Here is a 115,343-nt window from a genome sequence, read left to right on the forward strand (position 1 = left end):
GTGAAACAGCTCGCTAGTGTGTTAACTCCACTGACGTTAATCGTCCGTTAGGTCGAAACGTTAGAAACCCCCACTTCCAGCTTTGCTAAGTGGGGGAGTATTCATCTAACGATATAAGCCCGTACGTATTAAGGAATTTCTTGCTCTTGAATAATTGTCTCGGTTTCGGTTGAGGAATCACCGTTTCCAAAGAGGTAGAAAGAAAGGCCTCCAAGAACAACGAGAAATAAAAAGAGTATAATAAGTAATGGTTCTTCGCTTCCTATGCTGTCGCTGGGATAGTAGATTTTCTATCTTTTCGAGTTGTTGTTCTACATGTTCTAGTCGTTTGTCTGTACTCATATATATTCCCCCTTTCGTATGATAAAACCTTATGCATACCTTGAGGATTGTTATTCCATCTGCCCTAGTGTTTTTTCTGTGTTCATACATATTCTTCCTTTATTATGTATGCAAAACCTTATGCATATAGAAAGGATAAGTAGGATGTTTGAAGGAAAGAAGGAATTTTAACATGTTTCTTGAAATTTAATGAGGTAAAGGATTAGACATAGTGGGGGAAATGTATGAAAAGATGGGGAATTGAATTACTGCTTTTCTGTGTCGTTATCATATGGGGAATCAATTATACAATCGGAAAATACGGTCTTGTAGAATTAACAGCAATCCAATTTACAGCAATGCGCATGGTTACTGCTGCACCGCTGTTATTATTGTTGGCGTTTTACATAGAAAAATCGCTTTATATTGCATGGAAAGATGTTGTCAGGCTTATTTTCGTTAGTATGGTGGGGATCACGCTGTATCAAACGCTGTTCATGGAGACGATTCAACATACGTCTGCAACTAATGCGTCACTATTAATTTCGATTTCTCCCATTTTTACAACGATGTTTGCCGTATTCTTGAAAGAAGAACAGCTTTCAGCACGTAAACTCATTGGATCGGTCATTGCGTGTATAGGAGCAGCACTTGTATTACTTGCGGGGCATTCACTTGTGGACTCTTTTTATGGCAATGCAATTGGACTCATTACTTCGATTTGCTGGGGATTGTATCCTGTCTTAGCAGGGCCGCTTATGAAGAGATATTCAGCCCTGCGCGTAACGGCCTGGTCAGCAGCAATTGGTGCAGTACCGCTTGTAGTATTAAGCGGTTGGCGAATTGTTCAGCTGCCTTTTGAGATTCAGCACGGCAGTACATGGTTTTCGTTATTATATTCGATTTTTTTCGTTACTGTATTTGGGCTTGTTATGTGGTACGTTGGGATTCAAAAAATTGGTGCATCTCATACGATGGTGTATATGTACGTTACACCGTTTGTAGCAGTTTTATTTGCGGCAATATGGGCGAGAGAGCAGCTATCTTTACAACAAATGATAGGTGGAATTGTTATTTTTGTTGGTTTGTGGCTTGTAAAATCTAAAAAAGCTAATCAAACATTACTCGTAAAAGAAAATATATCAAAATAAGAAAGCAGATCAAATCTGCTTTCTTATTTTTTTATTTTAGGTAAGAAAATAAGATACAAAATAGCTGTAATAAATGGAATCCAGTTGAGAAAAGGTAAGCGGAAAAAGCTAATAAGAATCATACCTGTGAGAAGAACGCTGAGGACCGCATAAAAAATACTATGCTTAGGTGTGTACCAATATAATGTTAAGCCAACAAGAGCTGGGATAACAAAATGAATAAGAGCGATTAAAAAGAAGAGCAATGGAAGTCCCTCCTTTACCGTGTACTTATATATTATATCCATATTTTGTAAGGTTGATAGCTGATTTTTTAGAAATCGTCAAAAATGTTTGCAAATAGGAAAGAGGCTTACGAAATGAATCGTAGGCCTCTTTTATATGTAAGCATGTGCTATCACAAGAAAACGTGGGCTTTGTCGGTGAGTACTTGTTTTCTTGCAATAACAACATACTTATTCACATGATTTAGGATATTTCAAAGTAAAGTCGGGTTTAAGCGATTGGACCGCCAAGTTTTACAATTGTTTCAGAAACGTTATCAAATTTCTTGAAGTTTTCTTTAAACTTATTCGCAAGCTCAGTTGCTTTTGCTTTGTAAGCTTCTTTATCAGTCCATGTTTGTTCTGGCATTAATACTTCATCAGGTACACCAGGAACATGAAGTGGTACTTCAAGACCAAAGATATCATGTTTCGCTGTTTCAGCGCTATCTAACTCGCCGTTTAATGCAGCTTGCACCATTGCGCGTGTATGACCTAAGTTCATACGTTTTCCAACACCGTATTCGCCGCCAGTCCAGCCAGTGTTCACTAAGAATACTTTAGCATCGTGCTTCTCGACTTTTTCTCCAAGCATTTCTGCATAGCGAGATGCATCAAGCGGTAAGAATGGAGAACCGAAGCATGTTGAGAATGTTGCTTGCGGTGAAGTAATACCGCGCTCAGTTCCTGCTAATTTACTCGTGTAACCACTTAAGAAATGGTACATAGCTTGCTCTTTCGTTAATTTGCTGATTGGAGGCAATACGCCAAATGCATCAGCAGTTAAGAAAATGATTGTATTTGGATGACCTGCAACGCTAGGTAATACGATGTTATCAATTGCATCAATTGGATAAGCTGCACGTGTATTTTCTGTTAATGCAGTGTCATCATAATTTGCAATGCGTGTATGATCATCAAGCACAACGTTTTCTAAAACAGAGCCGAATTTAATCGCATCAAAGATTTGTGGCTCTTTCTCGCGAGATAAGTTCACACATTTTGCATAGCAACCGCCTTCAATATTGAATACGCCGTTATCAGACCAACCATGCTCGTCATCACCAATTAATTTGCGGTTTGGATCAGCAGATAATGTTGTTTTACCTGTTCCAGATAAACCGAAGAATAAAGCAACATCGCCTTCTTCACCTACGTTTGCAGAGCAGTGCATAGAAAAAATATCTTGTTCTGGAAGTAAGTAGTTCATGATAGAGAAGATTGATTTTTTCATTTCACCAGCGTATTCTGTACCGCCGATTAACACGATACGCTTTTCAAATGAAACGATAATAAATGTTTCTGAGTTCGTGCCGTCGATTTCTGGATCTGCTTTAAAGTTTGGTGCAGATACAATTGTGAACTGTGAATCATGATTTTTTAATTCTTCCTCAGTTGGACGAATGAATAATTGATGTGCGAATAAGTTATGCCATGCATATTCATTAATAACTTGAAGAGGAAGACGATAGTTGCGGTCTGCTCCTGCAAATCCTTTGAATACGAATAGTTCTTCTTTTTCTTTTAAGTATTCTAATACTTTTGTATATAATTTATTAAAATGCTCTTCAGAAATCGGTTGGTTTACCGAACCCCAAGCGATTTTATCCGTAACAGATGCTTCGTCTACAATAAATTTATCTTTCGGAGAACGTCCTGTATATTTTCCTGTTGAAACAGAAACAGCGCCAGTAGAAGTTAATCGTCCTTCTTTTCTCATTAATACTTTTTCAGTTAATTGTGGAACGCTCAATTGAACCTGTGCATTGCTTCCGTTTAATAACTCATGTAATCCAATTTGGACATTCACAGTACTCATATTTATTTACCATCCTTTGTTTGATTTATGAATATTCCTCGTAATTCCCACTAAAAGTATAACACAATGATATAAATAATGTATACTATTTATTTATTTTTGTTTGTGTTATTATATTATTTTTTTCCATAAATTTCTGCCGTTAAAAACTTATAGGAATATGTGTATATGGATTGACAAATGAAAAGCATTTCTTTAGTATAGTTGAGGACGGATACTCTCTTATCCCGAGCTGGCGGAGGGACAGGCCCGATGAAGCCCGGCAACCTCACTTGTATGTACGACAAGCGCAAGTGAATAGGTGCTTAAACCTGTGCGAGATGTAATGTCTCGAGCGATAAGAGCGAAGGGCAAAAAGCAGTATGCAAGTAGCGAATACAACCTTTCCTCTATATATAGGAAAGGTTTTTCTTTTGCGCTTGTGGGAGAATACATGAATGTCGCAGTTTGTGGCAAATTAAGGATGAGTTCCGTACAATATATACATTTACTGTCGGGAGGTTTACCACATGACAAAAAAACGTCATCTGTTCACATCTGAGTCTGTAACTGAAGGACATCCAGATAAAATTAGTGACCAAATTTCTGATTCAATTTTAGATGCAATCTTAGCAAAAGATGCAAACGCACGTGTAGCTTGTGAAACAACAGTAACAACTGGTTTAGTATTGGTAGCGGGAGAAATTACGACTTCTACTTATGTAGATATTCCAAAAATCGTTCGTGAAACAATTAAAGGAATTGGTTATACTCGTGCAAAATACGGTTTCGATTCAGAAACTTGTGCAGTTTTAACATCTATCGATGAGCAGTCTGCTGACATCGCAATGGGTGTTGACAAAGCGTTAGAAGCACGCGAAGGTCAAATGACTGACGAAGAGATCGAAGCAATCGGTGCAGGCGACCAAGGTTTAATGTTTGGTTTCGCATGTAATGAAACAAAAGAATTAATGCCACTTCCAATCTCTCTTGCTCATAAATTAGCTCGTCGTTTAACTGAAGTTCGTAAAGATGATACATTACCATACTTACGTCCAGACGGTAAAACACAAGTAACAGTTGAGTATGATGAAAACGGTAAACCAGTTCGCGTTGATACAATTGTAATCTCTACGCAACATCACCCAGAGATTTCTTGGGAACAAATCGATCGCAACTTAAAAGAATTCGTAATTAAACCAGTTGTACCAGCTGAATTAATCGATGAAGAAACAAAATTCTTCATTAACCCAACTGGCCGCTTCGTTATCGGTGGACCACAAGGGGATGCTGGTTTAACAGGTCGTAAAATTATCGTAGATACTTACGGTGGATACGCTCGTCACGGCGGCGGTGCATTCTCTGGTAAGGATGCAACAAAAGTTGACCGTTCTGCAGCATACGCAGCTCGTTACGTTGCGAAAAACATCGTAGCAGCAGGTCTTGCTGACAAAGCAGAAGTACAACTTGCATACGCAATCGGCGTAGCGAAACCAGTATCTATCTCTGTTGATACATTCGGCACTGGAAAAGTATCTGAAGAAGTATTAGTAGAACTAATTCGCAGCAACTTCGATCTTCGTCCAGCTGGTATCATCAAAATGTTAGACTTACGTCGCCCAATTTACAAACAAACAGCAGCATACGGCCACTTCGGACGTACTGATGTAGATCTTTCTTGGGAGCGTACAGACAAAGCTGAAGCTTTAAAAGAGCAAGCTGGTCTATAATATAGGAAGAAAAAAGCTTTGCGCACACGCGCAAGGCTTTTTTTATTTAATTACTTTCCTGTTTTTCTAACTTTCCAACGCAGGAAGTACAATACACTTCTCCGCCCAGCTCAATATATTTCTGAATATTTGTTATACCGCTTGGCGGATATTGCATGTAAATCCAAGAACGTTCGTGTACCGCAATTTCCTTTCCGCATGATGTACACGCGGTTGATTTTTTACCGAACATCAATTATTGCCCCCTCTGTGAACGGGATTTTCCAAAGCAGTATGCACTACAAAGTAAAAAGATTGTGGCACATCCAAAACCACCGATGGCTGCGTAAGGCACAGCGTCTTTTAGTACCATGCCGGCGCTAATGGAAGCGACGAAAAGTAAAATAAATAAGGTCGTTAATTTTTTCATTGTATCCATATTCATTTCCTCCCTTTTGAAAATCCCTATATTTCTATTATAAGGAAAAATACGGAAGCGAGATGTTTTTTCTATAAAAATGTGTGACAGGCCGCACATTTTTTTGTTGCTGCATCATATATGATAAAATTTAGATAGTTCAGAAGAAGGAGCGAATGACAATGAGCGTCACAGAACATAAAAAACAAGCACCGGCACAGGTTCGTTGTAAAATCATAACGATTTCGGATACACGTACAGAAGAAACAGATAAAAGCGGCCAGTTATTAAAAGAGTTATTAATAGAAGCAAATCATCAAGTAACAGCTTATGAAATTGTGAAAGATGATAAAGAAAGCATTCAGCAAGCTGTGTTAACAGGCTGCCAACAAGAAGATGTAGATGTTGTGTTAACAAACGGCGGTACAGGAATTACAAAACGTGATGTTACAATCGAAGCAGTTGAAGCGTTGCTTGATAAAGAAATTGTAGGCTTTGGAGAACTATTTCGGATGATTAGCTATTTAGAAGATATCGGAAGCGCGGCGATGTTAAGCAGGGCAATTGGCGGGACAATTGGACGGAAAGTTGTCTTTTCTATGCCAGGATCAACAGGTGCGGTTCGCCTTGCGATGAAGAAATTAATTTTACCAGAGCTTGGACACATTACATTTGAGTTGCATCGCCAGTGAAAATTGCAGGAATTGTATTAGCCGGCGGACAGTCCAGTCGTTTTGGAGAACCGAAAGCATTAGTAACTTGGTGCGGAAAAACATTTATTGAACATAGTATAGAAGCATTGAAAGAAGTTGTTACAGACATTGTTGTGATTAGCCATCCAGCGATTACAAATGAGCTCTCGCATATACTGCATGTACCAGTTGTAGAAGATATTGCGCTGTATAAAGGAAACGGTCCGCTTGCCGGTTTAGTAACAGGCATGGAATTTGTAGATGCAGATTGGTATATTGTTGCACCGTGTGACACACCAAATATTTCGAAAGCATGGGCGATGACATTCATCGAACGAGCAGACGAAACATATGAAGCAATTGTTCCACTAGTTGAAGGACGGAAGCAACCACTTTTAGCGCTATATCATCACAAGGTAAAAGAAAAAATAGAACAGTTATTAAAGGAAGGTAAGAGAAGTATGCAAGGGCTATTATCTCAGTGTAATGTCCAGTATGTGACAGCGGAAGAATCGCAGCTGTCGAAAGAGTTATTTCTTAATGTGAATACAAAAGAAGAATATAGCCAATTACAGAATAGGAAGTGAATGGGGAAGGGGAGAAGCTATCATGGAGAACGAATTACTGAAAATATTTGATAACCATAGAAATCCAATTGGGGTAGCAACTCGCGAAGAAGTACATAAACTTGGGCATTGGCATGAGACGTTTCATTGCTGGTTTATAAGTAGAGAAAACGGAGTAGATTATATTCATTTTCAAATTCGTAGTGAGACAAAAAAGGACTATCCGAATCTGTTAGACATTACAGCTGCTGGACATATTTTGGCACATGAAACAGTATATGATGGAATCCGAGAGGTGAAGGAAGAAGTAGGAATCGATGTCTCGTTTGATGAACTCGTGTCATTAGGTATTATCGATGATTGTGGTGCAATAGATGATTTTATTGATAAAGAATTAGCTCACGTTTTTTTATATGAAAATAAAAAACCAATGGATGAATATAAGCTGCAAATAGAAGAAGTATCAGGCATTGTTAAAGCTGAATTTAACAGTTTTTCTGAACTTTGGTTAGGAGAAATGGATGAAATTACAGTGGAAGGATTCGAAATGAATGAAGCTGGGGAAAAAGTTTTAATCCATAAGACCGTAGATAAAAGTAAATTTGTTCAGCATGAACATTCGTATTATGAGAGCATTATAAGGTTGATGAGAGAGAATATGAAATCGTTAGGGAGTACTGAAGCGTAAAGCGAATGACCAAATAATTTTTGTATGGATAGGAGGTTTTTTGTTAACCTCCTGCCCGTGTTTATAGTAGTTAAATCATCAAGCCCATAATAAGAGTATTATAATAAACACCATTTATATACGTATCTTGTTGTAATAATCCTTCTTCTTTAAAGCCAACTTTCTTATATAATTCTATTGCTTTAGCATTATCTTCTCTCGTTACGAGATGTATTCTCTTCGTAGTCCCATTTAATTTTGCCCACTCGATAAGCTCGTCCATCAGTATTCTACCTAAACCGAATCCGCAGTGCTCTTCCGCAATTACGATTCCTAGTGTTCCTACATGTTTCGTTCTAGCTTTTGGGCTAGAGGTAATGGATGCGATGCTTATGATTTCATCATCCATTGTTGCCAGTAAGATGATGGAACTATTATCTGCTCCAGTAGATTCTATGAATTTTTCATAATCATGTAAAGACATACTGAACTCATTTTTCCCGAATGAAAGAAAATCAGTTTCGCCGCCGACTACATTATAAAAATCAATCATAGATTGAGCGTCTTCTTGTAAAGCTTCTCTTATAATTACTTCTTTTCCGTTTCTTAAACGTATGTTTTTCATATCTCTCAACTTCTTTCGAATTAGTTACATTAATCATAATATTAATTTGAAAAATTTAATAGCTGTAATTGAGTCTCGGAAATAATTATGAAGCTTGTTTTGGGATGCTATAAAATTCCTTAAGTTTTATAGGAAATATAAAAAGAAGAGGACTCCTCCTCTTCTTTTTAAATAGTTGGTCTGTTATTCACGTTAAGACATACACATAAAGTTTCTAATTTGTGAATATCGATAGCTTACTTTTCGGCGGCGTCCTCCTTGCCAAATATATCCGACTACCCCGTTTTGTCTAACTTCAGTTGGATAAAACCAAAAATCTCTTCCAAAAGGTCCTGGTGTTCTTAAACCAATAAATCCCCATCTCCCTAAACAATTACACATCGCTGATCGTATTTGAAACGTTTGTATAGGAGAAGAAAATGCTGCTGGTGCTGCTGGTGCTTGTGCCGGTGGTGGGGTTGTTGGAGCATCTTCAGCATCGTCGGGACGATAGACATCATCGTCGATTTCCCTTGTATCCTCGGATGGTTGATAACTCGGATGTTGATAACCTGGATGTTGATAATACTGCTGTTGATTATAATTTACATACGGAAAGTACGTTGGCTGGTTATTCATGAAAAAATCACCTCATTTTTTTTAATGCGCACTTAAAATATGAGTATGTTGTGTGATTCTTATATGAAGCTTATTTATAGCCCAATTTATTCTTAGCAGTACGAATTATATGAACAAAATAGATTTTTTTTAGTGGTAAAGAAACAATTATGAAGTTGATTCCTATACATCTTTAGTTCTATATGATTAGAATAGAATATATTTACAATTATAACATTTGGTGGATGGTGAAGGGGGGGATTCCATTTTATACTAATAGTGTGCCGCCCTTCCTAAGAGACAGCGCACGCCCGGTGATTGGCTAATGGGAACATTCTCATTTTGCCAGTGCCGGTTTTTTGTTAGATAATGATAATAATAGATTTTTTGAGGGAGGGATCATTTTGAAAAAGATAGATTTTACTTCTATGAGAGAACAAGTAGCTAGTTTTTATATTTATTCTATTTCTTTTCTTGGTTTGATTGCTGTTATCATTTCTTTATTTTTAAGTAAAATGCCTTCTCATCTTATACTGCTTTTGTTATTAATTATGTTTATGGGGATTACTGAGTATTTTCCTATCCGTATTTGGAGAGGGGGAATCACACTCAGTCTTACGCTCATTTATACAATGAATTGGCAGTTTGGGATACATATAACTGTTATTTCTTGTGTATGTGCGATGTTATGTATCCATTTGCTTCGCCGCTTACCTATGCAAAGGACAGTATTTAATTGTGCACAGCTTGCTCTTAGTATCGTATTAGCAGAATGGCTTTCCAGTGAATGTTTCTCTCTTTTTATTTCTGGGATGAATCTCTCAGTTTTATATGAAAAATTCATAAGCTTGTTTTTATTTAGCGTGTTTCTTTGCCTTTTTAACAGTCTGTTTTACGATCTTTTAATCATACTTCTTCCTCAGCCATATCCGCTAGAAGAGTGGCGTAAAAAAAATATATTAGTACTCTTGAGTGTGAGTATCTGTTTATTTTATTCCTCACTTATACATATTTTAGATTACCGATATCGCGGAGTGATGGATGAAATTATGGTTTTGTTCTTCTTTTTTCCGCTTGTGGCAATCTGTATCATCAGCTCTTTCGTTAGGCAAATACGGGTGGAAAAAGAACGCTTATATAAGCTTTTTTCTATTACGACGGAATTAAGTCGTGGGTTATCTGCCGGAAACTTACAGCAGATGAAACAATCACTGAAAGGATTCCTAGGAATACAGGCATATGTTTTATGGGCAAAAGATGAGGGAACCTGGACACTTTTACTAAAGGATGGGGAAGTTCGTTCTGATATTTCGAATTATTCTGATGTTCATGCGAAGTTTGAAGAAATATCCGAAACGATTGTTGTTACTGATTGGAAAACAGGTATGGCTCCAGGAGATGAAGTGTTTGAAAATGCTATGCGCTCTCTTGTATATTTACCTCTTAAAGTAAATCATGAATTAGTTGGAATGTTTGTGGCAGGGAAAAGCAGAAGTGCAAGTTTTATTACCGAAGATGTACAGACTTTAGCTACGTTTGCCAATCAATTGGGCAGCTTACTTAAAACACGGACACTCGTCTCTGAACAGGAAAAACGAACGATTTTAGAAGAAAGAAATCGAATTGCCCGTGAAATTCATGATGGAATTGCACAAGCATTGGCAGGGGTGATATTCCAAATGGAGTCAGCTCAGAAAAAGTACGCAGATCGACCAAAGGACATGCAGCAAGTGGTAGATACAAGCATAAAAAAATTACGGAAGAGTTTAAGTGAAGTTCGTTATTCTATTTATGCCTTAAAGCCATATCCAACACAAAGGCTAGGGCTAAAACAAGCAATTACAAATAAAATTCAATCCTTAAAAAAAGAATATGATCTAGCCATTACATATCATGAAAGAGGCCGTTCTCGAAAACTTAGTTTTACGAAAGAACGAGTCATCTTTGATACTTTGCAGGAAAGCTTGCAGAACACCGTAAAGCATGCGAAGGCAGACAAAGTTGACATTTTACTAAGTTATCAAAGGGAACATGTACTTTTGAAGGTAAAGGATAATGGAATTGGCTTTTCCCTTTTTGAATCTATGATTAAAGCAAAGCATGAGCCGCATTATGGTATATTACATATGAATGAACAGGCTGAACAGCTAGGGGCTGCCCTTCAGATTGATAGTTCAGCAGGAAAAGGTACAGAAATTACATTGTTAATTCCAGATTCAGAGATGGGGGAGGAGTATCATGATTCGAATATTAGTAGTGGATGATCATACTGTTTTGCGTGATGGAATTCGAAGTATATTGGAGCTCGAATCTGATATGCGAGTAGTTGGAGAAGCTGTTTCCGGGGATGAGGTATTAAAGAAAGTGGAAGAATGCCAACCTGATTGTATCTTAATGGATATCAATTTACCAGGGAAAAATGGTATCGAGGCTACATCACTCGTGAAAGATCAGTATCCGAACTGCCGTATTCTCGTATTAACGATGTATGAACATGATGAATACTTGATGTCTGCTCTTCGGGCAGGTGCAGATGGCTACTTATTAAAGGATTCATCATCCGAGGAAGTGGTGGCGGCAATCCGGATGGTATTACAAGGAGATTCTGTGATTCACCCGCGCATGACTAAAAAGTTGATTACATACCATCAGCAAACGAAATCAGAATCAAATGAAAATGAACTGACAGAGCGTGAAAAAGAAATACTGTTTGAATTGGTCAAAGGTCTTAGCAATAAAGAGATTGCTGAAGCCCTATATATCAGTGATAAAACAGTTAAAATTCACATTAATAAGATTTTCAAAAAACTAAATGTGAAAAGCCGTTCACAAGCAGTCATATATGCCGTTCGAAATCAGCTTGTTCCGTTTTCTTGAATAGACGCGCTTAAAAGAACTGTTCTGCGCCTTACTATACTTAAATAGTAAGGTGCGGAATAGTTCTTTTGTTTTATTTTGGTTTAGAACCAATGGCTATAAAATTACTTCTTCTGTATAATTTCCAGAAAAATCAAAATTTTAGATAATAAGGACAGAAGCATAGTTTACTAGTAGATTAAGAATCTAAAAAAGGAGATATGTTAATGAAAAAAAGAAAAATGAAGGCATTTAAAGTAATGGCCACAGCAGCTATAACATCATTATTCTTTTCATCACTTACAGTTTTTGCAGAAGGTGATGTTACGCCTGCTGAGTCGCAAATGGTTGAAGAAATTGTGGAACAAAGAGGACAATTATTTTTTGATAAGGATAAGATCGAAACAGGTCAAGATGATTCACTATATAAAGACGTTAAAAAAGAAGGTTTGGCTACAGCATATAAACCAAATGATACTGTTCGCTTAATTGTAGAAGTTGAACAACCAACAGAAATTGAGCAAACAGCCAAAAGCAAAAAAGCTTTATATAAACAAAAGCAAGACAAAGTAATCGAACAAATCTCAAAAGAAAAAAATTCTAAATCAAATGCTTCTATTAAAGTGAAGCATCGTTTTTTCGAAGGGTTTAACGGATTCAGTGTAGAAACAGAGTTTCAAAATATTAAAGATATCAAGTCTATTCCAGGGGTTATGAATGTCCATGTTGCTAGAACATACCAGGAAACGATGGGAGCAAGTAAAGAATTAGTACAAGCTCAAAAAGTATGGGAACAATATGGTTATAAAGGTGAAGGATTAGTAGTAGCGGTCGTAGACTCCGGGATTGATTATACGCACAAAGATATGAAACTATCTGACACAGCCAAAGCGAAAGAAAAATGGACTCAAGATAAAGTTAATCAAAAATTTGTTGAGACAGATGTAAACGAAATTTGGTATTCCGATAAAATTCCAACAGGATATGATTGGGCAGACAATGATACCAATGTCATTCCGGGAACAAAAGGCAGCCCGCATGGTACACACGTGGCTGGTACAATTGGAGCAAATGGCGATGAAACGAATGGCGGTGTCGAGGGTATTGCACCAGGTGTTCAACTATTAGCTGAGAAGGTATTTTCTGATAATGGCGGTGGTGCCTATGAGGATGATATTATAGCGGGTATCGAGCATGCCATTACATTGGATGCAGATGTAATAAACATGAGCTTAGGTGCCGATGCAGGCTATGTAGATGAAGAATTTGATCCGATCCAAAAAGCAATTCGAGTTGCGACAGAACAAGGCACCCTTGTTGTAGTGGCAGCTGGTAATTCAGCCTACAGTACGAAAAATAATATCATTCCCTCTTCATTAAGACCATATGCAGAAAATCCTGATATTGGAACAGTTGGTGCACCGGGTGTAAGTCCATATGCGTTATCGGTTGCTTCCTATGAAAATACTAAACTTCATTTAAATGCATTAGCAGATGCAAGTGGTTTTTCGGTGCCGTTCAAAGATCAAACGCAATTTCCAGCATCGTATAATTTTAAAGTCTCTAAGGTTCTTTCACCAGATGTACCTTATGATTTGGTATATGTTGGGGAAGGAAAGAATGCATCAGATTATCCTAAAGGAAAAACTGACTATATTGCAGTAGTTAAACTATTAAATGTATATAGCGATTATTCATCCGCTCAATGGGCAGCTAAGAGAGCTGGAGCAAAGGCAGTTATTATGATACCGCCTACTGTTTTGCCAGATTATCCTACTCTAAAATTAAGTCCAACTGCAGCACCAACGGCCACAACAAGTAAAGCTGCAGGTGAAGCATTACTGAGCAAAATGAATAGTCTGCCAAGCGGTCAATATTTAAGTATGAAATTCGCAGGCGGTGCTTTCGTTGATAACCCAGCAAAAGATAGTATGTCTAGTTTTTCATCGATGGGTACTCCACATACATTAGATTTTAAACCAGAAATTTCTGCCCCTGGTGGAAATATTTATTCTACTATACCAGGTAATGATTATGAAATGATGAGTGGTACATCCATGGCAGCACCTCATGTTGCAGGCGGTTCAGCATTGTTATTGCAGGCCCTTTATCAAAAAGGATTAACCCATTCAGAAGATACAGTTTTAAAAGCAAAACTTGCTTTAATGAATACAGCTAATATTGCCATGGATCCAAGGACCGATGGAGAAGTTCCATATTCACCACGTGTACAAGGGTCAGGTCTAATGCAAATTCAAAATGCCATTAATACACCAGTCATTGTGACAAATAGAAATGCGCCTTTAGAACAAGCGGGAGCGGTTGCTTTAAAGGAAATAGGTCAAAATACAAGTTTCAAATTAAACATGGAAGCATTCGACGCTCCTAAAGGTAAAAATAGTAGTGATGATATTGAATATAAAGTTTATGTAGATGTATTAAAAGATAAGACGGAAATGAAGGAATTTGATTTAGATAGTGATGGGCACTTGGATTTAAAAGAGTATTTAACATTAACTAGTGAACGTATTAATGGTGCGACAGTCACTGTCAATGATAATACAGTTACAGAAACAGAAGGAGCATTAGTTAAAATCAAACCAGGTCAAACAAAAATGCTGACTGTTAATGTAACTTTACCAGATTCCTTAAAGAAAAATAGTTTTGTAGAAGGATTTGTTCGTCTCGTTCCGGTTGCTAAAGACCAGGATAAAGCAGTTCCTTTAACTGTTCCATATATGGGCTTCTATGGGAACTGGGATGAACCACGAAATATCGACGCACCTGCATGGGAGAAGGATGCGTTTGTAGGATATACGGCCCTTTGGGATGAGAATTCAGAAAGATATCCATTAGGATATAACCCATATACTGGAAGGTTTAGTCCTAACCATATTGCATTCTCGAAAAACTATATACTCGATGGTATCTATCCGTCATTCCAAGCCTTACGTAATTTAGACAAAGTTGAAATGTATATTGAAGATCAATCTGGAAATCTCATTAAAAATTTAGGCGACTTTAGTGAATATACTGGTACTCCATGGAAATTTAGAAAAAATATAATGTCATATGGGGATACAAAGTATGACGGATATAAATGGGATATGAAAGACTCATCCGGACAATATGTGCCTGATGGTGTTTATCAATATGTTATCAAAACAACATTAGATTATCCAAACGCAAAGCCACAGATTGTTAAAATGCCAATTACGGTAGATTCCATCGCTCCGACCGTTTCAGATATTACAGTAACGCCAAAGAACGGAAAATATGAAATTTCCTTCAATCCGCAAGACAATGCAAGTGACTTTAATTCTGCTGTTGTATGGGTGAATGGACAACATTATTCATTAGGTCTTGAGCAAAAATCTTTCTTAGTCAATACAGAACCGAAAAGTATTATTATTCTAGCCATTGATTATGCAGGAAATCAATCGTACAAAGTTTGGGGAGATCCGAGCTATATTAAATATACTATGGCTGTTCAAACGATCCATATAACTCCGACTGCAAATATTAACAAAAGCAAACCTGCAAATATTAGTGCCTGGGCTTATGCTAGAGTAGACTGGACGATTAATGTTAAAGATGCAAGCGGAAAGATAGTCGATTCGTTTGAAGTGAAAAATGAACATACACTGAAAACACAATGGGTACCTAATGCGGATCTTCCAAATGGAACGTATACGATCTCAGCTGATGTGGCTACAAAAGACGGTTTTAAAGTTACAACAGAACCTAAGCAAGTCACGGTTCGTCAACAATCATAGAGAAAACTCGCCGATTGGCGAGCCCCTAAGAGCGAGGACAGAGGTGTAGTTACGATAGGAAAGGTATATACTTTCCTATCGGCGAATAAAGTGAAACTTCCATCAGTGGTGGGCTTCATCCCCCACTAATGGAAAGCTCACCCAATCGAGTTATCCTCAACCTATCTTCTTCGTTTTCTCTAAATCTAGAGGGGGATCTTACTGTCCGTGAATAGCGGGATAAACTCGCTAACATGACTAAATAAAGACCCAAGTGAGGATTATTCTCTTGGGTCTTTTCTTGTTTGTCGCGTTGTGCCATTACAAAAAGGACATACTACTTCTACTTTTTCATTTTCTTTTCAATCATAAAGTAGTTCTTTTGTACTATACGGTATAGAACTAATACCTATAAAAAATATTCCTTTTTGATAATTTTCAGAAAAGTTTAAATTTATTAAGATAAGGAAGTAGAATCGTAGTCTAATAGCTTCGGAAATTTATGTTATACAATGACTACAAATAAAAACAAATGATGGGGGAACTTGTATGAAGAGAGGGAAATTTGGGAGGGTTCTTACAGGAACGTTAGTTGCTGGTATGCTATTGTCACAAGGTATTCCGTATAACGTATTGGCAGAAAGCGCGGTTGAACTGAAGCCAGTTGATAATGCGGAACAGGTGTTGACGAATCTGTCTCCAGAACAAAGACAAGCGTTGGAACAGTTAGATACAAATTCTAATTTTACGATTTCACCTGATATTGATTCGAATAGTCCTGAATTAGTCAACGTTATCGTAGAATTCAATCAGGCTCCAGCGAAAATTGAAGTGATGAAACAAGCGGCGAAAGGTAAGAAAATAGCTTCTACTACTGCGCAAGCAAAAGTGGATGAAGAACATAAAGTGTTTAAGCAACATGTCGAATCCTTGAAATCGAAAAAGGATGCTGGCACGTACGATACGCAAAAAATGAAGGTTACACGTGAATACAAGAACGCGATCAACGGTGTAGCGATGACTTTACCTGGCGTGGCGGTGCAGGATTTAATTCAATCCGGAGTAGTAAAACGTGTCTTTAAAGATTACGAGGTAAAAGTAGAACCTCCGGTAGAAACGAAAGAAACAAAGGAAACAATTCAGCCAAAAATGGCGGACAGCATTCCGCAAATTGGCGTGGACAAGCTCCATGCAGAAAACATTACAGGTAAAGGGATTAAGGTTGGTGTTCTTGATACAGGTATTGACTATAATCATCCTGATTTAAAAGGCGCTTATAAAGGCGGATATGATTTTATAGATAACGATGCAGATCCGATGGAAACAACATACGAGGATTGGATAAAAGCTGGTAAACCGGAATATCCTGGCTTAGTGTACTACACAGAGCATGGTACGCATGTAGCGGGGACGATTGCAGCCCAAAAGAAAAACAATGCGGATTATGCGGTGAAAGGTGTAGCACCTGATGTAGATTTATATGCTTACAGAGTATTAGGCCCTTGGGGCGGAGGAAATACAGCGGGAATCCTTGCTGGAATAGATAAAGCAATTACAGATGGTATGGACGTTATCAATATGTCGCTAGGTGCACAGAAGAACGATCCGTTATATGCTACTTCGGTTGCGACAAATAACGCCATGCTTTCAGGTGTGGTAACAGTTGTTGCCGCAGGTAACGCTGGACCGAACGAAAAAACACTCGGTTCTCCGGGATCGGCAGCTCTTGGCATTTCAGTAGGGGCAAGCGATGTTTCTATGTCCATCCCTACATTCAGCGCAAGTGCAGCGAGCGAAAAGTTTGAAAATATGCAGTTATTAGGTAAAGATTTCCCTGATAAGTTAGAAGATTTCCAAGGACAATCCTTACCAATTGTATTTGCGGGACTTGGTAAACCAGCTGATTTTACAGGGAAAGATTTAAACGGAAAAATTGCGTTAATTCAGCGCGGAGAAATTACGTTTGATGAAAAAATCAAAAACGCTAAAAAGGCCGGAGCAAAAGCTGTTATTGTGTATAACAATGTCGACGGACAAATACCTGCCTACTTAGGTGAGGGAGTAGGGCTTATTCCATCTTTCCGCCTGTCAAAAGCGGATGGTGAACGGTTAAAGGGACTAGGCGAAGCATCTTTCAAATTTGAAACGCTGAGCAATACAAAAACGGAAGGCGATCACTTAGCTGATTTTAGCTCACGTGGGCCGGTAAACGGAAACTATGATATTAAGCCAGATGTAGTCGCTCCTGGGGTGTCAATTTTCTCTACCGCACCGGAATACATCAATGATCCGCAGGACGGCGTGAATTACAGCAATGCGTATATACGCCTATCAGGAACATCCATGGCGACTCCTCACGTGACAGGTACAGCAGCGTTGATTTTGCAGGAGCACCCGGAATATACACCATTTGATGTAAAAGCAGCTCTTATGAATACATCTGATGATTTGAACGGGAAGTATTCTGTATACGAAGTAGGTGCGGGGCGCATTGACGCATATCAAGCTGTTCATACAGACACATCCATCAAAGTATTAGATAAAACAAAAAATGTAGAGAACGGAAATGTTGTTGAAATTGACGAACAAACGGGTTCTATCGTGTTCGGCAGACATGTTAAGCAAGATGATAAACCAATTGAAGCGAGCAAAAAAGTAGCTATTCAAAACCACAGCAAGGAAGAAAAATCCTTTAACGTGGAAGTGGAGTATCACGGCGAGCGTAAAGGTATTCAAGATGCGGTGAAGAACGGTGTACAAGTTGAGGTACCTGCATCCATTACAGTGGCAAGCGGACAAGCGCAGGAGCTGGAGCCAAAAATTACGATCCCTTCTAGCGCAGCGAAAGGTAGATATGAAGGATATATCCATGTGACGAATGCGAACAATCCGGCCGAAACGTATCAAATTCCATTCGCTGTCATGGTAACGGAAAAGGGATTTGAATATGTAAAAACGACTTCACCATCCGTAACAAATAATACACCTTTCTGGCTATATTTAGCCCCCCCTGTGGTTCACGGAATAATGAAGCTGAATAGCCCAATGAAAACAATCGATGTGCTTGTTAAGGATAGTAAAACAGGGAAAGCTGTAGGTTTTGTAGGAACAGCGAACACTAGTAAATTACTGACAGACGTAGAAACTTTTCTTATGGGAGCATTCAACGGTACTGTCTATCCATTTACAAATGATCCTTCCAAGCCGATTGGTGATGTTCCTGTAAAGCTTCCAGCAGGCGATTATATACTGGAAATGATTGCGCACGATGAGGAAGGGAAATCATATGTTGCAGATAATCCGCTTATCGTGGACAATACAGCACCGGAAGTGAACATGGATAAAAAACCGGGTGTAATTGAGGTTAATGACTCCATGTTTACAGTAGAGGATGGACAAAAAGCGGTATGGCTGCATGGAACAGCTAAAGATTCCACAGTGGATCTATTGAAATCAAAAGGTTTAAACTATGATCAGTCTTCCAACAGCATGGCTTACTCTGTAAACCCTACGTTCATAGATGATGGGTATTTTCCGATCCAAGCGAATGGAGATGTAAAATTCGGAATTGAGGAAAGTGATATTGCAACAAAACCGTTACAATTGAAGTTGACTACGTTTGATATTGCAACGGCATTTGATACACAAAAATATGTCTTCGTAAAAGAAGGTACGGAATATACGACTTCTAGTTACGATAAGAAAGATGTGAAAGTTGGGGATAATGTTACAATGACACTCAGTCTCAATAATGTGAAGCAGCTTGTATCCGGGGAATTCCAAGTAGAGTTCACGAAAGATTTGTTTAAGTTTGAGAATGTGAAACTGAACAATGCGGCAAACGAGTACGCGAAGGAAAGAGGCTTAGAAGTATCAGTGCAAGAACCTGTGATAACAGAAGGAACTTACAAGAATACGGTGAAAGCCGGCGCTTCTATGACAGGAAATGGATTCAGCGGTATGGACGGAGATATGCCTTTCCTTGATGTAACGTTCAAATTAGTAAGTGATGCATATTTCGATGTTGCTACTCTATTTAATGTAAAGCAGGCGTCTTATATGAAAGCAGGACAAACAGCAGCTACTGCCATTCCTTATTTCAGCACGGAAAGTTTTAACATCATCCCAACGCATACAAGAGTGCAGGGTTCCATCTTACCGGAAGCATTTTGGAGTGAGGGAAGTGGCTTGAGAAAAGCGGATTATACAAAAATCGGTGCTCAAGTATATGCGATGTCCCCAAAAGGTAAAAAATATCAGGGAACAATTGATAATAAAGGAAACTACACTATTCTTGGTATCCCAGCTTCTAATGAAGCATACACAGTTGTTGTCGATGTTCCGGGACATCTCAAAGCGATGAAGAAATTCATTCCTGGATATTCTGTAAACGGTGAGATGCGCGGGCAACATATTAGATTAGGGGTTAAAAACCTTGCAGGGGACGTGAATGGTGATAGATTGATTGATATTCGCGATATGCAAAGTGTAGTTGAGGCATACGGCAAGAAGGATGCATCCATCTTGCCGCAAGACATCAATCAAGACGGTGTTGTAGACGAGACAGATGTCCGCTTCATTGAGAAAAACTTTTTGCAAAAAGAAGTCGGCGTTCCAGAAGCGGTTAAGCCAAAAGAAACAATCGGCAAAAAAGGTCTGGCAGACTTCCTACGTCAAATCGGTTTAGAGCCAAAATCAAAGTAATAAAGTAAAACTTTCATAAGTGGGGGATTTTCTTCATCCCTCACTTATGATTTCTTACTTAATCTAATGATAGATTTTATCCACCATATTTTTACACGAAGTGAGATCAATAGCTTTAAAGGTTACTTCTTTTGTTTGATTTTCAGAATGGCATCTTAGTTTACTAGTTTCACGGATTGTTTGTAAAACAATTATATGAGGAAAAGGAGATGCGCTATGAAGAGAAGAAAAAAAGGGAAGCTTCTTATAGGAACGTTAGCTGTAGGCATGTTATTGTCACAAGGTATTCCGTATAACGTATTGGCAGAAAGTCCGGTTAACTTGAATGCAGTTGATAATGCGGAACAGGTGTTGACGAATTTGTCTGCAGAACAAAGACAAGCGTTGGAACAGTTAGATGTAAAGCCTAATTTTACGATTTCTCCTGACATTGATTCGAATAGCCCTGAGTTAGTCAACGTTATCGTAGAATTCAATCAGGCTCCAGCAAAAATTGAAGAGATGAAACAAGCGGCGAAAGGAAAGAAAATATCTTCTTCTGCTGCGAGCGCAAAAGTAGATGAAGAACATAAAGTGTTCAAGCAACACGTTGAATCCTTGAAATCGCAGAAAAAAGCCGGCACGTACGATACGCAAAAAATGAAGATCACACGCGAATACAAGAATGCGATTAACGGTGTAGCCATGACTTTACCTGGCGTTGCAGTGGAGGATTTGATTCAATCCGGAGTAGTAAAACGTGTTTTTAAAGATTACGAGGTAAAAGTGGAACCTCCGGTAGAAACAAAAGAAACAATCGATCCGAAAATGGCGGACAGCATCCCGCAAATTGGCGTGGACAAGCTTCATGCAGAAAACATTAAAGGTAAAGGGATCAAAGTCGGCGTTCTTGATACAGGTGTTGACTATAATCATCCTGATTTAAAAGATGCTTATAAAGGCGGATATGATTTCGTAGATAACGATGCAGATCCAATGGAAACAACATACGAGGATTGGATACATGCTGGTAAGCCGGAATCTCCAGGCTATGTATATTACACAAATCATGGTACACATGTAGCAGGAACGATTGCAGCACAAAAGAAAAACAATGTCGATTACGCTGTTACAGGTGTGGCACCTGACGTAGATTTATATGCCTACAGAGTACTAGGACCATGGGGCGGAGGAAATACAGCAGGAATCCTTGCTGGAATAGATAAAGCGATTGCAGATGGTATGGACGTTATCAATATGTCGCTAGGTGCGCAGACTAACGATCCGTTATATGCCACTTCTGTTGCGACAAATAATGCCATGCTTTCAGGTGTGGTGACAGTTGTTGCCGCAGGTAACGCTGGGCCAAATGAAAAAACGCTCGGTTCTCCGGGAGCAGCAGCTCTTGGCATTTCAGTAGGGGCAAGCGATGTTTCTATGTCCATTCCTACATTCAGTGCAAGTGCAGCGAACGAAAAGTTTGAAAACATGCAGTTATTAGCTAAAGATTTTTCTGATAAGTTAGAAGATTTTCAAGGGCAATCCTTACCAATTGTATTTGCGGGACTTGGTAAACCAGCTGATTTTACAGGGAAAGATTTAAACGGAAAAATTGCATTGATTCAGCGCGGAGAAATTACGTTTGATGAAAAAATCAAAAATGCAAAAAATGCTGGAGCAAAAGCTGTTATTGTGTATAACAATGTCGACGGACAAATACCTGCCTATTTAGGTGAGAGTGTAGGTTCCATTCCATCTTTCCGTCTGTCAAAAGCGGATGGTGAACGGTTAAAGGGGCTAGGTGAAGTATCTTTCAAATTCGAAACGCTGAGCAATACAAAAACAGAAGGTGATCACTTAGCTGATTTCAGCTCACGTGGACCGGTAAATGGAAATTATGATATTAAACCGGATGTAGTCGCTCCTGGTGTGTCGATTTTCTCTACTGCACCGGAATACATCAATGATCCGCAGGATGGCATTAATTACAGTAATGCGTATGTACGCTTGTCTGGTACTTCTATGGCGACTCCTCACGTGACAGGTACAGCGGCATTGATCCTGCAGCAGCATCCAGAATACACACCTTTCGATGTAAAAGCGGCTCTTATGAATACATCTGATGATTTGAAAGGGAAGTATTCCGTATACGAAGTGGGTTCAGGACGCATCGATGCGTATCAAGCTGTTCATACGGACACATCCATCAAAGTATGGGACAAAACAAAAAATATCGAGAATGGAAATGTTGTCGAAATTGCCGAACAAACAGGCTCTATTATGTTCGGCAGACATGTTAAGCAAGATGATAAACCAATTGAGGCGAGCACAAAAGTGACTGTTCAAAACAACGGCAAAGAAGAAAAATCCTTTAAAGTAGAAGTGGAGTATCACGGCGAGCGTACAGGTATTCAAGATGCAGTGAAGAACGGTGTAAAAGTTGAGGTGCCTGAATCTCTTACAGTGGCAAGCGGACAATCACAGGAGCTGCAGCCGAAAATTACCATTCCTGCTAGCGCAGCGAAAGGCAGATACGAAGGATATATTCATGTAACGAATGCGAACAATCCAGCCGAAACGTATCAAATTCCATTCGCTGTCATGGTGACGGAAAAAGGGTTTGAATATATAAAAACGACGAAACCATCTGTAACAAATACGACACCCTTCTGGTATTATTTAGAACCTGTGGTTCACGGAATCATGAAGTTGAATAGTCCGATGCAAACAATCGATGTGCTTGTTAAGGACAGTAAAACAGGGAAAGCTGTAGGTTTTATCGGAACAGCGAACACTAGTAAATTACTGACAGACGTAGAAACTTTTCTTATAGGAGCATTCAGCGGTACTGTCTATCCATTTACAAATGATCCTTCCAAGCCGATTGGCGATCTTCCTGTGAAGCTTCCAACAGGCGATTATATATTGGAAATGATTGCGCACGATGAGGAAGGGAAATCATATGTTGCAGATAACCCGCTTATTGTGGACAATACAGCACCGGAAGTAAACATGGACAAAAAACCGGGTGTAATCGAGATTAATGACTCTATGTTTACGGAAGAGGATGGACAAAAAGCAGTATGGCTGCATGGAACAGCTAAAGATTCCACAGTAGATCTATTGAAATCGAAAGGTTTAAACTATGATCAATCGTCTAACCAAATGGGTTACTCTGCAAACTCTCCGTTCATAGATGGATTCTTCCCGATCCAAGCGAATGGAGATGTAAAATTCGGAATTGAGGCAAGTGATATTGCAAAAGGACCTTTAAATTTGACTTTGACTACGTTTGATATGGCAACAGCAATGGGTAAACAACTCTATGTCTTCGTAAAAGAAGGTACGGAATATACGACTTCTAGTTACGATAAGAAAGATGTGAAAGTTGACGATACAGTTACGATGACACTGAGCTTGAATAATGTAAAACAGCTTGTATCCGGGGAATTCCAGGTCGAATTCATGAACGATCTGTTCAAGTTTGAGAACGTGAAACTAAACAATGCGGTGAATCAGTATGCAAAGGAAAAAGGCTTGGAGGTATCGCTGCAAGAACCTGTCGTGAAGGAAGGAACTTACAATAATACGGTGAAAGTTGGCGCATCTATGAAAGGGAATGCATTCAGCGGTATGGACGGAGATATGCCTTTCCTTGATGTCACGTTCAAAGTAGTAAGTGATGCGTATTTCGATAATGTTATTAGATTTGATGTAAAACAGGGATCTTATATGAAAGCGGGACAAACAGCAGCTACTGCCATTCCTTTTTACAATATAGAAAACTTTAATCTTATTCCAACGCATTCGAGAGTGCAGGGTTCTATCGGACCGGAAGCATTTTTGATTGGGAATGAGGGCTCTCAGTATTTGAGAAAAGCAGATTATACAAAAATCGGTGCCCAAGTATATGCGATGTCTCCAAAAGGTAAAAAATATCAGGGAACAATTGATAATAAAGGAGCTTACACCATTCATGGTATCCCAGCTTCTAATGAAGCATACACAGTTGTTATTGATGTTCCGGGACATCTCAAAGCGATGAAGAAATTCATTCCTGGATATTCTGTAAATGGTGAGATGCGCGGGCAACATATTAGATTAGGTGTTAAAAATCTTGCAGGGGACGTGAATGGTGACAGATTGATTGATATTCGCGATCTGCAAAGTGTAGTTGAGGCATACGGCAAGAAGGATGCATCTATCGTGCCGCAAGACATTAATCAAGACGGTGTTGTAGACGAGACAGATGTCCGCTTCATTGAGAAAAACTTCTTGCAAAAAGAAGTCGGCGTTCCAGAAGTAGTTAAGCCAAAAGAAACAATCGGTAAAAAAGGTCTGGCAGACTTCCTGCGTCAGATTGGTCTAGAGCCGAAATCAAAGTAATAAAGTGAAACTTCTATTAGTGGAGGATTTTCTTCATCCTCCACTAATGATTTCTCACTTCATCTAATGATAGATTTTATTCACTATATTTTTACACAAAGTGAGGCCAACATCTTTAAAGGTTACTTCTTTTGTTTGATTTTCAGAATGGCATCTTAGTTTACTAGCTTCACGGATTGTTTGTAAAACAATTATATGAGGAAAAGGGGATGCGCTATGAAGAGAAGAAAAAAAGGGAAGCTTCTTATAGGAACGTTAGCTGTAGGCGTGCTATTGTCACAAGGTATTCCGTATAACGTATTGGCAGAAAGCCCGGTTAAATTGAATCCAGTTGATAATGTAGAGCAAGTCTTGACGAACATGTCGGCGGATCAAAGAAAGGCTTTAGAGCAATTAGATGTAAATCCTAACTTTACGATTTCACCTGACATTGATGCTAATAGTCCTGAATTAGTCAAAGTTATCGTGGAATTCAATCAGGCTCCGGCTAAAATTGAAGTGATGAAACAAGCAGCAAAAGGAAAGAAAATAGCTGCTTCTACTGCGCAAGCAAAAGTGGATGAAGAACATAAAGTGTTCAAACAACATGTCGAATCCTTGAAATCGAAGAAGGATGCCGGCACGTACGATACGAAAAAAGTGAAGATCACACACGAATATAAAAATGCGATCAACGGCGTAGCCATGACGTTACCTGGTGTTGCAGTGCAGGAATTGCTGCAATCTGGAGTAGTAAAACGTGTTTTTAAAGATTACGAGATAAAAGTGGAACCTCCGGTAGAAACGCAAAAAGAAATCCAGCCAAAAATGGCGGATAGCATTCCGCAAATTGGCGTGGACAAGCTTCATGCGGAAAATATTACGGGTAAAGGGGTTAAAGTCGGCGTTATTGATACAGGTGTTGACTATAATCATCCTGATTTAAAAGGTGCTTATAAAGGCGGATATGATTTTGTAGATAACGATACAGATCCGATGGAGACGACATATGAGGATTGGATAAAAGCTGGTAAGCCAACAACTCCTGGCTATACCTATTATACAAACCATGGTACACATGTGGCGGGAACGATTGCAGCGCAAAAGAAAAACAATGTCGATTACGCTGTTACAGGTGTGGCACCTGAGGTAGATTTATATGCTTACAGAGTATTGGGACCATGGGGAGCAGGATATACAGAAGGAGTCCTTGCTGGAATAGATAAAGCGATTGAAGATGGCATGGACGTTATCAATATGTCGCTTGGTGCGCAGACTAACGATCCGTTATATGCCACTTCTGTTGCGACAAATAATGCCATGCTTTCAGGTGTAGTAACAGTTGTTGCCGCAGGTAACGCTGGACCGAACGAAAAAACACTCGGTTCTCCGGGAGCAGCAGCTCTTGGCATTTCAGTAGGGGCAAGTGATGTTTCTATGTCCATTCCTACATTCAGCGCAAGTGCAGCGAGCGAAAAGTTTGAAAACATGCAGTTATTAGGTAAAGATTTCCCTGATAAGTTAGAAGATTTCCAAGGACAATCCTTACCAATCGTATTTGCGGGACTTGGTAAACCAGCTGATTTTACCGGGAAAGACCTCAATGGAAAAATTGCGTTAATTCAGCGCGGAGAAATTGCGTTTGATGAAAAAATCAAAAACGCCAAAAAAGCCGGGGCAAAAGCGGTCATCGTGTATAACAATGTCGACGGACAAATACCAGCCTACTTAGGTGAGGGAGTAGGATATATTCCATCTTTCCGCCTATCAAAAGCGGATGGCGAACGGTTAAAGGCGTTAGGTGAAGTATCTTTCAAATTCGAAACGCTGAGCAATACAAAAACAGAAGGTGATCACTTAGCTGATTTCAGCTCACGTGGACCGGTAAATGGAAATTATGATATTAAACCGGATGTAGTCGCTCCTGGTGTGTCGATTTTCTCTACTGCACCGGAATACATCAATGATCCGCAGGATGGCATTAATTACAGTAATGCGTATGTACGATTGTCTGGTACATCCATGGCGACTCCTCACGTGACTGGTACAGCAGCATTAATTTTGCAGCAGAATCCAGAATATACACCATTTGATGTAAAAGCGGCTCTCATGAATACATCTGATGATTTGAATGGGGACTATTCCGTATACGAAGCAGGTGCTGGGCGTATTGATGCATATCAAGCTGTTCATACAGACACATCCATCAAGGTATTAGATAAAACACAAAATGTAGAGAACGGAAATGTTGTCGATATTGATGAACAAACGGGGTCCATTGTGTTCGGCAGATATTATAAGCAAGGTGATAAACCAATTGAAGCGAGCAAAAAAATGGCTGTTCAAAACCACAGTAAGGAAGAAAAGTCATTTAAAGTGGAAGTGGAGTATCACGGCGAGCGTACAGGCATTCAAGATGCAGGGAAGAACGGCGTAAAAGTTGACGTGCCTTCATCTCTTACAGTAGCAAGCGGACAATCACAGGAGCTACAGCCGAAAATCACGGTTCCTTCCAGCGCAGCGGCAGGCAGATATGAAGGATATATTCATGTGACGAATGTGAGCAATCCGACCGAAACGTATCAAATTCCATTCGCTGTCATGGTGACGGAAAAGGGATTTGCCTATATGAAAACGAGCACACCAGCGGTGACAAATAATACGCCTTTCTGGCAATACATGAATCCACTCGTCTTTGGAATCATGAAGTTGAACAGCCCAATGAAAACAATCGATATGGTTGTCAAGGACAGCAAATCGGGGAAAGCCGTAGGATTGACCGGAACGATAGACGCCAGCAACATGATGACAGATAGAGATTATGCTGGAATATTATTCAGTAGCTATGTCTATCCATTTACGAATGATCCTTCTAAGCCAATCGGAGATGTTCCTGTGAAACTTCCAGAAGGAGACTATACAATTGAAATGATCGGGCATGATGAGGAAGGAAAATCATATGTGGTAGGCAATACGATGATCGTAGATAATACAGCACCGGAAGTAAACATGGATAAAAAACCGGGGGTAATCGAGATTAATGACTCCATGTTTACAGTAGAGGATGGACAAAAAGCGGTATGGCTGCATGGAACAGCTAAAGATTCCACAGTAGATGTATTAAAATCGAAAGGCTTAAACTATGATCAATCTTCCAACGCAATGGCTTACTATGCAGATGATTCTGGATTTATAAGTGGATTCTTTCCGATACAAGCAAACGGAGATGTAAAATTCGGTATTGAGGAAAGCGACATTGCAACAAAACCTTTAAATTTGAAGTTGGCTACGTTTGATATGGCAACGGCAATTGGTAGACAAAACTATATCTTCATGAAAGAAGGTACAGAGTATACGACTTCCAGTTACGATAAGAAAGACGTAAAAGTCGGTGATACTGTTACGATGACACTCAGCTTGAATAATGTGAAGCAGCTTGTATCTGGAGAATTCCAGGTAGAGTTCATGAAAGATTTGTTCAAGTTTGAAAATGCGAAACTGAACAATGCGGCAAATCAGTATGCAAAGGAAAAGGGCTTGGAGGTATCGCTGCAAGAGCCTGTGGTGACGGATGGCGATTACTATAGTACGGTAAAAGTTGGCGCATCTATGACAGGGAATGCATTCAGCGGTATGGACGGAGATCTGCCTTTCCTTGATGTCACGTTCAAAGTCGTACACGATGAATGGTATTTTGGCGATATCTTTATGAAAGTAAAACAGGCATCTTATATGAAAGCGGGACAAACAGCAGCTACTGCCGTTCCTTTTTATAACACGCAAAATGTGAATATCATTTCGAAGCATTCAAGTGTGACAGGCTATATTGGACCGGAAGCATTTTTGACAGCAGGCGGTTATTTGAAACCAGGAGATTATACAAAAATCGGTGCCCAAGTATATGCGCTGTCTCCGAGCGGTAAAAAATATAAGGGAACCATTGATAAAAGAGGAGAATACCGTATCGACGGCATCCCAGCTTCTGGTGAAGTATTCACAGTTGTCGCTGAGGTTCCGGGACACCTCAAATCAATGAAGAAGTTTATTCCAGGATATTCTGTAAACGGTGAACAGCGTGGGCAAAGTTTTAGACTTGCTTCTCTAAAAGGTCTTGCTGGAGACGTAAATGGTGACAGATTGATTGATATTCGCGATATGCAAAGTGTAGTCGATGTATACGGTAAGAAGGATGCATCCATCGTGCCGCAAGACATCAATCAAGATGGTGTCGTAGACGAGACAGATGTCCGGTTCGTTGAGAAAAACTTCTTACAAAAAGAAGTCGGTGTTCCAGAAGCGGTTAAGCCAAAAGAAACAATCGGCAAGAAAGATCTGAAATACTTCCTGAGCCTTATCGGTCTAGAGCCGAAGAAATAAATATAAAAGAAGGTGTCTCAAGAGTGACTGTTGATAAAAGAGGAGAAATTTCATCTTCTGCAAATATCGATAGTCGCTCTTGAATAACACTGAAGATTCTTTATTAAGAACTTGAAGAGAACAAGCTATTTGATTTGGTTTTACTTCATATGGACTTATCGGTTTTTAAATAATTTAAAAATTATAAAAATAGGGGGATTATTAAAATGAGTCTTAAGAAAAAACTTGGTATGGGTGTTGCATCTGCAGTTCTTGGTTTATCTTTAATTGGAGGCGGAACGTTTGCGTACTTCAGTGATAAAGAAGTATCAGAAAACACGTTTGCGGCTGGTACTTTAGATTTGAACATTGACCCGCAAGTTATCATCGATGTTGACAACATTAAACCAGGTGACCAAATAGAGCGCGATTTCCACTTAATCAATAACGGTACTTTGAAAATTAAGGATGTTCATCTTCTTACTGACTACGCTGTAACAGATGCAAAAGGTGATAACGGAGATGCTGATTTCGGTGATCACATCAAAGTGGAGTTCTTATGGAACATAGACAAGAACACAGTTCCTGTATGGGAAACTACTTTGTCTGAATTGAAAAAGGCTACTGCTGATGGTAACGTTCCTGATCTTGTACAAAAAGGTGTCGTAAACTGGGAAGGAAATGGACTTGCTCCAGGCAGTGATGACACGTTCTATGTGAAATTCACATTTGTAGATAATGGAGAAGATCAAAACGTATTCCAAGGAGATTCATTGAAATTGAACTGGACGTTCGATGCGGCTCAAACAAAAGGTAAAGAAAAATAAGTTCAAATTTTATTTGTAAAAATGCAAGACAAAGAGAGGTCCTACTATGAAGTAGGACCTCTTTTCCTATATTTTGTACAATATAGAAGTTTCACTTTAAGCTAGCATTTCCGCTTTTCGATTTTGAATGACATCTTCATAATGCATCACGAGGTCACTGAAAATTTCATCCCAGCTTTGTGTTAAAGCATAGTTTCTACTTTGTTGACCCATGTATTCGCGTTGCTCTTTCTGATCAAGCAATGTGTAAATAGGAGATAAAAAAGATTCCGTTTGTTTCGGCTTACAAAGAAATCCTGTTGTTCCGTGCGTAATAATGCTTTTCACACCACCTGAGTTTGCGCCAATCACTGGTGTGCCACATGCGAGGGATTCTAAGACGACATTTCCGAATGTTTCTGTTGAAGAAGGGAATACCATAACATCTGAACAAGCATATGCTTCAGCTAACTCTTCTCCTTTTAAATAGCCAGTAAATGTTATGTTTTCTGTCTTTGTTTCTTTTACTTCACTAGCGAGAGGGCCATCACCCACAATTAGCCAATGAATATCGTTTTTTCGTTCTTTCGTTGTTTTTTGGATTAATGCCAGCAATGTTTCTATATCTTTTTCAGGAGCTAAACGTCCAACGTAAGAGAGGATATATGGTGATGTAATGTTATATTTTTTTCGAAATACGTCCTGATTATAATGAGGATGGAATAAATTACAGTCTACCCCGCGGCTCCATAAGTATAAGTCTTGGAAGCCTTTTTTCTGTAATTGATGCATTGTTTCAAACGAAGGTACGAACGTTTTTTGCAGGGAGCTATGAAACCATTTTAAATAGTTCCATAACATATTGGAGAAGAATTCAATTTTATAATATTGTAAATACGCATCAAAATCTGTGTGATAGGAACCGACAAGAGGGATGTTTAGTTTTTTGGCGTAATACATGCCGCAAAGTCCCATATTAAATGGTGTTGCGACATGTATTATATCTGGTTGAAATTGAAAGAGTTCTTTTTTGATGAAACGTGGATTTGGAAAGGCAAATCGGCACTCTGGATACAAGAGTTTAAGTGGAATACTTTTTATTTTATTGACGTTGGTAACAAAGTTATCTTCCGTTGTATGCTGCGGTGCAAATACTGAGTAAGAGATATTTTGCTTTTGCAAATACTGTGTAAAGCGATCGAGTGTTTTCGCAACGCCGTTCACTTGCGGTGCAAACGTATCTGTAAAGATGGCAATTTTCATCAAATCCCCTCCTTCTTCTATCCCGCTATTAACAGGAAGTAAGACCCCCACCTCAAGGTTCAGAAGTTTCACTTTATCCCGCACTAACGGGCAGTAAGCCCTCACCAAAATTCAGAGAAAGCGAAGAAGCTAGGTGGGGGATAACTGCCCATAAGAGCCCGATTGGTTCAACTAACCATCATTGAGGGATGAAGAACCCCCTCAATGATGGAAGTTTCACTTTATATGAAAAGTGGAATGAATTGATAATAAGAAACAATGCTGGACATTGTTCCGAGGCACATGCCAACAAGTACATCAGATGGATAGTGCAGGCCAAGATAAATGCGTGAAATGCCCACGCTAATCGCTATTGGAAGCAGCAAGAATGTCATACTTGGTTCATATAATAAAAAAGGAATAATAACAGAAAAGATAGCAGTCGTGTGTCCAGATGGAAAAGAATGGTCTACTAATGGATTTGTTGGATACTTTGCATTAAGAATTGTTAAATAAGGCCGTTTTCTTGGATAAAACTTTTTTAGAATTTGCACAGGTATATGGCTAATCGCAAGGGAAATAGCACTTGCAATTGATGCATTGTGTAAAGAGCCAGTTGTGAAAAAAAGTAAGAATAGAACGAGGGAAATTGTAACGGTAGCACCGCCCATATGTGTAATGGTTCGAAAAAAGATGTTTAATGTTTTGCGTTCAAAATAGCGATTAATTCCTTTGAAGATGTAGCACTCTATTTTATATAAGGAGTTGCTGGAACGAGTTTTCATGAAAATTCTCCTCCTCACTACATATATATTTAAAGATTTACTTTTATTTTAATAAGATTTTATTGAGGAAATAATAAGGTTTTGTAAAGAAAACGTAGAATTTTACAAAGAAAAAGCTGCCTGTATAGTGGCAGCTAAAAAATTATTTTGTTTGTAAACTTTTATAATATTGTCCTTTTTCGACGTATTGACGACGGATGCGAGCCATATCTTTACAGTCTTCATCCGTTAACTCACGAATAACTTTGGCAGGGCGACCGAATGCAAGTGTATTTGGCGGGATTTTCTTTCCTTGTGGTACTAAACTGCCGGCACCAATAAACGCACCTTCACCAATTTCAGCTCCGTCTAAAATAATGGACCCCATGCCGATTAAAGCGTCTTTTTTCACTGTACAGCTATGTAAAATAACTTGATGTCCAATTGTTACATCGTCTTCTAAAATAAGCGGGTATGCTGGGCTTTGATGAAGTGTACATTGATCTTGTACATTGACCCGGTCTCCGATAATGGTTGGAGAAACATCTCCGCGAATGACAGTGTTAAACCAAATGCTTGATTCTTCACCAATTGTGACATCACCTGTAATTGTGACATAGTCAGCGATAAACGCGCTATTAGCAATTTTCGGATTTTTGTCTTTGTAGGGATAAATCATATAAGTAATCTTCCTCTCCTAGAAACTAATATTAGTGTAGCAAATTGTGAAGCAAAGTGAAACGGAGGAGTTTTATGTGGAATTATGAAGCAGAAGAGGCGAAAGCTGTTATCGTTATGGTACATGGTGCGATGGAGCATCATGGTCGTTACGAGGCACTTGCAGAAATGTGGCGCTATATTGGTTTTCATGTTGTGATGGGTGATTTACCAGCGCACGGAACAACTTCAAGAAATAGAGGACATATTACTTCATTTGATGAATACATAGAAGAAGTAAAGGCATGGATTAAAGAAGCGAGAAAATATTACTTGCCTATTTTCCTATATGGACATAGTATGGGGGGCTTAACGGTCATTCGTGTGCTGCAAGAAACGAAAATGGATGTGCAAGGAGTAATTTTAACTTCACCGTGTTTAGGGGTCGTATCGACGCCTAAAGTACCGCTTCGTACCATTGTAAAAGTGCTGAATGTTATTGCGCCGAAAATGCAGTTTCAGTCAACTATTACAGTTGAAATGGCAACGCGTAATCATGAAATTCGTGATGCGATGGAAAATGATTCATTGTTCTTGCGCAAAGTATCAGTTCGTTGGTATAGTGAGTTAATTAAAGCTGTAGAAGTCGCCCATGAAAAACGCGATGAATTTCCAGATGTACCACTCTTGCTAATGCAGGCATGTGAGGATAAACTTGTAGATAAAACACGTGTCCGCAAATGGTTTGATAGTCTGAAAATTAGTGACAAAGCATACAAGGAATGGCCAAATTGTTATCATGAGCTATTTAATGAGTATGAAAAAGATGACGTTTTCGCATATGCAAAATCATTTGTAGAAACACATTTAATTCAGAAAGACAAATAAACAGATGAAATTCGTAATACATTTAGAACATGTTTGACCATATTCATTAGAGGAGATGAAGAAAGAAGTGAAAGTACCGAGTAACCCCATAACGCTCATGGCGAAAGTATACCGAGATGTGTTTCCGGTCGTACACCATGAGCTCGCAAATTGGAAAGAACGCGCCTATCATATTCCAAATGATGAGCTTCATAACCAAGCGTTAGCGAGTATTGAGCATAAAACGTTTCATTGTGAAGGCGGTGGGATTTTAGCACTGCTTGCCCATGAACATCGTGAGGAATGTATTCGATTTATTGTAGCGTATCAAACGATTAGTGATTACTTAGATAATTTATGTGATCGCAGCACATCGCTTGATCCGAATGATTTTGCGGCGCTTCATGAATCGATGCTTGCGGCGCTAACGCCAGGAAGTGAAGGAAGCAATTATTATCGATACCGTGATGATCAAGATGATGGCGGTTATTTAGATGAACTTGTAGAAACGTGTCAGGACGTGCTTACAAAAACGAAGCATTATAACAAGATTGAACCAATTCTTCATGAGCTTGCTTGTTATTACTGTGACTTGCAAATTCATAAACATGTAAAGCTAGAAGAGAGAGAAGAGCGCTTAAAAACGTGGTTTGCAACGCATCGTGAAAATGTACCACCGATGAGTTGGTTTGAATTTTCCGCATGCGCAGGCTCAACGCTCGGTATTTTCTGTCTTGTAGCGTATGCGTTCCACGATGAATTAACAGACGAAGATATTATGAAAATTAAGCAAGGATATTTTCCATATGTACAAGGATTGCATATTTTACTTGATTATTTCATTGACCAAGAAGAAGATCGCATTGGCGGGGATTTAAATTTTTGTAGTTATTATGAGAATAAAGAAGCAACTCTTGAGAGATTGAAACATTTTGTGTTAGAAGCGGAAAAAAGTTTGGAACAATTGCCGCATATGAAGTTTCATCGCCTCATCAGCCGTGGGCTACTTGGTATATATTTATCAGACCAAAAAGTGTCGCAACAAAAAGAAATGCAGCAAATGGCACGGCGTATTGTGAAATATGGGGGTCTTACTTCGCGCTTTTTCTATTGGAATGGGAAGATGTATCGAAAGAAAATGGCGCAGTGATGAAAAAAGCCACGTTTTATACTGTTGTATAAAACGTGGCTTTTTTGCTTCTTTATACGTGCGTACTGCACGTATTTTTGTGGGGTATTCACGTCGAATTTTGTAGAGCGGTCTTTATCCCGCATTAACGGGCAGTAAAGGCTGGAGAAGAGCGGGGAAGAAAACTGCCCGTAAAAGTCAGATTGGTTCAACTAACCATTAGTGAGAAAAGCGTCACTGATGGAAGTTTCACTTTATATTGTGTCGAAGCGCCGATATATAATGAGAAACGGTCGATATATTTCAAAAGCGCCGATATATTGACGAGACGCTTTATCGTTTTTCAATTGCAATAATAAACGGCGGGTTATTTTGTTGGTTCATAAATTCGTACTTCAGTACATGCGCTTCTTTTTGATCCAGCTCTTGTGCAAAATTCACAACAGCATCGCGTTCAACTTGTCCTTCTGGATGTCCGTGATAAATGACGAGAACGATGATTCCTTCCGGTGCCATTACTTCTAATAACTGCTGGATGGCAGAAAGAGTTGAGTTCGGTTTTGTGACGATGCTTTTATCACCGCCAGGAAGATAACCTAAGTTAAAGATAGCTCCTGTTACTTTTCCTTTTGCATCCTCTGGTAATACGTCTGCTAATGTATCGTGGCTATCATGAATAAGAACGGCACGCTCAGCTAGTCCTTTTTCTTTTAGCCGTATTACTGAATTTGTGATTGCCTCTTCTTGAATATCGAAGCCAAATACTTTTCCGTTTTCTCCAACAAGTTCTGCTAAAAAACATGTATCATGACCGTTGCCAAGCGTTGCATCAATGGCATAATCTCCCTCTTTCACTGCTCGCTCTAGCAGTGTGCGTGCAAAAGGTAAGATGCGTTCTAATTTCATACTTCCGTCACCTCATTTGCATATTTGCCTTGCCAACTGCCGCGGCGTACAAATTCAGCATCGATTGCATTTAATACTTCCCACTTGTTCAAGCTCCACATCGGACCGATCATTAAGTCGGGCGGACCGTCACCTGTAATGCGGTGTACGATGACGTCAGATGGAATGATTTCAAGCTGATTAACAACAAGGTTTACGTAATCTTCAAGAGAAAGGAATTCTAATTGTCCTTTTTCATATTGTTTTACCATCGGCGTTCCCTTCAATAAATGAAGCAAATGAATTTTAATACCTTGAATATCAAGCTTTGCGACTTCGCGCGCTGTTTCCATCATCATGTCATAGTCTTCAAGCGGAAGACCGTTAATGATATGTGAACATACGTTAATGTTATGCTTACGAAGTTTATTTACACCTTCTACGTAAGATGGATAATCATGAGCACGGTTAATAAGAAGTGCTGTACGTTCATGCACAGTTTGTAAGCCAAGCTCAACCCAAAGGTACGTCCGTTTATTTAAGTCAGCTAAATATTCGACAACATCGTCTGGTAAGCAGTCTGGACGAGTTGCGATAGAAAGACCGACAACCCCTTCTTCCTTTAAAAGAGGTTCGAATTTTTCTTTTAGCACTTCAACAGGAGCGTGTGTATTCGTATATGCTTGGAAATATGCAATACATTTGCCATCTTTCCATTTTGTATGCATTTTCTCTTTCATTTCATGATATTGCGTAACAACATCATCACGGCGGTCACCAGCAAAATCGCCAGAACCAGCCGCACTACAAAATGTACAGCCGCCGTATGCGACTGTGCCATCACGGTTTGGACAATCGAAGCCAGCATCTAAGGAAACTTTAAAGATTTTCTCGCCAAAATGTCCGCGCAAGTGATAGTTCCATGTATGATAACGTTTATTGTCATTTGAATATGGGAAAGGATTTTGAGCTTTCATATTATGCCTCCTCAATGGTATGAGCAAAAATCATTATAACATACTCATAAGCTTCAGATGGAAGGGATAGACTAATGGAGAAATGAAAGGCAAGGAGGAAACATGATGGCAGAGCGTAGCGCAATTGAACGATGCATGAATGAAGCAGAACAAGCGATGGAATACGCAAAACAACAACTAGAATGTGGCATGAGACAAGAACATTACAATAAGATGAATTATTCAGATGCACAGCTCCAACTGGAAAAAGCTTATACAGAAATTGAAACAATGGAGCACTTTGCAACTGCTGAGCAACGCGATCAATTATATCGTGCTCGTCTTGCAGTTCAACAACTGCGGCATCAAATGATCACTACACCGCACTAATAAGGAGTGAAAGATAAATGGCAAAACGTTCTGATCAAAATAACCCAGAGCAAAAAACGCAAAACGGACATAATGCCGAGTTTTCAAATGAATTAGATCCAGTGGTGCAAGCGAAGCAAAGAAATCGTAAAAAAGGGCAACCACAAAAATCAAAGCAATCAGAGTAAGCCAGGTCGAAGTATGACCTGGTTTTTATTTTTTATCCCGCTATTTCAGGGCAGTGAGATCCCCACCTCAAGATTGAGAGAAAAGCGAAGAAGATAGGTGAGGAATAACTGCGAGCATGTGCCTAATTGGGCGGGCTAACCATCAGTGGAGGATGAAGTAACCCCCATTGATGGAAGTTTCACTTTATTGCATCTTGTATTGTGTCAGGACCCCTATTATTTTTTTGTACTTTTTAAAAGTTAAGGAACATGTCCGATAATTCCACTTGTAACGCCATTACGTATTTTAGGAGGAACTTCAAATGAAACTAAGATCAAGTTTGATTGCACCTATTTTAGCAGCGACAATATTGACTCCAGCATCTGGAAGTGCAGTGATGAATCATTCCAATACATCTAACAAATCAGCTACACATGAAACAGCGGAACATCACCATAAAGGTAACCATGAGAAGGAGCTTACGAATATCATTAATCAATACGCTTCTTCTGATTTGAAAACTAAACTTACACAAGATTTAGCAACACATAAAAACTTAGAGCAACAATTGCACAAAACAGCTGGTTTCCAAAAACAAGAGGCACAAGAGAAGGCACAACGAAAAGCTTTTTACGAAGCTCATAAACAAGAAATTGATTCTATTAAACAACAAGTAAAAGATGGGAAATTAACAAAAGAACAAGCGCATAAGCAATTAGAAGCGATATTTGGAAAACACGAAGATAAAGATCATGATAAAGGTAAAGAACAAGGCGAACGTGGTATTCAAAAAGAATTGAAAGCAGCTGTTCAAAAGAAAGACAAAACAGCTATTAATGCTGCATTAGAAAAATTTGATCAACAATTACAAAATTCTAATCAGAAATTACAACAAGAAATTGATGCTAACAAATAAGATGAATTTGAACAAAAGGGCGGCTGATCTCAGCTGCCTTTTTGTATTGCAGCTCATACACAGAAAAAACAAAGCTCTCGTAAGGAGAGCATATCATTGTTAGAGTGGCTTTTATTTTAAAAGGATAAAATGAAAAAAGCTGAGCTTACATGAGCTCAGCTTTTTTATATTCCGCATGGTAATATGTGGTATATTTAGTTTGGAGAGATATATTGACATTCTTGAGTTTTTATACAACACGACGGAGAAAATAAAGGGAAGGAAATAGAGATGAAAAATACTATAGAGACAAGAACTAATAATGTACAGGAGAAACTCAATGTATTTGGAAGTAAATCTTTTTCACAACCAGTTATTGCCGAAAGTGTCCGTGTGAAAGGTGTTGCATCTTTTCAAAAGGATGTACAAGCTAATGAATTTAGTATAATCGGGGACTGCACAATTCGGGGAAGCTTAATTGCTGAAAGTTTTAGTAATTCTGGTACATGCAAGATTGAAGGGGAATCTCAAATTAACGAAATAAAAAACACCGGTAGTTGTAAATTAGGAAAAATACAGGCAAAACATATACACTCATCGGGTACTTTATCGATAAAGGAAGATGTATGTGCTGAAACACTTACAGTGCAAGGGGCTGTTCGAGTAAATGGAAATTTGCAAGCAAAAAAGATTGAAATAGAATTTATAGCACCTAGTGAATTGCAAAATGTTGAAGGGGATATAATCACATTAGCGCCATCTCGTAAATTTATATCTCTTACAAGTTTTATCCCAGGCATAAAGAAAAGAATTGCTTGTAAAACGATAAAAGGGAACGACATCACTTTAAGTAAAACAGATGTATCAATTGTGTCTGGTCGTCATATAAAAATCGGTCCAGACTGCAATGTAGATGAGGTTAAATATAGCGGTACATTACGTGTAGATCCAAGTGCGAGCGTTGGAAAGATCACACAGTTGTAATGTGACCTTATTACGTGAAGTGAAAATATATATTTTAAAATAACAAGCGGCTCCATATGCTACGTGTTTACATGTAACATATGGAGTCGTTTTTATATCTTACAAAAATGTAAGTTAAATGTAAGTTTAATCAATGGCAGAGGGTGTCCAAAAAGAGCAAAATAGGAACAGGAAAACAAAGTACAGGAGGGTATATATGAAAGCACCAGTTGTAGACGTAAAAAATGTTCAAAAAGTATACGGTAAAAAAGGTGAAAGCCAATCACATGCATTAAAAGGCGTATCATTCTCCATTCAAGAGGGGGAATTTGTTGGGATTATGGGACCATCTGGTTCTGGTAAAACCACTTTATTAAATGTCATTTCAACGTTAGATAAAGCGACGGATGGCATTGTTGAAATTGCAGGTACGGATATTACGAAAATGAAGCAAGGGGAACTATCTGATTTCCGCTCACAAAAACTAGGATTCATTTTCCAAGACTTTAATTTACTAGAGAATCTATCAATCTATGAAAATATTGCCCTGCCGCTTTCTCTGCAAGGCGTTTCTTCTAAAAAGATTGGCCCAAAAGTAGAAAAAGTAGCGGAGATGTTAGGGATTTCAGCAATTCTTCAAAAATACCCTTCAGAAGTTTCGGGTGGGCAAAAACAGCGTTCAGCAGCAGCGCGTGCGCTTGTACATGAACCAGCAATTATTTTAGGGGATGAGCCAACAGGAGCGCTTGATTCGAAAAACGCAACAAGCCTTTTAGATGCGATGACAAACTTAAATGAAGAACAAGGTGTTTCGATCATGATGGTTACACATGATCCGTATAGTGCAAGTTATTGCCGACGTATTTTATTTATTCAAGACGGAGAGTTATATAAAGAAATTCATCGCAAGGGTACACGTGAAGAATTTTATAAAGAAATTTTAGATGTGCTTGCTGATTTAGGCACACAAAAAGCGTAAGAAAGGAGGTTCAAGCATGTTATTTAAGCTTTCTATGTCAGGACTGAAAAGTAAGTTAAAAGACTATATCGTCTTACTTGTTGGTCTTGTTATGTCTATTTCTATTTTTTATATGTTTCAAACGCTTGCAATGAATAAAGCGTTTCTTGAATCGAACTCTGTTATTGCAGCGATTGGGTTTGTCTTTCAAGCTGGTTCATTTTTATTAGCCATTATAACGTTCTTCTATATTTTATATGCAAACTCTTTCTTATTATCTCTTCGCCAAAAAGAGTTCGGGATGTATATGATGTTAGGAGCAAAAAAACATAAGATTACATTGCTTATGTTTATAGAAACAATTGTAATAGGAGCAGCGTCTCTTGTGATCGGGATTGCAGTCGGTGTCGGGCTGGCGCAAGGAGTTGGGCATCTGCTTATGAAGCAGCTTGAGTTTACTGCAGGTGGTTATCATGGATTTTATGTTCCATCGATGACTGTTACGGGTATTTTCTTCTTTGCATTATTTGTGTTATCAGCAATTATGAATAGTATTAAACTATCACGTATTTCAGTATTGCAGCTTGTGCATGCAGATGCGCAAACAGAGCGCGTTGCTGTAAAAGGAAAAATGACTGGTATCGTAGCATTTCTTGCGATTATTTTATTAGCAATCGGCTATGCTTCTATGATTTATATGGACAAGTTACAACAATTTGGTATCATCATTGCGCTCATTACAATAACATCAGGAACGTATATGTTATTTGCTTCTGTTCTTCCGCTTATTATTAAAAAGCTGAAAAGTAATAAAAAACGAAGCGAAAAAGGGCTTAACGCCTTTACATTTGCACAGCTAAACTTCCGTATTAACAGCTTAACGAGAGTACTGGCAACAGTAGCGATGTTAGTAGCACTTGGTGCGGGTGCCATTTCCGGCGGTATGGCTTTTAAAAATAACGTTATGCTTACTGTAGATGGTTTTGCGATTTATGATACAGCCATTCATAATCCAACAGCAGAAGAGAAGAAAATTTTAGACGGTATTACATTCAATGAGAAAAACGAATATCGATATAAAGTTGATGATAAATTTGTTTACTATTTAAAAGAGGATTTAGAAAAAAATCCCCCGTTAGTACATGAAGGTAAAGGGAAAGAAAGCTTTGGTAAATTTAAACGCGTTTCAGGAGAGCTTCCTGTAGGTGCTATTTCTAGCTATGGTCAAGAAAAAGCAGAACAAGTAGTGGCAATTCCAGAAGAATGGGACGAGGCTTTAAGAAATATTCAGCCATTCTACCTATACCGTGACCACACTATGAAAATTGTTGATCAAAAGATGTACAATGAAGTACAAGGAAAAGAAGGAATTTCCTTTATTGGAAAAACAGATGATTTTATAGCACATAAAGATGAATGGAAAAAACTTGATGAATTAGAGTTAGCGAAATATAAAGATGTAAAAGCTGATGATTTAGCAACGAAATATGCGATGTATACAGGGTTTTACAGTATTGCGAGCGGAACCGTATTTATGGGCTTCTTCCTGGGTATTGCGTTCTTAGCAATGATGGCAAGTTGTTTAATGTTTAAGATCCTTTCTGGTGCATCAAAAGATATTACACGTTATAACATGCTTCGTAAAATCGGCGTGCGCCGTGAGCTATTAACGAAGTCCATTTATAAAGAGTTATTCTTAGTGTTCTTATTCCCGGCAATTGTAGGAATTGTACACGTGTTAATTGGGATGAAAATGTTCGGTTTTATTTTACTTGATCCGTACTTCCGGATTTGGCTTCCAATTGTCATTTTCGTAGTCATTTACGCGATTTATTATTTCATTACCGTTCAATTGTATAAAGGGATTGTTTTGCCGAAAGAAGAATAGGATTTGGAAAATACCGAGCATAGGATGCTCGGTATTTTTTATGTTATAACGCATAAATGCTGCTCCTATATTCATTTCTATTATTCTAATTATTAATTCTGTATGAGCAATTTCCATGTTAAAGGTAATTGGATTTTTCCATTGTACAACTATTGGAAATAAAAACATGTAATAATAAATAAAGGAATTCTCTTTATAATGAAATTGAAAAGAAATTATAGGAAGGTTCTGATAATATGTTTACGGTAGGGATTGATGTGAAAAAAACAGAAAAAGAATTAATTATTAAGTGGCAGCTTGCAACGGTCAATATTCCATTGGAAGAAATTATTGAAATTACCGAAGATGATACTTACGGTGGCGAAAAAGCTGATGCAATTCGAATAGGTGCACCATATGGTACAACGAATCGGATTTTAATTAAAACGAAAAAACAAAATTACATATTGTTCACGACTAATATATCTAAAATTTTAAAAGAAATACATTCATGAAAAACAAAAAGGCTATCTGTTCTCGATACTCAGTCGGGGACAGATAGTTTACTTTTTCAAACATAATTACAAGAGGTTATTTGGTATGGAAAAAATAATGATTTGATATACAGAATGGGTAAAAGGAGCAACGGTTTTTAGCTGTCGAAACTTAGCTTGATAGTGCCGTGCTATAATGAAAAAGAAACCAATAGGATGTGAAACGATAATGAAGCAAGCTTTAGTTGTTATTGACATGCAAGAAATCTTTTTTAATGAACCGCAAAATTTTTTGTACGACAAGGAACATGTAGTTGCAAATATAAACGAATTAATCACAAAAGCTCATGAGAAAAATATCCCGGTTATCTTCATTCAACATACGAGCACAGAGGAAACAAATGAAATGTTTGAAGGGAAAGATGGCTGGCAATTACATAAGGGGCTAGTGAAAACTTCTTCAGATAAAGTTATTCAAAAAATGAAATGGGATTCATTCTATCAAACAGAACTATTAAACTACTTAAAAGAGAAAGAAATTGAACAAATTATTTTTGCGGGAGCGCAAACTGAATTTTGTTTAGATACTACAATTCGAGCTGCGTATAGCTTAGGTTATCAAAATAACATTCTTTATAAAAATACACACAGTACGATAACGAGTACAGTATTAGAAGCGCAAACCATTATTAAACATCATGAGAACATTTGGAATAACCGATTTTTAAAGATTGTAGAAGGGGATATAGTGTTATAACTTTGTTAATAACAAAGTTATATGAAGTGGTTCTATAAAAAGCTAGGGAGCATTCAATAAAATGCATGAATGTTACCTTAGCTTTTTTCATAGTACAGTTACTATTTGACTTCGTAAAGATAAAAAGCATTTTCACCAGGAGGATGTATGACACTCACAGTTCGATCCCCTTTTGTAAATATAGTCATTTCCCCTTCACTGGACGCTTTTGTCCACCCTTTCATCTTTATAGCTATCAAAGGTAAAAATGAAGTATATTTCTAATCTTTTCTAAAGTCATATGTTTCATCTGGTACGTGTAACGTATGGCCATTGATAATAACAGTATCTTCACCTTTCCATTCAATATTGGCTTGGTCTTCTTTGTAATTCCAATAAATATTTTTTGTTTTAAATATCTTACGTTTGTTAAAAATAAGTTCACCTCTCACGGCAAAGCTTGTAGTTGCTCCACCATTTGTAATATAGGCATTTAACGTATATGTACCATTTGGAGATTTCACCTCCTGAATCAATTCACCTTTTGGAACACCTTGTAAACTAAAAAACTTCCAATATACAGAACTTGCTCCAATGATAAACATAGAAAGTAATACAATTACTACTTTTCTTTTCGTTTTCTTAATTTCTTTTTGTGCTTTTTTTGTATCCATTTGCTTCTCCCTTAAAAATGGTTATATGTATTGTATACCATTTTATGGATAAATTCCATGTGTGGCTAGGTGCTCTCGCCTAACTACCAAAAGCGGACTTTCTATTAGTGGTAATGAAAAAATACTGATGAAATTTTCACTTTATAGATTTATGCTTTGTACGTGCCTCCCAATAAAATCTCTTAGAGGGTAAGGGATTAAAGCTGGTTTCAATACAAGATTAAACGATTACAAGAAAATATTTTTTATTTTTCTGTCACAAATAGTTAATTTATGGTTTCTTTATAGTGAAAGCGGCTAATAAGGAGGAAGAAACGAGTGGAGGTGAAAGCTTCATTGCTAAATATATATGAACAAGATTCAGTTTCACATATACAGTTTCAAGATGTATTTAAACAATATTATGCTCACGTTGTTAGACAAATTATGCGGATTGTGCGAGATCAAGTAATTGCTGAAGATTTAGCGCAAGAAGTATTTTTGCAATTATATCATACAGAATGGAAACAGATTGAAAGTTTATCAGCATGGCTTGCAAAAGCATCCATTTATGCAGCATATAACTATTTGCGATCTGAAAAAAGGCATCAAGCAAGAATCGAAAAAGAAGCCAATAATAAACAGTCAATTAGCTGTCTGTCATCGGAAGAACAATGTATTCAAAAAGAAGAAATTACTTGTGTACAAAGTACATTAAAAGAAATGGATGAGCGTGAACGTACCCTCTTATTAATGAAGTTTTCGGGATTTCAATATAAAGAAATAGCGGAGGCAACTCATATGGAAGTTTCCTCGGTTGGAACAATGCTAGCAAGAGCAAAGGCAAAATTTCGGAAGATGTATAGAGGGGTAAAGGAGGAGTGACAAATGAAATGCCAAGATATTGGATTTATTCAGGCATATTTAGATGGAGAATTAAACCGCGATGAAAGAAAGCGATATATTCAGCATCTTGACCAATGTAAAGCATGTCAAAAGACGTTAGAAGAAATGAGCAAACTTAATCAATGGGAACAAGTGATATTGGATGATGAGTTCGCAAACTTTAGTCAAGATATTGATATCGATGTTGATAAAGCTTGGGAAACCTTTGAACAAAATATACAAATTCATAAAACGGAAGAAACAAACAGTGAGGAAATTAAAAAGAAGGGAAGATGGGAGAATATGAAGAAATCATCTAAACGTTGGATTGCTGCAACAGCGGCTGCGGCAATTGTGTGTGTGTCTTTAACAGTTCCAGAAGTACGGGCAGGAGCAAGTAACTTGTTATCGATTTTTCGAGTAAAGGATGTGCAACTCGTTCAACTTACTGATTCGGACTTACGTGAAATTGAAGGATGGATCTCTAAAACGGAAGAAGGAGAGAAGTCCATTAAAGGAATTGGGAAAATAGGAATCAAAGATAATGGAAGCAAAAAAGATGCTCATTTTCAGTCGGAACAGCAAGCAAGAGAAGCTGGATATGTTGTTCCAAAAGTGCCAAATGGGTACCGTGTAACGAGTGTGGATGCGAATCCGTCATTTATTATGCAGTTTGAACTTGATACAGAAAAAGCAAATAAATTGTTAAAACAACTACAAAGTAATACTCAGTTTGAAAGTACTTTGAATGGCAAGCAGTTTTCAATCACAGTTCCGGAATCAGTACGTACACAAATAGAAGCTGAGGGCAATCGAACATCAAGCGTTTTTTCTTATAATGTGATTGATGCGCCAAAAATTTCTGTTCCAGAAGGTGTAGATGTTGCGAAATTACAAAAAACAGTTTTAGAGCTTCCGATTATTCCTGGGAATGTGAAAACACAACTTGCAGGTATTCAAGATTGGACACATACATTGCCAATTCCTTATGTAGCAAAAGATGCAAAAGTATCAGAGACAAAGGTTCAAGGAGTAAAGGCCGTTTTATATAGTGCTGAATATGAAAACGTGCTTATTTGGGAGAAAGATGGGAAATTGCATATGATCGAGCAACATAAAGAGCAAGGAAAAGATATGAATGCAAGTGATCTTATTAAACTTGCAAATGAATTAAAATAATGATTGAACAAGAGCGGCTCCGCAAAAAGGGGCGGCTCTGTTCCTGTATAAGGCGGAGGTAAAACATGAACGAAGACTGGATTATACAAACAAAGAATTTAACAAAACAATATAACGGAAAAGGCGGTATCCGCAACATTTCATTAGACGTTCCGCGCGGTACTGTATTCGGGTTTATAGGTCCTAACGGTGCAGGGAAAAGTACGTTTGTGCGAACGATGCTTGGATTGATTCATGCGGATTCTGGAACAGCGCAAATGCTAGGACAGCCGATTGGGACAATTGAATCAAAACGGCGCATTGGCTATTTACCTGAACTGTTTCGCTATCCTGATTGGCTGACTGGTTGGCAGTTACTTGAAACGCATGCGAAATTATGCGATCTGCCTTTTCGAGAGCGGAAAGCAAAAATGAATGAGGTTATTGAAAAAGTAGGTCTAAAGGGAAGGGAGAAAGAAAAAATTCGCGGTTATTCAAAAGGAATGCAGCAGCGTATTGGACTGGCCTGTGCCCTGCTTTCTGATCCGGAATTGATTTTTTTAGATGAGCCAACATCCGCGCTTGATCCAATCGGGCGAAAAGAAGTGCGTCATTTAATGGAAGAGCTTCGGGACCAAGGGAAGACAGTATTTTTAAATAGCCATCTATTAAATGAAATTGAACATCTATGTGATCACGTGGCGATTATTAATAAGGGAGAGCTAATTGTACAAGGAGATTGGCGCTCATTAATGATGATTCAAACAGAAGTTGAAATAACACTTGGCGAAAAGAGCGAATTGTTTTTTAAACAACTGCCTCCGTTTATTAAAAATGTAAGGAAGATAGAAGAACAGCAAAATCGTAAACGTTGGATTATCACGCTGCAACAAGAAGACGACATTCCTAGATTGTTAGAAGCATTTGTATCACTACATATTCCTGTGTATCAGCTAAATCCGGTTCACCCGCATTTGGAAGATGTGTTTATGTACTGGGTGAATAAGAAAGAGGGGACGCAGCATGTGGACAATCGCCAAGTTATCATTTAAAGAAATCCTTTTAAAGCGTATTTTTACCATTACATTATGTATGACTTTTGCCTTTTTAATATTTTATGGAGTGGCCATTCATTACGCCGTCAGTGAAATCATTCCAGGAGAATCTAGTGGTCTTTCGACAGCTCAAGATTTTATGAGCAAGAGTTTCTTTTCTACACAACTTCTTGGGGTGGGGTTATACTTTTCTTCGTTTATCACAGCGTTGCTAGCTATTTTAAGTAGTGTTGGCAGCATTGCCAATGAAATTGAAAGTCATCAAATTGATACATGGTTGACGAGACCGATTTCGCGCTTTTCCTTTTTAATGGGAAAATGGATCGGCTTATGTTGCTTACTGATTGCGTACGCAGCCTTTCTATTTATAAGTATCGTGCTTATTCATCAAACAATGGGAGGGAATACGTTTCATTTAGATTTCACGGCGACGCAGATTATAAAAGCATTGGCTCTTTTTTTAATACAGCCCGTTATTTTAATTAGCATCGCGATATTACTAAGCACACGTATGGCGACATTAAATGCTGGCATTGTGTTAATTATTTTGTACGGAACTGGGTTTATTGGCGGATTTGTTGAGCAAATCGGTACATTGGCACAAAAAACAGCACTTGTAAACATGGGCATAATTGCAAGCCTTTTATTCCCAATTGATACAATGTATCGTAAAATGACAATCTATTTATTTGATTCATCAGACAATCCTTTATCAATAGCCTCACAAGGAGTGTTCGGGAGTGTTTCGACACCGAGTAATATGATGATTGTTTATGCTGTTTTATATGTGTTAGCAGCTATTTTTATAGCGATTCGTACATTTAAATCACGTGATTTATAAGGGGGATAAAACTTCAGTGTATTCTCCCAATGCTGTAAAGCGTGAACTAAAACCCACCTCTTTATGTAGATGTGGGTTTTATATATATTCATTTTAATTTTTCGACATATAAGTCACTGCCGTGCAGAATACACCATGACCGCTACTTGTATCCTCCTTTTGTTTTAAACCTTGCACGTGGCAGGAAAAGCCCCTGACCGTTTCTATGCGTGGCCAGATGCTCTCGCCTGCTTAAAAAAAAGAGGTTTTTATATCGATTTTTTAATTTGTGTTTATATAGTTTACATCTCATTATCAGAATTTCACCAACTATTAATCATTTGCCTTCCTATTCAAAAACGACTACAATTTTACTGTTATTGAAGATCGAAAAAATAATAGAATAGGAGGGAAGGGGTATGCCAAGGAAAGTATGGCTATTAGTAGCCGGGATGATTATTAACGTCACGGGTGCTTCTTTTTTATGGCCTTTTAATACGATTTATTTACATGATCATTTAGGGAAGTCATTATCTGTAGCTGGAATGGTATTAATGATTAACTCTTTAACAGGAGTAATTGGTAATTTACTCGGCGGTGTTTTATTTGATAAATGGGGCGGATATAAGTCCATTTTAGTTGGTATTGTTATTACACTATTCGCGATTTTAGGACTGGTATTCTTCCACGGTTGGCCATTTTATGTTGTTTGGCTTGCGTTAATTGGATTTGGTTCTGGAATGGTCTTCCCGTCGATGTATGCGATGGTCGGAACGGTTTGGCCAGAAGGCGGACGAAGAGCATTTAATGCGATGTATGTAGGGCAAAACGTTGGAATTGCGATTGGAACAGCTTGCGGTGGTTTAGTTGCTTCTTATCGTTTTGATTATATTTTCTTAGCAAATTTTGTTTTATATTTTGTCTTCTTTTTAATTGCGTTTATTGGGTTCCGTGGTATGGAAGATAAGAAAGATAAACGTGTAGAAGGAAAAGAAAAAACGAAAAAAGGTTGGTCACTTACACCGGGATTTAAGGCGCTTCTTATTGTATGTGTAGCATATGCTTTATGCTGGGTTACATATGTACAGTGGCAAGGAGCGATTGCAACGTATATACAGGAGTTGAATATTAGTCTTCGTCAGTATAGTTTATTATGGACGATAAATGGGGCGATGATTGTTTGTGCCCAGCCATTAATAAGTATGATTATTCGAGCGATGAAGCGTTCTTTAAAACAACAGATTATGATCGGGATTGGTATTTTCGCAGTATCCTTCATTATACTGAGTCAAGCGCAGCAATTTACAATGTTCCTTGTCGCAATGGTGACATTAACAATTGGTGAATTATTTGTTTGGCCAGCTATTCCAACGATTGCGAATATCCTTGCGCCAAATGATAAGCTCGGTTTTTATCAAGGTGTTGTAAATAGTGCAGCAACTGTTGGTAAAATGTTTGGACCAGTTGTCGGTGGAGCAATCGTTGATATATATAATATGGAAGTATTGTTCATAGCGATAATGGTAATGCTTGTAGTAGCACTTATCGCAACGAGTATTTATGATAAGAGAGTACGGGTTGAAGAAACAGTAGAAGAAAAAATTGCAGTTTAGTTTGACGGAACATGTAACTTGTTTTAGAATATATTTTAAATAACTCATATGTAATAACAGTGATAAGGAGTAGTAGTAATAGAAGCTGGTTTAGAGAGTTGACGGTCGGTGCAAGTCAATCCATGTTTCGTTATGAACTCGCCTTGGAGTTGCGGTCGTGAAAGAAAGTAGCGATTTGCCGTCTATCCACGTTACGGATCTAAGCGAATGTATGTATGACATTAATTTAGGGTGGTACCGCGGGAATATAACCTCTCGTCCCTTTTCTGGGATGAGGGGTTTTTTGTATTTTTGGCGGTGAAAATATATAGAATTTGAATGGAGGGTGTTTAATGAGCTTCAATCATCAAGAAATTGAGAAGAAGTGGCAAGCGTATTGGGAAGAGAATAAAACATTCCGTACGCCAGATGAAACAGATAAACCGAAATTTTACGCACTAGATATGTTCCCATATCCATCAGGTGCAGGACTGCACGTAGGACATCCAGAAGGATATACAGCAACGGACATTTTATCTCGTATGAAACGTATGCAAGGCTATAACGTACTTCATCCAATGGGATGGGATGCGTTCGGTCTTCCAGCAGAGCAATACGCACTTGATACTGGAAACAGCCCAGCTGAATTTACAGAGAAAAACATTAACACGTTCCGCAACCAAATTAAATCATTAGGTTTCTCTTATGATTGGGATCGTGAAGTAAATACGACAGATCCAGGCTATTACAAATGGACACAATGGATCTTCCTAAAATTATTTGAAAAAGGCTTAGCTTACGTGGATGAAGTACCAGTAAACTGGTGCCCGGCACTTGGTACTGTACTTGCGAACGAAGAAGTAATTGATGGTGTGAGTGAGCGCGGCGGACATCCTGTTGAACGTCGTCCGATGAGACAATGGATGCTTAAGATTACAGCTTATGCAGATCGTTTACTTGAAGACTTAAATGAACTTGATTGGCCAGAAAGCTTAAAAGATATGCAGCGCAACTGGATCGGCCGTTCTGAAGGTGCAGAAGTACACTTCAACATCGACGGTACAGATGAGAAGTTTACAGTGTTTACAACGCGTCCTGATACACTATTTGGTGCAACTTACTGTGTACTTGCTCCAGAGCATGCGCTTGTTGCAGAAATTACAACTGCGGATCAAAAAGAAGCAGTGGAAGCGTACATTGATTCTGTAAAAGCGAAAAGTGATTTAGAGCGTACAGAGCTTGCGAAAGAAAAAACAGGCGTATTCACAGGTGCTTATGCGATTAACCCAGTAAACGGTGAGAAATTACCAATCTGGATCGCTGACTATGTGCTTGCTAGCTACGGAACAGGTGCAGTAATGGCAGTTCCAGCACACGATGAGCGTGATTACGAGTTTGCGCAAACATTCGGGCTTCCAATGAAAGAAGTTGTAGAAGGCGGAGACATTACGAAAGAAGCACATACAGGTGATGGTGCTCACGTTAACTCTGCATTCCTAGATGGATTAAATAAAGAAGAAGCAATTGCGAAAATGATTGAATGGCTTGAAGTAACAAGTGCAGGAAATCAAAAAGTAACATACCGTCTTCGTGACTGGTTATTTAGCCGTCAACGTTACTGGGGTGAGCCGATTCCAATTATCCATTGGGAAGATGGCACAATGTCAGCTGTAAAAGAAGAAGAATTACCATTAATTCTTCCAAAAACAGAGAACATTCGTCCATCTGGTACAGGTGAATCACCACTTGCAAACATTGATGAGTGGGTAAATGTTGTTGATCCAGTGACTGGTAAGAAAGGTCGCCGCGAGACAAACACAATGCCGCAATGGGCAGGCAGCTGCTGGTATTACCTACGTTATATCGATCCGAAAAACAGCGAAGCACTTGCTGATCCAGAAAAAATTAAACAATGGCTTCCAGTCGATATTTACATCGGCGGTGCAGAGCATGCGGTACTTCACTTACTATATGCACGCTTCTGGCATAAAGTATTATACGATGTAGGTGTGGTTCCAACGAAAGAGCCATTCCAACAACTATTTAACCAAGGTATGATTCTAGGTGAAAACAACGAGAAAATGAGTAAATCAAAAGGTAACGTTGTAAACCCTGATGATATCGTAGCAAGCCACGGTGCAGATACACTTCGTCTATACGAAATGTTTATGGGACCATTAGATGCTTCTATTGCTTGGTCTGAAAATGGTCTTGACGGAGCTCGTCGTTTCTTAGATCGCGTATGGCGTCTACTTGTTCAAGATAATGGTGAACTAAGCGAGAAAATTACAGATGCAGCAAACAAAAATCTTGAAAAAGCATATCATCAAACAGTGAAGAAAGTAACAGAAGACTATGCAGAACTTCGCTTTAACACTGCGATTTCTCAAATGATGATGTTTGTAAATGATGCATATAAAGCAGAAACACTTCCAAAAGAATATGTAGAAGGTTTTGTGAAATTGTTAGCACCAGTTGCACCGCACGTAGCGGAAGAGCTTTGGAGCAAGCTTGGACATAACGAAACAATCACATATGTAAGCTGGCCAACATTTGATGAGTCTAAACTTGTAGAAGATGAAGTTGAAATCGTTGTTCAAGTCATGGGCAAAGTACGTGCGAAGCTAACAATGAAAAAAGATGCATCAAAAGAAGAAATGGAACAACTTGCACTTGAGGCAATTAAAGAGCAAATTGAAGGGAAGACAGTTCGTAAAGTAATTGTTGTTCCTGGAAAACTTGTGAATATCGTAGCGAATTAATGGAAAAGAGCACCTATTTAGGTGCTCTTTTTATGTTTTGAACGGGATGGAAGAGCAGAATTTGAGTGCAGACAAACACCTATTTCTCTTTTGGCAATATGATAACATCGACACATTAAATTGTGAGGAAGAGGTGAACGAAATGAATTATAATGAACAACGACAAATGATTAGTCCATCTGGCATGGGTGGAGTTCCTACAACACAAGTAGGATATCCACATGGAGGATATCCTTATGGCTATCATCATGTGGGATATCATCCACATTATCCATATCATCATGTGGGGTATCATCCACATTATCCATATCATCATCATGGCTATCAACATGTTATTTATCATCCTCATCACCATGGTTATCATCACGGCCATCCTTATGTCACGCCATATCAAGGCATGTAAGATTAAACAACTATGGAATAGGGCGTTAGTGCCTTAAAGAAAATCTCCTTCTATGCAAGGAGATTTTTTTATTTGGGAATGATAAAGAAAAAGGGGGTGTATACATATGGGTAAAGGAAGAAGTAACAATACTGGCCAAAGACAGCCTAATTTCGATGCAAATGCTTCGAAAGGAAAGCAACCTCAGATGGGAGATTCGAAGAAGAAATAGAGAAAAGGAGCCATTTAACAGATGGCTCCTTTTCAAATGGAAATCATATATTATTTTTTTGCTTCTTGACGCTGACGCTCAATTTCCGCACGAAGTTGTGGTTCCGGTGCTTCCCATCCTTCAGGCTTTAAAATCTTGCCGTCACCTTCGCGGAAGCGTGGTTTACCGTCTGGGAATAATTTTGCCATGTTTGCATTGTTCACGATCTCAAAACCTTTATCAGGACGTACACCCATTTCTGCAAACGTTCCAAATGCAAAGTAAATTAAGTCAATTAATGCATCGTATTGATCTTCTACTGTATTTGCTTCTAAGAACTCTTCTAGTTCTTCCTGCATAAAGCTTGCACGAATTTTTGCACGCTCTTCTGTTAATTTTGTTGGAGTATCAGCAACAGGGTGACCGAATACTTCATGCATTTTCGCAACAAGTTCATATCCTTTATCTAAACCTTTTTCGTTTGTCATGTTGTTTCATCCTTTCTCGTTCTTTGCCGATTTTTATTGTAACATGATTTACGTTAGGGAGGTCTAAATTCTGTTTTTACAAAAAAGATCCTCTTTCTAATTTAACTTTAGGAAAGAGGATCAAATATTTTACTCAATAACCCCTGAATTTGTTAGATCAACTTCATACTTTACTTTCACAGGAACATCTTTGTACATTTTTTTCCATTCTTTTAATTTATAATGTCTATAGTGTTGTTTAAATCTGGCACCTAAAGCAAGGGGGTCTGTACCAAGAGATTGAAATTTTTTAATTAATTTTACTCCATCTTCATTTAAGCTCTTTTCAACGTCTTTTCGTATTTTTTCTACATTTTTTTTGTTTTCTAGGTTAGTATGCTTTGACAGCTCTTGAATGCGAGCTGTCATTTTTACATGAATGAAAAAGGAAGGCTTGCCGCCCTTTACATATACACGATAAGAAGGCGAAGAACGAATATTGTTAATGATCGTATAGCCTAATTTTGTTTTAAATTCATGTGAATCCATCTGACTTTTCTCGAGCAGCGATTTAAAAAGAAACATATCTTTTTCTTCTACTTTGCCTATATACTTACCTGTTTTGAAAAGAGCCATACTTGTAATTTTAATACTTTTATTTTTCTTTTTTAAAATAGGCATATACGTATCTTGCCCTTCACGATAATATCGAGCAGCCTGAAGGTGTAAATTATCTGTTGGTAATACACCCGTTTTCATATTATGTTCTAACATTTTTTTTATGTAGATTGCTACGTTGGCAGATGTGTTATATTTGCCTGAGAGCAGTTTTTCCCCTTCTCCATTTCCGCCACCTTCAAGGATGCCAACATATAATAAGTTACCGATAGTTACATCGCGAATAAGCGTATCAAGTATACTAGAGAGTCCTTTTTTAGCTAGTTTTTCTGTGAAAAGATTAACGCGCATTTGTCCGCTGACAAGAGGTTGTCCAGATTCTAAAGAAGTTGTTACTTTAATTTGTTTGACTGTATTCCCATACCCTTCAAGCACTTGTACTTTATTCCCTTTTCTTTGAATAGGACAAACGTAAGTCACTTTTACTCTTTTTTTATTTGAGTCTGTATCTGAGGCGACATCAAAAACAGCACCTTGAATGAGGCTAAGATCATCAACAATGTTTTTAGGTACACATGCCGTTGTAAAAAATAAGCATAAACTAAAAAGGAATACTACTTGCTTTTTGATGTTTTCCATTTCTTTTTCACCCACATTATAAGAAATAAAACCGGGATGTACACGTAAACAATCCAAAAACTTGCTTTTGAGACCTGACTAGTAAAATTATTAATATCATGTCGTTCTGTTAGAAATTGTGAAATAATGACGGTTACGAATAATAAGGAAATTAATATGTATTTTTGTTTTACGCGAAATAGTTCATGTAATCCCCTTGTTGCACCCCATAAGGGGAGGATAACACTTGTAATTACAATGAGTGCATAGCCGGAGATAGCAATATATTCTAGACGCTCAATAAAAGGAAGACGAATTACTTGTGTGATGGATAGTTGTGACCAAATTGTTTTTGATAATTGTTTTTCGCTAAAGAACGCAAAAGCAAGAATTGTACTTAGTAAATATAAAAAGTTAGAAAATAAAACAGCATATTGTGCAAATTTATGAGATTTCTCCGGGGTTTTGATAAACGGATATATCATCAAAATAATTTCGAAACTAATCATTGTATAAACAGATGCTTGAGCTGATTTTAAAATATCCCCAAAAGAATGAGAGAATATAGGTAGTAGGTTTGAAAAGTTACTGTATTTCATTGCTAAAAATAACATCATGATATATCCGCATGTAGCGACAACAGAAACAACACAAATACCAGTCATAACTCGAAAGCCAGACGAGATAATGTAATAACAAAGTATGCATAAAAAGATTGTTAATTTCCATGTAGCTGCTGTTGGGAACATCCAAACTTGAACAATTTCTACGTACGTGCGCATAACGGATATGCTAACAAGAAAGAAATATACAAGAAAGATTAGAGTGAAGGCATTTCCTATCCATTTTCCAAATATATTTTGATGCAATGTAATCAGGTTTCCGTTTACACTTTCTAATAAACGGTACAGCATCCACATAAGAATGTGAATGCCCGCACCTGCAATAATCACACCCATCCATGCATCATATCCGGCAGCTTTTGCAATAATACGTGCAAATCCAAGAACACCAACACCGAATTGAGCACTATGGATTAAGAAAAAAACAAAAATGGGAGATACTTTATAGTTTGTTTTAACTGTACTCATATGCTCTCCTCGTTTCTTACTCATCAAAATCTGTCATACGTTTTTGAAACACTTCTTTTACATAACGACCGACATGTTGTGGTCTTGCTTGAACATTGCGTGTATCTATTTTAGATAAGGGCATTCGTATGAGTGAGTCTTTTATCGACTGTTTTCGAAATGGATAAAAAAGCCCGTACGGTTTTCGAAGTGAGGATAATTGAAAAAGTCGCGTTAAAAGAAAGATAAATCCTAGCGAAATTCCTAATAGTCCCCATAATTCTGCAAGTATTAGAAATGGAAAACGAAGTAAACGAATGGCATTGCCCATTTTATAAATCGGTGTAATAAACGATGCAAGCGCAGATAAGGCGACGATAATCAATAAAATATTACTTGTTAATCCCGCTTGTACAGATGCTTGCCCAATAACGATACCGCCTACAATACCGAGTGTTTGTCCAACCTTCATTGGTAAACGTGCCCCTGCTTCACGGAGAAGGTCAATGGCTAACTCTAGAAAAATAGCCTCTATTAAAGGTGGAAATGGCACTTGTGCCCGCGATAAAATCAATGTCTCCAGCAAATCACTTGGAATCAATTCGTAGTGATAACTAAGCGCCGCTACATATAGAGGCGTTGCACAAATTGAAAAAGTAACTGCTAAAAAACGTAATAAACGGGAAAATGTTGCATAAAACCATGACACACTATAATCCTCAGGAGAGATGAAGAAATCCAGTAGAGATACAGGCGCTAATAAAACATTTGGTGAACCATCGACAAATATAGCAATTTTTCCGTCAACGAGCCCGTTGCTCACACGATCAGAGCGTTCTGTATTAATAAAGGTTGGAAAAATAGATGTATCGCCCATTAAATGGGGAATATAATAGCTATCATTAATTTGCTCATATTGAATTTTGTTCAGGAGATCTTCTAAATATGTGATGTTTTCTTCTTCTGCTAAATTACTCAAATACATCATAACGACTTTTGTTTTTGAAAATTCCCCAATCAACATTTCTTTTGTTTTTAGTTCCAGGACTGGTAAACGCTTACGAACAAGATTAATGTTTGTATCGATATCCTCTACAAATCCTTCTTGTGGCCCAATAACTGTTGATTCGTTTAATGGTATACCGGGTAATCTGTATTTCTCAATTGCGATGTTTGCAAGTAGGCATTCAGTATCATGCTCCTGCAGTTGAACAATGGCATGCCCTTTTAAGACCATTTCTTCAATTTTTTTTACGTCACTTGTAATGGTAAGGCCGCTTATTGGAACCATTTCTTTTATTTCTTCTAGTGTTGGCGCAGTATGATGTAATAAAGCAGGCATTAAATAATTTTGTAATCTCATACCATCCATTGACGCACGAAAATACGAAATCCAATAAGGCTTAGCTGGGTCTTCAGAAGTATGATAGCGAACAAAATCGCTTGATTCTTGTAATTTTTGCAGAAGTTCTTGCAGTGAATGAGCTGCTTCATGCTCTGGCTTACTAAAATCGAAAATGCCGTTTTTACTTTGCTTGGAATATTGTTGTTTTGGCTGTTGCTGGTTTGTATCAGCTTGTTGTTGTTTTGGCTGTTGCTGGTTTGTATCAGCTTGTTGTTGTTTTGGCTGTTGCTTATTTGCTTGAGCTTGTTGCTGTTCCGGCTGTTGCTTACTTGCTTGAGCTTGTTGCTGTTCTGGCTGTTGCTTACTTGCTTGAGCTTGTTGCTGTTCCGGTTGTTGCTTGTTTGCTTGAGCTTGTTGCTGTTCCGGCTGTTGCTTATTTGTTTGAGCTTGATGTTGTTTCGGCCGTTGCTTACTTGCTTGAGCTTGTTGCTGTTCCGGCTGTTGTTTACTTGCTTGAGCTTGTTGCTGTTCCGGTTGTTGCTCCGTTTGCTTAGTTTGTTGCGTGCCTTTCATTTGTTCCTTCTTTGTTGTATCTGTACTGTTCTTTTTTCTACTAAACCATTTAAAAAACATATGTATTCCCTCTTTATCCAAATAAGATAACTTTAGTCTGTGGGAATTTTTATATATTATGCACATATTTGTATTTGAAAAAAGCGAAACAAATGGCTGGGCTATGGTAGAAGGAAATCATGCCCTATCGTACGAATAAATATAATTGATTATGGTGTATGCGCGTTCTTGTAACAAAGGATATATTTGCAGCGGCTTTTTTCGCTTTGTCTTCAGTATCACACTTTGTTTGTACTAGTAGAAATGAGAAAAAGTGTTACGTAAGGAGGACGAAATGGTATTATATGTAGAAAAACAAGAATTTAGATTGAAGAAATTCACATTTGAAAACGGTGCGTCAATCCCGATTCAAATTGGTTATGAGACATACGGTACATTAAACCGTGAGAAGTCCAATGCGATTTTAGTATGTCATTATTTTAGTGCAACGAGCCATGCGGCAGGACAGTATACAGAGCATGATTCTCTTCCTGGATGGTGGGATGAATTAATTGGACCAGGAAAAGCAATCGATACAAATAAATATTTTGTTATTTGCACGGACAATTTGTGTAACGTTCAAGTGAAAAATCCGTATGTTGTGACAACCGGGCCAAAGATGATAAATCCAGAAACAGGTGCAGAGTATGGGATGACTTTTCCCGTCTTTACGTTTCTTGATATGGCTCGTATTCAATACGAATTAATACGACATATGGGGATTGCGAGGTTACATACTGTGATTGGGCCATCTGCTGGTGGGATGATTGCTCAGCAATGGGCGGTTCATTACCCGCATATGATGGAGCGAGTGATTGGCGTCATTACAAATCCGCAAAATCCAATAGTGACGGCTGTTAATGTTTTGCAAAATGCAATAGATGCCATTCAATTAGATCCAGCTTGGAATAATGGAAATTACGGAGAGAAGCAGCCCGTGAAAGGACTGCATATGGCCGCTAAAATGATGTTTATAAACGCATTTGATGCGCATTATTATGAGACGACATTTTCGCGGAGCCATACAGAATCTGCACCTTATCAAGATTTCTTTACTTTAACTTCATTTGAAGAAGAAATTCATGAAGTAACATTACAGAATATTGCATTTGTCGATGCAAATTCATGGATGTATACAGCAAAAGCAACGTTATTACATGACATTGCCCGCGGTTTTTCTTCATTAGAAGAAGCGCTTCGACAAGTAGAAGCAAGCGTCCTTATGATTCCTTGTAAGCAAGATATACTACAGCCTTCTCGTTATAATTATGAAATGGTTGAGTTATTGAGGAAGAATAGAAAATTTGCAGAAGTGTATGAGATTGAAAGTATACATGGACATATGGCAGGGGTGTTAGAGACACATTTGTTTGCTAGCAAAGTACATCAATTCATAAATCAGCGAACTTCAAATGTTCTCTAATGAGACTTGGGCACATAGCTTGTTTTCTAGCTATTGCATGCTAAAATTGAGAATGAATCGAAAGAAGGAGGCAGTTCTATGTCCGAAATTAAAACAATTATGGCACAAGAAGTACAAGAGCGTTTAGAAAAAGGGGAAACATTGTTTTTAGTAGATGTGCGTGAAGATGAAGAAGTGGAATACGGAAAAATTCCAGAAGCAGTTCATATTAAAATGGGCGATATTCCGAATAAAGTAGACTTCTTTGATAAAGAAAATGAATACATTTTTATTTGTAGATCAGGTGTGCGCAGTGAAAATGTTTGTCATTATTTAAATGAACTAGGTTATAAAACAGTAAACATGGTTGGCGGCATGATGCAGTATGAAGGCGAAATTAAATAAAGTGAAACTTCCATCAGTGGGATCTCTGCTAGGAATAATTTTTTAAAACTTGAAACGCGTCCGTTTCAAGTTTTTTTCTTTTGCATACAGTGTAGAAAGAAAGAGATATTGTTAAGGAAGGTGGTTTACGGGTGAATCCACTTATTCGAAAAATTAAAATTATAAATAATACAGGACCAATCAATATGGGGAATTGTTATGATCTTTCTCCGTTTATTGCGGTGAAGAGTTTTAGTGGAGCTGGTGGATCAAGCTCTGCTAGATTGTTAAATGGGAAGTTAACGCCAGTTACAGCACCACGAGGTAATACTGAATTTACTCCGGCGGAAATAAGTATAACAGCAGGAGTGTAATAGAAAGGTTGTATAAAAATGGGAGCTTGTATTAAGGAGTTTGTTATTATAAATAATTCTGGGAATATTTTCACAGGAGATAATTTGCGGGATACTTCGTTTGTTGCAACGAAAACATTTACCGGATCAACAGGACCAACATGTATGGATGTTGTAGTCGTTATCGGAAATACAAATGAAGTTTGTCTGAAACCTGGAGACACAATTACAACAACTATTACACGAGGTAGCACCTTGGTAAATGCTGCAAGTAGTAGCGGGATGACAGATACTTTACCGGGAGCTCAGAATAGCAGTGGGATGACCAATGCTTCACAGGGAGCTCTGAATAGCAATGGGATGACCGGTGCTTCACAGGTAGCTCAGAATAGCAGCGGGATGACCGGTGTTTCACAGGGATCTCAGAATAGCAGTGGGATGACCGGTGCTTCACAGGGAGCTCCGAATGTGGAGCGTACAGATTGTATAGTAGAATAAGAAAAAAGCATTCCGATGAAAGGAATGCTTTTCTATTTTTATAAAATATTTATTTCGTGAAAAATTCCCTAATTAAAGTTTCATTTCGTTAGACTCTATCGGTTTTCTTTTTCGATAAATAACATAGCTGCGTCGTAAATATTTCACGGGAACGCTAAAGACATGAACGAGTCTTGTAAATGGCCATGCTGCAAACAGTCCCATTGCTGCAACGATGTGAATTTTAAACCAAATTGGCACCTCCGCCATATACTCGGCTTTAGGTTGGAAAATAAAGAGGCTGCGGAACCACGGGCCAATCGTTGTTCGATAATCAAAACCGCTTGAATCGATATTTAAAAATGTAGAAGAAAGTCCTGCGAGCATTACAATGAGCAACAAGATGAGGGCAATGTAGTCTCCTTTTGTACTTGTTGCGATAATACGTTTTACGGTAAAGCGGCGATACGTTAAAATGAATAATCCAATTATAGAAGCAATACCTGCCGGAAGGCCGAAACCGATTGCCATTATATGATACGTATGTTCAGAAATGCCGAGAGAACTGTAGACGGGTTCGGGGATTAAAATTCCCATGACATGTCCGCCAATTACGAACATAATACCAAAATGAAACAATAAACTTCCGATTCGGAGCATTTTCTTCTCTAATAGTTCACTAGATTTTGATGTCCAGCCAAATTGATCGTAGTTGTATCTAAAAATATGCCCACCAATGAAAATGACTAAAATAATATATGGAAAGAGTACCCATAAAAATTGATCGATCATCTTTGCCGTACTCCTTTCTATTCTATTTCATACTGCCATGCACCAATAGCAGTAAGGATGCATCGGACAATTGGTTCGTACATATTGTTTGCGTCTTTTAATTGTTGATGCAATGCCTCGATATTGCTTGTGTATTTTTTCATAATCGGCTCACTATCTTCTTCCTCTGCATTTGCGAGAAACTCTAACATAAGTGGTAAATAATCAGGCAGTTCTTTATCCGTTACAGCGAAGCCTGCTTTTTGATAGTGTTGTTTTAATTCTAGTAGTTCAATTCCTCGTTCTCGTTGTTCACCGGTATTCATATAAGTGAGATACATATTTGTTTTTTTGCCAAAATCAAATGTATATACATATGATTCAATTAATTCATCGTTTGTTTTTTGCTTTGCTTGTTCGATAAATGTTGTAAGGGTAGTGCGAATTTCCTCATGTTCGATGCTTTGAATATCACTTTGTAAATGAGGAAGTGCTTCTCTCCATCCCTGTTCAGGATAGGAGAGAAGAAAGGAAGAACAAGAAAAAGCAGTTTGTAAACTTTGTTTCATAGTTGTTACCTCCTTTATTTTAAGAGATTGTCATACAAGAGCCGGGGCCGCCAGCAAAGGAAAGACCGCAGCTTCCTTGCTCGTTATAAAGGTCTGCCACTTGCTCACGGTGAGAAGTTGGAATGACGAAACGATCTTTATATTTCGCAATCGCAAGAAGACGGTACATATCTTCAATGTCTTCTTTTGTTAAGCTCAGTTCTGTTAATACATCTTCATTTGGTTCTTTATTTATTTGCAATGCTCTCATATGAGTACGCATGACAGCCATTTTTTTCAATGTAAGACGAATATGAGATTCATCGCCTGCAGTTAATAAGTTTGCTAAATATTGAATCGGAATACGCATATTATCAATAGCAGGGAAAATTTCTTCTGCTTGCCAGTTGCTTCCTTTTCCTTCGACCATGTTCATAATCGGGCTTAAAGGCGGGATGTACCAAACCATTGGCAATGTACGATACTCTGGATGAAGTGGAAGAGCAATTTTCCAATCGATAATCATTTTATAAATAGGTGATTGCTGAGCAGCTTTGATCCATTCTTCCGGAATACCTTGTTTCTTTGCTTCAGCGGCTATTTCTGGATCGTTTGGATCTAGGAATACGTTAAGCTGAGAATGGTATAAGTCTTTTTCATCTTCTACAGATGCTGCTTCTTTTACTTTATCAGCGTCATATAACATAACTCCGATGTAACGAATGCGTCCGACGCATGTTTCCGAACAAATTGTCGGCATACCAGCTTCAATACGCGGGAAACACATCGTACATTTTTCAGCTTTATTCGTTTGCCAGTTGAAATACACTTTTTTGTACGGACAAGAAGAGACACAAAATCTCCAAGCGCGGCATGCGTTTTGATCAACTAGGACAATTCCATCTTCATCGCGCTTATACATAGAGCCAGATGGACAAGAAGATACGCACGGCGGATTGATGCAATGTTCGCAAATACGCGGTAAGTACATCATGAACACATTTTCGAAATCCGTTTTAATTTCTTCTTCCATTTTCTTGACGTTTGGATCTTGTAAGCCTGTTACATGCCCGCCGGCTAAATCATCTTCCCAGTTTGGTCCCCATTCAATTTTATCGATAAATTCACCTGTAATGGCTGATTTTGGACGAGCAACCGGTTGGTGCTTTCGCTGCGGACTGTTTGTTAATGTTTCATAGTCGTAGTTCCAAGGCTCAAAGTAATCATCAATTGTTGGTTGATCTGGGTTATGGAAAATGTTCATGAGACGTTTCATTTTTGAACCGGATTTCAACTGAAGGTCTCCGTTCTTCAGCTCCCAGCCGCCTTTATATCTTTCTTGATCTTCCCATTGTTTTGGATAGCCAATGCCCGGTTTTGTCTCCACGTTGTTAAAGTACATGTATTCAGCACCTGGACGATTCGTCCAGGTGTTTTTGCATGTTACGCTACAAGTGTGGCAGCCGATGCATTTATCAAGATTCATTACCATTCCGACTTGTGCTTTAATCTTCAAGCCAATCTACCTCCTTCAGTTTGCGGATGACGACGTTTAAGTCGCGTTGGTTTCCGGTTGGGCCATAGTAGTTAAAGCCGTAGCTTAATTGACCGTATCCGCCAATCATATGTGTTGGTTTTACGTGAATACGCGTCGGACTATTATGTGTTCCTCCGCGGTTACTTGTTAAATTCGTACCAGGCACGTTAATGTGGCGATCTTGTGCATGATGCATAAAGGCCATTCCCCGCGGCATGCGGTGTGTTACGACAGCACGTGCAACAACGACACCGTTTCGGTTAAAGCATTCAATCCAGTCATTATCAGCAACACCGGCTTCAGCGGCGTCATCTTTATTCATCCATACTGTTGGTCCACCGCGGAACAGTGTTAACATTGGCAGTGCATCAAAGTACATACTATGAATGGACCACTTGTTATGCGGTGTTAAATAGTTCAGCGTAATTTCTTTTCCTTCTACTTCAGGGCGAGATTTACGGAACGGTTTATGCTGTAAAATTGGTTTGAACGTTGCCATTGTTTCGCCAAATTCTTTCATCATGTCGTGATCTAAGTAGAAAGATTGACGCCCTGTTATTGTTCTCCAAGGAATAAGCCGTTCTACGTTTGTTGTAAACGGTGAGTAACGGCGTCCTCCTTTTTCTGAACCACTAAAAGCAGGGGAGGTAATAACCGTTTTTGGCTGTGCTGTAATTTGTTCGAATGTGAAACATTCTTCTTCACGCTCTGCTGCTAAATCACGGAGTTGTAAGTCCGTTTGTTTTTCAAGCGCTTCCCATGCTTTTACTGCCATATGACCGTTTGTTGTTGAAGAAAGGGTTAACACAGCTTCAGCGGCATTGATTGCTTCTGTTATGTCAGGGCATCCTTTCGCGATAGAATCAGCGCGAATTACACCTAATTTACTCTTTAGTTGTTCGTATTCTTTTTCCGCAGACCAAGAGATGCCTTTTGTACCAATCGGTTGTTTTCCAACGTTTGGTCCGAGTGCAGTCATTTTGTCATATAGCGTTTTATAGTCACGTTCTACAACATGAATTTGCGGCATTGTTTTGCCTGGGATTGGCTCACATTCCCCTTTGCTCCAATCTTTAATTTGTCCGAGCGGCTGCGCTAATTCTTGCGGTGTATCGTGAAGAAGCGGCGTTGCAACCACCTCTTTCATTGGCTCAAGGTCTAACTTTTGTGCTAGATCAGAGACTGCTTTTGAAAGGGAGCAGAAAATATCCCAGTCAGAGCGTGCTTCCCACGGTGAACCGATTGCTGGGTTAAATGGATGCACGAACGGATGCATATCTGTACTGCTTAAATCATGCTTTTCATACCATGTGGAAGCAGGAAGAACGATGTCAGAGTATAGTGCTGTTCCAGCCATACGGAAATCTAAATTGATTAGTAGATCTAGCTTTCCTTCAGGTGCTTCTTCATGCCACTTTATTTCCTCTGGTCGTAATGAATCATGATCATCGTTCATTAATCCATTTGTCGTACCTAGTAAATGTTTTAAGAAATATTCGTGTCCTTTACCGGAACTTGAGATTAAATTCGCGCGCCATACGAATAAGTTGCGCGGGAAGTTATTTTTGTTATCCGGGTCTTCAATCGCAAATTTGAGCTCTTTGTCTTTTAGTTTCTGCGCAACATATTTCCCGATTTCCTCTTGGGTTGTTGCGCCACTAGCGACCGCTTCTTTATATAGCTCAATGCCATTCTTTTCGAAAGTTGGATAAGAAGGTAGCCAGCCAAGGCGAGCGGCCAACACATTGTAATCACCATGATGCTGATAACGTGAGTTGCCGACAACTGGCGATGCTAAATGTCCAACAGGTGTATCTTCATAGCGCCACTGATCTGTAACGAAATAGAAGAAGGATGTACCGTTTTGCAGTTTCGGCGGACCTTGCCAATCTTTTGCTGTTGCGATGGTTTGCCAACCTTCTGCTGGGCGTAACTTTTCTTGACCGACATAATGAGCCCAGCCGCCGCCATTTACACCTTGTGCACCAACAAGAAGAACAAGGTTTAACACAGCGCGGTAAATCGTATCAGAGTTAAACCAATGGTTAATACCAGCGCCGACAATAATCATCGAGCGTCCATTTGTATCAACTGCATTTTGAGCAAATTCACGAGCGATTTGAATAATAAGTTCTCGTTTTACACCTGTCATTTTTTCTTGCCATGCTGGCGTAAACGGAACATCTTCATCAAAGCTCTTCGGTTCTTGGCCGCCAAGACCGCGGTCTACGCCGTAGTTTGCTAATGTTAAATCATAGACAGTTGTTACGAAAAGATCTCCGTTTGGTGTTGTAATCTTTTTCACTGGAATGGTACGTTCTAATACTTCATTTCCGTCATCAGAAAAGTACGGAATTTGTACAGTTCCAATTGCATCCTCCATACCAAGTAAAGAAAGACGCGGCTCAATTTTTTCACCTGTTTGTTCATCTTCTAAACGTAAGTTCCACTTCTTCTCGTTATCCCAGCGTGATCCCATTGTACCGTGCGGCGTTGCGAAATCATGACAGTTATCGTTCCAAAGAACGGGCTTCCATTCGCCAAGCTTCGTTTCACGACCAATATCAGCCGCATTTAAGAAGCGATCTGCAACAAATTGATCTCCTTGCTGCTTTAACGTGACAAGGAATGGGAAATCTGTATATTGTTTTGCATAATTTATGAAGTAGTCCACTTGTTTGTCCACGTAAAATTCTTGTAAAATGACGTGCCCCATTGCCATTGCAAGTGCACCGTCTGTTCCTTGTTTTACACTGATCCAGTCATCAGCAAATTTTGTTGATTCGGCAAAATCAGGGCTAACAGAAACGACTTTTGTTCCTTTATAGCGCACTTCCGCTAAGAAGTGGGCATCTGGTGTCCGCGTTAGCGGTACGTTGGAGCCCCATGTCATAATGTAGCCAGCGTTGTACCAATCACTACTTTCTGGCACATCTGTTTGATCACCCCAAATTTGCGGTGAAGCTGGCGGTAAGTCAGCGTACCAATCGTAGAAGCTGAGCATCGGCCCGCCCATAAGCTGCATAAAGCGGCTTCCAGCTGCGTGGCTTAACATTGACATCGCAGGAATTGGCGAGAAGCCAACATTTCGATCTGGACCGTATTTGATTACTGTATATAATAAGGAAGCAGCAACAATCTGTAATACCTCATCCCAATTTGCACGAATAAAGCCGCCTTTTCCGCGTGCTTGCTTATATGTACGTGCTTTTTCTGGATTTTCAACAATGCTTTTCCAAGCGTCTAACGGTGATTCATGTTTTTGTAGTTCCTCTTGCCACATATTCCAAAGAACGCCGCGTACATATGGGTATTTCACACGAAGCGGACTATAAATGTACCAAGAAAAGCTTGCTCCGCGCGGGCATCCGCGTGGCTCAAAGTCTGGCATATCCGGACCAGTAGTCGGATAATTTAGCTCTTGTCCTTCCCAAGTTACAATTCCATCTTTTACGTAAATGTTCCAGCTGCAAGAACCGGTGCAGTTTACGCCATGTGTGGAGCGGATTACTTTATCATGCTGCCATCGCTTTCTATAAGCGTTTTCCCATTCGCGGTCTTCGTATGTTTCTTGTGTATGATTATCGTTATAACGATCTATTGGAGAAAAATATTTTAAACGTTGCATGAATGGTGATAGTTTCTTTTTCATACTGTTCACTCCTTTATTGCGTCTCTCTTGCTTACTTTCACTATAAGAGGGCGTGCAAAATAGAGATGTGATATCTATCACAGTTCAACAGATTGTCAAAAATTCATGAGTGTGTAAGGAAAAAATAGAGAAGGTGTGACATTTTGCACATTACAAAACATGTTTAGGATGTAGAATAAAAAAAGCAGCATCTAAATGAGATGCTACTCAATACTACAAATAGAGGTAGGGCAATCTTCACAAGCGATTGCACATTTTAAAAAGTGTAAATTATGAATGGTAATCTTTCCTTTATGAATGGAAATAATGCCTTGTTTTTTTAAATCATTTAACATGCGATTGACACTTTCCCGAGAGGTTGCACAGAAGTTTGCAAGATCTTGATTCGTTAATGGAAGATCAATGAGAATACCCTCTTCTTTTAAAATCCCGTAACTATTCGTCATGCGAATGAGAGTCGAATAGAGAGCTCCCTTTTTGCCATGCAATACTAAATCACGAAACTTCGTTTGCATTCTTCGTAAATGCTCACTAACCCACTTCATAAATTCAAACGCAAGAGCTGGTTTTTCCAGCAATGCTTTTTCTAATGCATCTCGTTTAATGACGCCGATTTCTGCATGTTCAAGCACTTTTGCATTTAACAAATATTTGGCATCCTCTGTAAATAATGTGAGTTCTCCGATAATATCATGCTGCGAACAAATGCGCAGTGTCAATTCTTGACCATCGGCACTAATTTTACTAATTTGAACTTTTCCAGAGTGAATAATGTATAGTTCTTTTGCCACCATACCTTCTTGGAAAATATAATTAGCTTTGCCCACTTTCATTTTATATTCCACAGATGCGAGCAATTCTTTTAAATCATTTGATAATGCCGTACTGTTTGCCACAGCAATCACCTTTCTTTTCAGAACAGTCTATTTCTTATTTTGAATGTAAATATAGTGCAAATGCAAGCAGTTTTTTTCCCGTGGCTAATTGTGAACAGTTTTTGAACAGAATTGTGAAGAATTTTTGAATGAGAAAATCGATGTGAGAAATATCACAACATAGATTGTTGTTCTTTTTTATGATGAAGACAAATGAAAGACAGCCAAAAAAAAGATAAAGCGCAAGAGCAAAAACACCCTAGTTTAAAAATATATTATAATAGAATGAAGGTATATAGAGACAGCAAGAAGGAGGGGTGAAGATGACTGAGAAGATTTTAGATGCATGGCAGCGTCCGCTTCAAGATTTACGCATTTCTGTTATTGATCGTTGTAATTTTCGATGCACATATTGTATGCCGGCTGAAGTGTTTGGTCCAGATTATGCGTTTTTAAAAGATGAGTTTTTGCTTACATTTGATGAGATTGAGAGATTAGCTAAACTTTTTGTTCGCATGGGCGTCAAGAAAATTCGATTAACTGGCGGCGAACCGTTACTGCGTAAAGATTTACCAAAGCTCATAGAACGTCTTGTGAAATTAGAAGGTCTAACAGATATTGGGCTAACGACGAACGGTATTCATTTAACGAAGCAAGCGAAAGCTTTAAAAGAAGCTGGTTTACAACGAGTAAACGTCAGTTTAGATGCACTAGATGATGATGTATTTCGAAGCATTAACGGCCGCAATGTAAGCACGAAGCCTATATTACGAGGAATTGAAGTAGCAAGGGCAGCCGGATTAGAAGTAAAAATCAATATGGTCGTAAAAAAAGGAATGAACGATAACCAAATCTTGAAGATGGCCGCTTATTGTAAAGAGCAGTGCATCCCTCTTCGCTTTATTGAATTTATGGATGTTGGGAGTACGAACGGCTGGAATTTTGAACAAGTGATTACGAAGAAAGAATTAATCGATATGATTGGACGTGTGTATCCAATTGAGCCGGTAGATCCGCATTATTTTGGTGAAGTGGCAAAGCGGTATCGATATGTTGAAACTGAGGCAGAAGTCGGCTTTATCACATCTGTTTCTGAATCGTTTTGTTCTTCTTGTACGAGAGCACGCATTTCAGCAGAAGGTAAGTTGTATACATGTTTATTTGCAACAGCAGGAACGGATTTACGAACGCTGCTTCGCGAGGGGATAGATGATGAGGAATTATTCCGAGTCGTACAAGATGTGTGGACTAGGCGTAGTGATCGTTATTCAGATGAACGAACGGAAGAAAGTGCAAATAACCGCCCGAAAATTGAAATGTCATATATTGGCGGATAAGAGAGAAGGGGTCAAGATGCAAGAGCGGTACTCACGGCAAATACTATTCTCAGAGATTGGTGAAACTGGCCAGCGAGATTTAGGTGAAAAACACGTATTAATCATTGGCGCTGGTGCACTTGGTACGGCAAATGCTGAGGCGCTTGTCCGGGCAGGGATTGGCAAGCTGACGATTGCGGATCGTGATTACGTCGAGTGGAGCAATTTACAAAGGCAGCAATTATATACAGAAGAAGATGCGAATCGTTATGTACCGAAAGCAGTTGCAGCGGCGCAGCATTTAAGGCGAATTAACTCTGAAGTGGATATCGAGCCAGTTGTAACAGATGTAACGGTGCAAGAAATGGAACAGCTTGTTAAGAACGTGGATGTAATAATAGATGCAACAGATAATTTCGATACGCGTCTTCTTATTAACGATATTTCACAGAAGTATAACGTTCCGTGGATATACGGTGGTTGTGTAGGCAGTTATGGTGTAACGTATACGATTATTCCAGGGAAAACACCATGTTTTCGATGTTTAATGGAGCATCCAACGAGCGGAGCAACGTGTGATACGGCGGGGATTATTCAACCAGCTGTGCAAATGGTCGTTGCTTATCAAGTTGCAGAAGCTTTAAAAATACTAGTTGGAGATTTTGAAGCATTACGAGAAACGATGGTAACATTCGATCTTTGGAACAATCAGTATATGGCATTTAAAGTAAACAGGCAGAAAAAAGAGAATTGCTTGTCTTGCGGTAAATTGCGTACATATCCAAGCTTAACATTTGAGGCACAAATGAAAACAGAAGTGCTGTGCGGTCGAAATACAGTTCAGATTCGCCCAGGCAAAAATCAGCTTCTTAACTTAGAAGAAATAGAAAAGCGCTTACAAAAGAGCGTAACGATGCAGAGGACACCGTACTTATTATCATTTCATGTAGATGAATATCGCTTTGTTTTATTCCAAGATGGGCGAGCCTTTGTTCATGGTACAAATGATATACAAGTGGCAAAGCGATTATACGCTCGTTATATAGGGTGAATCCAGGGGGACGCCCCCCTTGGATTCGATGAAGGAGTTTAAGATTGATTTCTTGTATAATCGCCGCTTTTGCCGCCTGTTTTTTCAAGTAAGTATGTTTCACCGATGATCATGCCTTTATCGACAGCTTTGCACATGTCATATACGGTAAGAGCGGTAGCGGAAGCTGCAGTTAAAGCTTCCATTTCAACGCCGGTGCTGCCCTCTGTTTTCACTTTTACTTCAATAAGTAAACGATATTGTTCATCTGCAATATTCCAGTCAAAGGAAATATCAACACCTTTTAGAAGGAGTGGATGACACATCGGAATGATATCAGAAGTACGCTTTGCTGCCATAATACCAGCGATTTGTGCAACCGCTAGGACATCGCCTTTTCCGATTTCATTATGGGTAATTTTATCATAAATTTCTTTCGTCACGATGATGCTAGAACGAGCGATAGCTGTTCGCACGGTAATCTTCTTATCGCTAATATCGACCATTTTGGCACGGCCTTGTTCGTTAAAATGAGTAAATGAAGACATGGAATTCCTCCTTGAAGTAATTGCTATTATGATTAGCATTGTACAACAAAAATTGTAATGAAGATGTGATATTTTGCAAATGTGGGGTGAAAATGATGCTAGAAAAACGAATACCAATTGCAGTTAGCGATGCAGTGGCACATGTGATGAAATATGCAAAACATGGCGACGCAGAGCGAGTACCGCTTACAGAAAGTTATGGACGAATTCTTGGGGAAGACGTAGTAGCGGATCATGATGTTCCTCATTTCGATCGCTCTCCGTACGATGGTTTTGCGATACGTGCAGAAGATACAAAAAAAGCAAGTCAGGAGCAGCCAGTTGAATTTGAAGTCGTTGGAGAAATTGGTGCTGGTTTTGTTTTTACAGAAGAAGTGAAGGCATTTCAAGCGGTGCGGATTATGACAGGTGCAGCGATTCCAACAGGTTGTGACGCGGTTGTCATGCTAGAGCTTACAGAAGGCTTCCAAAAAAACGGGAAGACATATATGAAACTGAAGCGTCCGTTTCAATCAGGCGATAATATTTCATTTAAAGGTGAAGATGTAAAGCAACATGATGTACTTGTGGAAAAGGGAACAGTGATTAATCCAGGAGTGGCAGCGCTTCTTGCAACGTTTGGTTATAGTGAAGTAGCTGTCGCAAAGCGTCCTGTTATTGGAATTGTAACTACGGGAAGTGAATTGCTAGAGGTGCATGAACCGCTTGAACCAGGAAAAATTCGTAACAGTAACTCTTATATGATTGCTGCGCAAATTATGCGAGCGGGCGGCACGGTTCGGTATTATGGACAATTTGCAGATGACTTCGATACTTGCTATGAAATGGTAAAAAAGACAATGGAAGAAGTCGATATTCTCATTACAACAGGCGGTGTGTCAGTTGGAGATTATGATTACTTACCGGCTATTTACGAAAAGCTTGGAGCGCATGTACTGTTCAATAAAGTAGCGATGCGGCCAGGAAGTGTAACGACGGTAGCAGAAGTAAACGGAAAATTATTATTTGGATTATCAGGTAATCCGTCTGCTTGCTATGTTGGATTTGAATTGTTTGTACGTCCTATTGTTCAGACATTTCTACATCGGAAGCAGCCTCATATGTACCGCGGTGATGCCATTTTAACGAAGGGGTTTCCGAAAGCGAATCCATTTACACGTTTTGTTAGAGGGAAAGTAGAAATAGTAAACGGACAACTGCAAGCAGTGCCAGTTGGGCTTGATAAATCAAGTGCTGTGTCTTCACTTGCCGATGCGAATGCTTTTATCGTCTTACCAGGTGGTACGCGCGGTTTTGAAGCAGGTATGACTGTTACTGTCCTTTTATTAGAAGCAGAGCAAGGAAGTGAGTGGCCATGGAAAGAGCCGTTCCAGTCTTACAAGTCGTAGGGTATCAAAATAGCGGAAAAACGACATTGGCAGAGAAGCTGATTAGAGCTTTAACGAATGAGGGCGTGCGAGTAGGGACAATTAAGCATCATGGGCACGGAGGATATCCAGAGTTGCCGCTGCAAAAAGATAGCGAGCGTCATCGCGAAGCGGGAGCAATTGTCAGTGCAGTGGAAGGTGACGGATTATTGTCTTTATCTGCTACGAGCCACTGGTCTTTAGAAAAAATCATTCGTTTGTATACATGTTTTGAAGCAGAAGTTGTTATTGTTGAAGGATATAAAAAAGAACAATACCCGAAAGTAGTTTTACTTAGGTCAGATGAAGATGCCTCTTTATTAGAAAGTGTAGAAAATGTGATCGCTGTCATTACATGGAATGAGGCTCCGGAAACATGGCACGAGAACTATAAAGTTTTTCGTATAACAGAAGAGGCAGAGTATATAAAGTGGCTCGTACAAAGAATGAGGGATGCAAAATGACAAATACGTATTTTGAAGTAGTGGATACACCAATTTCCATTGAAGAAGTAACAAAGAAAGTGATTCGCCGTGAATGCGGTGCTGTGACGACATTCACTGGTACAGTGCGCGAGTTTACGAAAGGACGCCGTACACTTTACTTAGAATATGCTGCATATCATTCGATGGCTGAAAAGATGCTTGCCAAAATTGGTGAGGAAACGAAAGAAAAATGGCCAGGAACACATGTGGCAATTACGCACCGCATCGGCACACTGCAAATTTCTGATATTGCCGTAGTTGTTGCTGTATCGACGCCGCACCGAAAAGCGGCATACGAGGCAAATGAGTACATTATGGAGCGTATTAAACAAATTGTTCCAATTTGGAAGAAAGAGTTTTGGGAAGACGGTGAGAAATGGATTGGCGATCAATTGGAGAAAACATCGTATCCAAAAGGGGAACCAGGAAAGGGGAATGCGGAATGATTACAGTATTATTATTTTCTCATTTACAAGAAGAAGCTGGAACACATCAATTACAAATTGATGTACAAAATCTTGCCGTATCAGAATTAAAGGAACTTGTGACGAAAGACTACAATGTATCCCTTTCACAGCACACAATGGTAGCAATTAATGAAGAATATGCGAATGAAGATGATATCATTCAAGATGGTGATGTTGTCGCATTGATTCCACCGGTAAGTGGAGGCTGATTCTTTCCTGCCTAATCACGCTCTATCGTGATTAGGCAGGAGGGAAGCAATAGAAATTGTGAAATATTGAACAAAATTGGAGGAGAGACTGATGAAAAGTCCGAATTTTCAGTTAGGATTACAAACTTCAAATCTTGTAATGGGCTTTATGGTATGGGTTATTTTATCTTCTTTAATGCCATTTATTAAAGCAGACATTGCGTTAACAGCAGGACAGATTTCTCTTGTCACAGCAGTACCAGTTATTTTAGGATCTATTCTTCGCATTCCAATTGGTTACTGGACAAATCGTTTCGGAGCAAGAAAATTATTCTTTATTAGTTTTATTATTCTATTATTCCCTGTTTTCTATATTAGTAAAGCAACATCGATGCTAGATTTAATTATTGGCGGTTTATTTGCCGGAGTTGGCGGTGCGGTATTCTCTGTTGGGGTAACAGCTCTTCCAAAATATTATCCGAAAGAAAAGCATGGTTTTGTAAACGGAATTTATGGAGTAGGAAATGCAGGAACAGCGGTTACATCGTTTCTTGCACCAGTACTTGCAACTTCATTTGGCTGGAGAACGACTGTACAAATGTACTTAATTTTACTTGCTGCATTTGCACTGCTCAATTTCCTGTTAGGGGATCGTAACGAGAAAAAGGTGAACACACCATTAATGGAACAAATTAAAGGTGTATATAAAAATGAAAAACTTTGGTTCTTATGTATTTTCTATTTCTTAACGTTTGGTTCATTCGTTGCATTTACAGTATATTTACCGAACTTTCTTGTATCTCACTTTGGCTTAGCTAAAGTAGATGCTGGATTACGCACAGCTGGTTTTATCGTGCTAGCAACAATCATGCGTCCAATTGGGGGTTGGCTTGGTGACAAATTTAATCCATTTAAAATTTTAATCTTTGTGTTTATTGGATTAACATTATCAGGCATTATTTTATCCTTTATGCCAAGCATGCACGTATATACATTTGGCTGTTTATTAGTTGCATTTTGCGCTGGTATTGGAAATGGAACGATCTTTAAACTTGTACCAATGTATTTCTCGAAACAAGCTGGTATCGTAAACGGTCTTGTATCGGCACTTGGGGGACTTGGCGGTTTCTTCCCGCCATTAATCTTAACGATATTATTCCAATTTACAGGCCACTATGCAATTGGCTTTATGGCATTATCAGAAGTAGCACTTGCTTGTTTAATTATTACAGTGTGGATGTATAGTCAAGAAAAGTTACTTGCGATGTTACAGCATAGATAGGAAAAGAGGGTGTCTCCTAAGTGGTGATTTTGGAGACACCTTTTTACTTTTTAAGGATGGCTGTTCAGAGATTGCTTGATGAGAAATTTCAATCAGTAGGGGATGAAAAAACTGCACTGATTGAGGTTTCACCTCATAAGGTTACGTAAATAAAGGAGAGAGGAATTATCTTGATAGTATAAGCATATTAGTTTATAGAATTCATCTTTATGCATAAGGGGAATGGGGATAATGAATAGAATGAACAAGGTAGGAAAAAATGATTTTGTTTCTGGATTTGTACCACATCATAACCATGGGTCAGTGGATTATACATCTGTTAATGATGGGCATGTACATCAATGTCTAGATGTAACATCCCCGCCCATTAAGACACAAGAGGGTGGGCATATACATTATACAGAAGGATATGTTTTGTTCGAAGATGGACATACACACTATTACAAGGCGTACTCAGGACCAGCAATTCCAGTTGGAAATGGGATGCATGTTCATTATTACGATTTTTATACGACGGAAGATGATGGGCATAAACATCGTGTTAAGGGCGTAGATCAGCCCGCCCCGGGTGATAAATAAAGTTAATACGAAAACCCCTCTTGCTGTTAAATAGTAGTTTTTTTGTCTTATGTTTGTTTTTAATTATTAAAACGCAAGCGCCTAATAGCAGCTTCAGAACAGAAGAAATCACTTTGGAGTCGTCTGTTTGGTAAATAAATTAGAATTATTATTTATGTTGTGATGAATAGAAAAAAATAAGATTATTTTTATAGCCAGACTGACCTTTTATTGATGGTATTTATATATATCTATTCATAAGAATAGAACTAGCATAGTATTTACTGGAGGGATTGAAAATGAATAGGATACATCCTGATACGGGTGTTACATCTGTAATGTTTGTTGAACGATCATTAAATGAAATTCGTTTTTGGTCTAGAATTATGAAAGAGCATTCTTTATTTCTGCGATTGGGGTTTAGATGTGAGGATACTCAACTAATCCAAGAGGCTAATCAATTTTACCGATTGTTTGAACATATCGAACAAATTGCACATTCCTATACAAATCAAACAGATCCTGAGCAAATAAAAAGATTTAATTCAGAAGTACAACAAGCTGCAACTAATATTTTCGCATTTAAACGAAAAATTCTAGGATTAATTCTCACATGTAAATTGCCAGGGCAAAATAATTTTCCACTGTTAGTTGATCATACAAGTAGGGAAGCTAATTATTTTAGAAATCGTTTAATTGAATTAAATGAAGGTAAATTGGATGCTCTTCCTGATGCTATTATTAAAGAAAATGTTTTCTTTTTAAGGATTATGGCAGACCATGCTAAATTTATTGGTCATCTTCTTGATCCATCGGAAAGAAAGCTTGTAGATATGGCTCGGAATTTCAGCAATGATTTTGATCAATTGATGTATCAAGCAATTGACTTAGAATCTATGAAACCACAATCTCAAACAGTTCCTCTTTTAGATCAATTCCTGGATCAAAATCGTGTGTCAGTCACAGCTCTTCGGGATTTTAAGAAAACGGCACGTGATTTAATTGAGCAATGTAAAATAAAGAGTATCATTCACCCACTATTAGCAGACCATGTTTTCCGTGAAGCTGATAGATTCCTTGAAATAATTGATATGTTTGATGCTCATCTTACAAGCGTTAAATCACAATCTAAGCAATAATAGAGGAGATCTCGGACTTCTATCTTAAAATTATGAGATATCATCATATTGCTATCAATCTAAGAGAATTAAATACCAAAAAAAGAGCTTATATTACTATAAGCTCTTTTTTTATCCCGCATTAACGGGCAGTAAGACCCCCACCTCAAGATTCAGAGAGAAGCAAGGAAGATAGGTGGGGATAACTGCCCGTAAAAGCCCGATTGGTTCAACTAACCGTCAGTGGGGGATGAAGAAAACCCCCACTGACGGAAGTTTCACTTTATCCCGCTATTCGCGAGCAGTAAGATACCCCACTGATGGAAGTTTCATTTTATGAAATTTCAAATCATCGATGTTGGCTTGATGGGTATGATTCAATATCCCATTATAAAATGGGATATTATGTATTTTTATATTGGGGTGGATTTGAAATATAGATTAATCATTTATAAAAAAGTTGTACTGTTTAACCCCTCGGAATATTTTTGTCTAAAGAGATGTTGTGTAGCTTTTAAAATAAGGATTGGGAATTTATAACAAGGTTCGATGGGATAGGGAGGATTTACGGAATGAATAAGAGTTTTAAAAAAAGACTTGTGTATTTATTTACAGGAGAACTCTTCGCAGTGATTACCTTTATTTTTCTGTACTTTTTTTATCCTTTAAACCCTAACGGTAGTTATGCTCTAATATATGTATTCTTTATATTAAATTTCGTCTTACTACAAGGGAGTTTTTACTGGTTTGTAAAGTGGAAACGATTAAAAACAAAAAGACCTCTCCTTCCTAATTTTCACAAGTTACTTAGCATACTAAAAAAAATAAATCTTATACTCATATGTATAGCACCTATTATATTTCTTATTGATATAACTATGATGGAACGGATGTCATTTCCTGTATTTTTACTAACATTATTCATTTATGCATTTGCTATAATTGAGTATATTAACTACTTTCATATTCAATTAACAAATTACAAAAAAGGAAGGGGAAAAAAGGCTTCAATTGCTAAAGAAATTAACAGAATTACAAGTAAAGATTGATCTAACTCTTTTATAAAAATTCCATCTGTATTCAAAACTGTAGAATCCATTTTGTTCGATCTTTTTTTTTGTATTCTTTTTGTTTGGTGTCTAATAATAATTAGTTTCGCCCTTTTTATCAAACTTTTTTACAAAACTACAGGTGCTGTTATTTACATTGTAACAACACTTATCGTCTCAATACATAGAAAGAGGAGAGTTCTGTGAGAATAAGATACATGGTTCAATTCGGAGTAGCTCTTATATTCTTCATCGTTTCAACTATTATCAGTTGGTATGAAGGAAGTAATTTAATCGAGGATTCATTTGACTGGAAGTACTCCGCTAAGTTTACGAATTATTTCAAAGGGCCTGTTTCAGATTCCAATGACATTTTGCAAATCGATTTTTTTATATATGCAGCTAAATTTTACCCTATACCAGTTATCATTATGATTACTAGTTTTGGATATATGTTGCTGTTAAGTGTGTATATTGTTTTGAAAAGAAGGCTGATTTCTTAAAGATTGTTTTATACTCCTATTTTCGTACCTCGTTCTAACTCTAATGGGGGATTTTAAGAAGCATATCGCTATTTTATAGTAGGAGATGTAAGTGCTCTTGAATTCATAGAGGGAGGAATTTATATGAAAAAATGGGTTCAGTTTAGAATAGCAAGACCAACAGACAAACTTGAAGAAGTAATTAAGTTTTACGAAGAAGGATTGGGGTTAAAACGCATAGGCGAGTTTCACAATCATGAAGACTATGATGGGGTAATGTTTGGATTACCTGGTGTAGAATATCATTTAGAATTTACAAGGCATATAAATGGAAGTCCATGTCCTGCTCCAACAAAAGATAACTTACTTGTATTTTATTTTCCTGATAAAAGTAAAATCGAAAAAATACATCATAGACTAAATACAATGGAATATTATGAAGTTGAGCCAGAAAATCCTTATTGGAAAGAAAAAGGAATTACAATAGAAGATCCTGATGGATGGAGAATTGTACTCATGAATACAGAGGGATTGCGCTCTCGCGATTAAAGATGCAAGCTCATTAACGGAGCAGAGATTTTACTAACAATAAAATTTATAAATTTTATTGTTAGTAAAACGGAGAACGATTATTTTGTTCATAGTTTTTAGGTTTACCTCGAGCTTCTTCTTTTCTACTTAGCATATCCCCTTAAATTTCATTCATAAAATAAAAAATCCTTAATACAATAAACCAAATCCGTTCTTTTTCGAAAGGAGGGGTGGGAGATGAGCCGCACAATTAAAATTGATATTACAGACAAGGTAGTGGCGAAATTCAAGACAGATTATTTGGAATTATACTCTAATAAATTTATGATTGGTAAATTTTATGTCTATACTGAAGAGAAGCAGTATGTATTAGAAGATGGTTATTTGTATGAAGATGGTAAGTTTTATCGCATCATTGATACGCGCCGAGATAACAGTTCAGCCGTAGAAGGTTGTGACTTAGGATGGTGTTAATGTGATTCGAGTGAAGATATTTGATGAAAGTCATGAAAAGGATTTAGAAGAGGCTATCAATGTCTTTTTAAAGAAGATGGATGAAGAGCAAATTGTAGATATTAAATACCAAGTGTCGGTTTCAAATAATGATGAAGAGAGTCAAATTTATTGTTTTTCAGCGATGGTTGTATATCGGTCTTAAATAAAAACAACGAAAAAGGATGACGAGAAGTCGTCCTTTTTCGTTGTTTTTTAAATTTATCGGCGCTTTTTCCAATATATCGACCACTGGACACGATATAAAGACCGTTCAACAACACACGACAGGAATAGGTTCTGAAAATAAAGTGAAACTTCCATCAGTGGGGGTCTTACTGCCCGTTAATGCGGGATAAACAAAAAAGGCTAGCGTTTCGCTAGCCTTTCTAATATAAATTTTTACTTATTTGCAGCCTTTTGCTGGGGTACTGTTGCACCCTCTTGGTTTTGTTTTAAGAAGAACCATGCAATAAGTAAACTGATCACAGCTAATATAAACGTGCCGCTAAAGATAATATGAACACTAGAAGCCAAGACTTCTTGCGATCCTGTAGCAGTACTTCCGTGTTCCGAAGTTACTAAGTTTACATTTCCCTCACCTGCACTGTGAATCATTGTATTGAAGATCGTTCCAAATACAGCTGATCCTAGCGTTTGGCTGAATGTATTAATAAATGTATTTAAACCGACCGCTGTTCCACGTTTATTTGCAGGGACAGAAGCTTGAATTGTGACCATATAGATTGGTGTCACAAGTCCCATTCCTAAACCGAACATACCCATTGCGATGTAAATGAGAGCTGGATGCGAGTGAGTAGACAATGTGAACAACAGGAATGTAGAAACGGATAAAATGCTGCCGCCAAGTAAAATAATTTGTTTTGTTTGTAACCGGCCAACTAAGTTACCAGATAGCATGGCCCCAACTGTCCAAAGGACTGGAATTGGCATAAGAATCAAACCGGCTTCTGTTGCATTTTTTCCTAATACGCCTTGGGTCCAAATTGGGAGGTACATCGTAATACTAATAATCATACCACCAGCAATTAACGTTAATGCGTTAACAATAGATACAGCCCGATTTGAGAAAAGATCTAATGGAATTAGTGGTTCTGGTGATTTTTTTTCTACGAGTAAGAAAATGATAAATGCGACAATCGCAAATAGCAGCAGGCCAATAATTGTGATATCTCCCCAATTTTGATGCTGACTTCCTGTTAATAGTGCATAAAGTAAAGCAATTGTACTAAGTGAGAAAATAACAGCACCTGGATAATCGATATGATGTTTTGCTGGCGTGATGGATTCTTTATAAGAAATGGCGATCATCGTACAAGCAATGATTCCAAATGGAATGTTTATGAAAAAGATATAACGCCAAGATAGTGAATCTACTAAAAAACCGCCAACTAACGGTCCAATAACACCGGATACACCCCAAACAGCACTCATCCATCCTTGTGCTTTTGCTCTATCTTTTGCCTCGCTGTATAAGTCGCCAATAATTGTCATTGTAATTGGCATGACAGCTCCTGCACCTAACCCTTGCAGAGCACGGAAAAGAATTAATTGTTCCATTGTCGTTGCAAGGCCACATAATGTAGAGCCGATTAAAAAGATGGTTGCACCAATTAATAGTACTTTTTTACGCCCAAATAAGTCTGCTAGCTTTCCGTAGATCGGAGTTGATACAGCGGTTGCTAACATATAAATCGCATATACCCAACTTACAAGTTCTACGCCTGACAGTTCGCTTGTAATGCGAGGCACTGCTGTGCTAACAATCGTTCCTTCAACAGCGGAGAGAAACGTCATTAACATTAAAGATATCATTACTTTTTTTCTCATCTGTTTTCCCCTTTGTTTCTTTATACTGATATATCGGTGATTTTACAAAAAGGAGACCTAGGCTCCTTTTTTACTATTACATGGTAGCATTTTGCCCCGCAGTCATTCCAGCAATTCGGCCTGTAACAAGTGCAGAAGTAATATTATATCCGCCTGTATAGCCGTGAATATCAAGAACTTCGCCGCAGAAATATAAGCCGTTCATGAGTTTTGATGACATTTCTTTCGGATTAATTTCTTTGACAGACACACCGCCGCCTGTTACAAATGCTTTTTCAAGAGACTGCGTTCCATTTACGGTAAAGGAAAATCCTTTGAAGTCTGCAGCAAGAGCCCGGATTTTTTCATGAGAAATTTGTCCACATTGCTGACTGCCGTCAATTTCATTTTTTTCTAATAGGAATAAGAAATAACGTTCAGGTACATAACCTTTCAGTACATTTTTTAATCCCTTTTTCGGCTCTTCTTTTATTTGCTTCATCATGCGCTGGAAGAGTTGTTCACTATGTTCATCTGGCAATGCATCAATGCTCATTTGTACTGTGTTTGTTTTGAACTTTTTCATCGTTTTCACAACAAACTGACTGCAGCGAAGGGCAGCGGGACCAGAAACGCCAAAATGAGTAAAGAGCATGTCCATTTTATGAGAGATAACAGCTTTTCCTTTTGGATTTAATACGCTTAGTTCTACATCGCGAAGTGCTAAGCCTTGTAATGTACGGTCACGAATAAATGGTTCGTTAGAAAGGATCGGTACTTCAGTTGGGAATAGTTCTGTAATTGTATGTCCTGCTTTTTCAGCCCAAGCATAGCCATCACCAGTTGAGCCGGTATGCGGTACAGATTTACCGCCAACAGCGATTACAACATGATTTGTTTCAAGAACTTCTCCGTTTTGTAGAATAACCGCTTTTGTTTGTCCATTTTCATACTCTACTGTTTTAACAGGAAGATTGGTACGAATCGTAACGCGCAGTTCCTTTAAGCGTGTTAACAAAGCATCGACTACTGACTGTGCTTTATTGGATACTGGGAACATGCGGCCGTGATCTTCCTCTTTTAATTTCACACCAAGATTTTCGAAAAACTGAATAATATCTTCATTATTAAAAATAGAAAAGGCGCTATATAAGAAACGACCATTTCCAGGAATATGTTTTACAATTTCATCAAGCGGGAGACGGTTTGTCACGTTGCAGCGTCCGCCGCCAGAAATCGCAAGCTTTCTTCCTAATTTATCGCCTTTATCAAGAAGTAAGACACGTGCACCTTCTTCCGCAGCTCCGATTGCTGCCATTAATCCAGAAGGGCCTCCTCCGATGACAATTACATCATAATGCATATAAATCGACCTCATTTTCTTATTTTGCTGCATTCAAGAATATCACGTTTTTGTAGAAAAGAAAAATGAGGGAAGGTACTGTTTACATGAGAAATTGTGGTACAATACAAAAGTTGAGTTCAGCGTTTTGAATAATGGAGGAGGATTTTTATGTCCGATTCAAAATTTTTACGCGGAACGCTTATTGTGACGCTTGGGACATTTTTAGTAAAGTTCCTCGGTATGATTTATGTCTTTCCGTTTCATGCGTTAGTTGGCACAGAAGGCGGGACGCTGTATACATATGGATATATTCCATATACAATCTTTTTAAGTATCGCAACGGCAGGAGTGCCGCTTGCAGTTTCAAAGTTTGTTTCGAAGTATAATGCGCTTGGAGATTATAAAACGAGCCGAAGAATGTTTCGCTCAGGTATGATCATGATGATCGTGAGTGGAATTCTTTCCTTTTTAGTATTGTATATGTCAGCGCCATTATTTGCTGAGGCAATGCTAGGGAAACAGAGTTTACATAGCAGCTTAGAAGATGTAACAATGATTATTCGCCTGGTCAGCTTTGCGCTTATTGTTGTACCAGCAGCGAGTTTAATTCGCGGCTACTTCCAAGGTCACCAATCAATGGGACCTACAACAGTGTCGCAAATTATTGAACAAATTATTCGTATCGTATTTTTACTTGCAGGTAGTTTTATCGTAATAAAAGTATTGAAGGGTTCTGTCGCAACAGCAGTTGGTGTGGCGACATTTGCAGCGTTTGTTTCCGCAGTTGGAGCGCTAGCTGTGCTCATTTGGTATTGGATGAAGAGAAAGCATCATTTAAATCAATACATCATCAATCAAACTGTACCAGAATCAACAGTTCGTACATTTGACCTATTTAAAGAGCTGTTTGCTTATGCGATTCCTTATGTTGTAGTTGGATTAACGATTCCGCTTTATCAGCAAATTGACGCGCTAACATTTAACTCGATTATGCAAGCAATTGGACAAGGCGATATTGCAGAGCGTGCTCTTGGTATTTTTACGATGTGGACACATAAGTTAATTATGATTCCAGTATCGCTTGCAACGGCGTTCAGTTTAACGCTTGTACCAGCGATTACAAAGTCGTTTACAGAAGGGCAGTTCCGTTATTTAAACCAGCAAATTACACAAACGTTTCAAGTGAATATGTTTTTAACATTGCCAGCTGTAATTGGAATTTCAGCTTTAGCTTATCCAATTTATACAGCATTTTACGAAGCTGATCCACTTGGCGGAAAAGTATTAATGTGGTATGCACCAGTCGCATTATTATTTGCACTATTTACAGTAACAGCAGCCATTTTACAAGGGATAAATCAACAAAAGTATGCAATCATTGCACTTGGAATGGGGATTATTTTAAAATTCTTATGTAACGTGCTATTCATTCGTTATTTTGGAACAATTGGTGCGGTCGTAGCAACAGGTGTAGGGTTCTTCGCATCCATTTGGTATACAAATAAACAAATTCGAAAACATGCCCATTTCTCATTTGAACTTGTATATAAACGAACGTTCCAAATTGCAATGTTAACAGCAGCGATGGTGATTGTTGTAAAGCTATTATTATGGATCCTTTCCTTTATGCTTCCATATGAGACAAGCCGTTTTGCGGCATTGGTTACAGTAGGTATTTGCGCAATGGGAGGAGCGGCTGTATATGGCTATTTAGCACTTCGTACAGGCGTAATAGAACGAGTACTTGGCGGTGAATTTTTAGAGAAGATTCAGCGTAAACTTGGTAGTAGATTGAAAATTAAAGTGAAAACTAAAGGGGCGTAATCGTACGCCTCTCTTTTTCTGAGTATAAAAAGAAGGTGTGAAACGATGAGATTAGATAAATTATTAGCAAATATGGGCTATGGTAGCCGTAAAGAAGTGAAGAAGCTATTAAAAGACGGCATCGTAAAAATAGATGGCGTACCGGTGAAAGATGCAAAATATCATGTGAATGTGGAAGAACAAGAGGTTATGATTCACGGAGAAGTAGTGGAGTATAAAGAATTTGTGTATTTAATGATGCATAAACCTCAAGGCGTCATTTCTGCAACAGAAGATGATAATCATGAAACGGTTGTTGACTTATTAGAACTAGAAGATGCTATTTTTGATCCATTTCCAGTAGGAAGACTTGATATTGATACAGAAGGTTTTCTTTTATTAACGAATGACGGAAAGCTAGCGCATCAATTACTTTCTCCGAAAAAGCACGTGCCGAAAAAATATTTTGCGAGAGTAGCTGGGAAAGTTACAGAAGAGGATATTGCTGCGTTCAAAAAAGGTGTTATTTTAGATGACGGATATGAAACGAAGCCAGGAGAGCTTACGATTTTACAAAGCGATGATGTGTCTGAAATTGAACTTGTCATTACAGAAGGTAAGTTTCATCAAGTAAAGCGCATGTTTGAAGCAGTTGGAAAAAAGGTTGTGTATTTAAAACGTACAGAGATGGGGCCTTTAGTATTAGATGAGGAATTAGAACTTGGGCAATATCGTGAGTTAACAGATGAAGAAGTAGAAATGCTGAAGTCATATCATTCTCAAACAGAGGGTTTAGATAATTAATATATTACCCTGAGACCGATTCCGAAAACGAAAAAGAATCCCCTTTCTCTGTATAGAAAGGGGATATATATTGTAAATCAAGTTAAATTTGTCACGAGGTCATTCTCACTTTCTTTCCTGTTGTTGTCCACTTGCCGCGGCAAGGGCTATACACGAGTTCATTAAATTGCAACACATTCAGATCGCGCTGTATCGTTCGCGGTGTGATCCCGAACTCATCTACAAGGTCTTGCGTCGTTACGGTGCCTTTCTCATTAATGTACATATAGATAGATTTAATGCGTGTTAGCATACGAGTAGTTGTAGGTTTTATCAAAAAACCACTCCTCTACAAGTTTTTTGACCCATTCAGGAAAGAAGGTCTTTACTTCCATTGTACTCCATATGAAAAAAATCATGCTCTAACTTGCTCAAATTTTACAAAATTTTAACATGTAATAGAGTTTGTAGAAAGAAAGTTGTTGACATTTTGTTTCTCTTTATCAACTATCTTACTAAATTTCTACGGAAAACGTCAAATTCCTGCAAAAAATTTTGAGAAAAATAAGAAAAAACCAATTTTAATTATCTGAAATATTTAAATTGTTCGGTATTAATCCTTTCCTTGCTAGCATAATAAGAAATCGTTTGCTATGATAAAAGAGAGAATAGAGAAGAAGGTGAAGGTATGACAAACATAAATTGGATGCAAGAAGTAGAGAAACGAAAAGATACTCTTATTCACGATGTACAGCAATTTTTACAAATTAAAAGTGTATGGGAAGAAGAGACGGCAAAAGAAGGCGCACCATTTGGAGAGGGTGTAGCAAAGGCATTATCTTTCATGCTAGATAAGGGAGAAGCTGACGGATTTCTTTCTAAAAATTTAGAAGGATACGCAGGTCATTTAGAGATGGGACAAGGAGAAGAACTTCTTGGTATTTTATGTCATGTTGATGTTGTACCAGAAGGAGACGGCTGGACAACTCCTGCATATAGTGCGGATATTCGCGATGGTAAAATTTTTGCACGCGGTGCAATTGATGATAAAGGGCCAACAATGGCAGCTTACTATGCAATGAAAATTGTAAAAGAATTAGGATTGCCGCTTTCTAAACGTGTTCGAATGATTTTAGGAACAGATGAAGAAAGTAATTGGAAATGCGTGGATCATTACTTCAAACATGAAGAAATGCCAACGATGGGATTTGCACCGGATGCAGATTTCCCGATTATTAATGCTGAAAAAGGGATTTGCGATTTATATGTTGTTCAAAATAAAAAAGAACACGCAGCAGGAGAGAATGTATTAGTATCATTTTCATCTGGACGTCGTTTAAATATGGTTCCTGATTTTGCAGAAGCTGTTGTAACGAGCGAAAAAGCAGCAGAACTTGCAAGTCAGTATGAACAATATGTAGAAGAAGCAAAGAAAAACGGAAAAGCAATTGTGGAAGGAAATACAGTTAAATTGCAAGTAAAAGGCATTTCTGCACACGGCTCTACGCCTGAACAAGGAGAAAATGCAGGATTAACACTTGTGAACTTCTTAACGACAATCTCTTTAGATGAGCAAGGCGCAGCATTTGCTAGCCTAGCGGCAGAAACATTCACAAATGATACGCTTGGGAAAAAAGCTGGCATTGCTTATGCAGATGAGATTACCGGACCATTAACAGTAAACGTTGGTCTTCTTTCTTATACGAAAGAAGAGGGCGGTAAACTGGGATTAAATATTCGTTATCCAGTTACAACAAACTTAGAAGGAACGCTGCAAACATTAACGAATTATGTGGGTGCACAGGACTTTGCTATAACAATTGTGTCAGACTCTCGTCCGCATCACGTAGATAAAAATCATGTGTTAATTCGTACACTTCAGCGTGTATACGAAGAGCAAACAGGCGAAAAAGCAGAGTTATTAGCAATCGGCGGCGGTACATATGCACGTTCATTGGAAGCTGGTGTTGCGTTTGGTCCTCTATTCCCAGGAAAAGAAGAATTAGCGCATCAAAAAGATGAGTATATTGAAATTGAGGATTTATTAAAAGCGACAGCTATCTATGCGCATGCTATTTATGAATTAGCGAAATAGTAGCAGCAATACATGAACCGCTCTCTACAAGGAGAGCGGCTTCTTTTGTATGTATGGAGAATAAGAAGACGTTTCACACTAATAATAGTGAAAAGTCCTGCTTGGATGTATTTTGTTAGACAGTTTAATGCCGGGAAAAGGAGATAGAGAAGATGGCGAGACATTATTTTATTGCAGTGAAATTACCAAATGAGATAAAGAACGCGTTGGCAGAGTGGAAAGAAACGATAGAAGAAGCCGCCCTGTTTCGTTCTTGGGTGCATAAAGAGGACTATCATATTACACTGTCGTTTTTAGGAAGTGCTGAGGAAACGCAGCTTGAAAAACTGAAACAAGACTTGCAGCAGCTAGCTAAAATTTCACGTTTTTCACTTACATTGCAAGGATGTCATACATTTGGAAGAAAAGAACAGCCGCGTGTTTTTTGGGTGGGAGTGGAAGAAGAAAGGGCTTTGTTTGACTTACAAAAACAAGTATATACAATATGTGAACAGAATGGTTTTCAATTAGAAACACGCCCGTATCACCCTCACATTACGATAGCTCGTAAATGGAAAGGTGAAGAAAAATTTGATGAGAAGCAGCTTTCAGTAGTACCGCGGCGTACATTTGAAGTCGAAACAGTAACCTTATATGAAACTCATGTAGACCAGGTACCGAAGTATGAGGTAATCCATGAAATATCTTTACAGAAGACACAAGCTTGAAAACGTTTTCCGATTTTTTGAATATACTATAGAAAATGGAATGTCTCTTGGGAGGATGTGAGTACATATGTTAAACATACAGCGTACGTTTGAAGCATATTTAGATGAAATGGATAAAATCACAATTTTACTTCCGCATGCGTACGGAACGAGTAGCATCTTCCATTTAAAACAAGATGCAAATGAATGGGAGCTCTCAATCGAACGTATCATCTCTCTTCCACATGCAATAAAATATGAATGTAAAGTGAGTGAACCAATTACACTGAATCAGTGTTATATCATATGTGATGAGCGCGGCGTAGAAACAGATTTGCAGATGGGTGCTGTCATTCGAACAGCGAAGTTTGATGAGTTATATATGTACGAGGGAAGCGATTTAGGAGCTTCTTATTCAAAGGAACAAACTAAGTTTAAAGTGTGGGCACCAACAGCCACTAAAGCAAAAGTTCGTATTTATGAAAGCGCCGATGTATATACAGATTATGAAATGAATGGACAAGAAAAAGGCGTTTGGTGCTATGAGTTGTCGGGAGACTGGGATGGTGCTCAATATACATTTCTTGTCTGTATTAATCTTATTTGGCGAGAAGCAGTTGATCCATATGCAAAATCAGTTTCTTTAAACGGCACATATGGAATCGTCGTAAATCTTGCGAAAACGTATGTACAAGACCATGAACCGTTACCGCCAATGACTTCTATGACGGATGCCATTATTTATGAGACACACATTCGTGATATGACGATTCATCCTAATAGCGGTGCGAGTAATAAAGGAAAGTACCTCGGTTTAACGGAAGAAGGAACAGTAGGAAAAGATGGGACGTTCACAGCTCTTTCTTATATAAAGGAATTAGGAGTTACACATATCGAACTATTGCCCATTCATCATTATGCTGGAGTAGATGAGGAGCAGCCGTTCACAACGTATAACTGGGGATATAATCCGTTATATTACAACGTTCCAAATGGCAGTTATGCAACAAATCCGATTGATCCGTACAATCGAATTGTTGAATGTAAACAAATGATTCAAGCACTTCATCGAAATGGTCTACGCGTTATTATAGATGTTGTTTATAATCATATATACGAAAGAGAAACATCTTCTTTTGAGAGGCTTGTACCAGGATATTACTTTCGGCACGATGAAAATGGGATGCCATCAAATGGGACGGGTGTTGGAAATGATATTGCATCAGAGCGTAATATGGTCCGTAAATTTATTGTCGATTCGGTATTATATTGGTTAACAGAATACAATGTGGACGGATTTCGTTTCGACTTAATGGGTATTTTAGATGTTGATACAATGAACGAAATTCGTGAAAAAACAAATACAGTGAAAGAACATGTAGTATTACTAGGTGAAGGATGGGATTTGCAAACACCGCTTGCTGCTAATAAGAAAGCAACGTTACAAAATGCAATCCAAATACCATATATTGCTCAGTTTAATGATCAATTTCGAGATGGAATCAAGGGAAGTACATTTGATGTCCAAAAAAGCGGCTACGCTCTTGGTGAAACAACAAATAAAGAGCATATCCAATATTTACTTACAGGAAGTGTTCCTTATTTAAAGTCGTCTAGTTTATTTCAAGAGCCTGTGCAAAGCATTAATTATGTAGAATGTCACGATAACATGACAATGTGGGATAAGATTGCAAGCAACAGTAAAGAAGAGGAACAATTGCAAAAACGTCGTCACCGCCTCGCAACGACAATGACATTATTAGCACAAGGTATTCCGTTCTTACATGCTGGTCAAGAATTTTACCGTACAAAACAAGGAAATGAAAATAGTTATAATGCCCCGGATTGCATCAATCAGATGGACTGGGATCAAAAAGAGCGAGAAGAAGAAAATATTTCCTATATAAAAGGAATGATTCGTATTCGAAAATCACACGGAGCATTTCGTTTTGCGTCGTCTGAGTTGATTAAGCGGTATATGTCCTTCTTAAATACGGTTCCTTCTGTTATCGCGTATTACTTACAGGATGTACAGCAGTTTGGGAAGTGGAAAGAAATTGTTGTGTTCTTTCATAACGGAATAGAAGAGCAAACTGTTTCATTGCCAAATAGCGGTGTATGGCATGTACTTGCGAACGATAAAAATGCAGCAGAGAGTCCAATTTCTTCATTTGATGGAGATACATTTGTTATTGCACCGATTAGTACCTATATATTGGCGAAAATGTGACGAATCGACCCTTGACGATGCGAATATAATAAATGTAGAATTGACAAAGGTGGCTATTCAGATAAGTTGCCATATATATTATTGTTTTTGTAAAATAAAGTAAAAGAGTGAACAGCTTGTTTGTTTCTTTTCATAACTATAAAAGATAAGGAATTGTTAACGGGTAATGAACATGGAATGGTTGGAACAATTGTTAGGAGAAGAGTGGAAAGTAATACCAGCCGGAGGGGCGACAGGAGATGCCTACATTGCGCACAATGAACAACATAAACTATTTTTAAAGCGCAATTCATCGCCCTTTCTTGCGGTATTGTCAGCAGAAGGGATTGTTCCGAAGCTACTTTGGACAAGGCGATTAACAAATGGCGATGTCATTTCGGCACAAAGGTGGCTGCCAGGACAAAGGTTAGAGCCAGAAGATATGAAATCTAAGCGAGTTGCAGCATTGCTGAAAAAAATTCATTCTTCTGAAGCGTTAGTGCATATGATTCAAAAGCTTGGTAAACAGCCCTTGCATGCGCAAGATATATTAGAAGAAGTGCTTCTCACTTTGCAAGAGGATGTAAAGCAAAATGAAATCATTCAAAAAGGACTTCAGTATTTACAAAAGTCCCTTCAGCATGTAGAATTTGATAATCTTGCTGTTTGTCATTGCGATGTGAATCATAACAATTGGTTATTAACAGATGATGATGAATTGTTCTTGATTGATTGGGACGGAGCAGTTATTGCAGACCCAGCTCTTGATATTGGAATGCTACTCCATTGGTATATTCCAAGGGATGAATGGCACGAGTGGCTTGAGCATTATGGATTAGAACTGACTGATTCTTTGCTAAGCCGTATGAAATGGTATGTTACACTGCAATGTATGATTTTCGTACAATGGTACACAGCAAAAAATAAGCAAGTAGAAGCAGAATATTGGCTTCAATATTTAATACAACTACTCGCTTCAGAATAATTTAAGAAAAACTATCCATTCCTGTAATCCATTGTGACAGTTGTTCTTGATGACCAGAAATATGGCCGTCTAAATCAGGAGACAATTTACCCGATTGACTATAGTAATATACATCGTTTAACATCGTTTTGACCTCATTGCTCACACTGTCATTTACGAGTAATGATTGAATGAGACGTTCTAATTGTTCACACTCAGAAACTGTTCCACAGCAATCACTTTGATGATTGACTAAGATGTCCTTTAAGATTGCCATTTGATGTTCATGATTAAGTGGCATTTTTGACACATCCTTTTCAGTTGTTATCGTAACAATGAAACGAGCGTAATGAACCGCCAGCGAAGAGCTGATGGAAGTTGTATGTAATACACTTTGTAGTTTCCATCAAAATAGCAAATCTTATACTAGAAACAAACGGACCGAGTGCTCGTACGTACTTGGTTTTTTATTTGATACACACATCTTGAAATGCAGAGAGGGAGAGAACTATGCGCTTAAGACATAAACCATATGCAATGGACCGAACGAAAGAATATTCGCAGTTTGTAATTGGAAATCCGGAAGAACATAACGGGAAATGGAAAGAGTTGTTTGGTAACGACAACCCAATTCATATTGAAGTTGGAACAGGACGTGGCCGCTTCATGTACGAAATGGCAAAAGCAAATCCCGATGTAAACTATATTGGAATTGAGAAGTTTACAAGTGTGGTTGTAGATGCACTTGATAAACTAATTGAAGAAGCAGTGCCGAATTTAAAATTAATTAATAAAGACGCAGAAGATTTAACAGTATTTTTTGCGGAGAATGAAATTGATCGCGTTTATTTAAACTTTTCTGATCCATGGCCAAAGAATCGTCATGAAAAACGCCGTTTAACGTATAAAACGTTTTTACGTAACTATGAAACAGTACTTGTAAAGGGCGGAGAAATTCACTTCAAAACAGATAACCAAGCTCTATTCGAATACTCTCTTACAAGTATGGCGGAATATGGCATGCTGCTGCCGTATATTAGCTTAGACCTTCACAATAGTGATTTTGAAGGCAACATTATGACGGAATACGAAGAAAAATTCTCAAGCAAGGGAAATCGTATTTACCGCGTTGAAGCAAAATATCGTACAGAACCTGCGCAATAATGCGCAGGTTTTTTCTTTTTTAAGGAGCTAATTGCATAAAATAAAGAAGCCGCCCCAAAGTACTAGCTTTGTGACAGCTTCTTGGAAAAAAGAAAGAGTTAGAGAAGCACAAGAATGTCAATGAAAGTGAAATGGTTTAAAAACTTAATTTTCAGAAAAATATAAAGCTTATAGGGTGTTTTTTTTCTACTCTTTCTTTATGATTATGAGTTTATCACTAAAAATAAAATAAATCAACAAAAAATAGACAATTTTCTTTATAATTCGACAATTTTACAGACTGATATAAGATTACTTATAAGAATTTAATATAGTTACTAAAGCTGGAAAGCTAGGCACATGAATATATTGTTGGAATTACATCTTTTGATCGAATTTGAGATTTATCCCGCTATTCGCGGGCAGTAAGACCCCCACCTCGATATTGAGAGAGGAGCGAGGAGTGGGGGATAACTGCTGGCATGCGCCCGATTGGTTCAACTAACCATCAGTGGGGGATGAAAAACCCCCCCGCTGATGGAAGTTTCACTTTACATCAGAAGCATTTAAACTAATATTGGGCTATATTAAATAAGTGGATATCACATGGTAATACATATATAGGAGTGAAAAGGATTGTTTCAGTTAAACAAAGGAGATCAAATAGGTATTTTTTCACCATCACTGCCAGGTACATATACATCGCCTAATAGATTCAAACGCTCCAAACAGTTTATGGAAAGTAAAGGATTTCGTATAGTTGATGGAAGTCTTACTGGGAAACATGATGGATATCGATCTGGAAGTATAAAGGATCGTGCTCAAGAGTTGAATGAACTCATTCGAAATCCAGCGATTAAGTGTATTATGTCGTCTGTTGGAGGGAGTAATTCAAATTCTTTACTTCCCTATTTAGATTACGAAGCAATAAAACAACACCCTAAAATTTTTGTTGGATATTCAGATGTTACAGCAATTTTATTAGGTATTTATGCTAAAACAGGTATTCAAACATTTTATGGACCTTCCTTGATTTCTTCATTGGGAGAATTTCCTCCGTATGTAAATGATACATTTTTATCATTTGAAGATGTGCTAATAAAAAGTGAAGCACTTCCATATGAGTATCCTGTATATCCTTTTTGGACCGATGAGCAATTAAATTGGCAGACACAAAATCGGCCAAAAAAAAGTTATCCGAATGAATGGATTTGTGTAAAAGAAGGTGTAGCAACAGGTCGGTTAATAGCTGGAAATTTGACGACAATGTTAAGTATATGGGGAAGTCCTTATATGCCTGCTATTAATAAGGGGGATATTTTCATGATTGAAGACTGTAAAAAAACAGCGGCGATCGTTGAAAAGCATTTTAGTTTCCTAAAAATAAATGGTGTGTTCGACAAGGTTAGCGGCGTAATCTTAGGAAAGCATGAACAGTTTGACGATCAAGGAACAGGGTTAGCGCCATATGACATTTTACTCGAAGTAATCGGGGACGTTGATATACCTATTTTAGCGGATTTTGATTGCTGCCATACACATCCTATTGTAACAATGCCAATTGGAGCAACTATTGAATTAAATGCAACGCAAAAAACAGTTCGTATTTTGAGCTTTTGATTGTTCATAGCATTTGCGATTAGAGTTATACCTATCTAGAGCGAAAAATACGTGCATTTTTAATCTAATAAGAGACATAAAAAAATCCCTTCAGAAAAAATCTAAAGGGATTTTTGATATTGAAAAAACATACACGTCTTTGTGTTAATAATCTAGTTAAATAATAGATAAAATACATACCAAACCAAATAACCTCAAAAAGTTTAAGGTATTTGGTTTGATATGACAGGACAGCAAAGAAAGAGTGGTAACTGCACATACATGTCAAACAAGTGGAAATAGAGTAAATAAGCGAAAAAATGAATATTTATACTTCTTGGAATACAGAGGGTTTTCGTTACTCTCTCTTTGTGATTGTAAGTGTAACACTAAAAATAAAATAAATCAACAAAAAATAGACAATTTTCCTATTAATTCGACAATTATGATTTTTGGATAATATCTGTGATAAAGATTCAACCATTACAGAAATGTAATGTTTACGTAACCTAAATCGATAACAAATCACGCACAAAACCTTTACGATACAAAAAGATAATACATTGCAAATTCATAGAAAAGGCGTGAACGATTTGAAGAAATATGTAGTAGGTGTTATGACATGTGTTCTATTATTTTTACTATCTTCAGTAGCAGTTTTGGCTGTTGCTGAAAAGAATGATGTACTAGATATTAAAAAATGGGGAACAAAAGAGTATTATGTTCAAATCACAGAGAACGGAAAAGAAGAATCCACGAAAGGTGAAGATGGGGAAATGTATACGCTGTATTGGTATACAATGAAAGCATTTGATGATAAAGGGAAGGAGGTAACTGTTAAATTTTCTGCAAATAAAAATTTGAAATTACATGCATTTCTTCGTGTGTATGTAGAGGGCGAATATGATGACAAAACGAAATCAATTCAAACTTATGAAGAGGTAACAATGAATGAATTACCTATGAAGGCAAAAGAAAAGTTAGGTGTGAAATAATATATAAAAAAAGCAGTCCGTATTTATGTAGAAAAAAACGCTATTCTTTTTGTAGAAATATAAAAAGGATAGCGTTTTTTTACCAATCTCGTTTTTTTAATTACAAAACCAATTACAAAACTTACAAAATCTGTTTTTACTATTGAAAGCGTTTTAATATTGTGAGTAACAACATAAGGGGGTGCCTCTATGGGGATTCAAAATAAAATGGAAACGGTGTCACCTGTAGGTGAAGTAGAAACAAAACAGGAATCACTCGTTTCAAAAATCATGAATATAAAAATTGGTGTTATACCGTTGCCTTTATATATCGTGCTAGCGGCTGTTATTTACGGAGCATCTGTATATAATAAGTTGCCTGCTGATATGATTGGTGGATTTGCAGTTATTATGATTATGGGAATTTTCTTAGGCGATATCGGAATGAGAATTCCAATTTTAAAGAACATTGGTGGACCAGCAATTCTTTCATTATTTATTCCTTCATTACTTGTGTTCTTTAATTGGATGAACCCAGCTTCAATGGATGCTGTGAATATGTTAATGAAAAAATCGAACTTTTTATATTTATATATTTCTTGTTTAGTAATCGGAAGTGTTTTAGGAATGAGCCGTAAAGTGTTAGTGCAAGGCTTTATTCGCATGTTTATTCCGTTAGTTGTAGGAACACTCGCTTCTATTGCAGTTGGATTATTAGTTGGATCATTATTTGGATTTGAAATGAAGCGAACATTCTTCTTTATCATTGTACCAATTGTGAGCGGTGGTATCGGAGAAGGGATTTTACCACTTTCCTTAGCTTACAGTGACATTTTACATCAATCATCAGCAACATTTGTATCTCAGCTTATTCCAGCAGCGGTTATCGGAAATATGTTTGCGATTGTAGGTGCTGGATATATGAAGCGATTAGGTGAGAAAAAACCAGAGCTTAGCGGTAATGGTATGTTGGTAAAAACAGGTGATCAAGATGAATTATTAAAAGAACAAAATACAGAAAAACCAATTGACTTCTCATTAATGGGAGCAGGTTTATTAATTGCATGTACGTTCTTTATTTTCGGTGGGTTGGCTTCTAAATTTATTGGTATTCCAGGGGCAATCATTATGATCTTTTCAGCAGCACTTGTAAAATACTTCAAATTAATGCCAGCAAAAATGGAGCAAGGTGCATATCACTTATATAAATTTATTTCGACAAGCTTAACGTGGCCATTAATGGTTGGTTTAGGATTGCTATACATTCCGTTAAAAGATGTAGCAGCTGTTCTTTCAGTTGGATATGTTGCGGTGTGTGCATCAGTAGTAGTAACAATGATAGCGTCTGGTTTTCTTGTTGGAAAAGTCATGAAAATGTACCCAGTTGAATCTGCGATTGTAACAGGGTGTCATAGCGGATTAGGTGGAACAGGAGACGTTGCCATTTTATCAGCTTCAAACCGTATGGAATTAATGCCATTTGCACAAATTTCAACACGTTTAGGCGGAGCAGCGATGGTTGTAACAGCATCAATTTTATTAAAAATGTTTTCGTAATGTATGCAGACAAGCTAGCTATGTAAAGACGTAGCTAGCTTGTCAAATTAGGAGGAGATTATTTCTATGTTAGAGAGTCAAATTAAGGAACGTTCATTATTGCTTCATAAAGAGTTAGTAGGAAAAATTGAAATTACAAGTAAAGTAGAAGTGAATTCAGCAGATGATTTAAGTTTGACATATACACCAGGTGTAGCTGAATCTTGTAAGGCGATTGCTGCAGATGAAGAAACAGCTTACGATTATACGGCACGCGGTAATATGGTTGCGGTTATTTCAGATGGAACGGCAGTGCTTGGATTAGGCGATATTGGGCCGAAAGCAGCTATGCCTGTTATGGAAGGAAAAAGTATTTTATTTAAAACGTTTGCGAATGTCGATGCATTTCCGCTTTGTCTTGGAACGACGGATGTAGATGAAATCGTAACCATTGTTAAAAATTTAGAGCCTACATTTGCAGGTATTAATTTAGAAGATATTGCAGCTCCGCGTTGTTTTGAAATTGAAAAGCGTTTAAAAGAAGAAACGAATATTCCAGTGTTCCATGATGATCAGCACGGAACAGCAATTGTTGTTTTAGCTGCGGTGCTTAACGCGTTAAAAGTGGTAAATAAAACGATGAATGAAGTAAAGATCGTCATTAATGGTGCTGGTTCTGCAGGGATTGCGATTGGTAAATTGTTATTAAAAGCAGGCGCACAGCATATGACATTAGTAAGTTTAGAAGGGGTTGTTTGTGAAGGAGAGTCATGGATGAACCCAGCACAAATCGAGATTGCTAAAGAAACAAACCGTGAACATGTACGTGGAACATTAAAAGAAGCGATTCACGGCGCAGACATTTTTATCGGTGTATCTGCTCCTAACGTATTAAAAAAGGAACTTGTAAAGACAATGAATACAAATCCAATCGTGTTTGCAATGGCGAATCCCGTGCCAGAAATATTCCCAGAGGATGCGCTGGAAGCTGGGGCAGCTGTTGTTGGAACAGGACGCTCTGATTATCCAAACCAAGTGAACAATGTATTGGCATTTCCAGGTATATTCCGCGGTGCATTAGATGTCCGCGCAACAGATGTTACAGAGGAAATGAAATTAGCTGCGGCGTACGGAATTGCTAACATTATTACAGATGAAGAACGAAATGCAAATTACATTATTCCAAATCCACTGGATAAAAGAGTTGTACCAAGCGTAGCGGCTGCGGTAGCAAAAGCAGCTATTCAATCAGGAGTGGCGCAAATCACAATGATGCCAAACTATTCTGCGGAACAATAAAGTGAAACTTTGAATGGAAGTTTCACTTTATCCCGCATTAACGGGTAGTAAGACCCCCACCTCAAGATTGAGAGAGAAGCGAGGAAGATAGGTGGGAGATAACTGCCCGTAAAAGCCCGATTGGTTCAACTAACCATTCGGAGGAAAGACATCTCCGAATGGAAGTTTCACTTTATAATTTGTTGTTCTTTTGGCTTGTTAAATTAAATAGGTATCCATTGCTACTCATGGATATCTTTTTTGTTTGTTTAAAATCACCACTAGTATAATCTTTGGAAATAGAGTGTTCTAATTCACACTCTTTTGAATCTATGCTCAAAGTCTTAACTTTTATTAAGTGTGAAGAAATCTTGTAACAAAAATATAACAGTTATAATGATCATTCCCAAGTTAAATATAAGAGCTGTTATAACAGATAAGTCTGTGATATTTAATAATACGATACAGATTGAAAAAATTGATGCAATAAAAGGAATGATTTTTTTCGTTCTTGATATCACATACCCTTTACTTTCCTGAAGATATATCATCATTACAGCGATAATTAATAGTAAGGGAGCAGTAATAAGGACCCCAAACCAACCTACAGCATCTTCAACAAACCAGGGTAAAAATCGTATGGTTGAGGAGAAGATAAATAGGTTAAGTACGAAAACAAGTAATTGTATGAGAGATAATCTATACATGTTTTTTTGCTTCATAGTTTCAAATCTCCTAAAGTGTAATTTTGCACTATTTTAAAAATAATTCACTCAGGTGTCAAGTAGCTTTTCAGTAAATTTTTATGCTCCTTTTTCTATTTTTGTACCAAAATCTAGAAGTCTGTATGGACCTTTTGGAACTATAGTATATTTGTATTAAAACTAGTAAAGTAATGTAGATGATTTTACTTATAAAAAGTGTTGTTTTTATTAAAGAGAATAAGTAAATATAGATTTTTCATGCGGTATAGAAGAAATAAGGGAGAAAATAGAGAGATGAGAAAAAGAAAAAACTTGTTAGGTTTATGGCCAACGATTACATTGCTGGTGTGTACGGTTGTCATATTGTCTTTGCTTGTAACAGATATTTTAATTAGTCATCATGTTGAGCGTATGACAGAAGAGAGCCAAATGGAAAAAGCTAAAGCAGTTGCACGTATTACAGCAAATTCACCGCTCGTAATCGATGCTTTAGCGGGAAGAAAAGATGTATCTGAAATTCAAGCGTATACGAATAGACTTTTAAAAAATACAGATGTTCAATTCATTGTAGTCATGGATATGAATGGAATAAGAAAATCTCATCCAGATCCTAAGAAAATCGGCCAACATTTTGTTGGGGGCGATGAAGGCTTAGCCATGAAAGGAAAAGAACATGTATCAAAAGCAGAAGGAACATTAGGGAGATCTATGCGGGTATTTGTACCCATTTTTTCTGAAGCGAAAGAACAAATCGGGGTTGTTGCTGTTGGAATTTCAGCTGATAATGTGGAAGAAAGGGTTAAGGAGAGTAGACATATTATTTACATCGGTGTTAGTGTTGGAATTTTAGTTGGTATTATAGGTGCTATTTTATTAGCTAGACATATTAAGAAAATTTTATTTGGCCTCGAACCTAGTGAAATCTCAAAAATTTTAGAAGAGCGGAATACGATGCTACAATCCGTCAAAGAAGGAATTATTGCGATTGATAAAGATGCGAGGATTACTTTAATTAATAACGAAGCGAAACGGTTAATTGAGAAAAGCGGAATTAAAGAAGAATGTATTGGTAAAGACATTGAGCAGTATATGCCGAACACAAGGATAAAAGAAGTATTACAAACGGGAGCAGCGCAGTTCGATGAGGAACAAAGTCTACATGGGATTACAATTGTTACGAATCGAGTTCCGCTATACGTAAAGGGTGAAATTGTTGGTGTCATTGCAACATTTCGTGATAAAACGGAAATGAGAAAATTAGCAGAGCAGTTAACGGGTATTCGACTATATGCAGAGGCTTTACGAGCACAATCTCATGAATTTATGAATAAGATGCACGTTGTATTAGGGCTAACACATATGAAAAATTATGAAGAATTAGAGACGTATGTTAGTAGCATGGTATCAGAGCATCAATATGAAATTGGCGGTGTGATGAGGAAAATAAAAAATCCCGTGTTTGCAGGGTTTATGCTTGGCAAGCTTAGCTATGCGAGAGAAAAGGGGATAGAACTGACTATAAGTGAGGATTCGTATCTACCAGATCCAGATGATGAGAGATTGATTCATGAACTCATTACAATTGGAGGAAATTTAATTGATAATGCACTAGATGCGGTGGCGAGTTGTGAATATAAGCAAGTACATGTTTCCGTCCAATATCATGATAAATTAATTATTAAAGTTACCGATACAGGAAATGGAATTCCGAAAGAAGAAGTGGATAAAATATTCGTCAAAGGATATTCCACAAAAGGTGAAAATCGAGGGTTTGGTTTATATCTTGTAAATGAAAGTATAAGGCGCATAAAAGGGAATATATATATCGATTCCGTCTTAGGGAAGGGAACGACCATTACAATTGAAATACCATATAAAAGTAGGGATGAGATAGGAAAATGATCAAAGTTTTAATTGTAGAAGATGACCCAATGGTGGCGATGCTAAATAAGCATTATTTAGAACAAGTTGGAGGATTTGAACTTGTTCATATAGCTAAATCCGTAAACGAAGCAGTACAAATATTAGAGGAATCTCATATAGATTTTATACTGCTTGATATTTTTATGCCTGGTGACACAGGGTTTGAATTGTTATTGCATATCCGCAATAAAGAAAAAGAAACTGATGTTATGATGATTTCAGCGGTACATGATATGGCAAGTATTAAAAAAGCACTACAATATGGAGTTGTCGATTATTTAATTAAACCATTTACATTTGAACGTTTTAAAGAAGCGTTATCTGCTTATCGTGAGAAATTTAGATTTATGAGGAAGCAACAAAATATTAACCAATCTGAATTAGATGCATTGATTTTACAAAAAGAAAAAGTAGAACCTCCTGTAAGTAAAGAACTTCCAAAAGGATTAACAAAACAAACATTGCAGTTAGTTTGGAAACAAATAGAATCGCTTCATGGAAAAGAATTTACAACAGATGAAATGGCACAATTAGTTGGAATTTCAAGAGTATCTATTCGAAAGTATGTCCTATTTTTAATTGAAATCGGAGTTTTAGAAAATGAAATGGTTTATCAACAGGTAGGAAGACCGGTAAGCAAACTGCGTTGTATCGATGAAAACAAAATAAAGTTGTATATGTAAGCTGTCTCAAAAGGCCGTTGAATAACGACTTTTTGAGACAGCTTTTTTAAATAGAAATGAGCATGATAGGTGGGGATAGTTCAATGATTCCAAGTATCGTTTTAATTTCTCTTAACGCCTCTTAATCGATACAGATATGTAATGATAACTCGCAATAAATGTCGGATTTATCAGGAATTTTACTTTTTTTGTTAATGCGTTGTATTTTTGGTGCTAAACTAATAATCATAAAGAGAGAGTAGCTAAAACCCTCCCTTTTTAAAATTAAAAGACAGAAAATTCAGTATAATTCGCGTTGTTATGTATGTTTGCTATTCTTCCTTTGCCTTTTTTACATTATAGAGTAGATATGCGAGATGACTAAGATGTATGTATTAATTATTTAGCAGCAATAGTTTAAAAAAAGTGAAAAAATTTTCATATAAATAATTGACAACGGAGTCACTTTTTAATAATAATTAGATTATAATAATTTTAAATAAATAATTATTATTTAAAAGGAGGATTTCAAAAATGAATCTTAATAATCGTTTAACAACAAACCAAGGTGCTCCTGTAGGAGATAACCAAAATTCTCGTACAGCAGGTCGACGCGGGCCAGTATTGTTAGAGGATTATCATTTAGTAGAAAAGTTAGCTCATTTTGATCGTGAACGTATTCCTGAGCGTGTTGTACATGCGCGTGGTGCGGGTGCCCATGGTATTTTCGTAACAAAAAATAGTATGAAAGAATATACAAAAGCAGCATTTTTACAGAAAGAACAAACAGAAACTCCTGTGTTTGTTCGCTTTTCAACTGTTATCCATGGCCAAGGTTCTCCAGAAACAGCTCGCGATCCAAGAGGCTTTGCGGTGAAGTTCTATACAGAGGAAGGGAACTATGATCTTGTTGGTAATCATTTACCTGTATTTTTTATTCGTGATGCAATCAAATTCCCTGATATGGTTCATTCTTTAAAACCAGCACCTAATACAAATGTTCAAACACCAGATCGCTACTGGGATTTCATGACGTTATCACCAGAATCAACTCATATGCTAACATGGGTCTTCTCTGATTACGGTACACCTGCAAACTACCGTCAAATGGAGGGCTTCGGTGTTCATGCATTTAAATGGGTGAACGAAGATGGCAAGATTGTGTACGTAAAATATCATTGGAAGCCACAACAAGATGTACGTAACTTTAATGCGAAAGAAGCAGAACAAATGCAAGGAAAAGATTTTAACCATGCAACTCGTGATTTATTTGATGCGATTGAGCGTGGCAATTATCCAAAATGGGATCTTCACGTACAAGTCATGGAACTAGATGAAATGGATTCTTTAGAGTTTGATCCCCTAGATCCAACAAAAATGTGGCCAGAAGACCGTTTTCCATTAATTGAAGTGGGTACAATGACGTTAAATCGTAATCCGCAAAATTTCTTTGCAGAAGTAGAGCAAGCGGCATTTTCACCGAGTGCAACTGTGCCTGGTATTGAACCATCTGAGGATAAATTATTACAAGGACGATTATTCTCTTATCCGGATACACAGCGCTATCGCTTAGGTGCAAATTATTTACAAATACCTGTAAACTGTCCATATGCAGCTGTACACAACCAACAACGTGATGGTTTCATGCAAGTAAATCAACAACCGTCTACAATCAATTATGAACCAAGTCGTCATACTGAAAATCCAACTGAAGATCCAGCGTATCGAGATTCAACTATGAAACTTACAGGTTATGTAACTCGTGAAAAAATTGAGAAACCAAATGATTTCCAACAAGCTGGTGAGCGTTATCGTTCATTCTCTCAAGAAGAAAAAGATAACTTAATTGCGAACCTAACAAATGATTTAAAAGATGTACATGAACAAACAAAATTGCTTGCAATTTGTAACTTCTTCCGCGCAGATCGAGAGTATGGTATGCGTTTAGCGCAAGCATTAAACGTTGATATTTCGGCGTATATGAAAGGGATTAAAAAATAAAAATTGCGAATAACAAACAATTTGCTGGAACTCGTAGTTGAATATAGACATTATGAGTCCCAGCAAACAGTTAAATTTTCATATTGGTTGTTTTAGGTGGAATCCTATTCTTGCGTCAAAGAGTTAAATAATTATATTAGTTATTAACTGTAACCCGAGTAGCAGACAAGCTAACCTATTCGGGTTATTTGTTATTTAGAACATGTCTTTTTTAAACAAATGCTCCTTGCTGCATATAGTTATAGGGAGAACGGAGGGATAATAGTGACGAGAATTGCCTATACAGAAAGTGATGTCGATTTACTTGCTCGTCTTATGCGAGCGGAAGCAGAAGGTGAAGGGCAACAGGGTATGATGGCAGTAGGGACAGTTGGTGTGAATCGTGTGATGTGTGATTGTTTGGACTTTAAACAGATTACAAATATTCAACAAATGGTGTATCAGCAGCCAGGTGGATTTGAAGCAGTGACGAAAGGGTATTTTTATCAACGAGCAAGAGAGAGCGACAAAGAAATGGCAAGAAAATGTTTGAATTATGCTCGTATATGGCCAGGTGTATATTCTCTTTGGTTCTTTCGTCCAGTTGGCAGTTGTCCTCCTACGTGGTGGGATCAACCTCATGCAGGACAATATAAGAATCATTGTTTTTACGAACCGACTGGAAATGACTGTCCGAAGGTGTATAGTGGAAAATAGAATAAGTAGCGTAGGACAAATATATCGGCGTAAGTGCATCATTTATCGACGCTTTTTACAATATAACGGCGCTTCGACACAGTATAAAGTGAAACTTCCATCAGTGACGCTTTTCTCACTGATGGAAAGCTCTCACCAATCGGGCTTTTACGGGCAGTTTTTTCCCCGCTCTTCTCCAGCCTTTACTGCCCGTTAATGCGGGATAAAGACCGCTCGACGATATTCAACATACAAAAACACCTCATTTGCAAAATGGGGTGTTTTTTGCTATTTTCATAGAAAATAATACTGAGAGGAAGCGATTGTGAAATGATGCCTGAGATTGTAGTTAGAAGATTCTTTGAAGAAATACGTTCAGGGCGTAATCTACATTTAGTCACAGAGTTTATGGCAGAAAAAGTGTTGGCTCATCAAGTTCAAGCTGAAGATGAAGTAACAGTTGAAAGATCTCCTATGGATTATGCGGATCATGTACAAGAGATGTTGGATGCTTATGGTACGTTTACTTTAGAAATTCAAGAGCTGTTAGTATCTCAGCAAGATCGTGTATATGTTCGTTGGAAACAAACAGGTACTCATATTGGTGAGGTTGATGGATTTCAACCAACTGGTCTTCCTATTATTGAATTAGCGAGCGCGGTGTATCGGGTAGAAGACGGGAAAATTGTAGAGTACTGGATTCAAATTGACCGCACTGGTATTACAGCTCAATTAGAACGAAATAAAAAGATAAAAATCGAAAATAATTAAAAATATTTATTTTATCCCTAAAACAAAAAGCATTTCTTTCTATTATACATACAGAAAGAAATGCTTTTGGTTTTGGGGATTTGGCTAAGAGTACTGTTAGTTCGCGAATAATGAATGGAGATAAGAATTAGAATATTTTCCCTTAAAGAATACATAATAAAAAAATAGTTATGAAATGCAGAAAGGGATGGAGTTTATGTTTAATTTTCTGAAACCATTAAAAGGTAGACGCAATTCAAAGTCTCTTCAAATAAACAATAATACTCATTTTCAGGAAAAAAACATAGAAGATTCTCCCTTGGACGTTCATTTATCTAAGAACATAGCTCAACTTCAGCAATTCTTCTGTCAATCTCCTGATTTGGTCATTCGTCGGTTGCAAATTACAGTAGATGGATTAGAAGCAGCTTTAGTTTATTTGTCTGGATTAACAGACAAGCAATCGATTCAAAATCATGTTTTAAGTCCTTTGATGGATAGTGCCCATAATCCAAATACGGAACTACCAATTACATTAGGCCAGGTTGGAATTGTCGATACGTGGGGCCAGATTGAAACTGCTATTCTGGGAGGAGATAGCGTTTTATTTATCAATGGCCAAACTACAGCGCATCAATTAGATACGAAAGGATGGCCGCAAAGAAATATTGAAGATTCTAGGAATGAAATCTCACTAAAAGGTGCTCATCAAGGGTTTGTAGAAACTGGAAGTCAAAATATCGCATTGATTCGAAGATACATTCCTCATCGAGAATTAATGTTAAAAGAGATTACAATTGGTATGCGGGGCAAAACGAGGATTTCCATTTTATATTTGAAAGATGTAGCTTCCGAAGAAGTGCTGGAAGAATTGGAAACACGGATTCAAGATATTATGGTGGACGCTGTCATTAGTACGGGTGAACTTATCGAGTTCATTGAAGATAATCCGTATTCACCGTTTCCTCAATTTATATTAACTGAAAGACCCGATTTAGCTGTATCTCACATTCTCCAGGGAAGGTTTGTAGTTGTTGTGGATCATTCTCCAAATGTATTGATTGCTCCGACAAATTTTATATCCTTTTTTCAAGGAGTTGATGATTACGGGACACGTTGGTTAGTTGCCTCGTCTATTCGGATACTTCGTTTCTTCGCTTTTATGATTGCTCTATTTTTGCCTGCGAGTTATGTTGCGTTTATTTCCTTTAATTTTGAAGTCATTCCTGTGGAGCTTTTTTTATCTATTGCGGAATCAAGAACGCGCGTACCATTTTCTCCAGTTATGGAAGCACTGCTTATGGAAATGACTTTAGAAATGATGAGGGAAGGAGCTTTGCGGCTACCCACTCCGATTGGTCAAACAGTTGGAATTGTAGGCGGGATTATCATTGGACAGGCGGCCGTTCAAGCCGGAATTGTAAGTAACATTATGATTATTGTTGTTGCTGTTACAGCCATCGCTTCTTTTATCATTCCGAATTATGATATGGGGGCAGCAATCAGGTTTTTACGATTTCCTATGATGATATCAGCTGCCTTGTTTGGAATTGTAGGACTTGTTATCGGGTGGATGACATTAATTGCACATCTCATAAGTCTTGAATCGCTAGGTACCCCTTATGGGACTCCGTTAGCACCGTTTCGCTTTGCGGATATGAAGGATGCTTTTGTACGCTTTCCTCTATGGGCAATGAGAAGCCGCTCTAAAGGTACGGGAGCTATTCAATCTATTCGCCAAGGAAAAAACCACAATAAAAGGTGAAACTATGAAAAAGTATGCCTATAATGACATCACTCTTATGCAGTATATTTTTTTAATTAATGGAATGCAGGTGGCAACTGGAGTTTTAGCTCTCCCACGAGTGCTTGCAGAAAAAGCTGGAACAGATGGATGGATAGCTATACTTATTGGCTGGGTATTCTCCACAATATCTGGTATTTTTATCGTTAAAACATCTGCAAGATATCCAGAAGACACGCTTTATGACATTCTTATACGATTGTTTGGAAAAATAGTTGGGAAAGCACTAGTTGTTATTTACACGATATACTTCGCTTGTTATTCCGGTATCGTTCTTGTGAACGCTATGCTTTATCTTAAGGCGTGGCTTCTTCCGAAAACGCCTGACTATATCATTATATCTTTGTTTTCAATTCCTATTTTTCTTGTTGTACGCAACGGTCTTCGTATTATAGGACGATACTGCGAACTTGCTTTTTATATGATGATTTGGATTCCGGTGTTTTTTTTGATACCGCTAAGAGGTGGCTGGAGTTGGCTGCCTTTCTTTCCATTGTTGAAGGATGGATGGAATCCGATATTGACAGCTGTGCCAACTACTATTTTTGCCTATTTAGGATTTGATATTACGTTCTTTTTGTATCCTTTTTTACAAAAAAAGCAGTACGCGGTCCATGGATTTGTTATTGCAAATACTTTGACGATGTTATTCTATTTGTTTGTTACTCTTGTTTGTTTTGCTTACTTTAGCCCTGATGGCATTACAGAATTTAATCAACCAGTACTAAACTTATTTAAAGTAATTGAATTTCGTTTTTTGGAGCGTTTTGACATGGTTTTATTGGCTGCTTACCTAATTGTTGTTTCCACAGCCTGGATCCCTTGCATATACTGCGCTGTATTTTGTTCTAGTCAATTACTTGGAAAAGAAGATCATAGCTCTCACGTCATTGTTCTATTATTGTGCATTATCGGTTTTGTATTTTTAACTCATCCTACTTGGAATGAATCTGAGGCTTGGCAACAGGCAATCTCAAATGCTGGATTAGGATTGACGTATATATCACCCGTGATTTTATGGATGTACAGCTGGGTATATGAGAAGTATAGCCGGAGGGGAATACATTGAAAAGGAAGGTATTATGTTGCATTTTATTATTGACGTTCACGATGACTGGATGCTTTGATCAAACAAATGTTGAAGATGTTTCCCTTACTCTTATACTTGGTATGGATTTAGATCGCGATAATAATTTATTGGTATACATGTCAAGTCCTGTGTTTAATAAAGAAGCAAAGATGAAAGAAGAAAATACTGGTGTGAAATCTGTTACGGTTCGAAATTCTAGAGAGAAATTCGATGCTACGGTTATAGCGCTCACATCGGGAAGCAAAACGCAAGTCCTCTTAGTTGGGAAACGGCTGCTGAAACGAAAAAACTGGGAAGATTATCTTGACCCATTTTACCGTGATCCAAAAAATACGGTTACTGCACGAATTGTCGCTGTAGATGGACCTGTTTCGGACGTAATTTTTTATAATCCAAAAGATAAGCCTCGGCTCCCTTTGTATTTAGCAAAACTAGTTGATACCGCCTATATGAGAAATGTCACGGTAAAAACAACTCTTCAAAAATTGCATCAACAAACGAAAGATAAAGGGATGACAGCGAGTATTACCGAGATGAAAAAAAAGAATAGAGTATGGGTGACAGGAACAGCCCTGTTGGACGAAAAAGGCAGATATAAATTAACGCTAACACCGGATGAAAACAGATTATCACGCATTTTACAGCACGAAAATAAAGGTGAGTTTCTATTTACACTTGCAATCAAGCCGAAATCGGATGACCGTAATAAAGATTGGATAAGCTTTGCTGCTCAAAATATCAAGGTAAAGACAAAAGTAAAATATGACAGTCATTTTATATTTAATATAGATGTAAAGATGAGAATCGCCATTACAGAACGGCTTTTTCCATTCAATACAAGAAAGGACGCAGCAAAGCTGCAAAAAGCTATTGAAACTAAGCTGGAAGCTGATTTTAAGGATTTAATAAAGAAAATACAAGCTGCCGAAATCGACCCTATTGGACTTGGTACATATGCGAGAACTTATACATATCCAGAGTGGAAAAAAGTCCAAAATCAATGGGGTAAGGCATTGGCAAAGGGGGATGTAAATGTCAAAGTAAGTGTAAAAGTTGGTGCGATGGGAACGATTAAGTAATAAAGTGAAACTTCCATGAGTGGGGGGCTTCATTCCCCACTCATGGTTAGTTGAACCAATCGGGCTCTTACGGGCAGTTGTCTTCCACCTATCTTCTTTGTTTTCTCAGAACCTTGAGGTGGGAGTCTTACTGCCCTAAAGTAGCGGGATAAGAGTTTCAACTGGGATTATGATTTGCAAGCCCCCTTCAGAAGATCTGAAGGGGGCTTTTCTAATGTGAAAGTAAATTAAAGTGGTAATACTTCTTCTAGATGTGTATTTAGTTCAGATACAAATTTATCAACATCAGGGTTCTTTATTACATTATAGCAAGCGAAGCTCTTTAACGGTTTCATACCGATAAATTCTTGTGTTCGATGCAAATGACTCAGTGCTTCTTCTAAGCTTTTTCCTCCAAAGAATTGTGCTGGATCGTTAAATGTTTTTTCGGGAGCGTTCCATGTAGTCGAAAACATATAGTGTTTATCGGTTAATAATCCACCTCTGCCGTATTGCTCGGATCCTTTGAAAAATAATCCGTAAGCATACACTTCATCCATATATGTTTTCAGTGATCCTGGCACATTGAACCAATAAATAGGTGTTTGGTAGATTACAATATCCGCCCATAAAAACTTGTTTTGTTCTTCTTCGATATCATATCCGTTTTGAATCACTGTTGTTTGTACATGATTCTCGGGACTTAATATATTCACCATGTTGTCTGTTAATGTTTTGTTTAGTTTTCCTTCTGCTGATCTGTATGTTTGATGACCATTGATAATTAGTATATTTTTCATTTTATTTATCCCCCTTAGTTTAGAAATAGCGTTTAGTCGCTATTGATATTGTATGTATAGTTGATTTCTTTTGGAAAGTAGTGATATTTATTTCATATAGTTACCGTAAGGATAGAATTGTGATAGCATGAAGGAAATCAGTCAAAAAATTTTTAGGAGTGTGTTTCTATGAGTAGCATGGATCCAATTGAATTAACAAAAGGAACACCAGGGCAAATTTGTCCCATTGCGAAAACACTCGACGTGATCGGAACAAAGTGGACTTTTTTAATCATTCGAGATCTTCTTATTGAAGGAACGATGCGATTTAGCGATTTACAAAAATCGATGGATGGAATTAGCCCGAAAACCCTCTCACTTCGTTTGAAGGAACTTGAAGTGCAAGGAATTGTGAAAAGAACGGTATACCCAGAGGTTCCACCGCGTGTCGAATACACATTAACGGACAAAGGAAAACGTTTAGAACATATTTTCATTGAATTAAAGCGATTTGGATTAACTTTATAAAATGATTTAAAAGTAGATAAAAAAGACCTCCATGGTCTTTTTTTATTATGGAAGATAATTTTTCTATGCGTACATTTCTTGCCAAAAAAGAAACTTTCTAAAATGTAACTATGTGAATTAAATATCACTACTTCCAAAAAGAAAGTTTTGAAAATACAATAATCTCAGCAAAACAAAACAAGAAAAACTGGGGGAAATGAACATGTTAAGTAATAAAAAGATTGTAATTATTGGTGGAAGTTCTGGTATTGGTTTAGAAACAGCGAGACTTGCACTCTTGCAAGGAGCTGAAGTTATCATTGCTAGTCGTTCAGAGGAAAAGTTGCAGAGAGCGACGGATCAGTTAGGAAGAAGCGTGACTGCTTATAAGCTTGATACGACACAAGAACAGCAAGTTCAGTCCTTTTTTGAACAAGTAGGTACAATTAATCATTTAGTTGTTACAGCGGCAGAAACATCCGGGGGTTCTTTTATTGAAACAGATGCAGCCGAAGCACGTCAGTTGTTTGAAAACAAATTTTGGGGACAATTTTATTCAGCGAAATATGGTGCACCAAAGGTTGCTGAGAATGGATCCATCACTTTATTTTCCGGAGTTGTCGCTTATAAATCTATGATTGGGTCGGCAACGCTCGGTGCAGTCAATGCAGCCGTTTCTAACCTTGGCCAAACGTTAGCGTTAGAGCTTGCTCCTATTCGTGTAAATGTTGTCTCTCCTGGAATTATTGATACGCCGTCACGTAGTAAAATGCCAAAAGAAGCGCGCAACAAATTCTACACTGACTTAGGAAATAAACTTCCTGCAAGGCGAGTAGGTCAAGCTGAAGATGTAGCACAAGCTGTACTATATGCAATGCAGAATGGTTTTGTTACAGGAACGGTTCTTCATGTTGAAGGCGGGCATACTTTAATTTAGTAGATTAAAACGAGTTTGTATTTATCATAAAAAAACGCTATTCTTTTGTGGAACATACAGAGAGAATAGCGGTTTTTATGAATTTATCCCGCATTAACGGGCAGTAAGCCCCCCCACCTCAAGATTAAGAGGATGGATAGGTGAGGGATAACTGCCCGTAAAAGCCCGATTAGTTCAACTAACCATCAGTGGGGGATGAAGAAAACCCCCACTGATGGAAGTTTCACTTTATCTGTTTTTCTAATTGAAATCCCATTTAGCATTTGAACTAAACAGTCTACATACTATGAGTTTTGTTTATAGCTTCACGCAGTGCTTTAGCTAATTTGATTGGATTGTCATTTGCCCAAAAATGCATAAAAAACAGTCGGGGATTCTCGGTTAACATGTGATTATGTAAAGCAGTTACTTCAATACCATGCTTACGTAACGTACTCGCAACAGGATTTACTTCTTCAGCAGTAAGTACAAAATCACCAGTTATGGCTGCTTTACCATTTTTCGTCGGCTGAAAATGGATTGCTGTTGCTACCCCCATAGCAGGAGGGATTTCCATGCCATTTTCCATGATTTTTTCCAACCGGGGAATACTTACGTGATAAACACCACCACTAACTGTACCTTTATGTCTAAATATTTTATCAAGCTTCTGCTTATCAATGGAAAAGGCATGCGAATCATTCGGTAATTTATTGTCCCATGGTATTGTTGTTAGTTCCATTGCCGATCTAATCGCTTTAGCTAATTGAACTGGATCACCATATCCCTTAACGTGCAAGTACATAATACGCGGTGACTCTCCCAGCAAATGATTATGTAGAGCAGAAACTTGAATTCCTTGATGAAAAAGTTGATTCATGACAGGTTGAACTTCATTTTCCGTAAGAACTAAATCACCCATAACCATCGTTTGATTACCCATTTGTTTAAAAGCTGTCCAGCCTCCCAAGGCTAAACTAGGCCGGATTGGTATTCCTTGGACATTTACTTGTAAATCATTACGTGGAAGGCTGATATAAAAGACTTCACCTGGCTTCATCACACCTGATTGTCCCATTGCTTTCTCAACTAGTTTCCAGTTTACTTGCTGCGGTAAATGATTTGTTGAATGATTGTAATTCGGAGAAGAAGAGTTCGCCGTCGCTTGAATTGAGGGGGCTGAAGTAAAATTATAAATTATAACAGCAACTAAAAAAGTAATTATAATATATTTCCACTTATGCATAGATTAACTCTCCTTTAGATGTATAGTGAAATATTAGGAAACGATATTATAATTCCCCATTCATCTTATTTCTTGCGCATAACAGCTCGTTAGTGAATGAGCTTTTTTATCCTCGATTACGTCTCGATTCTTTTTTTGCATATAAAAAGGGTTAATTGATATAGCTAGTAGGAGAAAACAAATAGTTAAGAATTTCATAAGCCAATGAGGGAAAAAGGAATGACAGGTTCAGTGCTGTTAGGTGAACAAGGCATCTTCGTTAGGACTAATCATTCCTTTTAGAAATGGAATGTACATCTATTATTATGACTTTTATATAACTTATGTTAAGGGAGTGAATCAGCTTGCTATGAGGATCTGATATAAAAACTATTATGTAAAAAGGTTTGAAATGCCCTTATAGAAACAGAAATATAAACATTTTAATAGCTTTGTATGTTTAGGAATTCTAAAAACTCAATATTTCCTATTTCAAAAAACAAGAGCAGTCTTTTCGACTGCTCTTGTTCCATAAATTTTACTTCATTTCCTTCTAGTAAACCACCTTTTCTGAATTGTGTGATAATATGGAATGAAAGGGGGCATACAAAAAATGGAACATTTACAAATTGGAGATATACAAGTGACATGGTTGCAGGGAGGAAATACGCATTTAGACGGCGGGGCGATGTTTGGTGTTGTGCCGAAATCCCTTTGGTCACGAAAATATAGCCATAACGATAAAAATCAAATTTATTTACGAACAGATCCATTACTGCTGCAAACGAAAGATGGAAATATGCTCATAGATTCCGGGATAGGCAACAATAAAATGAATGAGAAAATGAAGCGAAATCAAGGGGTGACTGAAGAGTCATCTGTTGAACAATCGCTCGCTCAACTTGGTTTGAAAGCGGAAGATATTCAGTATATTCTTATGACGCATCTTCATTTTGATCATGCATCTGGTTTAACGAAATGGGAAGGGGAAAAGCTTGTCCCGACGTTTCCAAATGCAAAAATATATGTATCACAAACAGAATGGGACGAAATGAGAAATCCGAATATCCGCTCACGCAATACATATTGGAAAGAAAATTGGGAGCCAATTGTACATCAAGTACATCTGTTTATGGAAGAAGTAAACGTTACAGATGAAATTCGAATGGTTCATACAGGCGGACATAGCGATGGACATGCGGTTGTCGTTGCACAAAGTCAAAATGAAACATTACTGCATTTAGCAGACCTAATGCCAACGCATGCGCATCAAAATGTATTGTGGGTCATGGCGTATGATGATTATCCAATGACGTCAATTGAGAATAAACAAAAATGGATGAAATATGGCGCAGAGCAGAAAGCGTGGTTTACTTTCTATCACGATGCATATTACCGTGCGGTGAAATGGGACGAAGAGGGGCGCATGGTAGAAAAATTAGAACGTGAAGAAGTAGAAGTACCGAGCGAAGTGTAATGGAGTAAAATTTGAATAAGCAAACATGAAGCGAATGAAAAGATAACCCATATGAGTAAACGAAAAGTATCGGTCTTTGCTAACCGGTACTTTTGTATTTTGAATGATAATTCTGAAAATATAGACATTTAATCATGGATGTTTTATAGTAGTTAATACAATAACTACTATCAGGAGGGCTTATGGAAGAGAAAGCAATTATCGAATTGCAAAAACATGGATTCTCAAAATACGAGTGTAAGGCATATATAGGTTTATTGAAATCACCCGCCATCACTGGCTATGAATTAAGTAAGCGTTCTGGCGTCCCGCGCTCAATGATTTATGAGGTATTGGGAAAGCTGCTTGATAAAGGAGCGATTCAAACTGTTCCTTCTGATCCCATTGTCTATAAACCTGTTGAACCGAAACAGTTGCTCGCTCGTCTGAAAGAAGAGATGAATACATCATTAGAAGTGCTAGAATCGTCCCTCACAACGTTAGAAAGTGATCAGAAAGTGGACGTTGTGACTAGAATTGTTCAGTATGAACATATTGTTCAAGAAATGCTTTCGATGATTCGAGATGCAAACAAAGAACTCTGGTTATCCATTTGGTCTCCTATTGTGAAAGACATTGAAAAAGCTGTTCGAGAGAAAGAAGGAACGATCCCCATTTTTACAGTTTTGTTTGGAGCTGAAGATAAGACGCTGGGGCACACGTATCATCACAACTACATGGCACCAGACATTGTGAGTAAACGTATGGGCGGGTATTTAACGATTCTTATTCGAGATGAAGAAGAAGCTTTAATTGCTAAGTTTAGCGATAGGGGTTCAGAATGGGCTGTGAAGTCAACTGACCCAGCTCTCGTTTTGATTGCTACTGAATATATTAGGCACGACATTATGGTAGAAGAGATTACAACTGCATACGGTCCTGAAAAGCTAGAGGGGCTATGGAAGACGAGGGAAGATTTAATTCATGTCATGACAGGAAAAAACAGCTTAGTATAGAGCTGTTTTTTATCATAAAACAAGAGTCGTTATCATTATAACGACTTTGGAGGGGAATTAGATGTATGCAAAATTAAAGTTTGCCGTCTCGATGGCTCTATTTGGTTCCATCGGTCTATTTTCGATAAAAACGGGTCTTCCATCGATTGAATTGGTTTTTGTACGGTGTCTCTGTGCAAGTATGATGTTAGGAGCAATATGGGGATTTCGCACATTAACAACGAAACAGCAGCAGAACAATTCTATTCCGCGCCGGGAGTACTTACTTGCCTTACTATGCGGTGTGTTTCTTATCGTAAACTGGATCTTTTTCTTTCGGTCCATTGAAGTTATGCCCATTACTGTAGCGATATCGATTTATCATTTAGCACCTGTTATTGTGCTTTTATTAGGTTCTATGATTTTTAAAGAAAAAATAACAGGAACAGGTTTACTTTTTTTCTTTATTTGCTTTGTTGGCACATTATTAGTTGGAGGGATTCATCAACATACAACTGTTGCTGAATTTTTGTCCACAGGTGTTTTGTGGGCATTCGCGGCAGCATTTTTCTATGCGCTTACTTCCATCACGGGAAAGGGAATTCAAACACTTAGCCCGCTGTTAGCAACTTTCATGCAAACGAGCCTTGGTGTTGTAATGCTGATTCCATTCGTAGATTGGTCAAAGTTTATGCATCTTACCACTGAAAATTGGTTCTATATCCTTGTTACAGGATTTATTCATACAGGATTCGTATTTTATTTGTTTTTCAGTAGTTTGCGAGAATTAAAGGCTCAAACCATTGCTATTTTAGTCTTTATTGATCCGATTGTTGCAATCTTACTGGATGTTACTATTTTGAATTACCATCCTGATGTCTATCAGATTCTCGGAATTTTTCTAGTGTTTGTGGGGATTAGTTATTCTCCTAAAAAAGAAAGACGATTAGCGGAAGATAAAGTTGTTCGGTTAAACTAATAGTGTGGATTATTCTACTAATACGAATAGGTGTAGAAAAAGGAGAGCAAAGAATGCTCTCCTTTTTCTTTGGAAGTAGCTGTCCAACGATTTTGTTGTAACTATTTGTCGAAATGTTCGTTTCTAAAACATTCTGAAAATTGTTATAATAACCCCAAGCTAGTCCATTTTTTAAAAGAAGATAACGAAAAAATGAAAGCGTTTTAATGAATAAGGAGGGGAAATGTATCGTGTATATGACGATTGGGAAGCTGCTGGAATTAACGGTTGGAAGTTATCCGAATAAGGAAGCAATTGTTGAGCCGGAAAAACAGGTTCGCTGGACGTATGCAGAGTGGAACGAGCAGGTAAACAAACTTGCCCATGCACTTCAACAAAGCGGGATACGAAAGGGTGACCGCGTTTCGACATTTCTTTTTAATAGTAGTGCGCTGGCAACGACATGTTTTGCCTGTGCAAAAATTGGGGCTGTATTCAATCCAATTAATTTTCGGTTAAAGCCGCAAGAACTTGCTTATATATTAGAAGACGCTTCTCCTAAAATCGTACTTTTTGAACAGCAATTATCCTCCCAAGTACAAAGCATTCATACACAATTTCCTCACATTCAGTTTTGGTACATTGATCAAGATCAGCCAACGTTTTCTATTTCTTATGAAGAAAAAATATCAAGTGCCACGCCACATTTTGAAAAAATAGAAGTAAAAGAAGATGATATTTGTTCCATTATGTATACAAGCGGAACAACGGGTTATCCAAAAGGTGTGCTTCATCGTCACCGAGAGATTATTGATCAAAGCTTGATGGGCGTTGCCTATTTACATTACACGGAAAATAGCCGCGGCCTTGTAACAGCGCCGATGTTTCATTGCGCGGAGCTGCATTGCTGCTTTATTCCGAGAGTACATAGCGGTGCAACAAATATCATTCTTCATCACTTTGATGCAAAGCTTGTCTTAGAGACAGTTCAAAGTGAAAAGGTGACTGTTATGTTTGCGGCACCGACAATGTGGAATATGATACTGCAAGAAGATTTGTCACAGTATGATTTATCCTCACTTCAATACGGTTTATATGGAGCGGCGTCGATGGCACCTGCACTTGTGAAAGCTTGCGATGCAAAATTGAATGTTTCATTAGTACAAGCTTACGGAATGACAGAGATGGGACCAGCCGTTACGTTTTTACGTGAGCATGAGCAGCTTTCGAAAGTTGGTTCGGCAGGAAAGGCTGGGTATAATCATGAAATTCGCATTGTCCGTCCGAACGACGATGGACCGTCTGAACCGGATGATGTATTACTTCCATATGAAATTGGAGAAATTATTATAAGAGGTTCGTGTGTAATGGCAGGGTATTACAACAATAAAGAAGCGACAGAAAAGGCTTTATATAAAGGGTGGTATCATTCAGGCGATTTAGGGTATGTAGATAGCGATGGGTATTTATACGTTGCAGACCGCGTCGATGATATGGTCGTGAGCGGCGGTGAGAATATTTATCCGCGTGAAGTAGAGGATTTTTTGTATACGCATGACGGTGTTTTAGATGTTGCGGTGCTAGGAGAGAAGGATGAGTTATGGGGGCAGCGTGTCGTTGCGTATGTTGTTTCGAAGGACGGGTCTCTTACAGAAGAAATGTTAGATGAATATTGTAAACAGAGCGATAAACTCGCTGATTATAAACGCCCGCGCAAGTATGTATTTACCGAGCAGTTACCGAGAAATGCGAGCGGGAAAATTCAAAAGTTTATTATACGTAGTGAAGGAGCAGAGGTGAAAAAATAAGGAGAGAATA

The 115,343-nt window shown here is 38.0% G+C and carries 100 protein-coding genes, 1 pseudogene, 1 riboswitch and 1 other annotated feature; of the genes and pseudogenes, 72 read left to right on the plus strand and 29 right to left on the minus strand.

Annotated elements, in window-relative coordinates; translation table 11 throughout:
• The first annotated feature begins 566 nt into the window (after positions 1–566).
• Positions 567–1,472 carry a DMT family transporter gene (locus ACTDJC_RS00005; RefSeq protein ID WP_440602335.1) on the plus strand — a complete coding sequence of 302 codons (906 nt, stop codon included), beginning with the start codon at positions 567–569 and terminating at the stop codon, positions 1,470–1,472.
• Between the two features lie 23 nt (positions 1,473–1,495).
• Here ACTDJC_RS00005 and ACTDJC_RS00010 read toward each other — a convergent pair whose 3' ends face one another.
• The gene (locus ACTDJC_RS00010; RefSeq protein WP_440602336.1) at positions 1,496–1,717 is read right to left on the minus strand and encodes a hypothetical protein; all 222 of its coding nucleotides are present in this window, start codon (positions 1,715–1,717) and stop codon (positions 1,496–1,498) included.
• A gap of 250 nt (positions 1,718–1,967) precedes the next feature.
• Positions 1,968–3,554 (minus strand): phosphoenolpyruvate carboxykinase (ATP), encoded by a 1,587-nt coding sequence (pckA, locus tag ACTDJC_RS00015; RefSeq protein WP_440602337.1) that lies wholly within the window; start codon positions 3,552–3,554, stop codon positions 1,968–1,970.
• Between the two features lie 219 nt (positions 3,555–3,773).
• A riboswitch (SAM riboswitch) is annotated at positions 3,774–3,898 on the plus strand.
• 165 nt (positions 3,899–4,063) lie between these two features.
• Here pckA and metK point away from each other — a divergent pair.
• On the plus strand, positions 4,064–5,263 hold the full coding sequence (gene metK / locus ACTDJC_RS00020) for a methionine adenosyltransferase (protein ID WP_440602338.1): 1,200 nt from the start codon (positions 4,064–4,066) through the stop codon (positions 5,261–5,263).
• Between the two features lie 46 nt (positions 5,264–5,309).
• Here the strand turns inward: metK and ACTDJC_RS00025 are convergent, their stop codons facing one another.
• Positions 5,310–5,495 carry a hypothetical protein gene (locus ACTDJC_RS00025; RefSeq protein WP_440602339.1) on the minus strand — a complete coding sequence of 62 codons (186 nt, stop codon included), beginning with the start codon at positions 5,493–5,495 and terminating at the stop codon, positions 5,310–5,312.
• Between the two features lie 3 nt (positions 5,496–5,498).
• Positions 5,499–5,681, minus strand: coding sequence for a hypothetical protein (locus ACTDJC_RS00030; RefSeq protein ID WP_440602340.1), 183 nt, complete (start codon positions 5,679–5,681; stop codon positions 5,499–5,501).
• A 161-nt stretch (positions 5,682–5,842) separates the two neighbouring features.
• Here ACTDJC_RS00030 and ACTDJC_RS00035 point away from each other — a divergent pair, with 161 nt between their 5' ends.
• Genes ACTDJC_RS00035 through ACTDJC_RS00045 form a run of 3 tightly spaced genes read left to right on the plus strand, consistent with a single transcriptional unit; the run spans position 5,843 to position 7,606 of the window.
• Entirely contained in the window at positions 5,843–6,352 is a 510-nt protein-coding gene (locus tag ACTDJC_RS00035) for a MogA/MoaB family molybdenum cofactor biosynthesis protein (RefSeq protein WP_440602341.1), read from the plus strand.
• Positions 6,349–6,939, plus strand: a complete 591-nt coding sequence (mobA, locus tag ACTDJC_RS00040; protein ID WP_440602342.1) for a molybdenum cofactor guanylyltransferase — start codon at positions 6,349–6,351, stop codon at positions 6,937–6,939. The genes ACTDJC_RS00035 and mobA overlap by 4 nt, the downstream gene beginning before the upstream one ends.
• A gap of 22 nt (positions 6,940–6,961) precedes the next feature.
• Positions 6,962–7,606, plus strand: coding sequence for an NUDIX hydrolase (locus ACTDJC_RS00045; RefSeq protein WP_440602343.1), 645 nt, complete (start codon positions 6,962–6,964; stop codon positions 7,604–7,606).
• A 70-nt stretch (positions 7,607–7,676) separates the two neighbouring features.
• Here ACTDJC_RS00045 and ACTDJC_RS00050 read toward each other — a convergent pair whose 3' ends face one another.
• Together ACTDJC_RS00050 and ACTDJC_RS00055 are read right to left on the minus strand one after the other, a co-directional pair.
• A complete protein-coding gene (locus tag ACTDJC_RS00050) occupies positions 7,677–8,210 on the minus strand; it encodes an N-acetyltransferase family protein (protein ID WP_440602344.1) in 534 nt (177 codons plus the stop codon).
• Positions 8,211–8,402: 192 nt separating this feature from the next.
• Positions 8,403–8,828 (minus strand): hypothetical protein, encoded by a 426-nt coding sequence (locus ACTDJC_RS00055; RefSeq protein ID WP_440602345.1) that lies wholly within the window; start codon positions 8,826–8,828, stop codon positions 8,403–8,405.
• A 383-nt stretch (positions 8,829–9,211) separates the two neighbouring features.
• On the opposite strand from ACTDJC_RS00055, the gene ACTDJC_RS00060 reads away from it, so the two are divergent.
• The 7 genes from ACTDJC_RS00060 (at position 9,212) to ACTDJC_RS00090 (ending at position 29,649) form a co-directional block, all read left to right on the plus strand.
• Positions 9,212–11,071: a GAF domain-containing sensor histidine kinase gene (locus ACTDJC_RS00060; protein ID WP_440602346.1), complete on the plus strand. Its 1,860-nt coding sequence runs from the start codon at positions 9,212–9,214 to the stop codon at positions 11,069–11,071.
• Positions 11,046–11,684, plus strand: a complete 639-nt coding sequence (locus ACTDJC_RS00065; RefSeq protein WP_440602347.1) for a response regulator — start codon at positions 11,046–11,048, stop codon at positions 11,682–11,684. The genes ACTDJC_RS00060 and ACTDJC_RS00065 overlap by 26 nt, the downstream gene beginning before the upstream one ends.
• Positions 11,685–11,890: 206 nt before the next feature.
• Positions 11,891–15,439, plus strand: a complete 3,549-nt coding sequence (locus tag ACTDJC_RS00070) for a S8 family serine peptidase (protein ID WP_440602348.1) — start codon at positions 11,891–11,893, stop codon at positions 15,437–15,439.
• 528 nt (positions 15,440–15,967) lie between these two features.
• Positions 15,968–20,122: a S8 family serine peptidase gene (locus ACTDJC_RS00075; RefSeq protein ID WP_440602349.1), complete on the plus strand. Its 4,155-nt coding sequence runs from the start codon at positions 15,968–15,970 to the stop codon at positions 20,120–20,122.
• Positions 20,123–20,338: 216 nt separating this feature from the next.
• Entirely contained in the window at positions 20,339–24,487 is a 4,149-nt protein-coding gene (locus ACTDJC_RS00080) for a S8 family serine peptidase (RefSeq protein ID WP_440602350.1), read from the plus strand.
• A 216-nt stretch (positions 24,488–24,703) separates the two neighbouring features.
• A complete protein-coding gene (locus ACTDJC_RS00085; RefSeq protein WP_440602351.1) occupies positions 24,704–28,843 on the plus strand; it encodes a S8 family serine peptidase in 4,140 nt (1,379 codons plus the stop codon).
• A gap of 206 nt (positions 28,844–29,049) precedes the next feature.
• A complete protein-coding gene (locus ACTDJC_RS00090; protein ID WP_440602352.1) occupies positions 29,050–29,649 on the plus strand; it encodes a TasA family protein in 600 nt (199 codons plus the stop codon).
• A gap of 96 nt (positions 29,650–29,745) precedes the next feature.
• On the opposite strand, the gene ACTDJC_RS00095 is transcribed toward ACTDJC_RS00090, so the two are convergent.
• From ACTDJC_RS00095 to ACTDJC_RS00105, 3 genes are all read right to left on the minus strand, one after another.
• A complete protein-coding gene (locus tag ACTDJC_RS00095) occupies positions 29,746–30,891 on the minus strand; it encodes a glycosyltransferase family 4 protein (protein ID WP_440602353.1) in 1,146 nt (381 codons plus the stop codon).
• A 221-nt stretch (positions 30,892–31,112) separates the two neighbouring features.
• A complete protein-coding gene (locus ACTDJC_RS00100) occupies positions 31,113–31,655 on the minus strand; it encodes a phosphatase PAP2 family protein (protein WP_440602354.1) in 543 nt (180 codons plus the stop codon).
• 142 nt (positions 31,656–31,797) lie between these two features.
• Positions 31,798–32,313: a gamma carbonic anhydrase gene (locus ACTDJC_RS00105; RefSeq protein ID WP_440602355.1), complete on the minus strand. Its 516-nt coding sequence runs from the start codon at positions 32,311–32,313 to the stop codon at positions 31,798–31,800.
• Positions 32,314–32,387: 74 nt separating this feature from the next.
• Between ACTDJC_RS00105 and ACTDJC_RS00110 the strand changes: the two genes are divergently transcribed.
• Positions 32,388–33,179 carry a lysophospholipase gene (locus tag ACTDJC_RS00110; protein WP_440602356.1) on the plus strand — a complete coding sequence of 264 codons (792 nt, stop codon included), beginning with the start codon at positions 32,388–32,390 and terminating at the stop codon, positions 33,177–33,179.
• Between the two features lie 67 nt (positions 33,180–33,246).
• The gene (locus ACTDJC_RS00115; protein ID WP_440602357.1) at positions 33,247–34,308 is read left to right on the plus strand and encodes a tetraprenyl-beta-curcumene synthase family protein; all 1,062 of its coding nucleotides are present in this window, start codon (positions 33,247–33,249) and stop codon (positions 34,306–34,308) included.
• Positions 34,309–34,620: 312 nt separating this feature from the next.
• Here ACTDJC_RS00115 and ACTDJC_RS00120 read toward each other — a convergent pair whose 3' ends face one another.
• Positions 34,621–35,193, minus strand: a complete 573-nt coding sequence (locus tag ACTDJC_RS00120; RefSeq protein ID WP_440602358.1) for a class I SAM-dependent methyltransferase — start codon at positions 35,191–35,193, stop codon at positions 34,621–34,623.
• Positions 35,190–36,149 (minus strand): TIGR01212 family radical SAM protein, encoded by a 960-nt coding sequence (locus ACTDJC_RS00125; RefSeq protein ID WP_440602359.1) that lies wholly within the window; start codon positions 36,147–36,149, stop codon positions 35,190–35,192. Before ACTDJC_RS00125 ends, ACTDJC_RS00120 begins: the two co-directional genes overlap by 4 nt.
• Before the next feature lie 105 nt (positions 36,150–36,254).
• Between ACTDJC_RS00125 and ACTDJC_RS00130 the strand changes: the two genes are divergently transcribed.
• From ACTDJC_RS00130 to ACTDJC_RS00165, 8 genes are all read left to right on the plus strand, one after another.
• Positions 36,255–36,518, plus strand: coding sequence for a YtzC family protein (locus ACTDJC_RS00130; RefSeq protein WP_440602360.1), 264 nt, complete (start codon positions 36,255–36,257; stop codon positions 36,516–36,518).
• Positions 36,519–36,535: 17 nt separating this feature from the next.
• A complete protein-coding gene (locus ACTDJC_RS00135) occupies positions 36,536–36,685 on the plus strand; it encodes a hypothetical protein (RefSeq protein WP_003208774.1) in 150 nt (49 codons plus the stop codon).
• Between the two features lie 302 nt (positions 36,686–36,987).
• Positions 36,988–37,581 (plus strand): hypothetical protein, encoded by a 594-nt coding sequence (locus ACTDJC_RS00140; protein ID WP_440602361.1) that lies wholly within the window; start codon positions 36,988–36,990, stop codon positions 37,579–37,581.
• A 270-nt stretch (positions 37,582–37,851) separates the two neighbouring features.
• Positions 37,852–38,544: a hypothetical protein gene (locus ACTDJC_RS00145; RefSeq protein ID WP_440602362.1), complete on the plus strand. Its 693-nt coding sequence runs from the start codon at positions 37,852–37,854 to the stop codon at positions 38,542–38,544.
• Positions 38,545–38,740: 196 nt separating this feature from the next.
• Complete coding sequence (locus ACTDJC_RS00150; RefSeq protein WP_440602363.1) at positions 38,741–39,502, plus strand: ABC transporter ATP-binding protein; 762 nt, start codon at positions 38,741–38,743, stop codon at positions 39,500–39,502.
• Between the two features lie 16 nt (positions 39,503–39,518).
• Positions 39,519–41,369 carry an FtsX-like permease family protein gene (locus ACTDJC_RS00155; protein ID WP_440602364.1) on the plus strand — a complete coding sequence of 617 codons (1,851 nt, stop codon included), beginning with the start codon at positions 39,519–39,521 and terminating at the stop codon, positions 41,367–41,369.
• Between the two features lie 236 nt (positions 41,370–41,605).
• Positions 41,606–41,863, plus strand: a complete 258-nt coding sequence (locus ACTDJC_RS00160) for a SunI/YnzG family protein (protein WP_098306659.1) — start codon at positions 41,606–41,608, stop codon at positions 41,861–41,863.
• 208 nt (positions 41,864–42,071) lie between these two features.
• Complete coding sequence (locus ACTDJC_RS00165) at positions 42,072–42,599, plus strand: isochorismatase family protein (RefSeq protein WP_440602365.1); 528 nt, start codon at positions 42,072–42,074, stop codon at positions 42,597–42,599.
• Between the two features lie 260 nt (positions 42,600–42,859).
• Here ACTDJC_RS00165 and ACTDJC_RS00170 read toward each other — a convergent pair whose 3' ends face one another.
• Positions 42,860–43,252, minus strand: coding sequence for a DUF5412 domain-containing protein (locus ACTDJC_RS00170; RefSeq protein WP_440602366.1), 393 nt, complete (start codon positions 43,250–43,252; stop codon positions 42,860–42,862).
• Between the two features lie 318 nt (positions 43,253–43,570).
• Between ACTDJC_RS00170 and ACTDJC_RS00175 the strand changes: the two genes are divergently transcribed.
• The 7 genes from ACTDJC_RS00175 to ACTDJC_RS00205 all read left to right on the plus strand — a co-directional run bounded on the left by ACTDJC_RS00175 (position 43,571) and on the right by ACTDJC_RS00205 (position 51,906).
• Positions 43,571–44,116 (plus strand): RNA polymerase sigma factor SigX, encoded by a 546-nt coding sequence (locus ACTDJC_RS00175; RefSeq protein ID WP_440602367.1) that lies wholly within the window; start codon positions 43,571–43,573, stop codon positions 44,114–44,116.
• Positions 44,117–44,119: 3 nt separating this feature from the next.
• Positions 44,120–45,295, plus strand: coding sequence for an anti-sigma factor family protein (locus ACTDJC_RS00180; RefSeq protein ID WP_440602368.1), 1,176 nt, complete (start codon positions 44,120–44,122; stop codon positions 45,293–45,295).
• A 65-nt stretch (positions 45,296–45,360) separates the two neighbouring features.
• The gene (locus ACTDJC_RS00185) at positions 45,361–46,326 is read left to right on the plus strand and encodes an ABC transporter ATP-binding protein (RefSeq protein ID WP_440602369.1); all 966 of its coding nucleotides are present in this window, start codon (positions 45,361–45,363) and stop codon (positions 46,324–46,326) included.
• Positions 46,298–47,170 carry an ABC transporter permease subunit gene (locus tag ACTDJC_RS00190; protein WP_440602370.1) on the plus strand — a complete coding sequence of 291 codons (873 nt, stop codon included), beginning with the start codon at positions 46,298–46,300 and terminating at the stop codon, positions 47,168–47,170. The genes ACTDJC_RS00185 and ACTDJC_RS00190 overlap by 29 nt, the downstream gene beginning before the upstream one ends.
• A gap of 398 nt (positions 47,171–47,568) precedes the next feature.
• A complete protein-coding gene (locus tag ACTDJC_RS00195; RefSeq protein ID WP_440602371.1) occupies positions 47,569–48,762 on the plus strand; it encodes an MDR family MFS transporter in 1,194 nt (397 codons plus the stop codon).
• Positions 48,763–48,812: 50 nt separating this feature from the next.
• Positions 48,813–49,028 (plus strand) — a binding site (T-box leader).
• A gap of 66 nt (positions 49,029–49,094) precedes the next feature.
• Complete coding sequence (leuS, locus tag ACTDJC_RS00200) at positions 49,095–51,503, plus strand: leucine--tRNA ligase (RefSeq protein ID WP_440602372.1); 2,409 nt, start codon at positions 49,095–49,097, stop codon at positions 51,501–51,503.
• Between the two features lie 142 nt (positions 51,504–51,645).
• Positions 51,646–51,906 (plus strand): hypothetical protein, encoded by a 261-nt coding sequence (locus ACTDJC_RS00205; RefSeq protein WP_440602373.1) that lies wholly within the window; start codon positions 51,646–51,648, stop codon positions 51,904–51,906.
• A 261-nt stretch (positions 51,907–52,167) separates the two neighbouring features.
• Here the strand turns inward: ACTDJC_RS00205 and ACTDJC_RS00210 are convergent, their stop codons facing one another.
• The 4 genes from ACTDJC_RS00210 to ACTDJC_RS00225 all read right to left on the minus strand — a co-directional run bounded on the left by ACTDJC_RS00210 (position 52,168) and on the right by ACTDJC_RS00225 (position 56,847).
• On the minus strand, positions 52,168–52,584 hold the full coding sequence (locus ACTDJC_RS00210; protein WP_253630643.1) for an HAD family hydrolase: 417 nt from the start codon (positions 52,582–52,584) through the stop codon (positions 52,168–52,170).
• Between the two features lie 129 nt (positions 52,585–52,713).
• Positions 52,714–53,820 (minus strand): Ger(x)C family spore germination protein, encoded by a 1,107-nt coding sequence (locus ACTDJC_RS00215; RefSeq protein ID WP_440602374.1) that lies wholly within the window; start codon positions 53,818–53,820, stop codon positions 52,714–52,716.
• Positions 53,796–54,890, minus strand: coding sequence for a GerAB/ArcD/ProY family transporter (locus ACTDJC_RS00220; RefSeq protein ID WP_440602375.1), 1,095 nt, complete (start codon positions 54,888–54,890; stop codon positions 53,796–53,798). The genes ACTDJC_RS00215 and ACTDJC_RS00220 overlap by 25 nt, the downstream gene beginning before the upstream one ends.
• Positions 54,891–54,906: 16 nt before the next feature.
• Complete coding sequence (locus tag ACTDJC_RS00225) at positions 54,907–56,847, minus strand: spore germination protein (protein WP_440602376.1); 1,941 nt, start codon at positions 56,845–56,847, stop codon at positions 54,907–54,909.
• Between the two features lie 274 nt (positions 56,848–57,121).
• Between ACTDJC_RS00225 and ACTDJC_RS00230 the strand changes: the two genes are divergently transcribed.
• The 4 genes and pseudogenes from ACTDJC_RS00230 to ACTDJC_RS00245 all read left to right on the plus strand — a co-directional run.
• Positions 57,122–58,249 (plus strand): alpha/beta fold hydrolase, encoded by a 1,128-nt coding sequence (locus tag ACTDJC_RS00230; RefSeq protein WP_440602377.1) that lies wholly within the window; start codon positions 57,122–57,124, stop codon positions 58,247–58,249.
• 78 nt (positions 58,250–58,327) lie between these two features.
• A complete protein-coding gene (locus ACTDJC_RS00235) occupies positions 58,328–58,633 on the plus strand; it encodes a rhodanese-like domain-containing protein (protein WP_429711084.1) in 306 nt (101 codons plus the stop codon).
• Between the two features lie 131 nt (positions 58,634–58,764).
• On the plus strand, positions 58,765–58,986 hold the full coding sequence (locus ACTDJC_RS00240) for a spore germination protein (protein WP_440602378.1): 222 nt from the start codon (positions 58,765–58,767) through the stop codon (positions 58,984–58,986).
• Positions 58,987–59,004: 18 nt separating this feature from the next.
• Positions 59,005–59,211, plus strand: a pseudogene (locus ACTDJC_RS00245) (hypothetical protein); the annotation flags it as partial.
• A 324-nt stretch (positions 59,212–59,535) separates the two neighbouring features.
• Here the strand turns inward: ACTDJC_RS00245 and narI are convergent.
• The 5 genes from narI to ACTDJC_RS00270 form a co-directional block, all read right to left on the minus strand.
• Entirely contained in the window at positions 59,536–60,234 is a 699-nt protein-coding gene (gene narI / locus ACTDJC_RS00250) for a respiratory nitrate reductase subunit gamma (protein WP_440602379.1), read from the minus strand.
• A gap of 17 nt (positions 60,235–60,251) precedes the next feature.
• Complete coding sequence (gene narJ / locus ACTDJC_RS00255) at positions 60,252–60,782, minus strand: nitrate reductase molybdenum cofactor assembly chaperone (RefSeq protein ID WP_440602380.1); 531 nt, start codon at positions 60,780–60,782, stop codon at positions 60,252–60,254.
• Positions 60,783–60,801: 19 nt separating this feature from the next.
• Complete coding sequence (gene narH / locus ACTDJC_RS00260; RefSeq protein WP_440602381.1) at positions 60,802–62,277, minus strand: nitrate reductase subunit beta; 1,476 nt, start codon at positions 62,275–62,277, stop codon at positions 60,802–60,804.
• A complete protein-coding gene (locus ACTDJC_RS00265) occupies positions 62,267–65,950 on the minus strand; it encodes a nitrate reductase subunit alpha (protein WP_440602382.1) in 3,684 nt (1,227 codons plus the stop codon). Before ACTDJC_RS00265 ends, narH begins: the two co-directional genes overlap by 11 nt.
• A gap of 203 nt (positions 65,951–66,153) precedes the next feature.
• Entirely contained in the window at positions 66,154–66,846 is a 693-nt protein-coding gene (locus tag ACTDJC_RS00270; protein WP_098306695.1) for a Crp/Fnr family transcriptional regulator, read from the minus strand.
• Positions 66,847–67,148: 302 nt separating this feature from the next.
• Here ACTDJC_RS00270 and moaA point away from each other — a divergent pair, with 302 nt between their 5' ends.
• Positions 67,149–68,162, plus strand: coding sequence for a GTP 3',8-cyclase MoaA (gene moaA, locus ACTDJC_RS00275; RefSeq protein WP_440602383.1), 1,014 nt, complete (start codon positions 67,149–67,151; stop codon positions 68,160–68,162).
• A 16-nt stretch (positions 68,163–68,178) separates the two neighbouring features.
• Complete coding sequence (locus ACTDJC_RS00280) at positions 68,179–69,192, plus strand: molybdopterin-synthase adenylyltransferase MoeB (protein ID WP_440602384.1); 1,014 nt, start codon at positions 68,179–68,181, stop codon at positions 69,190–69,192.
• Positions 69,193–69,230: 38 nt separating this feature from the next.
• Here the strand turns inward: ACTDJC_RS00280 and moaC are convergent, their stop codons facing one another.
• Entirely contained in the window at positions 69,231–69,719 is a 489-nt protein-coding gene (gene moaC / locus ACTDJC_RS00285; protein ID WP_098306701.1) for a cyclic pyranopterin monophosphate synthase MoaC, read from the minus strand.
• Between the two features lie 95 nt (positions 69,720–69,814).
• Here moaC and ACTDJC_RS00290 point away from each other — a divergent pair, with 95 nt between their 5' ends.
• The 12 genes from ACTDJC_RS00290 to ACTDJC_RS00345 all read left to right on the plus strand — a co-directional run bounded on the left by ACTDJC_RS00290 (position 69,815) and on the right by ACTDJC_RS00345 (position 77,943).
• Positions 69,815–71,107 carry a molybdopterin molybdotransferase MoeA gene (locus ACTDJC_RS00290; RefSeq protein ID WP_440602385.1) on the plus strand — a complete coding sequence of 431 codons (1,293 nt, stop codon included), beginning with the start codon at positions 69,815–69,817 and terminating at the stop codon, positions 71,105–71,107.
• Positions 71,074–71,589 carry a molybdopterin-guanine dinucleotide biosynthesis protein B gene (gene mobB, locus ACTDJC_RS00295; RefSeq protein ID WP_253630629.1) on the plus strand — a complete coding sequence of 172 codons (516 nt, stop codon included), beginning with the start codon at positions 71,074–71,076 and terminating at the stop codon, positions 71,587–71,589. Before ACTDJC_RS00290 ends, mobB begins: the two co-directional genes overlap by 34 nt.
• Complete coding sequence (locus tag ACTDJC_RS00300; protein ID WP_440602386.1) at positions 71,586–72,056, plus strand: molybdenum cofactor biosynthesis protein MoaE; 471 nt, start codon at positions 71,586–71,588, stop codon at positions 72,054–72,056. The genes mobB and ACTDJC_RS00300 overlap by 4 nt, the downstream gene beginning before the upstream one ends.
• Positions 72,053–72,286 carry a molybdopterin converting factor subunit 1 gene (gene moaD / locus ACTDJC_RS00305; RefSeq protein ID WP_098306709.1) on the plus strand — a complete coding sequence of 78 codons (234 nt, stop codon included), beginning with the start codon at positions 72,053–72,055 and terminating at the stop codon, positions 72,284–72,286. The genes ACTDJC_RS00300 and moaD overlap by 4 nt, the downstream gene beginning before the upstream one ends.
• Positions 72,287–72,377: 91 nt before the next feature.
• A complete protein-coding gene (locus ACTDJC_RS00310; RefSeq protein WP_440602387.1) occupies positions 72,378–73,547 on the plus strand; it encodes a nitrate/nitrite transporter in 1,170 nt (389 codons plus the stop codon).
• A gap of 240 nt (positions 73,548–73,787) precedes the next feature.
• Positions 73,788–74,126 (plus strand): YmaF family protein, encoded by a 339-nt coding sequence (locus ACTDJC_RS00315; RefSeq protein WP_098306822.1) that lies wholly within the window; start codon positions 73,788–73,790, stop codon positions 74,124–74,126.
• A gap of 278 nt (positions 74,127–74,404) precedes the next feature.
• The gene (locus ACTDJC_RS00320; protein WP_253630626.1) at positions 74,405–75,244 is read left to right on the plus strand and encodes a DUF2935 domain-containing protein; all 840 of its coding nucleotides are present in this window, start codon (positions 74,405–74,407) and stop codon (positions 75,242–75,244) included.
• A gap of 551 nt (positions 75,245–75,795) precedes the next feature.
• A complete protein-coding gene (locus ACTDJC_RS00325; protein WP_440602388.1) occupies positions 75,796–76,272 on the plus strand; it encodes a general stress protein in 477 nt (158 codons plus the stop codon).
• 203 nt (positions 76,273–76,475) lie between these two features.
• The gene (locus ACTDJC_RS00330) at positions 76,476–76,775 is read left to right on the plus strand and encodes a YjdJ family protein (RefSeq protein ID WP_440602389.1); all 300 of its coding nucleotides are present in this window, start codon (positions 76,476–76,478) and stop codon (positions 76,773–76,775) included.
• Positions 76,776–76,898: 123 nt separating this feature from the next.
• Positions 76,899–77,303 (plus strand): VOC family protein, encoded by a 405-nt coding sequence (locus ACTDJC_RS00335; RefSeq protein ID WP_440602390.1) that lies wholly within the window; start codon positions 76,899–76,901, stop codon positions 77,301–77,303.
• Positions 77,304–77,522: 219 nt separating this feature from the next.
• Entirely contained in the window at positions 77,523–77,759 is a 237-nt protein-coding gene (locus ACTDJC_RS00340) for a DUF2553 family protein (protein WP_098306719.1), read from the plus strand.
• A gap of 1 nt (position 77,760) precedes the next feature.
• Positions 77,761–77,943 (plus strand): sporulation protein Cse60, encoded by a 183-nt coding sequence (locus tag ACTDJC_RS00345; RefSeq protein ID WP_020060291.1) that lies wholly within the window; start codon positions 77,761–77,763, stop codon positions 77,941–77,943.
• A 236-nt stretch (positions 77,944–78,179) separates the two neighbouring features.
• Here the strand turns inward: ACTDJC_RS00345 and ACTDJC_RS00350 are convergent, their stop codons facing one another.
• Positions 78,180–79,628 carry an MDR family MFS transporter gene (locus ACTDJC_RS00350; RefSeq protein WP_440602391.1) on the minus strand — a complete coding sequence of 483 codons (1,449 nt, stop codon included), beginning with the start codon at positions 79,626–79,628 and terminating at the stop codon, positions 78,180–78,182.
• A gap of 76 nt (positions 79,629–79,704) precedes the next feature.
• Positions 79,705–80,970: an NAD(P)/FAD-dependent oxidoreductase gene (locus tag ACTDJC_RS00355; protein WP_440602392.1), complete on the minus strand. Its 1,266-nt coding sequence runs from the start codon at positions 80,968–80,970 to the stop codon at positions 79,705–79,707.
• 150 nt (positions 80,971–81,120) lie between these two features.
• Between ACTDJC_RS00355 and ACTDJC_RS00360 the strand changes: the two genes are divergently transcribed.
• Both ACTDJC_RS00360 and ACTDJC_RS00365 read left to right on the plus strand, forming a co-directional pair.
• On the plus strand, positions 81,121–82,776 hold the full coding sequence (locus ACTDJC_RS00360) for a putative polysaccharide biosynthesis protein (protein WP_098306725.1): 1,656 nt from the start codon (positions 81,121–81,123) through the stop codon (positions 82,774–82,776).
• A gap of 45 nt (positions 82,777–82,821) precedes the next feature.
• A complete protein-coding gene (locus tag ACTDJC_RS00365) occupies positions 82,822–83,559 on the plus strand; it encodes a pseudouridine synthase (protein WP_098306727.1) in 738 nt (245 codons plus the stop codon).
• A gap of 91 nt (positions 83,560–83,650) precedes the next feature.
• Here ACTDJC_RS00365 and ACTDJC_RS00370 read toward each other — a convergent pair whose 3' ends face one another.
• Complete coding sequence (locus ACTDJC_RS00370) at positions 83,651–83,872, minus strand: DeoR family transcriptional regulator (RefSeq protein ID WP_035436379.1); 222 nt, start codon at positions 83,870–83,872, stop codon at positions 83,651–83,653.
• Between the two features lie 354 nt (positions 83,873–84,226).
• On the opposite strand from ACTDJC_RS00370, the gene pepV reads away from it, so the two are divergent.
• The 4 genes from pepV (at position 84,227) to ACTDJC_RS00390 (ending at position 89,513) form a co-directional block, all read left to right on the plus strand.
• Positions 84,227–85,633: a dipeptidase PepV gene (pepV, locus tag ACTDJC_RS00375; protein ID WP_098306728.1), complete on the plus strand. Its 1,407-nt coding sequence runs from the start codon at positions 84,227–84,229 to the stop codon at positions 85,631–85,633.
• Positions 85,634–85,785: 152 nt separating this feature from the next.
• Positions 85,786–86,340 carry an RNA 2',3'-cyclic phosphodiesterase gene (gene thpR / locus ACTDJC_RS00380; protein ID WP_440602393.1) on the plus strand — a complete coding sequence of 185 codons (555 nt, stop codon included), beginning with the start codon at positions 85,786–85,788 and terminating at the stop codon, positions 86,338–86,340.
• Between the two features lie 67 nt (positions 86,341–86,407).
• The gene (gene pulA, locus ACTDJC_RS00385) at positions 86,408–88,549 is read left to right on the plus strand and encodes a type I pullulanase (protein ID WP_098306732.1); all 2,142 of its coding nucleotides are present in this window, start codon (positions 86,408–86,410) and stop codon (positions 88,547–88,549) included.
• 166 nt (positions 88,550–88,715) lie between these two features.
• A complete protein-coding gene (locus ACTDJC_RS00390) occupies positions 88,716–89,513 on the plus strand; it encodes a phosphotransferase family protein (protein ID WP_098306734.1) in 798 nt (265 codons plus the stop codon).
• Between the two features lies 1 nt (position 89,514).
• Here ACTDJC_RS00390 and ACTDJC_RS00395 read toward each other — a convergent pair whose 3' ends face one another.
• Positions 89,515–89,793 carry a YtzH-like family protein gene (locus ACTDJC_RS00395; RefSeq protein ID WP_098306736.1) on the minus strand — a complete coding sequence of 93 codons (279 nt, stop codon included), beginning with the start codon at positions 89,791–89,793 and terminating at the stop codon, positions 89,515–89,517.
• 209 nt (positions 89,794–90,002) lie between these two features.
• Here ACTDJC_RS00395 and trmB point away from each other — a divergent pair, with 209 nt between their 5' ends.
• From trmB to ACTDJC_RS00420, 5 genes are all read left to right on the plus strand, one after another.
• Positions 90,003–90,656: a tRNA (guanosine(46)-N7)-methyltransferase TrmB gene (gene trmB, locus ACTDJC_RS00400; RefSeq protein WP_098306738.1), complete on the plus strand. Its 654-nt coding sequence runs from the start codon at positions 90,003–90,005 to the stop codon at positions 90,654–90,656.
• A gap of 615 nt (positions 90,657–91,271) precedes the next feature.
• A complete protein-coding gene (locus ACTDJC_RS00405) occupies positions 91,272–92,255 on the plus strand; it encodes a S66 family peptidase (protein WP_440602394.1) in 984 nt (327 codons plus the stop codon).
• 572 nt (positions 92,256–92,827) lie between these two features.
• Complete coding sequence (locus ACTDJC_RS00410; protein ID WP_440602395.1) at positions 92,828–93,229, plus strand: YxeA family protein; 402 nt, start codon at positions 92,828–92,830, stop codon at positions 93,227–93,229.
• 189 nt (positions 93,230–93,418) lie between these two features.
• On the plus strand, positions 93,419–94,765 hold the full coding sequence (locus ACTDJC_RS00415) for a 2-hydroxycarboxylate transporter family protein (protein WP_440602396.1): 1,347 nt from the start codon (positions 93,419–93,421) through the stop codon (positions 94,763–94,765).
• A gap of 66 nt (positions 94,766–94,831) precedes the next feature.
• On the plus strand, positions 94,832–96,043 hold the full coding sequence (locus ACTDJC_RS00420; protein ID WP_440602397.1) for an NAD(P)-dependent malic enzyme: 1,212 nt from the start codon (positions 94,832–94,834) through the stop codon (positions 96,041–96,043).
• Positions 96,044–96,366: 323 nt separating this feature from the next.
• Here ACTDJC_RS00420 and ACTDJC_RS00425 read toward each other — a convergent pair whose 3' ends face one another.
• Entirely contained in the window at positions 96,367–96,744 is a 378-nt protein-coding gene (locus ACTDJC_RS00425; protein WP_440602398.1) for a hypothetical protein, read from the minus strand.
• A gap of 276 nt (positions 96,745–97,020) precedes the next feature.
• On the opposite strand from ACTDJC_RS00425, the gene ACTDJC_RS00430 reads away from it, so the two are divergent.
• The 8 genes from ACTDJC_RS00430 (at position 97,021) to ACTDJC_RS00465 (ending at position 106,710) form a co-directional block, all read left to right on the plus strand.
• On the plus strand, positions 97,021–98,628 hold the full coding sequence (locus ACTDJC_RS00430; protein ID WP_440602399.1) for a sensor histidine kinase: 1,608 nt from the start codon (positions 97,021–97,023) through the stop codon (positions 98,626–98,628).
• On the plus strand, positions 98,625–99,332 hold the full coding sequence (locus ACTDJC_RS00435; RefSeq protein ID WP_440602400.1) for a response regulator: 708 nt from the start codon (positions 98,625–98,627) through the stop codon (positions 99,330–99,332). The genes ACTDJC_RS00430 and ACTDJC_RS00435 overlap by 4 nt, the downstream gene beginning before the upstream one ends.
• Before the next feature lie 513 nt (positions 99,333–99,845).
• Complete coding sequence (locus tag ACTDJC_RS00440) at positions 99,846–101,312, plus strand: catalase (RefSeq protein WP_440602401.1); 1,467 nt, start codon at positions 99,846–99,848, stop codon at positions 101,310–101,312.
• A gap of 219 nt (positions 101,313–101,531) precedes the next feature.
• Complete coding sequence (locus tag ACTDJC_RS00445) at positions 101,532–102,008, plus strand: cell wall hydrolase (RefSeq protein ID WP_440602402.1); 477 nt, start codon at positions 101,532–101,534, stop codon at positions 102,006–102,008.
• A 309-nt stretch (positions 102,009–102,317) separates the two neighbouring features.
• Positions 102,318–102,758 carry an ester cyclase gene (locus ACTDJC_RS00450; RefSeq protein WP_440602403.1) on the plus strand — a complete coding sequence of 147 codons (441 nt, stop codon included), beginning with the start codon at positions 102,318–102,320 and terminating at the stop codon, positions 102,756–102,758.
• Positions 102,759–102,954: 196 nt separating this feature from the next.
• Positions 102,955–104,502 (plus strand): spore germination protein, encoded by a 1,548-nt coding sequence (locus ACTDJC_RS00455; RefSeq protein WP_440602404.1) that lies wholly within the window; start codon positions 102,955–102,957, stop codon positions 104,500–104,502.
• Between the two features lie 4 nt (positions 104,503–104,506).
• Positions 104,507–105,610 (plus strand): GerAB/ArcD/ProY family transporter, encoded by a 1,104-nt coding sequence (locus ACTDJC_RS00460; RefSeq protein ID WP_440602405.1) that lies wholly within the window; start codon positions 104,507–104,509, stop codon positions 105,608–105,610.
• On the plus strand, positions 105,607–106,710 hold the full coding sequence (locus tag ACTDJC_RS00465) for a Ger(x)C family spore germination protein (RefSeq protein ID WP_440602406.1): 1,104 nt from the start codon (positions 105,607–105,609) through the stop codon (positions 106,708–106,710). The genes ACTDJC_RS00460 and ACTDJC_RS00465 overlap by 4 nt, the downstream gene beginning before the upstream one ends.
• A gap of 227 nt (positions 106,711–106,937) precedes the next feature.
• Here ACTDJC_RS00465 and ACTDJC_RS00470 read toward each other — a convergent pair whose 3' ends face one another.
• Positions 106,938–107,489, minus strand: coding sequence for an NAD(P)H-dependent oxidoreductase (locus ACTDJC_RS00470; RefSeq protein WP_440602407.1), 552 nt, complete (start codon positions 107,487–107,489; stop codon positions 106,938–106,940).
• A 168-nt stretch (positions 107,490–107,657) separates the two neighbouring features.
• On the opposite strand from ACTDJC_RS00470, the gene ACTDJC_RS00475 reads away from it, so the two are divergent.
• A complete protein-coding gene (locus ACTDJC_RS00475) occupies positions 107,658–107,996 on the plus strand; it encodes a winged helix-turn-helix transcriptional regulator (protein WP_098306770.1) in 339 nt (112 codons plus the stop codon).
• A 202-nt stretch (positions 107,997–108,198) separates the two neighbouring features.
• A complete protein-coding gene (locus ACTDJC_RS00480; RefSeq protein WP_440602408.1) occupies positions 108,199–108,912 on the plus strand; it encodes an SDR family oxidoreductase in 714 nt (237 codons plus the stop codon).
• Positions 108,913–109,189: 277 nt separating this feature from the next.
• Here ACTDJC_RS00480 and ACTDJC_RS00485 read toward each other — a convergent pair whose 3' ends face one another.
• Entirely contained in the window at positions 109,190–110,137 is a 948-nt protein-coding gene (locus ACTDJC_RS00485; protein ID WP_440602409.1) for a DUF1259 domain-containing protein, read from the minus strand.
• Positions 110,138–110,729: 592 nt separating this feature from the next.
• Between ACTDJC_RS00485 and ACTDJC_RS00490 the strand changes: the two genes are divergently transcribed.
• From ACTDJC_RS00490 to ACTDJC_RS00505, 4 genes are all read left to right on the plus strand, one after another.
• Positions 110,730–111,593, plus strand: coding sequence for a YtnP family quorum-quenching lactonase (locus ACTDJC_RS00490; protein WP_440602410.1), 864 nt, complete (start codon positions 110,730–110,732; stop codon positions 111,591–111,593).
• A 182-nt stretch (positions 111,594–111,775) separates the two neighbouring features.
• The gene (locus ACTDJC_RS00495) at positions 111,776–112,588 is read left to right on the plus strand and encodes a TrmB family transcriptional regulator (protein ID WP_440602411.1); all 813 of its coding nucleotides are present in this window, start codon (positions 111,776–111,778) and stop codon (positions 112,586–112,588) included.
• 61 nt (positions 112,589–112,649) lie between these two features.
• The gene (locus ACTDJC_RS00500) at positions 112,650–113,546 is read left to right on the plus strand and encodes a DMT family transporter (protein WP_440602412.1); all 897 of its coding nucleotides are present in this window, start codon (positions 112,650–112,652) and stop codon (positions 113,544–113,546) included.
• A 230-nt stretch (positions 113,547–113,776) separates the two neighbouring features.
• Positions 113,777–115,333, plus strand: a complete 1,557-nt coding sequence (locus ACTDJC_RS00505) for a fatty acid--CoA ligase (protein ID WP_440602413.1) — start codon at positions 113,777–113,779, stop codon at positions 115,331–115,333.
• The last annotated feature ends 10 nt before the right edge of the window (positions 115,334–115,343 follow it).

Origin of the sequence: Bacillus sp. GB_SG_008, assembly GCF_052038115.1 — a bacterium.
Classification (GTDB): domain Bacteria; phylum Bacillota; class Bacilli; order Bacillales; family Bacillaceae_G; genus Bacillus_A; species Bacillus_A rhizoplanae.

Bases quoted from the DNA above. Each gene is read 5' to 3' on its own strand.
- ACTDJC_RS00065 (WP_440602347.1), top strand. From the start codon at position 11,046: ATGATTCGAATATTAGTAGTGGATGATCATACTGTTTTGCGTGATGGA.
- ACTDJC_RS00320 (WP_253630626.1), top strand. From the start codon at position 74,405: ATGAATAGGATACATCCTGATACGGGTGTTACATCTGTAATGTTTGTT.
- ACTDJC_RS00280 (WP_440602384.1), top strand. From the start codon at position 68,179: ATGCAAGAGCGGTACTCACGGCAAATACTATTCTCAGAGATTGGTGAA.
- ACTDJC_RS00480 (WP_440602408.1), top strand. From the start codon at position 108,199: ATGTTAAGTAATAAAAAGATTGTAATTATTGGTGGAAGTTCTGGTATT.
- ACTDJC_RS00120 (WP_440602358.1), bottom strand. From the start codon at position 35,193: ATGAAATTAGAACGCATCTTACCTTTTGCACGCACACTGCTAGAGCGA.
- ACTDJC_RS00340 (WP_098306719.1), top strand. From the start codon at position 77,523: ATGAGCCGCACAATTAAAATTGATATTACAGACAAGGTAGTGGCGAAA.
- ACTDJC_RS00025 (WP_440602339.1), bottom strand. From the start codon at position 5,495: ATGTTCGGTAAAAAATCAACCGCGTGTACATCATGCGGAAAGGAAATT.
- ACTDJC_RS00495 (WP_440602411.1), top strand. From the start codon at position 111,776: ATGGAAGAGAAAGCAATTATCGAATTGCAAAAACATGGATTCTCAAAA.
- ACTDJC_RS00315 (WP_098306822.1), top strand. From the start codon at position 73,788: ATGAACAAGGTAGGAAAAAATGATTTTGTTTCTGGATTTGTACCACAT.
- ACTDJC_RS00455 (WP_440602404.1), top strand. From the start codon at position 102,955: ATGTTTAATTTTCTGAAACCATTAAAAGGTAGACGCAATTCAAAGTCT.
- ACTDJC_RS00070 (WP_440602348.1), top strand. From the start codon at position 11,891: ATGAAAAAAAGAAAAATGAAGGCATTTAAAGTAATGGCCACAGCAGCT.
- ACTDJC_RS00235 (WP_429711084.1), top strand. From the start codon at position 58,328: ATGTCCGAAATTAAAACAATTATGGCACAAGAAGTACAAGAGCGTTTA.
- ACTDJC_RS00220 (WP_440602375.1), bottom strand. From the start codon at position 54,890: ATGAGTACAGTTAAAACAAACTATAAAGTATCTCCCATTTTTGTTTTT.
- ACTDJC_RS00365 (WP_098306727.1), top strand. From the start codon at position 82,822: ATGAGATTAGATAAATTATTAGCAAATATGGGCTATGGTAGCCGTAAA.
- ACTDJC_RS00045 (WP_440602343.1), top strand. From the start codon at position 6,962: ATGGAGAACGAATTACTGAAAATATTTGATAACCATAGAAATCCAATT.
- ACTDJC_RS00460 (WP_440602405.1), top strand. From the start codon at position 104,507: ATGAAAAAGTATGCCTATAATGACATCACTCTTATGCAGTATATTTTT.
- ACTDJC_RS00310 (WP_440602387.1), top strand. From the start codon at position 72,378: ATGAAAAGTCCGAATTTTCAGTTAGGATTACAAACTTCAAATCTTGTA.
- thpR (WP_440602393.1), top strand. From the start codon at position 85,786: ATGGCGAGACATTATTTTATTGCAGTGAAATTACCAAATGAGATAAAG.
- ACTDJC_RS00390 (WP_098306734.1), top strand. From the start codon at position 88,716: ATGAACATGGAATGGTTGGAACAATTGTTAGGAGAAGAGTGGAAAGTA.
- ACTDJC_RS00350 (WP_440602391.1), bottom strand. From the start codon at position 79,628: ATGAGAAAAAAAGTAATGATATCTTTAATGTTAATGACGTTTCTCTCC.
- ACTDJC_RS00210 (WP_253630643.1), bottom strand. From the start codon at position 52,584: ATGACAAACGAAAAAGGTTTAGATAAAGGATATGAACTTGTTGCGAAA.
- metK (WP_440602338.1), top strand. From the start codon at position 4,064: ATGACAAAAAAACGTCATCTGTTCACATCTGAGTCTGTAACTGAAGGA.
- leuS (WP_440602372.1), top strand. From the start codon at position 49,095: ATGAGCTTCAATCATCAAGAAATTGAGAAGAAGTGGCAAGCGTATTGG.
- ACTDJC_RS00150 (WP_440602363.1), top strand. From the start codon at position 38,741: ATGAAAGCACCAGTTGTAGACGTAAAAAATGTTCAAAAAGTATACGGT.
- pckA (WP_440602337.1), bottom strand. From the start codon at position 3,554: ATGAGTACTGTGAATGTCCAAATTGGATTACATGAGTTATTAAACGGA.
- trmB (WP_098306738.1), top strand. From the start codon at position 90,003: ATGCGCTTAAGACATAAACCATATGCAATGGACCGAACGAAAGAATAT.
- ACTDJC_RS00105 (WP_440602355.1), bottom strand. From the start codon at position 32,313: ATGATTTATCCCTACAAAGACAAAAATCCGAAAATTGCTAATAGCGCG.
- ACTDJC_RS00490 (WP_440602410.1), top strand. From the start codon at position 110,730: ATGGAACATTTACAAATTGGAGATATACAAGTGACATGGTTGCAGGGA.
- ACTDJC_RS00500 (WP_440602412.1), top strand. From the start codon at position 112,650: ATGTATGCAAAATTAAAGTTTGCCGTCTCGATGGCTCTATTTGGTTCC.
- ACTDJC_RS00325 (WP_440602388.1), top strand. From the start codon at position 75,796: ATGAATAAGAGTTTTAAAAAAAGACTTGTGTATTTATTTACAGGAGAA.
- ACTDJC_RS00185 (WP_440602369.1), top strand. From the start codon at position 45,361: ATGAACGAAGACTGGATTATACAAACAAAGAATTTAACAAAACAATAT.
- ACTDJC_RS00035 (WP_440602341.1), top strand. From the start codon at position 5,843: ATGAGCGTCACAGAACATAAAAAACAAGCACCGGCACAGGTTCGTTGT.
- ACTDJC_RS00195 (WP_440602371.1), top strand. From the start codon at position 47,569: ATGCCAAGGAAAGTATGGCTATTAGTAGCCGGGATGATTATTAACGTC.
- ACTDJC_RS00475 (WP_098306770.1), top strand. From the start codon at position 107,658: ATGAGTAGCATGGATCCAATTGAATTAACAAAAGGAACACCAGGGCAA.
- ACTDJC_RS00425 (WP_440602398.1), bottom strand. From the start codon at position 96,744: ATGAAGCAAAAAAACATGTATAGATTATCTCTCATACAATTACTTGTT.
- ACTDJC_RS00160 (WP_098306659.1), top strand. From the start codon at position 41,606: ATGTTTACGGTAGGGATTGATGTGAAAAAAACAGAAAAAGAATTAATT.
- ACTDJC_RS00415 (WP_440602396.1), top strand. From the start codon at position 93,419: ATGGGGATTCAAAATAAAATGGAAACGGTGTCACCTGTAGGTGAAGTA.
- ACTDJC_RS00290 (WP_440602385.1), top strand. From the start codon at position 69,815: ATGCTAGAAAAACGAATACCAATTGCAGTTAGCGATGCAGTGGCACAT.
- ACTDJC_RS00170 (WP_440602366.1), bottom strand. From the start codon at position 43,252: ATGGATACAAAAAAAGCACAAAAAGAAATTAAGAAAACGAAAAGAAAA.
- ACTDJC_RS00005 (WP_440602335.1), top strand. From the start codon at position 567: ATGAAAAGATGGGGAATTGAATTACTGCTTTTCTGTGTCGTTATCATA.
- ACTDJC_RS00085 (WP_440602351.1), top strand. From the start codon at position 24,704: ATGAAGAGAAGAAAAAAAGGGAAGCTTCTTATAGGAACGTTAGCTGTA.
- mobB (WP_253630629.1), top strand. From the start codon at position 71,074: ATGGAAAGAGCCGTTCCAGTCTTACAAGTCGTAGGGTATCAAAATAGC.
- ACTDJC_RS00450 (WP_440602403.1), top strand. From the start codon at position 102,318: ATGATGCCTGAGATTGTAGTTAGAAGATTCTTTGAAGAAATACGTTCA.
- ACTDJC_RS00095 (WP_440602353.1), bottom strand. From the start codon at position 30,891: ATGAAAATTGCCATCTTTACAGATACGTTTGCACCGCAAGTGAACGGC.
- ACTDJC_RS00155 (WP_440602364.1), top strand. From the start codon at position 39,519: ATGTTATTTAAGCTTTCTATGTCAGGACTGAAAAGTAAGTTAAAAGAC.
- ACTDJC_RS00445 (WP_440602402.1), top strand. From the start codon at position 101,532: ATGCTCCTTGCTGCATATAGTTATAGGGAGAACGGAGGGATAATAGTG.
- ACTDJC_RS00335 (WP_440602390.1), top strand. From the start codon at position 76,899: ATGAAAAAATGGGTTCAGTTTAGAATAGCAAGACCAACAGACAAACTT.
- ACTDJC_RS00485 (WP_440602409.1), bottom strand. From the start codon at position 110,137: ATGCATAAGTGGAAATATATTATAATTACTTTTTTAGTTGCTGTTATA.
- ACTDJC_RS00360 (WP_098306725.1), top strand. From the start codon at position 81,121: ATGTCCGATTCAAAATTTTTACGCGGAACGCTTATTGTGACGCTTGGG.
- ACTDJC_RS00300 (WP_440602386.1), top strand. From the start codon at position 71,586: ATGACAAATACGTATTTTGAAGTAGTGGATACACCAATTTCCATTGAA.
- ACTDJC_RS00165 (WP_440602365.1), top strand. From the start codon at position 42,072: ATGAAGCAAGCTTTAGTTGTTATTGACATGCAAGAAATCTTTTTTAAT.
- ACTDJC_RS00470 (WP_440602407.1), bottom strand. From the start codon at position 107,489: ATGAAAAATATACTAATTATCAATGGTCATCAAACATACAGATCAGCA.
- ACTDJC_RS00080 (WP_440602350.1), top strand. From the start codon at position 20,339: ATGAAGAGAAGAAAAAAAGGGAAGCTTCTTATAGGAACGTTAGCTGTA.
- ACTDJC_RS00140 (WP_440602361.1), top strand. From the start codon at position 36,988: ATGAAACTAAGATCAAGTTTGATTGCACCTATTTTAGCAGCGACAATA.
- ACTDJC_RS00420 (WP_440602397.1), top strand. From the start codon at position 94,832: ATGTTAGAGAGTCAAATTAAGGAACGTTCATTATTGCTTCATAAAGAG.
- moaA (WP_440602383.1), top strand. From the start codon at position 67,149: ATGACTGAGAAGATTTTAGATGCATGGCAGCGTCCGCTTCAAGATTTA.
- moaD (WP_098306709.1), top strand. From the start codon at position 72,053: ATGATTACAGTATTATTATTTTCTCATTTACAAGAAGAAGCTGGAACA.
- ACTDJC_RS00130 (WP_440602360.1), top strand. From the start codon at position 36,255: ATGGCAGAGCGTAGCGCAATTGAACGATGCATGAATGAAGCAGAACAA.
- ACTDJC_RS00050 (WP_440602344.1), bottom strand. From the start codon at position 8,210: ATGAAAAACATACGTTTAAGAAACGGAAAAGAAGTAATTATAAGAGAA.
- pulA (WP_098306732.1), top strand. From the start codon at position 86,408: ATGTTAAACATACAGCGTACGTTTGAAGCATATTTAGATGAAATGGAT.
- ACTDJC_RS00440 (WP_440602401.1), top strand. From the start codon at position 99,846: ATGAATCTTAATAATCGTTTAACAACAAACCAAGGTGCTCCTGTAGGA.
- ACTDJC_RS00110 (WP_440602356.1), top strand. From the start codon at position 32,388: ATGTGGAATTATGAAGCAGAAGAGGCGAAAGCTGTTATCGTTATGGTA.
- narJ (WP_440602380.1), bottom strand. From the start codon at position 60,782: ATGAAACAAAGTTTACAAACTGCTTTTTCTTGTTCTTCCTTTCTTCTC.
- ACTDJC_RS00190 (WP_440602370.1), top strand. From the start codon at position 46,298: ATGTGGACAATCGCCAAGTTATCATTTAAAGAAATCCTTTTAAAGCGT.
- ACTDJC_RS00125 (WP_440602359.1), bottom strand. From the start codon at position 36,149: ATGAAAGCTCAAAATCCTTTCCCATATTCAAATGACAATAAACGTTAT.
- ACTDJC_RS00180 (WP_440602368.1), top strand. From the start codon at position 44,120: ATGAAATGCCAAGATATTGGATTTATTCAGGCATATTTAGATGGAGAA.
- ACTDJC_RS00225 (WP_440602376.1), bottom strand. From the start codon at position 56,847: ATGTTTTTTAAATGGTTTAGTAGAAAAAAGAACAGTACAGATACAACA.
- pepV (WP_098306728.1), top strand. From the start codon at position 84,227: ATGACAAACATAAATTGGATGCAAGAAGTAGAGAAACGAAAAGATACT.
- ACTDJC_RS00055 (WP_440602345.1), bottom strand. From the start codon at position 8,828: ATGAATAACCAGCCAACGTACTTTCCGTATGTAAATTATAATCAACAG.
- ACTDJC_RS00145 (WP_440602362.1), top strand. From the start codon at position 37,852: ATGAAAAATACTATAGAGACAAGAACTAATAATGTACAGGAGAAACTC.
- ACTDJC_RS00030 (WP_440602340.1), bottom strand. From the start codon at position 5,681: ATGGATACAATGAAAAAATTAACGACCTTATTTATTTTACTTTTCGTC.
- ACTDJC_RS00265 (WP_440602382.1), bottom strand. From the start codon at position 65,950: ATGAAAAAGAAACTATCACCATTCATGCAACGTTTAAAATATTTTTCT.
- ACTDJC_RS00100 (WP_440602354.1), bottom strand. From the start codon at position 31,655: ATGAAAACTCGTTCCAGCAACTCCTTATATAAAATAGAGTGCTACATC.
- ACTDJC_RS00430 (WP_440602399.1), top strand. From the start codon at position 97,021: ATGAGAAAAAGAAAAAACTTGTTAGGTTTATGGCCAACGATTACATTG.
- ACTDJC_RS00395 (WP_098306736.1), bottom strand. From the start codon at position 89,793: ATGCCACTTAATCATGAACATCAAATGGCAATCTTAAAGGACATCTTA.
- ACTDJC_RS00355 (WP_440602392.1), bottom strand. From the start codon at position 80,970: ATGCATTATGATGTAATTGTCATCGGAGGAGGCCCTTCTGGATTAATG.
- ACTDJC_RS00435 (WP_440602400.1), top strand. From the start codon at position 98,625: ATGATCAAAGTTTTAATTGTAGAAGATGACCCAATGGTGGCGATGCTA.
- ACTDJC_RS00230 (WP_440602377.1), top strand. From the start codon at position 57,122: ATGGTATTATATGTAGAAAAACAAGAATTTAGATTGAAGAAATTCACA.
- ACTDJC_RS00205 (WP_440602373.1), top strand. From the start codon at position 51,646: ATGAATTATAATGAACAACGACAAATGATTAGTCCATCTGGCATGGGT.
- moaC (WP_098306701.1), bottom strand. From the start codon at position 69,719: ATGTCTTCATTTACTCATTTTAACGAACAAGGCCGTGCCAAAATGGTC.
- ACTDJC_RS00135 (WP_003208774.1), top strand. From the start codon at position 36,536: ATGGCAAAACGTTCTGATCAAAATAACCCAGAGCAAAAAACGCAAAAC.
- ACTDJC_RS00215 (WP_440602374.1), bottom strand. From the start codon at position 53,820: ATGGAAAACATCAAAAAGCAAGTAGTATTCCTTTTTAGTTTATGCTTA.
- narI (WP_440602379.1), bottom strand. From the start codon at position 60,234: ATGATCGATCAATTTTTATGGGTACTCTTTCCATATATTATTTTAGTC.
- ACTDJC_RS00075 (WP_440602349.1), top strand. From the start codon at position 15,968: ATGAAGAGAGGGAAATTTGGGAGGGTTCTTACAGGAACGTTAGTTGCT.
- ACTDJC_RS00090 (WP_440602352.1), top strand. From the start codon at position 29,050: ATGAGTCTTAAGAAAAAACTTGGTATGGGTGTTGCATCTGCAGTTCTT.